Below are 115,343 nucleotides of genomic sequence, written 5' to 3'. Positions count from 1 at the left end.
CTTACAGTAAAACCAATTGGGACAAGCAATCCGGAACAGATGCCGCCGGAGGAAGTTACTGGTACCAACGTATTGTGCATTATACCCTTTATAACAAATACCCAGCCGGTATTGCTCTAAAACCAGGCGTGAAGTTTTATACGATGGACAAACGTAATAATTATTGGCCTATTCCGTACAGACTTGCAATAGAACCGAATATTAAAGGTCAGTTAAGTCAGAACTTTGGATACGATGGTTATAATGCCGGTGTTAAAGTCTGGGATAAATGGCAGGATGCAGTTGATGATGAAAGTAAAATTTAAATCTTTTCTATTTGCCTTAAATTGAAGATGAAAAAATAAAATGAAAAAACGAGTTAAATATATTTAACTCGTTTTTTTTACTTTATAATCGGTTGTTTTTTTCCGATGCAAACTTAGTAATCCCCTTTACTTTGTTATTTCAATTTTTTTAAGAATATTATTTCTAAAATTTAAAATATAATACAGAAAATACCTAACCGGTATTTTATTGTACCTAAAAACGTACATTATTTCCCTGTATTTGAATGGTTATTAATCAACTTTACACTACCGATTATAAATTACATAATGAATATGGATGTGATTTGTAATAAACTAACTATTAATGATTACTAACCCTTAACCTTTAAAAAAATGAAAAAGTTTTTAAAATTAACAAGTTTACTATTTATTACAGTATTAGTGTTTCACTCCTGTGAGAAGGAACAAGATTTAAACGAGCCACAAGCCGTAAGCAAAGAAGTGTCACAAAGCACGGATAAAGAAGCACCGCAAAATGCTAACAAAGCAGCAGCTGTTGCAGCTGCAGGAGGTGGCGCCGGAGCAAGAACAATTACATTGCAAACGAATACACTTTCATGTCCTGGTGGTTTGTGTACATCATATGGTGTTTGGTCAGAAGGCATTTATACGGTTTGGTTCCAGATGAAATTTAATTCCGGATTCTATTGGAGCAGAGGTGGTAAATGCGGATACGGTATCCTAATTGGAGATCAGAATACCGGTGGTGACCCGGGATGGGATGGAAATGGTGGTAGTGCCAGATTTATGTGGTATTGTCCGAATGGATCAAATAGTGCCAAGGGAAGTGGAGCATATCTTCAGCCTTACGTTTATTACAAAGATCAGCCGGGACAATTTGGTAATGATTTTGGGAAAAAGTATTATATACAAGAAGGAGTGACTTATAACTGTCAGATATCTGTGAAGTTAAATACCGGGTCCAGTACTAATGGGTATGTCAAATATTATGTAAATGGTACAGAGTTATTGAATCAAACAATTCGTTGGGTGACCAACGATGCCAAACGAAATGTTAATGCAGTAAGTCTTCACACTTTCCGTGGTGGTAGTCAGGAGTATTGGAAAGCTCCCGTAACCAGTTCTATTTATTATGCGAGTGCAGCCTGGGATGCTCAATAATAGCTGTAAATTTTAAAAATAATTCGGCTGGGATAAATAAAGACATTTACAGCAGAATCATAAAAAAGCCACTTCGTTTTTACGGAGTGGTTTTTTACTTTTATAGCTGTAGTACAACTATTTTAGAACGTTTTTTTGTTTTTTATTTCTTTATTGCAATTCAATTCAGTTCAATTATCCACAATAATTGAAATATTTCTTGTTAAATAGTTATTAATTTTTATTTTTGCACTGTTTTTATTAATTCTAAATAAAAATAAAACTAACCAAAATAAAAATCAATGGAATATCTTAGTTTAAGATTGTTAAAGTATTTATTTATAATTGGACTTTTCTTTTCCACCTTTTCTTTTTATGCTCAACAAAATCACGGAAAAATAAAAGGTCATATTACAACTTCTGAGGGTAAGCCAGCATCAGATGTAAATATTGTGCTGAAAAATTCAAAATATGGTACTACTACTGATGAAGATGGAAATTTTGAAATTAGCAGAGTAAGAGAGAATAATTATATATTGGAAATCTCTTTGGCTGGTTATGAAACTTCAGAAAAAGAAGTACTGGTAGAAAGCAATAAAACTGCTGTAATAAATGTACAGCTAAAAGTTTCTAATAAAGAGTTGCAGGAAGTTGTAATTAATAACAAAAAGAGTCTTCTTTCTAAAAAAACACAATATGTGGCAAGAATGCCTCTTAAAAACATAGAAAACCCTCAGGTTTATAATGTCATACACAAAGAGCTCATTCAGGAACAAATTGTGATTGATGTAGCGGGAGCAATAAGAAATGCACCCGGAGTGGTGCCGCTTAATTATCCTTCAGGAGGATTTGCGGTAATTTTTAGAGGTTTTACGGTAGGGATTAATTCCCGAAACGGAATGGAAACGCTATCAGGAAGATCATCAGTTGGTATTGCCAATGTAGAGCGAATAGAAATATTAAAAGGACCTTCGGGAACATTATTCGGATCGTCAGCTTCTTCTTTTGGAGGTGTTGTCAATCTGGTTACTAAAAAACCTTTTGAAGCATCGGCTACTGAAATTTCATATACAGCGGGAAGTTATGGCGTCAACCGACTTACAGTAGATATCAATACACCTTTGACTAAAGATAAAAAAGTACTTTTTAGACTTAATGCAGCAGTCAATAATGAAAAAAGCTTCTTAGATTACGGTTTTAATAAAACTTTGTCTTTTACTCCAAGTATTACTTTTAAAGCAAGTGAAAAACTTACATTCAATATAGATGCAGAGTTGTTTAAGGTCAATAGTACCAAACCATTATTTCCAGCCGCTACGGCAACATCCGGAATTATTAATCCACGAGATATAAAATTAGATTATAAAAAATCATTGGTACATGATGATGCCGATGCAAAATCTTCTTCATCAAAAGCATTCGTTCAGGCAGAGTATCAGATATCAGATCGCTGGAAATCAACGACCCTCTATTCTTATGTAAATGAAGATGTAGCGTATAGCTATCAGGTTTTACCAACCTGGACATCGCCTACTACAGCTACTATACGTGCCACTCTTTTTGGGCCTATTTCAAGTAATTATACCAATATTCAGGAAAATATTAATGGAGAATTTTCGAGCGGAATTTTAAAACATAAAATATTGATTGGTGCTAATTACAGATATTATACCGATACATTTTCATCAACACCAACTCCTGCAACTCCCTTTAGAACAATTGATGTTACAACTAATTTTGCTCCAATACGAAAAAACGAAATTGATAAAGTATTGTTGGCACCGGTTATTAGAGCAGGAAGAGATGAGTATACTTTTAGTGGTTATGCTTCTTACGTATTAGGTGTTGCAGACAGATTGTATGCCATGGCAAGTTTACGCCTGGATAATTTTGATCGTAAAGAAAGCGGGACAGTACCAGGTTACAGTCAAAATTCGTTATCGCCAAAATTAGGAATTGTATATCAGGTTATTAAGGATCAGGTTTCTGTATTTGGTAATTATATGAACGGATTTCAGAATTTAGCACCAGTACAACAGCCAAGTGGGGATCAATTGATATTAGATCCACTTTATGCAAATCAATATGAGGCAGGTATAAAAACAGAATTATTTAATAAAAAAATCAGTACGACAATTAGTTATTATAAAATTACCAATGATAACGCCGTAATAAGACAAGCTGATTTAGTTTATCAGCAAGATGGAAAACAGGTTAGTAAAGGTGTTGAATTTGAATTTTTGGCGAATCCTATTCCTGGTTTAGATATTACGGCAGGATATGCTTATAATGATAACCGCATCGTAAAAACAAGTGAAGCAAACAAAGCGATTGAAGGTAATAAGGCTCAGGACGCCCCAGGAAATGTCGCGAACTTTTGGGCTTCTTATAAGTTTCAGAATGTTTTAAAAGGTTTTGGTATTGGAGTTGGAGCTAATTATGTAGATAAAAGTTATATGTCGACGGCAAATACTTTTTATATTCCATCGTACACGATTTTTAATCAAACTGTTTTTTATGAACAGGCAAGCTGGAGAGTAGGGCTTAAGTTAAACAACCTTACCAACGAAAAATACTGGAGTTCCTGGGGAGCGCCTCAGCCTCCTGCAAATTTCTTAATAAATTTAACATTCAAATTCTAAAGCTTACTCTAATTAAAACTAAAAAACCACCGCTATTCTTTAAATAGGGGTGTTTTTTTTTATAAATGGATCCGCCTTATTGGATAAAAATCTGTTACAATAGCTATTTTTTCGAATATTTAATAAGATTTTAAGAGGTTAAATTACGTGACATATTAAGAAAAATACCGGTAGAAAAACAGTCAAATGATTGTGATTAAGTCAATGATTACGGTGCTATTTTTTATTTAATCATGCTTTTTTGGGTAAAATTCTTACACTTGTAAAAAGAGGTATAAATGTTTTAACTGTCTTATTTGTAGTTAACTAAAATTTTACTAAAATTTTAGTTAACATTTTTTTTGCAAAAAAAAGACTTAAACTTTTTGAGTTATAATTTTTAATATATCTTTGTTCTATCAAATTGGTAGAGTTTAAAAACACATAGTATAATGCCGTAATAGTCGGGTTGACATCACGTCAAAGACCAATTCAAATAATAACAATTCAAAATAAATAAAAATGAAAAAACGAATGTGCAGATAAAAAAAAACCATTTCTGTTGCAGCAGAAATGGCGAAGCTTAAAGAAATTGTTCATCTCTATAAGGAATTGAGAGTGGAGTAAATCCATTCTTGGTTGACCTTATTTATTAAACCAAAACAAAGTAATGAAAAAAAAATTAAATAGATCTGTCTGGTTGTGTATTTTCTTGATTTCCATCGGGATAAAAGCGCAAGAAACCAAACCGTTAATTCAATCCAAACTCGAAGGAACAGTTGTAGATGCAATTACAAAAGAGCCAGTTATTGGGGCATCAATAAATATTAAGGGTACTACCCACGGGGTTTTAACGGATTTTGATGGGAAATTTTTTTTCCAAACCGGGCAAAAATTGCCTTATACATTAATAGTAAGTTTTTTAGGCTATAAAAAAACAGAAGTAGTAGCAGATAAAAATGCCGTTGTTATTGAACTTACGCAGGAGCAAAATGCGCTGTCAGAAGTTGTGGTTACCGCACTTGGTATCACAAAAGAAAAGAAATCTTTAGGCTATACCACTCAGGGACTTAAAGGTAAGGAGTTATCTGATACGAAAGAAACGAACTTTCTAAATAGTCTTACTGGTAAATTAGCAGGAGTACGTATTACCAATTCACAAGGTGATATGGGATCTTCCCGTATTATTATTCGTGGTGAAACCTCTATTGCCGGAAATAATCAGCCCTTATTTGTGGTGGATGGAGTGCCGGTAGATAACTCGCAATTAGTGAGTTCTGTTGGTGCTACCCGCGATTTCAAAAATGCAATCGCCGACTTAAATCCGCAGGATATCGAAACATTAACGGTACTGAAAGGACCTAATGCAGCAGCTCTTTACGGATCACGCGCTGCGCACGGTGTTGTGCTTATCACGACAAAATCAGGAAAAAGTCAAAAAGGTCTTGGTATAACGGTTAATTCTGGTATAACGATCTCTCAAGTTACCACTTTACCGGTTTTTCAGAATTCATTTGGACAAGGATCAAACGGGAAATTCAGCTATGTAGATGGTAAAGGAGGGGGTGTTAATGATGGAGTTGATGAAAGTTGGGGACCTAAATTAGACGGACGCCTTATTCCTCAATTTAATTCAAACGGTCAGGCCGTGCCTTTTGTGGCGCATCCTGATAATGTGAGAGACTTTTTTAATACTGGTCTTACTCATGATAATAGTGTTTCTGTAGCGAAGTCAGATGATAAATCAGATTTTCGTTTGGGAGTAAATAATCAGAAGCAATTAGGGACAGTGCCCAACAGTGAAGTCAATAAAACAAACTTTACCGTTAATACTAATTATCAAATATCCAAAAATGTAAAAGTGGGTGTAAATGCTAACTATATTGTAACCAATGCGCCAGCTTTACCTGGTGGTCCATTGGGTAGTCGTGCTGCCGGTGTAATGTTGCAGTTTCTTTGGTTCGGACGTCAGGTAGATGTCAATGAACTTAATAAGGATTGGACCAGAAACTGGAACAACAGTTATTATAGCAATCCATACTGGAATGCCTATTACAATACTACAAGCCAGCAACGCAACCGTTTAATTGGTGATATTCATTTGGATGCCAAGATTTTTGACGGTCTTAATTTTAAGTTTCGTACTGGAGTTGATTACTATAACGATCGCAGGAAGTATGAGATTAAGTATGGTACAAATGGAACTCCTTTTGGATCTTATGCTGAAGATGCCTACACGGTAAACGAACAAAACACGGAAGGTATTTTTACTTATACCAAAAAACTGAATGATGATTTTAGTCTGGATGCTCTTACAGGTTTCAACATTCGTAACCACAGCGATGCAAACAATTATCAAAAAGCACCACGTTTGGCAGTGCCAGATTTGTATACATTGACAAACTCACGAGATCCGTTAACTTCATCAAACTCGTTATCAAGATTGAGAGTCTACAGTGCTTATGCTTCAGCACAACTGGGTTATAAAAATTATGCCTTTTTGAATGCAACTGCGCGTAATGACTGGTCATCAACATTGCCAAGCAGCAATCGTTCTTATTTTTATCCTTCTGTTAGCGGTAGTTTAGTTTTGTCTGATGCCTTGAAATTGCAAAGTAGTACGCTTGATTTCTTAAAGTTACGTGGTGGTTGGTCTGAAGTAGGTAATGATGCAGATCCGTATCAATTGTCGACGGTTTATAATTTTCAAACTGCTTTCGACGGAAATCCGATTCAAACTTCTTCTCAGAAGAAACTCAATGAGAACTTAAAACCGGAAACCACACGCTCTACTGAAATTGGTTTAGAATCTTCTTTCTGGAAAAACAGGCTGCATTTTGATTTTGCCTATTATAATACCAATAGTTTTGATCAGATTTTGGAGATAAAAACTACTGCTTCAAGTGGTTATAATTCGCAGTTAATAAATGCCGGAAAAATAAACAACCATGGTATCGAAATTCAATTGGATGGAAATCCTGTTCAAAATGAAAATTTCAAATGGAATGTAGCGGTAAATTATTCAAAAAATATAAGCAAAGTAGAAATTTTGGATTATGATAAACAGATTCAAAATTACACCATTGGTACGTCTGGAGGTGTTGATGTACTGGCTTCTGTAGGACAAGCATACGGTGCGCTTTATGGAACAGCTTATCAGCGTGATGCAAGTGGAAACATTGTAGTAGGAGCAAATGGATTACCAAAAGCAGATCCGCAAAAGAAAGTATTAGGACATTATACGCCAGATTATTTAGCAGGAGTAACGAACACATTAACCTATAAAAATCTTGAATTATCAATTCTTGTTGATGCAAGTGTAGGAGGAGAACTTTTTTCAGGAACGAACAGAACAGGTAATTATACTGGAGTATTGGCACAAACCCTTCCGGGACGTGACGCAGCTAATGGTGGATTAAATTATTATGTAACAGGTACTACGAAAACTTTGTTGCCAGCTGGTACAGCAGCACCGGGTGGAGCAGCGGTATATGATGATGGTATGATCTTTAACGGAGTATACGCTGATGGAACTCCAAACGCTACGGTTCTTAGTGCACAAGAATATTACAAAGCCTCATACAATATTAGTGAAGCTTATATTTACAGCTCAACTTTTGTAAAATTAAGAGAAATAAAATTGGGTTACAACTTCAATAAGTCATTTGCGAAAAGACTTGGATTAGATGGAGCCAGTATTACTGCCGTAGGTCGTAACCTGTTCTTTATCTATAAAGATGCACCAAATATTGATCCTGAAACAGCTTTCAATACAGGAAATGCACAAGGATTGGAGAGTTTATCTTTACCAACTACCAGAAATTTCAGCCTTAATGTCAATCTAAGATTTTAAAAATACAGCATCATGTTAAAAAAAATATTATATACAACACTATTTGCATTTACACTGACTTCATGCAGTGATACATTGGATGATATTAACAAAAATCCAAATGCAACTGAAACACCATTGGCACCTTACCTGTTAACAGGAACTTTAAAACAAGGCGCTGATTTATATTGGGGTTCAACAAATAACTTTGATTCGTCTTTATTATTTGTGCAGCACTGGGCTAAAATCCAATATACGGAGCCGGACAGATACGATGTATCCAATACTTCTTTCACTACTTTGTGGAATACAGGATACGCAACCCTGATTACGGACTTGAATACAATTATTAATTTTCCACAAGAACAGGCAAATTCAAATTATAAAGGGATTGCATTAACCCTTCGTTCCTGGACATTTTTATTGTTGACAGATGCTTACGGAAGCATCCCTTATAAAGAAGCAGGTCTAAAAGTAACTCCGGCTTATAATACGCAAAAGGAAGTATATACAGGATTATTGGAAGATTTGAAGCAAGCGCAGTCTTTGCTAAATACAGCAAATGGTGCCGTAACGGGTGACCTATCCTATCAGGGGGATATTTTAAAATGGAAAAAATTGGTGAATTCGCTTCGCTTGCGTATTGCATTGCGAATTTCTGATAAAGAACCTGCTTTAGCTAAACAAGCTGCGATTGAAGCGACAAGCGATGCTGCTGGAGTATTTAGCAGTAATAATGATACTTTTAAGTTTACTTATACCAGTTCACCTCAGCAAAATCCAGCTTCGGCTTGGTTTGAAACCCGTGATGATTATCGTATTTCGAAGACCATGGTTGATAAGTTAAATGAGTTATCAGATCCACGTTTGCCGGTTTATGCACAGTTGCCATCAGATGCAAGTGTAGGTAAATACGTTGGTGGTGCAAACGGACTATCAAACAGCGATGCTAATAGTCAGGGTTTTGCTAAAACTTCTAAACCGGGAACCTACTTCCTGACTTCGTCGTCACCAGCTGTGATTGTTTCTTATTCTGAAGTGCTGTTTAACCTTTCTGAAGCCGTTGCTCGTGGTTATATTTCCGGAGATGCAGAACAGCTTTATAAAAATGCAATTGCGGCATCGTTTAATCAATTTGGAATTACTAATGCAACAGTGATCACTAATTACCTTAATCAGGCCAGTGTGAAATACGATGCAACTAACTATGCTAAATCGATAGGTACACAAAAATGGATTGCATTCTACGGACAGGGTCTTGATGCTTTTGCGGAGTGGAGAAGACTTGACTATCCAGTGTTGACAGCGGGTCCGGCTACAGTTTTAGACGGAAAACTACCTTCGCGTTTCTTTTATCCGGGAACAGAGCAGTCATTGAATGGAAATAGTTACCAGGCAGCGATAGCTATTCAGGGAAAAGATTTACTTACTACAAAACTATGGTTTGATGTAAAATAAGATGTATTCTGAAAGGAATACGCTCAGAAATACTAAAAACGACTCCAAAATCAATTGATTTTGGGGTCGTTTTTTTGATTTGAATAAGATTAATGGTATATCAAAATGATAAAAAGCATATCATTTTGAGAGGGAATAGTAATTAAGAATATTGTTTTTTTTAATTAAAAACAAGCAGCAACAGTCTATAGAGCCTGTAAACTTGCACTGTTGGCAATGTTGGTACATAATTTGAAAATCGTATTTTATATTTCCAATCCACCAGGCACTTAAACTTAGTATTAAATTCGGAATATGCTATATCAAATATGAAAATCGAAGAACAAACCATACCTTTTACAAACCAGGTTTTGACTGACACGTTTCCGAACAAGCCAAAATTATTGAAGCTTCAGGAACCTGAAGAATTACCAGATTTTATAATTCAAATCACAAATGAAAACCATATTTTTTGGGTTAACGAAATTTGTGATGTGACCTTATCCTCTGCTTTAGCACGAGGAACAGGCATCTCCGGTCGTTCTCCTGAATTGCTTGAAGAAAAAATAAAAAAAGGCGAGGCTGTTATTGCCTTTGCATTAGACGGTAGTTGGGCAGGTTTCTCTTTTATTTCTTCCTGGGATAACGACCAATATGTTTCTAATTCCGGATTGATTGTGGCACCCCGGTTTAGAAGTACGGGTCTTGCAAAAAAGATTAAAAGAAAAATTTTTGAGCTGAGTCGTCAAAAATTTCCTGATGCCCGTATCTTTAGTCTTACCACAGGTTTGGCTGTAATGAAAATGAATCATGAACTCGGTTTTGAACCCGTTACTTATTCCGAGTTAACAACGGATGAAGTTTTTTGGGAAAATTGTAAATCTTGTATCAATTGTCCTGTTTTGATGAGTAAAGAAAAGAAAAACTGTTTGTGTACTGCAATGTTATATGATCCTAAAGCTAGGATTATCCCTGTTTAAAAGTTTTTCCAGTTTTTAGCAGTCTCTAAAATAAATTTAGCTAAAATTTCAAAAGCCATTTTAGTTTTAAAAGAGCAGCCCTGTTTGAAAACAACCGTTAAGTTAAAATTTCGATTATGACGATCACACAGAAATCGATGTAAACTGCTTTGGATCATAAAAGAACGTAGTTAGAAATGGGATTTTTATAGTCTCGTACCTGCGGTAAATGAATGTTTTTTAAACAGTATTATAGCAACCAGTCTACAGAAAAAGCAGCAATGATAAAAATATTGTGTATAAATACAAGCTGAAGATAATATCCCTTGAAATTGGCAGTGTGAACAGCAGGTATAATTTCAAGCAGAAAAGTCCAGCTGATTATTCGTATCAATGCACTAATGAAACCTATGATAATACTAGTCGTCCATGAAATCTCATCGAATTCACAATACCATATTAAATAATAAATTGCTGCAAAACAGAGTCCAAAAGTATGATGTAGCACTTTTCCTATTCTTAATTTGGTTTTTAGTGATAAATCTATAGCATTAGCAGAAAGAATACTTGTAAGCAGAGCAGGTTCCTGATAGAATTTTATAGCTGGTGTTGATAGGGCCTTATTGAATATCCTTATGATACAGCAGGCTACCAGCCAGGAAACTAGAATTTGAAAGAGCAGGTAAAAGATCATTGAGGGGCGTTATAACGCCTCAAATATAGTAATGAAAGTGTTAAGAATAAAATTAAAAAAAGAACGGCAACTCTTGCTTAGTATTTTTTTGGCAAAAATCAATTTTCAATTAACTGCTGCACCTACATTTTATTTTTGTAATTTAGACAAAACAGTAGTGTTTAGTACCATAAAATTGAAAACCTATGCCTTGGAATCCAGAAATATACAATAAGTTTAAAGAGCTGCGCAATAAACCATTTTATGATCTGATTGATTTTATCGAATTGCCAGAATCTTCAAATGCGATCGATTTAGGATGTGGAACGGGCGAACAGACGGCTATATTAGCCGCAAAGTTTAACAAAACCGATTTTCTTGGAATTGATTCATCAGCTGAAATGTTGCTAAAATCAAAATCTTTGGAGACTGATAATCTTCATTTTAAGCAAATAGCTGTTGAAGATATATTGGACTCCGATAAAAAGTGGGATTTTGTTTTTAGTAATGCAGCGCTTCAGTGGTCCGATAATCATGAAATATTGTTTCCAAAATTGATTCATTTGCTTAATTCGAAAGGACAATTTGCGGTACAAATGCCCATTCAGAAAGAAAATTTGCTCAATAAAATTCTATATCAATTAGCTGAAGAAGATGCTTTTAAAACGTATTTTAAGGGATGGAGAAGAGATTCTCCAGTATTAAGTATGGATCAATATGCACAAATTATGTTTGATGGTGGATTGGAAGAAATTCAGATTATGGAGAAAGTTTATCCCATAATTGCAAACGATCATGACACGCTATATAATTTTATTTCAGGTTCAGCTCTGATTCCTTATTTAGAACTTCTTCAAGACGATCAAAAAGAGTCTTTTATCAGCGCTTTTAAAAATAGAATAGCAGAGAATTTTCCGAAACTTCCTGCAATTTATGCCTTTAAAAGAATTTTGCTTTTTGGAAGAAGAAGTTAAAGAAAAGACTACACCGTAAAAAAGACTAAGGCGATTCACTTGAATATGCCTATATAAATAAAAGAAAGATCTTTCCATTTGATTCTTTCAATATTGTTACTACTGCGAGAGATGATCTCACTATTTTTTAAATATCACTATTTTGTATCGTTCGATTAACGAAATAAAGATAAATGCAACACGGATACCTTTTTAATCTGTTGATTTTTAGCGTCTTTAATGAATGGCGCGCTCATTGCATATTTCACTAATTGATTTTTTTATGTATGTCACAGATTCTGACAGAACAGTAAAAAAGAAAAAATCAGTGTTTTTTATTTCATTTAAAACTTAGTAGTATGAAAAAAGCAACTATTGTAATAATCTTAGTTTTATTGCAAGCAGCTGGATGTGCCACATTCAAAGAGCAATCAAGTGAAAAAACAGCTGGTGCATCAGAAAAAAAGATTATTCATTCTATTTATCTGAGTGGCGGATATGGAGAAAAGGAAACGGGTAATAAAACTTTGAGTCAGTTTAATGAAATCTTAAAAAAAGAACCGAATAAAAAATCTACCTTTTTATTGTTGGGAGATAATGTGTCTGAAAATGAAAAAGATATGCTTTCGGACAAGTCTTTTTTAACTGAACAGACAGAGATGATTAAGGGGTATGGTGGCAATACTTATTTTCTTCCCGGTGATTACGAGTGGAAATATAAAAATAGCAGAAAGACAGAAGCCAGCCAGAATTTGCTAAAACTTATACCTGGCAATACGGCTGAATATTTACCTAAAAATGGAGCTCCTTTAAGCAAAGTTTCTATTAATGAAAACCTCGACATTATATTTATAGATTCGCAGTGGTACATTTCCAATTGGGATGATGTTGAATATATAAATGAGAATTCACCGGATATTAAAACCAGAAGACGTTTTCTGGAACAGTTGGAAGGTATGATTCGAGATGCTGCATTTAAAAATGTAATCATAGCGATGCATCATCCTATTTTTAGCAATGGTAAACATGGTGGCAAGTATAGTGTCAATGATTATCAGCACCCTTTGCCCATTATTGGATTGGCAGATAAGACAGTTCGAAAATTAGGAGGCACGAGTCCGGAGGATATTGCCTACAGCAGGTATAGGGAACTAACGAGTTTTGTGGCTACACTGGCAAAATTATCAGATCATATTGTGATTGTTTCCGGTCATGAAAATAGTCTGCAATATTTGGAAGGAAATGGAATACATCAAATCATTAGTGGCTCCCTTGCCAAAAGTGAAGCAACGAAACTATCAAAAGAACTAATAACAGCTCCAGGCGGAAAATTAAACTATGAAGGTATTTATAGCTCCAGTGAAAAGGGATATGCCAAGCTTAATTACTTCGAAGATGGTTCCTCAGAAGTGGAATTTTATTCTTTTGAAAACAACAAATTATTATATCGTCATGCTGTAAATAAAGCACTTCCAGGTATTCAGGAAAAGCCTAAAAATGCTGTATTTGCTGATATTTCAACTACCACTAAAGCCCAAATCTTAACCAAAGAAGAAACATCAAAATCCTGGTTTTACAAATTATTCTGGGGAGAACACTATCGCGACTATTATTCCAGGGAAGTAACTGTAAAAGCCGCATCGCTGGATACATTATATGGCGGACTCACTATATTAAAAGAAGGAGGGGGCCATCAGTCTCAATCTTTGAGATTACAGGGTAAAAATGGAAAGCAATATGTAATGCGATCGCTGCGTAAAGATGCACTCAAATTTTTGAGATTTAAATTAAAAGGCATTGTTTTTAACCCTGATTCTTATGATGATACAGCCACAGAAGAATTAGTTTCCGATTTTTTTACTACAGCGCATCCGTATGCGCAGTTGGCAGTAAATGATTTGGCAGAGGCTGCCTCAATCAATCATTCCAACACAAAACTATATTATTTTCCTAAACAATCCGGATTTGGAGATTTAAATGATAAATACGGTAACGGATTGTATTATATCGAAGAAAGGCCATCGAAAGAGCAGAAAGATTTTAAAGGTTATCAGCATACTTCAATGGATCAGGCAGGTGCAATAGTTGATTTTGCAAACACAGAGGATGTTCTTAAAAAACTGCGCGAAAATGATAAGTACAGTATCGATAAACGTCAATACATCCGATCAAGAATTTTTGATATGCTTATCGGAGACTGGGATCGTCATGAAGATCAATGGCGCTGGGCACTTAGGGAAACAGGAAATAAATCAGGAGTATATTCGCCAATACCAAGGGATCGTGACGCCGCTTTCTCAAAATTTGATGGTGCCGCTTTAGCCGTTGTCAAAAACAGAGTTCCGGAAACCCGGTTTTGGCAAAGTTATGATGATGATCTTGATAATGTAAAATGGTTTAATTCTGAAGCCTATAACCTTGATAAGATTTTTGTTTCCCAGTATGATGCATCAATCTGGAATGAAGAAGCATTATCCATCCAAAAAGGCTTAACTGATGCGGTAATTGACAAGGCGTTTTTAAATCTTCCACAAGAAATGCAGGATCAGGCTCTGGAAGATATTAAAACAAAATTAAAAAAAAGGCTTAAGAATTTGAACATTCTGGCTTCAGAATATGCTGATTATATCAATGAAAAAGTGGTTATTCACGGCACAGATAAAAAAGATATTTTCCAGATTACCAGACAACCAAAGGGAAATACAACCATAGAAATATTTTCTGAAAAGAACACTACAGAGCCTTATTATTCAGCCGTAATAAATTCGGATAATACCTGTGAGATCTGGATCTACGGACTTAATGGAGATGATGATTTTATAGTGAAGGGTGAAGGAGATAAGGAAATACTGCTGCGTATTATCGGCGGCTATGGAACGGATCATTACACTATAGAAAATAATAATAAAACCCGCATTTATGACTATGGTTATGAGAAGAATATAATTGATGCCAAACAGCCTTCAAAGAAACAGTTTTCATCACTTTATGAAACTAATAATTTGCATTTCAGGTATTTTATTCCAAGCAATAATATTTTAGTGCCTGTACTCGGTTATGCCACAGACGATGGTTTTGTGTTGGGTGCTAAAGATACCTACACCTACAATGCCTTTAATGGAAATCCGCATAAACAGATACATGAGATTTTTGCCAATTACTACTTTACTTATCAATCGGCTGAGGCGGGTTATAACGGAAGTTTTTTTAATGTTTTTCCGCATATCAATCTTTTAGTCGAAGCCTATTTCTCGGGAACCAAGTTTTCGAATAATTTCTTTGGCTACGGAAACGAAACGGTTAATGAAGATAAAACACTTGGCAAGGATTATAACCGAGCGCGAACCAGACAAACGAATTTGAATGCAGGACTCGAATACCATAAATTTAAAATTAAGGCTTTATTTGAGAGTTATGAAATTGAAGAAATGAATGATCGGTTTTTTACTCCGGCTAATGTAGATCCTGCTGTATTTGAACATCAGAATTATGTTGGAACAGAAGCATCCATAGCTTATCTCAACAGAGACGCAGAAGATTTTTCTACAAAAGGATTATATGCTTCGGCTAAAGGTGGTTGGAAAATTAATACCGATAACAGTGCTAATAATTTTGGTTATTTTGTTGGAAAAGTTGGACTCGAGGACAAACTTACCAATTCAGGGAATCTGGTATTTCAGACCGTTGCAGAAGGAAGGGTTATTTTTGGGGATAATTATTATTTCTATCATTCTTCCTTTTTAGGAGGTAATAATGGTTTACGTGGTTATCGCAATGAACGTTTCAGTGGCAAAAACAGTTTATACGACAGCTCGAACCTTAAACTAAAAGTGGCCAGTTTTAAGACAGGCCTTATTCCAATTGATTTTGGTCTTTACGGCGGATTTGATGTTGGACGTGTCTGGATTGAAGATGATCCTTCCAAAAAATGGCATACTTCGCAGGGTGGTGGAGTATGGTTTGGCGGATTGAGTACGCTTAGTCTTCAGGCGGCTTATTTTAACTCTGATGAAGGGAATATAGTTTTTATTGGATTTAATTTTAAATATTAACGCAGCATTTTTGGTATCAATATAGTGAAGCGTTTGGTTTTCTTTTTCCAGTTACTACATTTTGCTCTTTATCATTTCTCTTCTAAAAGTCTTGCACTGAAACATTGACCAATTTTATGAAGGAAAGCTAAGATATTTTCTGTTAAAAGCTTTCCTTCTTGCCCGGGCTTTTTTTACAGCTTTTTGAGGCGTTTTTTTCTTTCAAATTCATTTTTGTACTCCCTTTGCTTGACATACAGACCCATTTCGGCAATTTTGAAATAATTTAATTGCCTGAGTTTTTGATTTCGATGGGGAAGTGGTATCTCCAACATTTAATCTTTTGTCTTTTTTTAATGAAAAAAAGGTAAAACTGTATTTTCGTTAGAATTAAGGCTGGTAAAAATTGATAATATATCTATTTTTTATCAATTTTATTAAACAGACTGTTTTTTATAATGCTTTTTTTTACATAATTATAAAAAATATATTTAAGCAACCGGTTGTTCATTGAAATGTTTTTTTTATATTTGTGATAAATACACTTATTAACTATTTGGACTTAATTATTTTTTATATAACCTAAACATTTCCAGGAGATGTTATAATACAAGGACAGTTAAAATGAAGCAACCACAAATATTTTTATTATTAGCATTATTATTTCTTTTTTCTTTTAAAGCAATAAACCTGGAAGATAATCTTATCAAAGATCCTGTGTTTTCTAATGTTGTCTATACAGGCGACGATATTATTTATAAAAACAATCCATTGAAATCAGATGAGTTTTATTCGCCTATTTTACAAGGATGTTATCCGGATCCTGCGATTACCAGAAAAGGAGATGATTATTATATGGTTTGCTCTTCATTTGCTATGTTTCCGGGAGTGCCAATTTTCCATTCAAAGGATTTAGTGAATTGGACAGATTTGGGAGGTGTATTAAATAATGTCTCCGAATTTAATCCGCATGATACAGCTATCAGTCAGGGCGTATATGCACCTGGTATCACGTATAATCCTCACAATGACACTTTTTATATGATTGTAACAGCCTTTACAGGTAATATGGGGAACATTATAGTAAAAACTAAAGATCCAATGAAAGGCTGGGGAAGTCCGATAAAACTGGATTTTAACGGAATCGATCCTTGTATATTCTTTGACGATAACGGAAAAGGCTATATCGTGCATAACGATGCTCCGGATAAAGGAAAGGAATTGTATGAAGGTCATCGTGTCATTAAAGTGTGGGAATACGATGTTGCAAATGATAAAGTAATTCCGGGCACAGATAAAATTATTGTAGACGGAGGTATAGATCTTTCTAAAAAACCAATCTGGATCGAAGCGCCGCATTTGTATAAAAAAGACGGACATTATTATTTAATGTGTGCTGAAGGCGGTACAGGTGATAATCATAGTGAAGTTGTTTTTATTAGTGATAGTCCAAAAGGGCCTTTTAAACCCGCATCAAACAATCCAATTCTGACACAAAGATACTTTCCGCAAGACAGACCTCAAAAAGTAGACTGGGCGGGTCATGCCGATTTAGTTCAGGGACCAGATAATAAATATTATGGAGTGTTTCTTGGTATCCGTCCCAATGATAAAAACCGTGTAAATACAGGACGTGAAACTTTTATGCTCCCAGTAGATTGGTCTGGCGTTTTTCCTGTTTTTGAAAATGGGTTAGTACCGTTGGAGCCAAAAATAAAAATGCCAAAAGGTGTTACTGAAAACAAAACAGGAAAAGATGGATTTTTCCCGAATGGCAATTTTACGTTTACTGAAAATTTTACTTCTCAAAAATTAGATTACAGATGGATAGGTTTGAGAGGACCTCGTGAAAAATTTATTTTAGTAACCAAAAAAGGACTCGAGATTAAACCTTTTGCAGTAAATATTAAAGAAGTAAAACCAACATCCACACTTTTTTACAGACAGCAGCACAACACTTTTTCTTTTGCAACAACAATAGATTACAAACCCGCATCTGAAAAAGATCTGGCAGGAATTGTTTGCCTTCAGAATGAGCGTTTTAATTATGTTTTCGGTATAACAAAAAAAGGAAAAGATACCTATATTTTGCTGGAAAGAACCGAAAAAGGAAATTCAAAAACTATAGCAAGTGCTAAAATCGAAATTAAGAAAAATATCCGTTTGCAGGTAAAAGCTAAAGGGGATAGTTACGAATTTAGTTATGCTTTAAATGGTATTGATTTTCAAAATTTAGGAGGAAATGTTTCGGGTGATATTCTTTCAACAAATGTGGCCGGTGGTTTTACAGGAGCATTAGTAGGATTGTATGCTACGGCTGCAAATGATGCTCAGGTAAATTAAATTAAGACTTTAAAAACATCTATATAATGAAATCAATAATTAGGTATTTCGCGTTTGCTGTTCTTTTTTTAATAGCACAAAAAGGATATTCTCAAGATCCGAATTTTCATGTTTATTTGAGTTTTGGCCAATCTAACATGGAAGGTTATGCTAAAATAGAAGCGCAGGATAAAGTTGGCGTTGAGGATCGTTTTCAGGTTTTACAAGTCGTAAATTGTCCTTCCTTCCGTAGGCGCAACATTCACTTTGTATTTTAATTTCAGATCCGGATAATCAATTGGATTAAAACCGACATGATTCTTAGTTTCATCCGGATAGGATAAGGAATGCGAAATGGTTTTTGTAGCAGGATCTATTTTTTTTTCGGCTTCTTTGGGTACGGGAGACCATTGACCAGGTGAAATTTCTAATCTCAAATCGCCATTAGCCATAACACGCTCGCCATGTTGAATCATGGTCACGCCCGTTTGATGACCGTCAGGATAAATATCATCAAAAACGGTAACCTCAATTCCTCGCGCCGAAAAGTACCCTTTTGGATCGAGTTTTAAATTTTGACCCTTCATCGTTATTTGAAACATAACTGCAACTATTACAAGAACAAAACCAATTCTATTTTTCATTTACTTGTTTTTTAAAGTACAAGTAAATATAAATCAAATGATTAACAATATGGTTTTGTATTATAACGACTAGTGTCAAAAAAGTTAAACTCTGAACAGATAATCGTTTTAAAAATGATTTTGCAGTTTATATTTAGGAGACGCGCCGGAAGCAATTGAACTTGTGATTCAAAGAGCAAATGCAAAGACATTTTTTATCGCTATAAGAATTGATTCGGAATTTAAGATGCGTTATGAAACAGCATAAGTTCATCAACGATTTATTTGGAAGGTTCATTCTATAATTCGTGCTTTTTCTAAGCATTCTATTTTCTTCTTAGCAAATAAATTAGTATTTCTTCTTCTAACTCTTTTGACAAGTTTTCTGATTCTATTTTTTTATTAAAATATTTTTCAATTTTGCCTTTATATTTTTTTGTCGCTGTTGTGCTTAAACAATATTCATTGCAAATTACCTTGAAATTAGGATCAACCAGATATAAAATCTTAAGCGATTCCATATGCTCGGCAAATTTAATATTGTATAATTCATCGGGGAGCGACATAATAATGAAGATGATTAGTTATTAAATATAAACTTTATAGAAGCATTATTTAAAGTTACAAATTAGCTGATACACAAATTAAGAAAAGTGGTTTCATATTATAATTTGAAACTAAACCAAAAACTTCAGTAATGGTTTAAAATAGTTGCGGAATCTAAAAAATACAGATGGAATAGGAAATTCTTCCTTTTTTGGTTGCAGATTATAATTTGCAACGAGGTTCAAGGCTAAAAATAAGATCGCACTATTTTAAATTATAATTTTAGGTAGGTAAGAAAAAAGCCGATTTTAATCTATAAAACCATCGCTATGAAAAAAGTATTCTCCGTTATTATTATTATTATTATTATTGCGTTTTTAATAACGACCTCTTGTAAAAAAGAGCAAACAACCGATCAAACACAAATTAATACTGCGTCTGTTTCTCCCGACAGCATTACTGCAATAGCAAAAGAGGCATGGATTTATGGCTATCCTATGTTTTATAATTACAAAACTATTTATGCCAATGCTGTTAATAAAGATGCTAAAGAATTTATTGGCGGTTTTAATAAATTCAAAAGCATTGCGGTAAGTGCAACTCCTGCAGATACTTTGGTAGTAACAATAAACAACGATACACCATATTCCATGGCTGCAATTAATGTTTCAGATGAGCCTGTAATTCTTGAAGTTCCAAAAATTGAAGAGGACAGATATTATGTCATGCAGTTTGTTGATCTGTATACTTTTAATTTTGAATATGTGGGTTCCCGTGCAACAGGAAATCAGGCTGGCAAGTATCTTATAGCTGGTCCGGACTGGAAAGGTGAAACACCAAAAGGTATCGATAAAGTCTTAAAATCAGAAACTAATTTAATTTTTCTGGTAGGACGTACACAACTTCACAGCCCGCAAGATGTGGCTAATCTTAAAAAAATTCAGCAGCAATATAAATTGACTCCTTTGCACGTCTATACAAACCAGGCAGCGCCACCAGAAAAAAAATACAATATGCCACTTCCTGCATGGAATGAAGCTGACTATTCTTCTCCAAAATTTATTAATGTCCTGAATTCTCTATTGCAATATACAACCGAAGACAGCAGTGAAAAAGCACTTAGAGCCCGATTTGCTAAAATTGGTATACAACCGGGAGTTCCTTATGACAGTTCTAAATACCCGCCGGAAACAATTGCAGCAATTGAAAAAGGAATTGCCGAAGGGAAAAAAGAACTGGAATCCAAGATCGATAATCTAACCGATTCCGGAAGCCTTTTTGGTACTCGTGCATCACTTAAAAATAATTATTTAAATCGCGCGATAGCAGCAGCGGCAGGACTTTACGGCAATACAAAAGAAGAAGCGGTTTATACAGGAAGCTCAACAGATAAAGATAATCAGCCATTAACAGGCAGCAATAAATACGTACTTCGATTTTCTAAAGACCAGCTTCCTCAGGCCAAATACTTTTGGAGTATTACGATGTATAATTTGCCAAAACGTTTTCTGGTACCCAATCCTATTTCGAGATATTCCATAGGAAATAAATCAAAAGGACTTAAATATGAATCAAATGGAGATTTGATCTTTTATCTGCAGGCAGCATCACCAGGAAAAGAGAAAGAAAGTAATTGGTTGCCAACGCCAAAAACGGAAAGATTTATGTTTGTTATGAGAATCTATGGTCCTCAGGCTGATGTAATTAATAATGTATGGAAAATGCCTTTACCGGAAAAAGTAAAATAATTTACGGATGGAATCTGTGCGTTTGATTTTCTTATTTTAAATGTTATGTATGTAAATTAATAAATTTTAAAATTATGAGTATAGTTGACCTTTTTAATAAGAATATTTTTTTAGAAGTGATGTATTCAAAATATTCGTTAAGTAAAATTAAATTATTGATTTTATGTAACATCGGGTTTCTAAGTGTTTCATATGGACAGGATGTTTTGCCTTTTCCTCCGGTTCCAAGCGCAAGTATTGCCAATGAAACCCTTGCAGAAAGTACCCATAAGCGAAGAGCACAACCCGAACATTTACCTAAGGATGCTCCAAATATTATCATTATCCTAATGGATGATGTTGGTTTTGGTACACCATCTACTTTTGGAGGAGGTGTAAATACACCTACATTATCAAAAGTCTACAGCGAAGGAATTGCTTATAATGAATTTCATACCACTTCTATCTGTTCTCCAACCAGAGCAGCTTTGCTTACGGGACGAAATCATACGAGAGTGAGCAGCGGTACAATTGCCGAAAGAGCGGTAGACTGGGACGGGTATACCGGAATTATACCAAAAGAAGCAGCAACTGTTGCCGAGGTTTTAAAGGATTACGGATACAGTACTTCTGCATTTGGTAAATGGCATAATACGCCTGCCAACCAGACTACAGTTGCCGGACCTTTTGATTATTGGCCCGTAAATTATGGTTTTCAGCATTTTTACGGATTCCTTGCGGGAGAAACATCACAATATGAACCGCGTTTGGTGGATGACTTTACACCGGTCGAACCTCCAAAAACAGAAAATTATCACTTAACGACAGATTTGGCCGATCATGCCATTACCTGGATGAGCCAGCATAAAGCTTATGCCGCAGATAAACCATTCTTACTTTATTTTGCTCCGGGAGCAGGTCACGCACCGCACCATATTTTTAAGGAATGGGCTGATAAGTATAAAGGAAAATTTGATGATGGCTGGGATGCTTACCGCGAAAAAGTATTCAAACGCCAAAAAGAATTAGGATGGATTCCAAAAAGTGCCCAGCTAACAGCTCGTGACAAAACGATGGCTTCGTGGGAAAGTATTCCGCAATCGCAAAGAGCTTTCCAAATTAGGATGATGGAAGTTTTTGCAGGATATGTAGAGCACGCCGATCATGAAGTAGGCCGTGTTTTAGATGCGCTTGAAGCGAATGGACAAAAAGACAATACCATCGTATTTTTTATTTGGGGAGATAATGGTTCAAGCGCCGAGGGCCAGAATGGTTCAATTAGCGAATTATTAGCACAAAATAACGTTTCAAATACCATAGAGCAGCAATTGGCAGCACTAGATAAAATAGGAGGATTAGACGCTATCGGCGGGCCGCTTTTAGAAAATAATTATCACGCCGCATGGGCATGGGCAGGAAATACGCCTTTTAAACATACAAAATTGGTAGCATCACATTTTGGCGGAAACCAAAACGCAATGGTAGTACGATGGCCAAAAATGATCAAACCTGACAAAACACCACGCAGTCAGTTTCATCATATTAATGACATTGTACCCACAATTTATGATATTTTAAATATTACGGCTCCAAAAGTGGTGAATGGTTTTGATCAGATGCCGATGGATGGTGTGAGTATGAAATATACCTTTAATGACCCAAAAGCAAAAGAAGTATCCAAAATTCAGTTTTTTGATAATAACGGAAGCCGCGGCGTTTATAAAGATGGCTGGTATGCTTGTACCTTCGGACCTTTATATCCTTGGATTTCAGCTCAAAAAGGACTGGCAGATTGGGATTCAAACAAAGATGTCTGGGAACTTTATAACATCAAAGAAGACTATACCCAGTTTAATGATTTGGCTACTAAAAATCCTGAAAAATTGAAAGAACTTCAAAAAGTCTTTAATGATCAGGCAAAAGCCAATAAAGATTATCCAATTGGCGCGGGAATCTGGCTGCGTATTCACCCTGAAGATGTTATCAGATCGCCTTATAATTCGTGGGTTTTTGATGAAAATACATCAAGGATGCCAGAATTTAGTGCTCCTGGTCTTGGGAAAAAAAGCAATAAAGTGGTCATTGACATGGATGTAAAAGAAAATACATCAGGCGTACTGTATGCTTTGGGAGGTTCCGGCGGCGGTGTTACTTTATTTATGGAAAACGGAAAATTAGTGTACGAATATAATATGCTGATCATAGAGCGCTATACGGTTGAAACTGATCAAAAAATTGCGGCAGGAAAACATAAGGTCGAAATTTTGACTACCATTGCCAAACCCGGAGCAGCGGCTGAAGTTGCAATTACCGTTGATGGAAAACCGTATTCCAATGGGGAGGTAAAAAGAACTGTACCAGCTGCATTTACAGCCAGTGAAACTTTTGATGTGGGCGAAGATTTAGGCGGTTCGGTTTCGATGCGATATTATAAAAAAGCACCATATAAGTTTGAAGGCAAAATAAACAGTGTCAAAGTAGACTTATTGTAGTTTAATAGAATTAAATATGAAAAAGATCAAAATCAATTATTCGGCAGGTTTAATTTTGTTTTTCCTAAGTATTGATTTTTTGGTACTGTTAATTTAGTGAACCAAAGTAAGCAACTTTAGCTTTATAAATGATTTACAGTGATGGTTTACTGTATAATAGGAAAATAGTCTTAAACTCAAAAGGGACAAAGAAGAATATTTCTTCTTTGTCCTTTTTTTGAAACCATAATGAAACTCAACCTTATGAAAAGCTTCGCATGGCTAACTTAAAAGCTAAGACACTTGCTTATCAAAATGGTAGGTATTAAAAGCACTTTGGTATCTGGCAGCACTAGTTTATGTTCTAATTTTGTCAGATATAAATAGTAAAATTAAAGTAAAATGAATAAGGCACTGCTACTAATTGATATACAAAAAGAATATTTTGAAAATGGGAAATTGGAACTTGTAAATCCTATTGCCGCAAGTGAAAACGCTAAGAAACTGTTGGAGTATTTTAGAAAAGAAAAAGGGACTATTGTGCATGTTCAGCATATATCCGGAGAAGGTTCTCCCATCTTTGTTCCCGGTACAAAAGGTGTAGAAATTCATGAAAATGTAAAACCACTGGAAGGCGAGAAAGTAATCACGAAACAATTTCCTAATAGTTTTAGAGAAACTGATTTATTGGAATATCTTCAGTCTAAGGAGATAACACATTTGGTAATTGCGGGAATGATGACTCACATGTGCATTGACGCAGGGACAAGGGCTGCCGTTGACTTTGGATTTGAATGTACCGTAATTGGAGATGCCTGTGCTACACTGAATCTTCATGTAATGGGTCAGGACGTCAAAGCTGCAGATGTTCATAATGCATTTTTGGCAGCATTGGAATTCTTTTATGCAAAAATCAGTACAACAGAAGAGTATTTGCTGTCGTAAAATAAAGGGTAAATAAGGAATCACTTTTATAAAATGAGCGGTAATTTTTTACTGCTCATTTTTTTTGGTTTGAATTAATTTGTAAATGAAGTTGTAAATTTGTTTTAAATCTACTATTTAAAAGCATAGCAAAGAACGTGTAAGAAACAGATTTCAGGGGTTAATTAATTATAGAAAATGAAAACAATTAAATTTCATAAAACAGAATGTGGTGTTGAAGTGCTTCTCAATGTATTACATGGTGATATGCTGAGTGAGAGATATTTGGAACGCGATACTTACAATACTGATTTTTTTGAAATATTGCTTTTTAAAACAGCGAAGGGATCCCTGGTTTTAAATCAGCAGAAGATCGATATAACGGACAATACCATTGTTTTTATTTCTCCCTTTCAAAAAAGAAAATGGACTTTGGAGAAAGAGGGATTGGATTATACTGTTCTGGTTTTTCAGGAAAATTTTCTTAATGATTTTTTCTCAGACAAATTCTTTACCTATCGTCTTTTGTATTTCTATCAGTTGAATTATCCTTTAAAGATTAGCATTGAAAAGGACGAACTTCAAAAAGCATTTGGTCAGCTTATGGAAATCAAATACGAACTGGTTAACAGCAGAACAGATAGTATTCATATTATACGGTCGCTTACTTATTATCTGCTTTTGAAGTTTAACAGAATGTATGCTGATGCAAATAATCTTTCCATTGATAGGGCCGAAAATAACGTTGCTTACCAGTTTAAACAGTTACTGGAAACACATATCAGGCAAAAGCAGCGCATAGATTATTATGCAGAATTATTAAATGTGAGCAGGATTACCATTAACACTTGTGTGAAAAAGCAATTTAATGTTACCGCGACAGAACTCTTGAAACAGCGATTGCTTTTTGAAATAAAGAATGACCTGATACATTCCGGAAAGACTATTGCAGAGATTGCCTATGATCTTGATTTTTCAGAACCGGGACATTTGATGCGATTTTTTAAAACCCAGACCGGAATAACCAGCAGCCAATTCCTCTCAGATTATCAAAATGGGATATTTTCATAGTATTTCATATCGCTTTTACAGCATAAGATAAATCTAAAACAAAAAGATTGCTACGCTTTAAATGAAGGTTTAAGTAATAGCAATTTCAATACATTAAATCTGCCTCGAGGCTATCAATTTTTTAATATGATCAAAAAATATAAATCCAATAAGATATACTACCAAAGTACAATAACACTTGCAGGACCCGTTGTAATTTCTCAATTGGGACATACTTTGGTGCAGACTCTGGATACAGTAATCATAGGGCATTATGCAGGAACTATATCATTGGCAGCAGTTTCGCTGGTTCATTCGGTTTTCATGGTAGTTTTAGTGATTGGATTAGGTGTTGCCTACGGATTAACACCTTTGATTGCACAAGAAAACGGAAAATCAAATTTTAAGGAATGCGCTGAACTTTTGTCAAACAGTTTATGGCTTAATATTGCAGCTGCAATTTTTCTTTTTTTAATAGTGTATTATGGTTCTATGTTTGCCATGCAGCATGCAGAGCAGGATCCTCAGGTGGTAGAAACAGCAAAACCGTATTTGCTAATTTTAAGTTTATCTATTCTGCCTTTAATGATTTTTCAAACTTTCAAGCAGTTTGCCGAAGGGCTGGGTTTTACAAAACAAGCAATGTCCATAACGATATGGGGAAATGTGCTTAACGTACTTATTGCAGTAATTCTGGTAAAGGGAATGTTTGGCATTGAGCCCATGGGAGTTAAGGGAGTTGGAATCGCAACATTGATAGATCGTGTTTTAATGATGTTGGTTATGATAGGGTACGTACTGCGATCAGAGAATTTCAGGTTATACATTCATCATTTCTCCGTTAAGTTTGTTGATTTTTCAAAAATTGTAAAAGTGATAAGAATAGGATTGCCTGTGGCGATGCAGTATGTGTTCGAAATTGGGGCATTTGCCGCTGCCGCTTTAATGGCAGGTCATATTGGTGCAATTGAACAAGCTGCTCATCAAACTGCCATAACCCTGGCGGCAATGACCTATATGATGGCTGGTGGAATTGCATCGGCTGCAACTATTAAAGTCGGAAATAGTTTTGGAAATCAAAATTACAAAAGACTTCAGCGGTTTGCTTATGCGTCCTATCATTTGGTTATTATTTTCATGATGTTTTTTGCTGTAATTTTTATGCTCTTTAATCAATATTTACCTTACTTAATAACAAATGATGCAACTGTTGTAGCGCTGGCTGCACAATTATTGATAATTGCTGCTCTGTTCCAACTCTTTGATGGTACACAGGTGGTTGGATTAGGAACACTAAGAGGAATGGGAGATGTAAACATTCCTACTTTTATAACCTTTGTTGCGTATTGGCTTATTGGTTTGCCCGCGGCCTATGTTTTAGGAATTCATTTCGATGCCGGAGTAAAAGGAATTTGGTATGGTTTGACTTTGGGATTGCTAACATCATCTGCCTTACTGTATTTAAGATTCCGATATGTAATGAAGAAAAACCTGGTAAAATAAAATATTTCTTGATACTAAAAAAAATGCTAAATCATTTGATTTAGCATTTTAGTTTAAAATCTTTTAATTATTTATTAAAAGGGCCGTGATCAATTTATTTTAGAGCATAATTGATATAACCTCCATCTGCTATCAGCTCTGTTCCGGTAATAAAACTAGCATGGTCTGAAGCAAGAAATAATACTGTTTTCGCAATTTCCGATGGGTCTCCTAATCGCTGCATTGCAGTAGCACCTGCCAGAAATTCTTTCGCGTCTTCCGGTACCGCTTTATGAAGTCCCGGCGTAGAAACTGGACCAGGACTCAGAATGTTGACACGAATTTTTCTTCCTGCTAATTCATTTGCAGCTACCTGAGCAATTTTATTTAAAGCTCCTTTGGTAGCGGAATAGATACTGCTTCCTAAATTTGCTGCCGTTGCAACGGTTGACGAAGTAAATATTACTGATGAACCTTCTGCTAAGTGGGGAAGTAGCTTTTGAAGTGTAAAGAAATGGCCTTTAACATTGGTGTTAAACTGTGCGTCAAAGTCAGCTTCAGTTACTTCTTCGATTGAGGTAAATCTTGCTATTCCTGCATTTAGAAAAAGAGTGTCTAATTTATTTCCGGTTTCTGTAAAAGTTTTTTCCAACTCTGAAAGATCTGATAAATTGGCAGTATCAGCCACTATTGTTTTTAATTTTGGACTGCTAATTTCTGCAGCTGCATTTTCAAGGTTTTCGCTATTTCTTCCTGTGATCCAGACGTTGGCACCTGCTTTTATAAATTCTTTAGCTGTTGCTAATCCGATTCCTGTAGTCCCTCCTGTGATCAGAACATTTTTATTTGTGAAATTCATTTTATTATATTTTAAATTTATAATGGCAAAGCTAGTTCAGTTAAGTTTATTATTGTTACTTTGTAACTAAAAGTAACAGTAACATTTGAGTAACAAGGTAACGTATGAGTAACGAATGTCAGATTGAACACAAGAAAGAGATAATGGCAGTCCATGATACAATGGATATATTGAATGGGAAATGGAAAATTTCTATAATTTCATCCATCTGTTATCATAATAAAAGAAGATTTACAGATATTTTAAATGATGTAAACGGGATTTCCAATAAAATGTTAAGCAAAGAACTAAAGGACCTGGAAATTAATAAACTTATTAAACGCACAGTTCTCGACACGCAGCCTGTCACAATACATTATCAGCTGACGGAGTATGGATTGACATTAAAGACGATAATAAATGATCTTGCCGAATGGGGAATAAAACACCGAAAAGTAATTATTGACGGTTAGTAGAGCTGAAGAATGCTTAGATGTGGAATGCAATAATTCGCAGAAGATAGGGAAGGAGAGAGAAACCATTCTATACCCTGCACACCCAACAGTTTACAATTAATCTTTATATTTGGAAGATTAAACAAATAAAATGAGCGAAGAAACGAAACCGTATGCGGTAATAACTGGTGCCAGCAAAGGCATTGGAAAATCTATTGCTTATGAATTGGCCAAACAGGGTTATCCATTATTACTTGTAGCAAGAAGCGAAGCCGAATTAAAAGCATTATCTGATGAGCTGAAGGTTAAATACGGCATCAATGCGCCTTTTTTATCAATTGATCTTTCGGTAAATGATGCAGCACAAAAAGTAACCGATTGGATAAAAACGAATAACTATCCCGTTGGCTTTTTAGTGAACAATGCCGGTTATGGGGTGTGGGGCGATTTTAGTCAGTCTTCACTAACTGATCAGCTTGGCATGATGCAACTTAACATGAATGTGGTTGTAGAACTTTCATATTTATTGATACCCATACTTTCACAAGAAAAACAAGCCTACATTTTAAATATTTCAAGTACTGCAGCCTATCAGGCTGTACCAACGCTGGCTGTTTATTCGGCTACAAAGGCTTTTGTTTTATCGTTTACGCGCGCCTTGCGTTTTGAACTCGCCCAGAGTTCAATTTCAGTAACCTGCTTTAGTCCGGGTCCGGTTGATACCGGTTTTGCTTCAAGAGCCGGTCTAGATGCTTTTAGCAAAATGGCTGAAAAGTTTAATATGCAACCTGATGAAGTGGCAAAAATGGCAGTAAAAGCCATGTTCAACAAAAAATCAGAAGTTATTCCGGGGTTTACCAATATCATTTCGGTTTATGCCAATCGCGTACTACCAAAGGCTTTCATCGAAAAAACAGCCGCTGGGATTTATAAAATTTAATTTTTTTCAAAAAAAATAAAAAAAAATTCTTTGCAAATAAGAAATTATATTACATTTGTGTAAATGTCTACTAATTCTATAGAGTATATCTAATATGAGAAATGAGTTTAATTTTCCTAAAGATCGAATGCACGCCAACAACATGCGAATGTGTTGCTGTTGTTGCTGTTGCAAATCACTTTAGATAAAATTACAAACACTATTATTTCATTTATTAAATATATTATTATGGTATCTTCTTATAAAACTTTTGCCCTTACTGAGCAATTAACTGCTGAGCAAATCAACTTTTTTAACGAACATGGCTTCATCCATTTCAAAAAATTTATAAATCCGGAAACGGTTTCATCTATCATTGATGCCTCCAAACAAGTGGAGCAAAAATGGATTGACAATGACCTTCAAAAAGTAAATGGCGTTCCCATTAAATACGGAAAAGATTTAGATGGCTCTCCAATTGTACAACGTTTTGCTTTTATCAATCAGCATCATCAAACCTTAAGCGGACTTTTGCTTGATCCGAGATTCAATAGTTTATTGCCATTGGCAGGCGAGGGCTCGAGATTAGGTACTGAGGAAAAGGACGGAATGGTTTTCAATCATTATATCAATGGGCCGGAAAGTAAGTTTACCAAAATGGGTTGGCATACAGATGGTTTGAGAGATATTTTTTATGGTGGAAAATTAAACCCAATGCTTAATGTGGGGATTCATTTAAGTACTTTACAACCTGAAAACGGTGGTCTTAAAATCATTCCGGGAACTCACAAACAAAGTGTTTATCAAATGCTTTTTCGTAAAAAATACTTTTTAGATAATAAACCCGATCCACAGGAAGTTGCTATCACTCCGGAAGCTGGTGATTTAACCATTCACGATGGCCGTTTGTGGCACCGAGTGGCAGAATCGACTATCCGTGGTGAAGAAAGCAGAAGAAGGGTCATTTATGTTCCGATTATAGCCGGAAAATACGCTCCTAAAGATGAGAACAGTCCAACGGTTTTCTATCAACGTTTTGCAGGTATTGTTAAATAATTATGCTAATTGCTCTCGCATTTAGCTATCTGGTTAGATCAGGTAAGCTAAAAAGAACCAGCGATTTCTTTAAAAATACGCAAAGAAAAATAAAATTAAAAATTATAAAACTAGAACTGGTTTAAGGCTATCTGGCTTAATATTAGCTATAAATGGGGAAAGAAACACAGATTGAAGGGCATAGTGCAATTGTACAAAGAACATTTTCAGACCGTCAGCGAACTAATATTTTAAAAAGAGCAGAACAGTTAACGATTGTATTTTTGCTTCCAAAGGTACCTAAATTCATTTCGCCAAACGCACTCACTTTACTAGGGACATTGGGTTCTGGACTCGTTTTTTTAGCTTTTGTTTTAGGTACTTATTTCGCCAATTGGTATTTGCTTTTGGGTATTATCGGTTTGGCTATAAACTGGTTAGGCGATTCTTTAGATGGAAGATTGGCGTATTACAGAAATGTTCCGCGCCGTTGGTATGGTTTTGCACTCGATATTATTGCCGATTGGATTGGTATTGTACTTATAGGCTTTGGCTACTACATTTATGCTAAAAATGGCACACAAATAGTAGCCTTTGCCTTTGTTGCCTTGTATGGCTGGTCGATCATCATCAGTCAGTTGCGCTACAAAATTACTAATGAATACAGTATAGATTCTGGCGCTGTTGGTCCAACAGAACTTCGGTTTATTATTGCATTCATTTTAATTATCGAAGTTTTATTTCCCGGATCAATTAAATATTTGGCTGGTTTAATCACCATTATATTGCTTGTAATTAATATTATAGACAGCTTAAAGCTTTTAAGATTGGGTGATTTAAAAGATAAAAACCACAATTGATAAATAACAATTTTTATAATGTCGTATTTTGAAATTAAAATAGCTTAAATAACAAATTGATTTCAATTCCTTATCTGCAATATTGGGACTTTTGACTTTAGAACTTTTAAACTTTCGACTTACTTATGTTCAGTAAAAAATCCACTATCACTTTTCTACAGGCACAAGTTGCGGCTTTTTTAGGCGGCATTACCGATTATGGCTTGATGATTTTATTGACAGAAGTATTCAAATTGCATTTTACCTTTTCTATTTTAATCTCCGGAACCGTTGGCGCCATTATCAATTTCAGCATCAATCGATTTTGGGTATTTAAAAATCAATCGGGTTATAGCAGTCCCATCAACAGTCAGCTTTTTAAATTTGCGTTGGTGGTTTTGGGAAGCATTTCCTTAAAATCATTTGGCACGCTTCTTTTACAAAAATCATTTCAAATCGATTACAGAATCGGAAGATTAATCACGGATAGTTTTGTTTCTTATGGCTTTAATTATCCACTGATTAGATATTGGGTTTTTAAGGTCAACGAAAAACAGAATGTAATAGAATCAAATTAATTCGTGCAGCTTAAAAAAAGTAATTTAACACATAGAACATAGGTTGTAGATTCATAAAAAGAATATAAAAAAGAAACTAGTTTCTTAACACATAGTTCCGAAGCCAAATGTCATGAGTTAAGGGAATAACTTAAAACTATTTAACGATTTAAGCAAGAAAGTAATTAGAGAAATCCGTTTTTATCAGCGTTTTCGCTTTAGCGAATCAGTAAAATCAGCGTCTAATTTTGACGCGGATAAAACAGATTTACTTCGTAAAAATGCGGATAAAAACGGATTTAATTTACAATAATTTTATTTTCGAAAAGCTTAAACTCAGTTTCTAACACATAGCCAACTATGTTTTTTGTAAACAAGTGAAACGCCTTTTTTAAGCGCCTCAAATCTATGTTTCTATGTGTTTAAATCATTACACCCAATGTTATATAAAAAAATTCGTTTATGAATAAATTACCCTTTAAATATTTAAAAAAAGCACTAATCGTTGTAACGTTCTTAGTCAATATAATTTCCGGAAATCTATTAGCACAATCCAAAAATCCATCGCCATTACATTTTCCAACGCCGAAAAATATAGATAATATGCTATTTTATATTCAGCGTGACCCCAATACAAACACTGCTATTTATGCTATAAACTACCAGGAAAATGGAAAAATAGACAAAAGCAATCCTATAAAAGCCTATTGGATTCGATATGCTGAGCAAGGAGAAAAAAAAGATCTTAATTATTTACAACGCAAATTTGCCTACGGAATAGAAAGTAAATCCTTAAATAACGACGAGTTTGAGTTTCAATTTGTATCGTATAAAAAGTTACCCTTAACTTTGAAAAAGATAGAGTCAGATCAAAAATATCATGTTTTTGTAAATGTAAATCAGAAAAAAATTCAGGTAGAAAAAATATTTGTGCGCATTGAAGGCGGTTCTTATTGGTTACCCAATGTAAAGTATGCCGAAGTTACCGGAATTGATGCTTCTTCGAATAAAGTAATTACGGAAAGGATGTTGTTAAAATAAAATATTTATACTAGGATGTGCCAAATTTTAACCTTTCAAATTTGATACTAATACAAACCGGCCGAATAAAATCAACAGGTTTGTATTTGTAAAGATTTTATTTTATGTTTTGTATACAAGCGGATTTACCATTCACCATTACATCAACCAGTCCTAAATTTTCATTAAAAGTTGTTCTGACATAACTACCCTTAACGAGAACAACGGCACCATAAATTTTTCCACTTTTTTCTGATACAAAATTAAATACTACCCTTTTGTTATCGGGACTAATACTCAGTTCGTAACTTGTAAATTCTGTGTTTTTTATAGCAAATTCCTGTTTGGTATCAATTATTTTATCACCGACGTAAAAATTGACTACCTTATCACTTAAGCTTATATCAGGATAATATTCATTAACTTTTTTTAGCAAATCATATTGTGCCGCGCTTGCATTCTCATTTTTTGATGTAATGTTTTGTGAAAATGAAGCTATTGAAAACATAAAACCTAGAATTAAAATGTACTTTTTCATAATGCTGATTTTTAATTAGTAAAAACTGGTTTAAATTATGAAGCAATTTACGAATATTATTTTTATAATCAACTATATGACAGATTGTTATGGTTTGTTTCGGTGATGTAAAAAATGTTCTCCGTTAGCGCTATTATTCATAAAAAGACTAATACCCAGCTCTCCGAAGTCTTTCTCATGAAAAGCTGCGCAAATGTCTCTGACTTTGCGCAATTTTTTTATTCCTTGAAAATTATAAACCTGATAAAAGTCTCCTGACTTTTTACGGTTAGTTCTTATTGTTTTTTCACATTCAGAAGAAATATTCTAAAAAAATTAGTTTAAAGTCAGAGACTTTATGAAATCTCTATTCTTTAATTATATTTTGTTAAAATTGCAAAGTCACAGACATTTGCACAGCGTAAAAAGAACACTTCGGAGAACGAGGAGATTGATGCTTCTTCAAATAAAATAATTACGGCAAGGATGTTATTGGAATAGGACTATAAACTTGGATAATGTTTTCTTATCTGCCAGAAATTCTAGTGCTGGTAAAAGACTTGTACTTTAAAAGGTTGTTCCTTAAAAATTAATGTTTATAGCAGGGTTGTCTGTAAAGAACGTAATCCTTATAAAATCTCCAATTTCAATTTTATCATATTCCTTTTTCTCAATTGAAATGTTCTTGTATTTCCCTTCAATCTGCGAATAAATTGCTATTTCATAAGTGAGCGTGTCAGATTCATAGCCTTCATTGGTTACAATCTCTTTTTTCACAACTTTCACATTTCCTTCTACCTTTTTTTGCAATAGTAATCCCTGTTTTTCTTCTCTGGTTTTAACCATTGCTTTGATGGTAGTAAAAGTCCAAAAGCCAAAAATTATTAACACCATCAGAAATGCAAATCCTTTATGTCTGAAATTAAATTAATATTTGCTTTAATCTTGAAAATTAAGCTTAATTTTTATAGAATTTCAATTGAACGTTACATAATTTTCATACGGCTCATATTATAATACTATTGTATCATTTACATACTGTAATTATAGTATATTTAACCTTTAATACTAATAAAATATAAAATGCAAGAAGGTACAGTAAAATTTTATAATGAAGAAAAAGGCTTTGGTTTTATAACGCCAAAAAATGGAGGAAGTGAAATATTTGTCCATGCTACAGGTTTGACAGAAAGTATTCGTGAAAACGATCAGGTACGCTATGAAGTTGCTGATGGAAAAAAAGGCCCTAATGCAGTAAATGTAGTAGTGATTTAATATATTACACTGATGAAAAATTATAAATAACACCTGTCAACGGCAGCTGTTTTTCAATATCTCTTTTCAGTTTTAATTTCTGCAATAACAGATGTGAAATTATGGACTGAAATGAAAATTTAGAGTTGTCTTTAACTACGTCAGCTCACCATTTATTATTTTATTTTTAATACAGCATTTCTCATTTTTTCGATTTTTAAAATGTTATATTTGTTAAGAGAAAATCACAAAACTTATACCACATGCAAAACAATTTCCTATCGGGTTTAAAAGAACACGAAAATAGCTTACTAACAATATGGTCACAACTTCTAATAGAGAGTGGATCAGATGATGGCGCAGTAGAAGAAGAAGAATCTAAAGAATTTGCTTCTCTATTTTTAAGTGCATTAGCATCATTGAATGGCAAATTTCAGGATTCACCAGAATTTGAAAAAGTAGAGGATTTAATTGTTGGTATTTCATCTTCAAGAGGAAAACGAGGATTTTCTCCAAGGGAAAATGCTCAATATTTGACGACTTTCAAACAAGCATCTTCACAAATCCTTTCAAAACTGATAAAAGATTCAGAAGAATTATATCAGGCAAATTTACAATTGAATGAGATTCTTGACAATATGACTATTATGACTTTCGAAGCCTACATGAGAGGAAGAGAAGATGTAATATCAAGACAGGTAGATGAAATCAGCGAAATTTCGACTCCCGTTATTACCGTATGGGATGGTATAGTTGCTTTACCGATTATTGGAACTTTGGATAGTTCAAGAACGCAGATTGTAATGGAAAATTTGCTACAGCAGATTGTAGATACTGGAAGCTCTATTGCTATTCTTGATATTTCTGGTGTTCCTGCAGTTGATTCGTTGGTAGCACAGCATCTTATTAAAACTGTAAGTGCTACACGATTAATGGGAGCAGAATGTATTATTAGCGGTATTCGTCCTGAAATTGCACAGACAGTTGTGCATTTAGGTATTGATCTTACCGGTATTATAACTAAGGCCACCCTTGCAAGTGCTCTTAAAACAGCATTTGATATGCTGCAGCTTACTGTTGTTAAAAGAAAATTAGTTTAAGATTTTATAATCGATATGGAGAGAATTCCTATACTAAAAATGGGTGATTTTCTGCTTGTTACTATACAAGTAGATTTGTACGACCAACTTGCAGAAAATCTTGAATCGGATTTAATTAACACGATAAGCAAGCACAGTTCAAAAGGAGTGTTAATTGATATATCAGCGGTTTCTATAATCGACTCTTTTATGGGGCGGATTCTAGGAAACATCGCTGTGATGTCTAAAATAATGGATGCACAAACAGTAGTTGTAGGAATGCAGCCTGCTGTTGCTATTACACTTGTTGAACTTGGATTGTCCTTAAACGGAGTTATAAGTGCCCTTAATGTTGAAAGAGGTATGGATCTACTGCGCTCAAAAATGCACACTAGCGATAATGAAGAGCAGGATTATGACGACGATAACGAATAGTAAAGAAGAAGCCCTAATTATAAGAGAACAAGATGTGGTGCCGTTACGCAACCGCGTAAAAGAGTATGGGGTAAAAATTGGCATGAGCATTTTGAATCAAACCAAATTAATAACGGCAACAAGTGAACTTGTTCGTAATCTTCTGAAATATGGAGGAGGCGGTAAAGTCATCATTGAATCGGTCAGTAATGGTCGTGATAATGGAGTACGTGTAACTTTTATTGATAACGGACCGGGAATAGCAGATATAACATTGGCTATGAAAGATGGATACAGTACCGGTAAAAGCTTAGGATTAGGACTTCCAGGTACTAAAAGACTCGTCAATGAATTTGATATTAAAACAGAACTAGGGAACGGAACCACCGTTACTATAACAAAATGGAAAAATGGATAATACGTTTTCCAGCTATAAAATTGACGATCGCAGTCTGATTGCTTTTATAAAAAGAGAAATACACAACCTCGCACTTCACATAGGATTTACACCGCACAGAGCCGCTGAGACCGATATTATTGTGGCAGAATTAACTTCTAACCTGATCAAATATGCAAATGGAGGAGAACTGTTGTATCGTGCTAATTTAGAAGGCGACCTTAAAATAATCGAAATTTATTGTCTTGATAAAGGGGTGGGTTTTGAAAATTTAGCCAAAATAATGCATGATGGCTATTCTTCATCCAACACACTTGGACATGGATTGGGTTCAATTAAGAGATTAAGCAATGATTTTCAGATTTATTCCATGAAAAATTGGGGATGTGTGCAACATATCAAAATAGCTGAAAAGTCCGATATTTTATTGCCTTGTTTGCAGAGTGGTTTAAATTACGCTGCAATTGCAGTTAACTATCCGGGTGAAAAATTTTGTGGAGACGGTTATCATATTAAATCATCAAAAAAAGGTTTTCAAATATTTTTAGGCGATGGATTAGGACATGGTGAAAATGCAAATGAAGCCGTACAATTGGCCATTAAAGCCTTTAAACAGTCGATAGAAACAGAACCTTCAGAAATACTGAGAGACATTCATGCAAAAGTAAAAAAGAGCAGGGGACTTGTAGGTACAATAGCAGCTGTAGATTATAAGTCGGAATTATGGAATATCTGTGGTATTGGCAACATAAGTACACGTGTTTATGACGGACTCGACAATAAAACCTATACTCCTTACAACGGAATTATTGGTCATAATATTCCGCGTACCTTAAATAATACAATTGTTCCTTACAAAAAGCATCAAATTATTGTCATGCACAGTGATGGATTGCGCACCAGATGGAATCTAAATGAGATGACTTCAATAGTAAAACAACATTCAGGTATAATAGCCTCTGCAATCCTTAAAGAAAATATAAGAGGTACAGATGATGCATCAATTCTTGTAGGTAAAATAATGTAAGTGCCATGAAAGAGATTATAAAAATAAATCTTGATAACGAAATGGACCTCATATTGGCTCACAAACGATGCATGAAAATTGCCGAAATGTGTGGCATGCCTTCATCGTTCCAAACCAGATTTTCGACAGCCGTGTCTGAAATTGCAAGATGTTCCATCGCGAAAGGTAAAAATTCGCTACTGGTACTTTGTATCAATACGATCAAGCCAACACAAAAACAAATTGAAGCCATAATTACAGATAGTGTCGATTTAAAAAGTTGTAGCCCTGAGGCCTTTAATTATGCATCTAAAATTTCCGGGGATATTGAATACAGTTTTAAAGGCAATCAGTCAACTACCAGAATAATTCAGCCTGTCGCTTCACCGGGGCTTCTTTCAGAAACGAAAATAAAATCGCTTATTGATTATTTTAAGTTTGAGCCGCCATTGTCACCGTATGATGAGATCAGGAAAAAAAACATTGAATTGATTGCAATTTCAGAAAAGTTAACTGAAAGCGAAAATAGATATAGAAAATTAGCCAATACAATTCCGATTTTGATTTGTGAGGTCAATGAACGTAATAAAGTACTTCTCTATAATGAATCGTTATTGCATTATTTAAAAGTTCCACCTCCAACATTTGAAAGGAAAAATTTAATCAATTTTATTCATCCTGATGATATTAATGTAATTTTAGATGGCTGGGAAAAAGCAAAATTAACCCGATCTTCTTTTTCAGGAGAAGTCCGAATTAAAGACAGTGCACTATTCGTTTGGCATCTTGTTACCATGATTCCGAATAAATCTGAAGACGGTTCCTTTAACAGCTGGCTTGTTTATTTTATAAATATCAATGCACAAAAAATGATCGTTGAAGCACTGAAAGATAATTCGGAACTGAAAATGATTCAGCGTGAATTAGAAAGCGCCAATTCTAAATTACTTTTTAAAAATAAAGAGCTGGAGCAGTTTGCTTATGTTGCAAGTCACGACTTACAAGAACCACTTCGCAAAATTATGATTATGCTTTCCCGCGCTGGCGAACAATTATCAGATGAGCAAAAGAAGCAATTTTATTTTGACCGAATGACGTTATCAGCGACACGATTGTCAGAGTTAATTACTGATGTTTTGAATTATTCAAGAATAGACAACAGCAAACAAATTTTTGAAGAAGTAGACCTTAATGAAATTACTTCTGAAATTTTAGGTGATTTGAGCATGATTATCGATGAAAAAAATGCTGTAATTACTATTGAACCGTTACCGAGAGTTTTAGGACTACATACTCAGTTGCGCCAATTATTTTACAACCTTGTAAATAATGCGCTTAAATTTAATACTACAGTCCCTCTAGTTACTATTTCTGCAGAAATTGTGCCTGACGGCAACAATGAATTAGCTTTGTCCGGTAATTACCATATTATATCTATTTCAGATAATGGTATTGGTATTGAAAATCAATATTCAAACCGAATCTTTAATATGTTTCAGCGCTTGCATGAAAGAGACCAATATGGTGGTAACGGAATAGGTCTTGCCCTTTGCCGACGTATCATTGAAAACCATAATGGATTTATTAATTTTACAAGTACGCCTGGGAAAGGAACTATTTTTTGGATTTACTTACCAAAAAAACAATGATTAATTTTATTTAAAAAATAAAAGCCATCAGATTTTTCCAAAATGAGAGATATGATAAAAAATATTGTGGAATATTGGCAGAATTGTGTTTCACCAAATTACATAAAATAATTATATTTTAAAAGATAGCCCAATTTCAGCGAACTTTTTAGGATGCGCATTCATAAGACTTGTGCCGGCCATAAAGTCGAGCTGAAGATTTTTACTCAGCAAATAAAGTACACCGGCATCTGCATTGTTTTCGGCGTGCTCATGTGAAACAGCGAATCCATAAGTTTCGATAAATACTTTACACTTTTTGCTTACTGCGTGGTCAACGGAAAGGGTGTAAATATATTCAGGACTTGCATTTTCAGCGAGCCATTCAATACCCATATTATAACTTACATGCGTTTTTTTCGATAATTCATGCTGAAATAGGACTCTTATTTCGGGACTATAATTTTGTTCCTGCAAACTGTTATCGGCCATCCATGGAATACTTAATCTTCCTAATACTGCAATGTCAGGAGCTAAACCTTTATGATCAATTACATGATATTTAAAGCCGAAAGTCACTGGCTTTATTCCATATAAGTTTTCTGATTCATCATTGCTAATTTTAAAGGCCGTTTCCATACGAATTTCAGCATTTTTAAATAGCCCGTATCGCAGCACTACTTCGGGCATTTCGTAGATTTTTTCGTCACCATTCTTTTCGTATGAAATACCATTTTCCATCTGTAAATGTTTGGCAGAAATTGTGCTGGTACTTTCTGTTTCGGTAGGACGATCCGTCTGAATCTGTTGGGCTTGCACAAAATAGGGCGCACTAAGCAGAACGGATAATATAATAAGGTGAATTAATTTCATTTTTATCTGTATATGAGCTGACCAAAAATAGATAAGTTTTAATAGTTGTAAATTATACAATTATTGCAAATTTTTACACAATTTAGTTTTGCTAGTAGGTTGATTTATAAATGTTTAAATGTTGCAACAATGCTCTATAATTGTATAAGAAAAGTGAAATACAGCAGTAGTACATTTGAAAAACAAATTTTAAAAAAACTTATCATGAAAGATTCAAATACAAAGACATCAGTAAAAAAAACAACTGCTGCTAAAAGCACTGCAACATCAAAAAATGCTGCAACATCTTCTAAATCATCAGACAGCAAAACTACTTCCCCTAAAGGAACTGTAAAACCTAAAGCATCTGCTGCAGAAGGATTGAGAGATTTATTTGTAGATTCATTAAAAGATATCTACTGGGCAGAAAAAGCATTGGTAAAAGCGCTTCCAAAAATGGCTAAAAATGCTACTTCTCAAAATCTGATTGATGCAATTAATGATCACTTAGAAGTTACGAAGGGACAGGTTACCCGACTAGAGGAAGTATTTGCTTCAGTTGGAGAAAAGGCAGCAGCGAAAAAATGTGACGCCATGGATGGACTTATTAAAGAAGGTGAAGGTATTTTGGAAGAAACGGAACCAGGTGCAGTTCGTGACGCAGGAATTATAGCTGCTTCGCAAAAAATCGAACACTATGAAATTGCAACTTACGGAACCTTGGCTTCGTTTGCAAAAACTCTTGGGGAAGACGAGGCTGTTTCATTATTGGTTCAGACTTTGAACGAAGAAAAAGAAGCAGATGTTACTTTAACAGAAGCTGCTTACAATACTATTAATTTTGATGCCACAGAAGGCGATAAATAGTAATTTTAATACATATATAAGAGCCTGTACTTTTTAGGAGTGCAGGCTTTTTTACTTGATAAAATTTTGCTTTAAATAATTTATTATTTTTCCTAATTGTGATTTATATATAAGAATTGACAATCATCCTGTAAAATTAATAGCTTAAATAAGAGTTACTTAGCTTTCTATTAATTGTAAAAAATCAAATTATGAAAGCAGCAGTTATTCACGGACCTGGTTCCGTTAAATACGATACAGTAGAAGATCCAAAAATCAGCGCTCAGGATGATATCATCCTTAAAGTAACTTCGACGGCCATATGCGGATCGGATCTGCACATTTATTCGGGAGCGATGCCGACATCTCCAATGGTATTGGGACACGAATTCATGGGGATAGTAGAGGAAACGGGATCAGCCGTTACACATCTTAAAAGGGGAGACCGTGTGGTGGTTCCTTTTCCCATAGCTTGTGGTAATTGTTTTTTCTGTAACCATGACGTACCTGGAAACTGCGAGCACAGCAACCCGGAGCATTATGGACCAGAAGGCGGAATCCTGACGGAAAAAGGAGGGGCGCTTTTTGGTTATACCGATTTGTATGGAGGATACGACGGAGGACAGGCGCAGTATGTAAGAGTTCCTTATGCCAATTACGGACCACGGGTAGTCCCTGAAAACCTGACCGATGAACAGGTACTTTTCCTGACCGATATTTTTCCAACAGGATATACCGGTGTGGACTGGGGAGAAGTCAAAGGAGGGGAGACAGTTGCTATCTTCGGTTCGGGACCTGTTGGAATAATGGCTGCTAAAAGTGCCTGGCTTAGAGGTGCAGCGCAGGTAATTGTGGTCGATACACTTCAATACCGCCTGGATAAAGCAAGAGTTTCCACTGGATCAACTACCATATTGTGGGAAGATCCCAAAGATGTGGTCGAGCATATCAGGTCACTTACCAACGGACGTGGCGCCGACGTGTGCATTGATGCTGTGGGATTTGAACCAGAAAGAAGCATCACGGACAAAATAAAAGCGACAATTAATTTTGAAAAAGGTTCGATTAAAGTTTTAGAAGCCTGTATGAGCGCAGTTCGACGAAGCGGTATCGTCTCTGTACTTGGTGTATATCCGGTGAATTATGATAATTTTCCCCTTGGTCAGTTTTTTGATAAAGGGATTATACTAAAAGGAGGACAGGCCCCGGCGCACAAACATATCGATAAACTTTTGGAATATGTGGTTCAGGGAAAAGTGCAGCTGGATGATATTATTACGCACAGACTGCCTTTATCTGAGATTTCACATGCCTACGAAATCTTTAATAAAAAAGAAGATGGCTGTGTGAAAGTAGTTCTGGATCCCTGGAAATAATTTACCTCATCTTTATAAAATATCAACTATAAAATCTGCATGCGAGTGCAGATTTTTTTATGCTAAAATGAATTCAGATACAACTATTATTTAAGGCATCATCAGGAACACAGAGACTGAAATAATATAATAAAGCTATTTAATGTTATAAATCTGATCATCACTTCCTTACTAATTTTATGTAATAAAAGAATCCAATTGATCTACATAGATAGATTCAGTGCGGTCTTAAATTATTACTAACGCTAATTTTAAAATTATGTTTAAGGAAGGACAAAATGTACAGCAGGAATTTGGTAATCAGGTGATGAAAATTATTGGATTTGAGCCTGAACTCATAGAAAATGTCATAACACAATGGGAAGATGAAGAGGGAACCATTGTGACAGGAAAATTCATGGAGTCGTAGCTTCATCGTGCAGAGGAGTAATCAATGGCAGGTTTACCTGTAACTTTTCTACCATAAGGAAAAAAAGTTGTTATACGGACTCATCTATAAGATTTATGCAAACAAACTTTGACTGTCTTAAAAAGTCATGATTACAGAACTGTATTATAAATAGTACAAGTGGTAATTTTAAACAAGACTGTCATTGTGGCGATGGCAGAAACGCGCAACCACATTAAATCAAAGAAAATAAAACCTCATGATGTGGGTCTTGTCGTTATCGATCAACCCTATAATAATTCATTCAGAAAAACAGCTCTCCAAAGTCTTTCTTATGAAAAGCTGTGCAATCCCGAAAGCTTTCAGGATTGCGTAGCATAAAGAAGACTACTTCTGGGAGCTGGGTATCGTCGGAAAACGTAGTCTAAAAAACTATTAGTTAACTTCTTTATAGTAAAACCGCCTTCGCTTTTTGTGGCAAAAAAGGTATTAACTTCCATGCCACTGCTATTATCAAAACATTACAGAAGCAACATTTCACTCGATCAGGTTAAAAAAAGATAATATTTGAATCTTCTATTCAATATTCGTTGTTGAAAATGTAGTAACTCCAGTTTAAAGATCTTAAACAAATTAATAATTTATTAAAGTAAATGGATTGTTAATAGTAATAATAGGTAATGTTAAAAATGCCATAACTTGATTTGTAATATTAAATTGTTTTTTTGATATAAAAATTACTTATGGAAAATAAAAATGATTTAGGTAGAAGAAGGTTTCTTAGAAATTCTTTATTGGTTGCAGGTGGAGTTTTCATCGCCCCACTTATTGAAAGCTGCAGTGATGATGATAAAACAGATAACAGCGGTGCGCCAGATGGAATGAAGAATGAAGGCTTCGAGACAGGAGTAGCCAGTTTTGACCCTACTGAAACAGGAGTTATTATCTGGACAAGATATTCAGCAGGTTCAGATGCTGAAATTACCTGGGAGCTAAGTAAAGATGCCGCATTTTCTGAAGTAACAAGAAAAGGGCAGGCTGCAGCATCTTCTACAAATGATTTTACAATAGCAGTAGATGTTCAGAATATTCCTTCTAATACAAAATATTATTATAGATTTTATAATGCCAAAACCAAACAAGTAACTGTTACGGGAGAAACACGCACACTGCCGTCTAAAAAAGATATTGTAAATGATGTAAAAATGGCTGTTGTTTCCTGTTCTAATTTTCCTGCAGGACTTTTTAATGTGTATGGAGCGATTGCTTCTTCGGATGTCGATGTAGTGGTGCATCTAGGAGATTATATTTACGAATACGCGCCGGGACAATATGGAACAAATCCTTTTACTAACCCGCTGGGCAGAGAACATAAACCAGCGAGGGAGATTATTAACCTCAGTGATTACAGAGAACGATACAGACAATATAGAGGAGATAAAAATCTTCAGCTTCTGCATCAAAAAAAACCTTTTATATGTGTTTGGGATGACCATGAGTTTGCTAATGATACTTATAAATCCGGTGCAGAAAACCATCAGCCGGCCGAAGGAGATTTTCAGATGAGAAAAATGGCCGCTTTTCAAGCATACAGCGAATATATCCCGCTTAAAACGGGAAAAGATCTTAGAATTTACAGAAGTTTCAATTTTGGTAATATTCTTTCGCTTTACATGATGGATACCAGAGTTATTGCGAGAGATAAGCAGATGAGTTATTCTGATTATATTGATAATGTCGGAAATTTTGACCAGACAAAATTTAAAACGGATTTGTTAAGCACAAGCAGAAAATTAATTGGAAGTGAACAAATGGCATGGCTAGGTTCACAGATCAATGCAGATAGCGCTAAATGGAAAGTATTAGGCCAGCAGATCCTGATGACAAAAATGCTTATTCCAGCAGAGCTACTGCTGCTTTTGAACCAGGTTTTAGCAGAAGTGGATCATTTTGGAAGTGCCCAGCCAGCGACCATGCAGGCTCTTATTAGTGCAATCTCTGCACTTGTTGTTATTAAAATGAGACATAAACAAGGTGATCCTTCTTTAACTGCTCAGGAAATTGCGAGAGTTACGACAACTTTGCCATATAATCTGGATGCCTGGGATGGTTATTTTGCAGAAAGGGAACAATTGTATGCGATGCTTTCCGGAAAAAATGTTGTTGTTTTAGCTGGAGACACTCATAATGCATGGATGGGTAAACTTACCGATATGAAGGGAAATTTTATTGGAACTGAAATAGCTTGCAGTTCTGTTTCATCACCAGGATTGGAAGCTTATCTTGGAATTAGCTCAGACCCTTCAAAAGCGGTAGAATTAGCACAAGCATTTACAGTACTGATCGATGATTTAGAATATGCAAATTTATATAAGCGCGGATATACATATCTTAAATTTACGACATCTGGTTCTGAAGCCGAATGGCGTTTTGTAGACAGTGTAACAACCGAAACAACCAATACTATTACAGAAAAAAAATATACTATAGCATAGTTTATTTTTTTTATTCGGCACTGACTGAAATTTTTTCGGTAATGCAAATAAATAAATTGAAATTATAAATTAAATCGGGGCAGGAGAAATCTAGTTCCGATTTTTTATACCCCAGATCTCCGAAGTGTTCTGATGAAAGCTGCTGCAAATGTCTCTGACTTGCGCAATTCTTTTGTTTTTTAGAATTATAAACCTGATAAAAGTCTCCTGACTTTTAACTGTACACACTATTCACCGACATGTGCGATAATGCAACTGATAAGTAAAGAAATGAGAGATTATGTTTTGACGTTTCTGAATGATTGAAAAACAGGAATAAAAAACTGATAATTGAACTACTATTAAACTTTTATCTATCACGTTTGAAATCTGTCATCAAAAAAAAAAACAATAAAAAAACCTATTTTATTACAAAATAGGTTTTTTTTATTTTTTATAAGTAGTGAACACGAAGTTCTGAATTTCACGAAGCTTACATATTAATTCATAACCATTTCAGTATCCTCTGTGTTTGTATTGGGTAGTGAATTTTCACTTGGCTCATCCCAATGTCCCCAATCTCCTTTATACGGAGTGCGGTAGGCTACATCGCAATTATTTTCACCGTAAGCCATAACCTCATACGGACATTTTTTAATTTTCTGAGTTTGAATATTTAAGTTTTCCATGGCAGCTTTTATTTTTCGTAAAGATAGTAGCAACTTAAATCTGTTTGTTATACTTAAAGGGTTGATAGTTATGTAATTCCCATTAGTGTATTAAATATCAGTGGCGTATGATCCGAATAATAACGATCTTTTTCTTTATAAGCAGCCACATTTTAATATTGAGTTACTATGCTTTAGTAGAAGAAGCTTTTTTTCAAAATGTTTTCCCAATTAAACCCAAACTGATTTATTTCCAAAACTGACCTATAGAATAATTCGTTGTCATGATGTAATGGAAAACTATAAAAACTAATGCTTTCTTTTGAGATAAAGTGATGCTGATTGGCTCATTGTAATTAATGAAGCTCCAAGTATAACAATATCTTTTAGTACTAATCGTCCACGTCCGGATAAATAAGGAAATCCATATTGTTGATCTGTCAAATGCGGCACCCAACTTTCAGGAGTTGTCACTAAAAATGAAAGGGTACCAATCGTAAGGATAAACACCAGTATACTTCCAAACATACTTGCCAGAGGAGCCCAATTATGAATGGCAACCAGAAAAGCAATACCAATTAATAAAATTCCTAAGCCATTTGCAAAGCCATACGTATTGTTTTGAATGTTCCATTCGTGATTTTCGGCAATTAATTCACCTTCCTTATTGCTGTATTGTTTATACTCAGCTGGATTATCATAAAAAAAAGACATAAAAGGGCTGTTTGCTACAAAAGGAACTATTCCATCAGCTTCATAAGTAAAGAATTTAAGTCCGCCAATCCATAAAAAAACGATTACGATACCAGCACGTACGGCATTTTTTCCCAGCTTATCAAGATTTGCTATTGTGTTTAAAAGAGAATTTTTCATTGCTTTGTTTTTAAATTTTAGTTATAATTAACAAGGCAAATTTAGATCTGAAATAAGAATTAGGAAATGGATAAAAAACGCTATTCCTTAGACAAATCTGCCACAATAGAGATACCAGTTGTTTTCCGGAAGGTCTGAGGAGAAACTTTTGTCATTTTTTTAAATACTCTGCTAAAATAGTATTCATCCTGAAATTTTAATGCATAGGCGATTTCTTTAATACTAAAGCGGGTAAGATGAAGCTGTTTTTTTGCCTCTAAAATTAATCTTTCCTGAATCATTTGTGTCGGCGTCTTATTGAAGCGTCTGCCACATTGCTTAGTGAAATTATTAGCTGTCATTGACAATATTGAAGCGTAATCACCAGGTTTGTGAAGGGATAAGAAATTTTCCTCGAGCAGTATTTTGAACTGGTCCATCTTCTCATCTTTTTGTAGATTTTGTTTTTCACTGGTTGTTTTCAGACTACTTGATTTGGCAAGTACAAGCTGAAGATAGGAACGCAATACAATTTCTGAAGGCACTGGTTCTTTAATTTCATCAATAATCTGATCGAATAATTGACAGTATAATACATGCTGTTCAGTAGTTAATTTTATTGAAGGCTCAACGTAAATATTGTTAAACAATAAACCGTTGCAGGCAACTTCTTTTCTATGGTATTCAATGCAATAAAAGTCACCGTGAAATTGTAATGTAGTGTATTTCAGTGGACTAATTTCTTTGATGGATATGGACTGTTGTGGTGTTGAAAACAATATTGCTGGGGCCTTAAAAGAAAAAGAAGCAAAATCTGCCTGATAAATTCCTTCTCCTTTGCTGATTAGTAAAACAGTATATTCACTAAATTGTACGGTTATATCTAAAAATGAATTGTTTTCAGATTTTTCTACTCCTAAAAGTAAGGTTTTATTTTCTGAAAATACTTTGTTCATGTTGTAGGGAGTTGAATTATATGATAGTAAATTTAGAAAATGAATTCTGGTTATTCAAAATTATTACTACACTTAAGAATCAAATATCGGAATTATATATGATGGTAGAACAATAGAGACCTTTTGTAAAATGCTTGTAATCAAACACGTAACTGAATGTTTCATATTGCACTATTTATGTTGCATTTTATAATATGCTACAACGTTTAAATCGAATTAAATTAATTTTCTTACATTTTTATTTACTTTGTAGATGAATCAATATAATTTTCATTTTCAAAAATTTTTTATTTTACTATCTGCACAATTTCTATAAATCTTCGCTGTAAAATCATACTATGCCATATTACCTGATTATTATAAAAATTATTTTTTGTTGAAGGGATGTGACGCCTGAAACAAACAGTTTTCAATCAATGCCCCAAATAAATAGCAACTCTTACTGGAAAATTACATTAACGGAACAAATCCGTGCAGGTGATTTCTGGAATTAATTTGATAAGTATCCAAGAATATAAATACTAATATATAATGTCATGAGAAAACTCTACTTTATGTTTTTGGCTTTTTTTTTGTTTTTTGTCAGTACTGCAAAAGGAGCTACTTATTATTGGGTAGGAGGTACGGGAAACTGGAATGTAATAAGTAACTGGGCGACCACTAGTGGCGGTACAGTTCATTATACCAGTATTCCTTCCTCTACTGATGATGTAATATTTGATAGTAATGCTAATTATCAGGTTACAATTTCAGCTGGCGCTTGCCATAATATGAGATGGATTGGGACAGGAGCAGCCCGAATGGTTCTTTCAGGCAAGTTAGATATTTCAGGTTCCTTAGAATTGCAATCAGGGATGCAAATGTATGCTAGTGCAAGTAATACCTCAATCTCCCTTACCTTTTCTGCTACCACAACAGGCAATACTATTAAAACTAATGGAGTGGTTATAGGCAATGGTAGCGGTGCTGCTTTTGGGGTGGGTGTAATTTTTAAAGGCATTGGTGGAGGATGGATATTGAACGATGATTACATTACCACGAAGGGTGCTGCAATAACGCTTACTGCCGGAAGTTTAAACTTTGGAGGTAAAATGGTTTCTATAGATACATTTACCGATGGAGGTACTCCTAATACTTTAGTACATGCTTTGAATATTGCCGGCTCTAACATTACCTTGTTTGCAACAACCATTCCTGGAGGAGGAACTATTACAAACAGCGGTTGGAATTATAGTTCTGCAAGTGGGTTAACTTTGTCCGCAGCGATGTCGATGGGTTCTACCATTACAATTAATAACTTTACAAGTACCGGTGTTGTCACAAAAATAAATGATTTTTACAATGATATAATTTTGCTAAAAGGAGCAACAACTGTCAATAGTATTGGTACTGGTGAAACTTCATTCAACCATTTTACGACTTATGATGATACTTTTTTTAGTGGTAATAGTTTTAATTATCTTAATTTATTAGGTAAAGGTTCCTATACTTTTACAAGTGGTGCAGTCAACCCAATTATTATAAAGAATGCCTTAGTAGCCCAACCTAGCGCTTGTGGCGGAACCATTGGTTTAAATGCAGAAAATTCAACTAAACTTGCAAACCAAACTCAGTTCACGTTTGCTGCAGGAGCAACTGCCACAGTGCAAAATGCTTTGATTCGTAATATTGCCACAAGTGGATTAATACCAAATGCTGTTAATTCGGTAGATTTAGGTAATAATACAGGATGGAGTTTTACAGGTACTGGCACTACATATTATTGGATAGAGGGGCAGGGTAACTGGAATGATGTTGCGCATTGGTCATTGACCAGCGGCGGGGCGGCGGGAGGTTGTGTTCCAACAGCCTTTGACAATGTTATATTTGATAATAATTCTGGTTCTTCCGTAATAGTTACAATAGACGAAACAGCATCTTGTAACAATATTATCTGGAACAATGCACCAGGAGCAGTATTTAATGTAAACGATAAATTCTTTATTAGCGGTTCACTTACTTTACAGCCTGGTATGGCTATGAATGTGGCTTCTATTACTAATGTCATCAATTTTGTAGGTAATACAGCCAATACCATTACAACCAATGGCGTAACAATTAATGTTGATTCTCCGCCCTTTCGGAATAATGATATTATTACATTTAGTCGTTCAGGGGGATCTTGGACGTTGATGGATGATTTTAACGCTCCTTATGCGTCACTTGACTTGAATGTAGGTGATTTAAACTTTGGCGGAAAAAATGCAACGATATTCTCTTTCAAAGTTAGTACTCCCAATATAGCGGGCTCTGCTAAATTAGAAATTAACAATTCTACTATCACTTGTAAAATTAGTGCTGCTTTAGGTTATCTTAATTATGTAGGGTGGTCAGATCACACAAGCGGAACTTTCGCAGGGCCAGCTATATCGGCTCTCAATACAAGCGGCTCTACAATAATATTGGATGATTCGAAGTTTGATACCCATTCATCAATTTACAACAATATTTTCTTTAATGGATCTACCTCTTCTTCTCTTTTTGACTCTTATGCTACTGTTACAGGCAATACAACTATCAGCAATCTAACGTTTTTAGGCAATGGATCAATAGCAGACAAAATACAGGCAAAAATAGGAACGCTTGCTTTGTCTCCCGGCAGTAGTTACCTATTTCCTGTTCCAACGACGACTCCAGTCTCTAATGGTATTGTTACCGTAACCACTGCATTGAATGCAAACGGAGGTCTTTGTTCTGGCATTATTAGCATTGCATCAAGTGCAGAGGGTACACAATCCACCATTGCGGCCACGGGTAGTACAGTAAATGTTAATAATGCTATTTTGCGCGATATCAAAATAACAGGTAGCACCCCATACGTGGCAACAAATTCAACAGATGAAGGTAACAATAGCGGTTGGAATTTCACAGCACCTATTGTGCACAATTATTATTGGGTAGGTGGTGACGGTAATTGGAACGACCCTATGCATTGGGCAAATAGTAGTGGTGGTATACCCGGCAGTGGTTGTATCCCTACAGCAAGTGATAATGTGTTTTTTGATGGAGGGTCAAGCTTTGTAGCCGGTTCTACAGTAGTGGTAGATGGTAATGCTTATTGTAACAATATGACTTGGAGCGGCAGCACTATACCGGCAACTTTAGATGTAGAAAATCCTTTAAGTATCTTCGGATCATTAGAATTGCAATCAGGAATGACTTTAAAAGGAAACACAGATGGCGGTACAAGTAATATAAGTTATCTCAACTTTACAGGCAGCACGCCTGGTAACACTATTAAAAGTAATGGCGTGGTTATTAACATACCCGCTTCGACGCAACCAAATGGACTCGTGTTTAACGGTACAAATACTGCGTCATGGAAAGTACTAGACCCATTGACGGTGGCATCATGGGTGACACTTTCTGGTGGTAATTTAAATTTTAATGGACAAATAGTCTCTATGGGAGCTTTCACCACTGGAAGCGGACCGGTTGATAAATCCCGTAGTTTAAACATAGCAGGTTCTGCGATAACATTAAAAGGCGGTCTCGCAGCTATGGCGGCAGCATGGAATTATAATGTATCTGGCGCAGCAGCACTGACAAGTAATGAAACAACTGGTTCAATTATTACATTTGCAATAGCGAGTCAAACTATTACTGCAAAAGCTACTGATGTCTATAATAACTTAATTATTAAAGCATCAGGAGTTAGTATTAACGGTGGAATCTATAATAAAGTTGACTTTACAGGTGCCACCACAAATAGTTTTGCAACATTTAATAATTCTCCAGTAATTGACATTCTTACTATGAAATCTGGTGGAACATATTCCATACAAACAGGCTCGACGCTTACTCTCAATAAGGTATTATCTCCTAACGGTACGCCATGTAATATAACTAAGATAAATTCAACCACTAATGGCGTACAAGCAAATATAAGTATGCCATCGAGCGCGGCCAATTTTCCAAATAATATTTATGGGATAGATTTTGTACAAATGCAAGATATTAATGCTATAACCCCTTCATCAGATCCATCTCGTGCACAAATGAAGGTAGGAAATAATAGTACGGCTGAAAATCGTAACAATACAGGTTGGATTATAGTACCTCATACTTCAACTCCTGTGGTGGATGGTTTAGGTACTAACAGAACATTGGGTTGTAAAGATTTTCCTTATGTATTGACTACGACGACTTTTTTTCCAAACCCAGAGGCAACATTTAAATGGAATGATAACTCGACAGGAGATACATTAACAGTAACAGGCCCCGGTACCTATAGCGTAACCGTTACTTATGGGGCAGGTTGTGTGTTAAGTGCGAGTGTAACTTTGAGCTTAACCCCTAATCCTGTTTTAAGCATAGCATCTGCCTTACCTACTTGCAAGGAAGTCGAAGTTATATTGTCTGGAACAGGTTTAACAGGTTCTTCTGCAAATGAAACTTATACTCTTCAAAGCGTCAGTCCGGCAAATGCCATGTCTGGATTGCCTGTAATACAATACAATGATGCTATTTTTCATCTTCCGGTTGGAGTAACAGACGCAACTTTTACTATAACAGATAATAATAGTGGTTGTATAAGTGCGCCAGTGACTACAGGTTCGTTGCCCGCATTGCTTTCTCATGCAGTAATAACTGGCGGAGTATCGGTGCTTTGTGCGGGTAGCACTGCGGTTTCGGCCTTTACGGCAGATTTGCCAGACGGTACATGGAGCGTTAGCGATACTGCTGTAGCTTCTATTACGGCAGGGGGTATTTTGACTGCATTGACGGTACCTGTAGCAACAACTGAAAATGTTATTTACACAACAGAAAATGGTTGTATTACAATGAAAGAGGTCACTATTAATCCTGCTCCAATTATTAATGGAGCTGTTACACTTTGTGGCGGTAGTACAACAACCCTGACAGCAACAGGAGGTATAGGAACATGGAGTAGCCAAACGCCACTAATAGCAACGGTAGATGGAAGTGGTGTAGTAGAAGGTATAAGTGCGGGAACAGCACAAATCACTTATACGCTAACAGATACTGGTTGTGCGGCTACTTATAATGTTACAATTAATTCTCCTACATTAATTGTAACGGTTCCTGCAGCTGTATGTTCAGGCACACCGGTTGACTTGACCGCTCCAGCAGTAACGGCTGGAAGCACGGCAAACCTGACGTTTACTTATTTTACAGATGCTGCAGGCACAACGGTACTTGCAAATCCAGATACGGTAACAGCAAGCGGTATTTACTACATTAAAGGAACTACACCAGAAGGATGTTCAGCAATCCAAAGTGTCACTGTTGCAGTTAATCCGCTCCCGGTTGTTGCAATAAGTAACCCACCGGCAGTATGCTGGCCGGCAACAGTAGATATTACCTCAGCATCAGTAACGACAGGGAGTACAGCAAATTTAACCTATGCTTATTTTAGCGACGCAGCAGGTACACAGCCTTTGGCTAATGCCAATGCCATCACAGCAAGTGATACATATTATATTCAGGGAACTGATCCTGTTACAGGATGTAGTTCTATGAGTTCGTTGAACGTAATAGTTAATCTACAGCCAGATGCATTATTTACCTACGATGCGATCAATAATGACAATGATGAATATACTTTTACCCCAATTTCTGTTTTGGCAGGGCTGACGTATGCCTGGAATTTTGGCGATGGTACGACTTCTACTGCGGCTATACCAACGCATCAGTATAATGTAGTGGGTAACTATACTATAATACTTACTGTTACCAATCCCAATGGTTGTACAGCCACCACAACTGAGGCAATTAATATCACTAAAAACCCTAATGTGGCAGCTGATATTTCAGTATTTCCTGTTAACCAGTGTGTTGTTGGAAATATCTTTCAATTTTCCAGCGCCTCTACTGTAGCAGGAGGCTATTCAATAACAAGCCTCACTTGGGATTTTGGCGATGGTAGCCCAGTAAGTAATGATCTAAATCCTTCACATGGTTACGCTGCGGCAGGAACCTACATCCTAAGTCTCCAGGCTACCGCCAGTAATGGGATAGATACTTTTTCTGATAATGCTACAAGCTCGATTGTTGTGATTGCGACACCTGTAGTAAATGTTATCAACCCGGCATCAGTATGCTCAAACGCTACAGTAAATATTACTGCTGCTGCGGTAACCTCAGGAAGTACACCAGGTTTAGTTTTTACCTATTTCAGTGATTCATTAGCGACACAGCCTTTAATCAACGCTAACGCCATCGCAGCAAGCGGCACTTACTATATTAAAGGAACAACACCAGAAGGATGTTTTGCAATAAGTCCGGTACAGGTAACGATTAATCCGATTCCTACGGTAACAACAGTTGCTCCGGCAGCTGTATGTTCAGGCACGCCAGTTAACTTAACCTTGCCGGAAGTAACGGCTGGAAGCACGGCAAACCTGATTTTTTCCTATTTTACAGACGCCGCAGGCACAACTGTTCTTGCAACGCCAAGCGCAGTAGCAACAGGTGGGACCTATTACATAAAAGGCACAACAGCAGCGGGATGTTCGGCAATAAGTTCGGTTCAGGTAACGGTTAATCCAATACCGGTTGTAAATGTAACCAATCCGTCAGCAGTGTGTTCCGGCACGTCGGTTAACCTGACTTTGCCTGCAGTAACAACCGGAAGCACAGCCAATCTGACTTTTACCTATTTTACAGACGCCGCAGCTACAACAGTTCTTGCAACACCAAACGCAGTAACGATAAGCGGTATCTATTACATAAAAGGTACGACTGCAGCCGGATGTTCGGCAATCCAGAGTGTAATGGTAACGGTTAATCCGACTCCTACAGTGATAACAGTTGCTCCGGCTGCAGTATGTTTCGATACAGCATTGGACCTGACATTACCTCAAGTTACTGCAGGAAGTACGGCCAACCTGACTTTTACTTATTTTACAGATCCAGCAGGCACAAATGTTCTTTCAACACCAAGCGCAGTAACAACAGGTGGCACCTATTACATAAAAGGGACAACAGCAGCGGGATGTTCGGCAATAAGTCCGGTACAGGTAACTATTAATCCAATACCGGTTGTAAATGTTACAGAACCAGTAGCAGTATGTTCAGGCACAGCAGTTGACCTGACCGTGCCTGCAGTAACGGCAGGAAGTACAGCCAACCTGACTTTTACTTATTTTACAGATGCCGCAGGAACGGCAGTTCTTGTAACTCCAAACGCAGTATTGACTGGAGGCACCTATTACATAAAAGGCACAACAGCAGCGGGATGTTCGGCAATAATTCAGGTTCAGGTAACCATTAATCCAATACCGGTTGTAAATGTTTCCAATCCGGTAGCAGTATGTTCAGGCACGCCAGTCGACCTGACTTTGCCAGAGATAACGTCTGGAAGTACATCTAACCTTACATTTACTTATTTCACAGATGCTACAGGCACTGCAGTTCTAACTAATGCTGATGCAGTAACGACAGATGGAACTTATTATATTAAAGGAACCACGCCCGAAGGATGTTCGGCAATTAGCCCGGTACAGGTAACAGTTAATCCAATACCGATTGTAAATGTTACCGATCCCGCAGTAACATGTTCAGACACACCAGTTGATTTGACTACAGTGACAGTAACGGCTGGCAGTACGGCAAACCTGACGTTTACCTATTTTACCGATATTACAGCCACAACGGTTCTTGCCAATCCAGATGCTATTACAGCAAGCGGTACCTATTACATACAAGGCACAACAATAGCGGGATGTTCGGCAATAAGTCCGGTGCAGGTAACTGTTAATCCAATACCAATATTAAATATTACTAATCGGGTACCAGTATGTTCCGGCACATCAGTTGATTTGACTGCTGCTGCAGTCACGGCAGACAGCACATCAAACCTGACTTTCACCTATTTTACAGATGCCGCAGGAACAACAGTTCTTGCCAATCCAAATGTAGTAACAGCAAGCGGTACTTACTACATAAGAGGCACAACAGCATTCGGATGTTCGGTAATAAGTCCGGTACAAGTAACGGTTAATCCGACTCCTACATTAATTGCAACAGCTCCTTCAGCTGTATGCTCAGGCAAGTTTGTTGATTTGACCACAGCTGCAGTCACGGCAGGCAGCACATCAAACCTGACCTTTACCTATTTTACAGATGCGGCAGGCACAGCAGTTCTTTCTAATCCAGATGCAGTTACAGCAGGCGGTATTTATTATATTAAAGGAAGCACCCCGGAAGGCTGTTCTGTAATCCAAAGTGTTGCGGTAACGATTAATCCACTTCCAGTTGTAGCAATTATTAATCCAGCGGCTGTATGCTGGCCGGCAACAGTAGATTTAACTTCAGCATTAATAACTACAGGAAGTACGGCAAATTTAACCTATGCCTATTTTAGTGATGCAGCAGGCACACAGCCTTTAGCCAATGCCAATGCCATCACAGCAAGTGATACTTATTATATACAGGGAACCGATCCTGCGACAGGATGTAGTACGATGAGTTCTGTAAATGTGATAGTTAATCTACAGCCAGATGCATCATTCACCTACCATGCTGTCAATAATGCGAATGATCAATATACTTTTACTCCAATTTCTACTACAGCAGGAATGAGCTATAGCTGGGATTTCGGCGATGGTACGACTTCTAATACAGCTCTTCCAACGCACCAATATAATGTAGTGGGTAATTATAGTATAAAGCTTAGCGCTACCAATTCCAATGGTTGTACAGCCATCACAACTGAGGCGATTACTATTACTAAAAATCCGAATGTAGCAGCAGATATTTCAATTAATCCTGTTAATCAATGCTTTATTGGAAACACATTTCAGCTTACCAGTACTTCTACTGTAGCAGCAGGCTATTCAATTACAGATCTCATTTGGGACTTCGGTGATGGTACGCCGGTAAGTAATATGTTAAACCCTTCACATACTTACACTGCACCAGGTACCTATATAATAAACCTGCAGGCTACTGCCAGTAATGGGGTTACTACTTTTTCTGATAATGCTACGAGCTCAATTATTGTGATTGCGACACCTATAGTAAACGTTACTAACCCGGCGTCAGTATGCTCAGACAACACAGTAGATATTACTGCAGCGGCAGTAACCTCAGGAAGTACACCAGGTTTAATTTTTACCTATTTTACAGACGTCGCAGACACAACAGTTCTTGCCAATCCAGATGCAGTAGCAGTAAGCGGTATTTATTATATTAAAGGAAACACACCAGAAGGATGTTCGGCAATCAGCCCGGTGCAGGTAACGGTTAATCCAATACCGCTACTAAATATTACTAATCCGGCAGCAGTATGTTCCGGCACATCAGTTGATTTGACTGCTGCTGCAGTGACGGCAGGCAGCACATCAAACCTGACTTTTACCTATTTTACAGATGCCGCAGGAACAATAGTTCTTACCAATCCAAATGCAGTAACAGCAGGTGATACTTATTACATAAAAGGCACAACAGCATCGGGATGTTCGGCAATTAGTCCGGTACAAGTAACGGTTAATCCGACTCCTACATTAATTGCAACAGCTCCTTCATCTGTATGCTCAGGCAAGTTTGTTGATTTGACCACAGCTGCAGTCACGGCAGGCAGCACATCAAACCTGACCTTTACCTATTTTACAGATGCGGCAGGCACAGCAGTTCTTTCTAATCCAGATGCAGTTACAGCAGGTGGTATTTATTATATTAAAGGAAGCACCCCGGAAGGATGTTCTGTAATCCAAAGTGTTGCGGTAACGATTAATCCACTCCCAGTTGTAGCAATTATTAATCCAGCGGCTGTATGCTGGCCGGCAACAGTAGATTTAACTTCAGCATCCATAACTACAGGAAGCACAGCAAATTTAACCTATGCTTATTTTAGTGATGCAGCAGGCACACAGCCTTTAGCCAATGCCGATGCCATCAGAGCAAGTGATACTTATTATATTCAGGGAACTGATCCTCTTACGGGATGCACTTCTATTAGTTCAGTAAATGTGATAGTTAATCTACTACCGGATGCATCATTTACTTACGATGCGATCAATAATGTGAATGATCAATATACTTTTACTCCAATTTCTACTACAGCAGGAATGAGCTATAGCTGGGATTTTGGCGATGGTACAACTTCTAATACAGCTCTTCCAATGCACCAATATGATGTAGTGGGTAATTACACCATAACGCTCACTGTTAGTAACCCAAGTGGTTGTACAGCCACCACAACTGAGGCGATTATGATTAGTAAAAACCCTAATGTGGCAGCAGATATTTCAGTTAATCCTGTCAATCAGTGTTTTATTGGAAACTCATTTCAATTTAACAGTGCCTCTACTGTAGCAGCAGGTTATTCAATAACAGGTCTCATTTGGGATTTTGGTGATGGTACGCCGGTAAGTAATATATTAAACCCTTCCCATAGTTATACTGCGCCAGGTACCTATATAATAAACCTGCAGGTTACTGCCAGTAATGGGGTTACTACTTTTTCTGATAGTGCTACGAGCTCAATTATTGTGCTTGTAACACCTGTAGTAAACATTACTAACCCGGCGCCAGTATGCTCAGACAACACAGTAGATATTACTGCAGCGGCAGTAACCTCAGGAAGTACACCAGGTTTAATTTTTACCTATTTTACAGATTTCGCAGGTACCACAGTTCTTGTCAATCCAGATGCAGTAACAGCAGGCGGTACCTATTACATAAAAGGCACAACAGCTGCGGGTTGTTCGGCAATCAGTCCGGTAGAGGTAACAGTTAACCCAATACCAATATTAAATATTACCAATCCGGCAGCAGTATGTTCAGGTACTTCGGTTGATTTGACTGCACCAGCAGTAACGAATGGAAGTACACCAAACCTAATCTTTAATTATTTTGCAGATGCCGCAGGTACAGTAGTTCTTGATAATCCAAATGCTGTAACAGCAGGTGATACTTATTACATAAAGGGAACTACACCAGAAGGATGCTCGGCAATCAGTCCGGTAACGGTAGCGGTAAATGTATTGCCGAGAATAACGGTTGTTAACCCGTCGGCAATTTGTGCCGGATCGAGTGTAAACCTTAGAACTGCAGTAGGTGGCGCTTCAACTTATGTCTATTATGCTTCTGATCAGATTACAGTATTAACTTCGGCTATAGTACGACCTGTTTCAACGACAGATTACTATGTACAAGGTGTATCTGCCGAGGGTTGTGCATCGGTTAAACATAAAATTACAGTAACTGTAAATACTTTACCGGCAGTGCCAGTTATTAGCATATCAGGGACAACAACTATATGTACTGGTACTAGTAGAACCATAAGTGCAACAGGAACAGGAACTTTTCAATGGTACAAAGACGGCAATGCAATTGTTGGAGCTATAAAATCATCGTATGTAATAAGAGAGGCAGCGGTTTCAGATTCTGGAAGTTACACTGTTACGGTAAGTAATGGTCTATGTATCTCAATACTGAGTAATGTAATTACATTAACAGTCAACAATTGTTTGCCTCAGTTTACTATTCTTAAGTCAGTTAAAGATGCTAATAACAATGGCAAAGCTGAACCTAATGAAGAATTGACTTATGTTATAACGGTTAAGAATACCGGAAGTACAACAATCAAAAATGTAAGCGTAAGTGATGCTGTACCTACAAAAACGGCTTATGTAAGCGGCGGAACATTCAATGCAGGTATAGTAAATTTTGCTGCAAACAATTTGGCAGTAGGAGCGAGCATAAGTTTTAATTTCAAGGTTAAAGTAGTTTCGGACCTAACCGGAGTTTCAGCAATTTCAAATATGGCAACCGGATCAGGAGACGGAACTGTTGTACCTTCTACTCCTGAAGACCCTAACAATCCAGGTAATCCAGATCCTAAGTGTACAGGAAGCTGTTCTACAGATATTACAACTAATGCTATATCAAGTATTGCCGTAATCAAAAGAGCAGTATTTGTTGATGAAAACAACGATGGATTTGCTCAGGTTGGCGAAACTATTAAGTATAGTTTTGAAGTTAAAAATACTGGGGATACACCATTAACCGATATTTTTATAACTGATAATTTATCTGGTTTAGTATTAATTGGCAGTCCTTTCAGTTTAGCCCCGGGACAAATTAATTCAACAAATTTCACTGCAAGTTATGCAATTACGAAGGTCGATATTGATGCTGGGTTCATAATTAATCAGGCTTTGGCAGAAGGAACAACCCCTTCAGGAGCAAAAATCATTGCGCTTTCTGATAATGATAATTTCATAGATGAGAACCCTACTGTTATTGAAATTGTAGCACAGGATTGTGTCATAAAGGTCTTTAATGCAGTTTCTTTAAATGAGGATGGCATTAACGATGAATTTCGTATTCAGGGACTGGAGTGTTATCCTAATAATAGTGTTGAAATTTATAATCGATGGGGAGTAAGGGTATTTGAAACCTCAGGTTATGGCGCAAATGGGAATGTATTCAAAGGATATTCGGATGGAAGAAGTACTATTGGAAGAGGTAAACGCTTACCAGACGGGACTTATTTCTACATCTTGAAATATTTGGACGAAACTTTGCATGAGATGCATGATAAATCAGGTTATCTCTATATTACAAAATAAATTAAATAAAAGGTAATAGGTGAGTTACGTATTTAGAGTTAAACTTTCCATTTATCGGCCTTGTCGGTACAATTAGAAAATTAAATACGGAAGAAAGCTCGGGAAAAAAAATCTTCGGAGAATGATGTAATTTGCCGGTTAGTTTATAAACAAAGAAATTGTCGTGATATTGTCACGACAATTAAGTTGGTCTCAATTTGGCTACTTTTATATATTGGTCGTTTACCTCATTAATAATTTAGGCGAGAATAAGCGTCTACATTTAAAAATTGATATTTTAAATTCATGGGAAGTATTTAATTAGTGCTGGTATATTTTAAAATGTGATAACCAGTTTCCCAAAATGCGACCCACTTTCAAGCCTTTTAAAAGCGTCAATTGTGTCCTGAAATAAAAAGGCCGAATCTATAATGGGGTGAATTTTTTTTGCTTCTAATGCAGTATTCATTCTGAGGAACATTTCCTTAGAACCAACGTTTATGCCCTGCAATTTAATTTGTTTGCTCATTAATCGTGCGGTATTTATATTTCCGGTCAGTCCATTCATTATTCCTATTACAGATATTGTTCCGTCAAGTGCAACGGCCTCGATAGATTTGTTGATATGATCACTGCCCACAACTTCTACAATGTGTTTTGCTCCAATTCCGTTGGTGATTTTCATGACTTCATTTTCCCATTGCGGTACACTTTTATAATTGATCAAATGGTTTACGCCCAGTTTTTTAGCACGGTCTAATTTATCATCACTTCCGGATAATAAAATTACTTCTGCGCCTGCAGCTAATGCAAACTGCATTGAAAATAAGGATACTCCGCCAGTTCCCTGTATCAATACGCTGTCACCGGCTTTGATCTTTCCTTTTTCCACTAAGCCATGCCAGGCGGTTATTGCAGCACAGGGCAGGGTAGCGGCTTCTTCATTGGTAAGATAATCAGGAACTTTAATAACTTCATTTTCTTTTAAGATCACATATTCCTGTAGCATTCCATCATTGGCATTTCCTCCCAATGAATTGACTAATTTTTCAGAAGACAGTTTTCCGTCCATCCAATTGGGGAAAAATAAACCTGCGACACGATCCTGTATGGCTACTTCCGTTACCTGATTTCCAGTCTCTACTACAATTCCAACGCCATCAGAAACGGGAATTCGTCCATGGGGTGGTTTCCATTGATCAACGCCTTTGATGACCAGCAAATCCCTGTAATTTAGAGAAACAGCTTTTATCTGAATTAAAATTTCATTTGGGAGCAGTTTGGCATTCTTTTTTTCAACTAGTTTTAAAGTTTCGATGCTGTAGTCCTTCGTTATTTGATAAGCTTTCATATAATTATAAGTCAATGAGGATCTACAAAATCTGATTAGTAAATACAATATTTCAGACTTCGTTTCTCAATTGGCACTACAAATGTAGGGTGTAATCAAAGCTCTTAATGCGTGTTTGCCAATTGTGAGTTACTCATAAAAAAGTGAGTAAGCGCTATTAGAGCCTGTAAAACATGTATTGGTTTCAGAATATAATAATTGTTCTTTTTAAGAATAAAAAACAACTGAAATGATAACAGATAAACCTTAAGATTTTTTCTTTGAAGTTGGCTGAATACGAATTTCATAAGGAATATGCTGTTTGCCCCAATTGCAAAGTTCATGCAAGACTTTAACTAATTCCTGTCCGCTGTCTGTAATACTATATTCTACACGAAGCGGAATTTCTTTAAAAACTTCTTTTTCAATTAATTCAGCTGCAACCAATTCGTTTAAAACTTTGGAAAGTACATTATCCGAAATGCCATTTAAACATTCCTTTAAACCAGAAAAACGTGTAACATCTTGTTTTATAAGTACTAAAATCTCCGAAACCCATCTTTTTCCGATAATACGCACAACCTTGTTTAAAGTGCATCTTTCATCAAGGTAATATTCATTTAAAGTATTTGTAGAATTTAATTTCTTTGTGCTCATATCATTTAATATTACTGGCAGCCAATACAAGCTACTGTTCAAAAATAGTTACTATTTGCCAATAATTATATATTCCTGGTTTTCTATTTAAAATATAAATAAAAAACGGTTTAAAATTGATCTGTAATTTTTTAAATTATTCTTACAATAAGAATTCATTGCGAAAAAATAGAACAGTAAAATATTAGGGCTTTAATTGAGCAAGAAATGGATTTTTAATAAGAGGAACAGGATATAAATTTGTTTTGATTTAAAATATAGAAAATATGAAAAAATTTAAAATTGTTCCGTTGTCTAAAGAGTTTGTAAGCCAAATTCGGAAAACAAATATTGATAATTTTGGTAATGAAGTTTACGAGCAATTAGCAACGGGAAAAGGACCATGTCGAATTTCGTTGAAACCATTTAATGTTGGTCAGGATATTCGTTTGGTTTTTGCTTATAGTCCGTTTTCAGAAAACAATGCTTTTAATCAGTCCGGACCTATATTTATTCACAAAGACGAAGTGGAGCAATATTTAGATATTTATAATTTCCCCAAAGAATTAAAAGAAGATAAAGAAAATTTCCCTTTATCGCTAATTGGCTATAGCAAAGAACAAAAAATAATTTTTACTAAATTAGTTGGCGATAATGATATCGATTTACTAATTGCTGAAATTTTTGACACAAAAAGCGATGTTGAATATCTTCACGCAAGAAATTCAGAAGCTTGTTGTTTTATTTGTAAAATTGAAAGGGTCTAGTTTTATACTTTTAAAAATTGAAATTTTTGTGATTTCGACGGGACAAATTTCTATAAATTATTGACGATTTGAGGAATTGTCATGCTACATGCAATGTCTGTCTTTCATTGGTTTTATGAATTTGGTTTAAATGTCCTGTTGGGGATTGGAGGAACGGAAACATCTTAAAAACCGGCGATCTTATTACCTGGACTATTTTTGCATTTTTAACTTCAATATTCTGGAAATGCTAATGAAAATGGTGTTCTAAAAAGTTTTTGTCCAAAAAATAACCCATATTTTTTTGGACAAAATCAAAACATTTTTAATAAAATTTAAAAGCGTGTTTTTACTTTCAGGTATATCTTCGTTTAAGTTAAACCAGAAAAACAATTAATTAAACATTGATATGATTGTAAAATTACAATTAGTAAAAAAAGTATTATTTCTTTCTGTTTTACTTTTTTTTAACTCCATGATGAGTCAAACTTTAAGCAAGACAGAACCAATAGAAGTAATTAAAAAATTACAAAGCACTTTAAAAACATCTTGCATACTTGTAATGGAAGTTACCCATGGGGAATTGATTAATTATACTTTAAAAGAAATAGACAATGGTTTTCCGGAAGAATTAAAGAAAAAATATCCTGAGATATGAACTTTTCAAGGGACATTGGTTGTTAATTCTAATGATGTTTGCGTTGTAACCATTGCAAAATGAGAGAATTTATGGAACAAGTTTTGCGGGAAAATCATCATTAACTTTTTATAACAATAAAAAAGGAGCTAAATCTAAATTTTTTTACACAAAAGAAGAAGAGAAAGATTTATCAATCTGGGAAGATTGTACTATTGCAAGCGGCAGTTGTGGTTTTTTTATCAATCCAAACAGCACAAATAAATATAAATAGAAAGGCCATGGGAAAAGTTGATTTCAATGTCAAAGTTCCCCGACTTATTAATATAAAATCCACATAAAATGCATTCAAAACTTTTTAAAACCTGTTTCCTGGTGATGATACTTTTTATCGGCAAGGCTACTAGTCAGGAAGTAATTACGGTATCAACTGAAAATACAGCTCTTGTACTGCAAACAGACAAAGACAGTTCTTTATTGGCTACCTACCTCGGGAAAAAACTTAAAAATACAGATGAATATGCTGTCATCAACTCGCTGGATAAGTTTAAGGTGGGTAATGATGATTTGTTTAACAAGCGGGAAGCTTATGTGGCATCGGGTTCGCTTAACCTGATGGAGCCTGCACTATCTGTAACCCACAGCGATGGGAATAAATCTGTCGTGTTGCAGTATGTGAATCATGAAGTAAAAAAAATAGATGATAACCAGACGTTGACCACTATTGTGTTGAAAGATGAGAGGTACAAATTCCAGGTTACCTTATTTTACAAGGCCTATTATAAAGAAGATGTAATTGAGCAATGGTCTGAAATAGAGCATAAGGAAAAGGGTAATGTTGTGTTGAACAAATATGCTTCTGCCAACCTTACACTTCAGGGAAAAAAGTTTTTTCTTAAAAATCATTACAGTGGTTGGGGCCGGGAGATGCTTTCGGAAGAACAGCAGTTACTGCATGGTATCCGCACACTCGATTCAAAGCTGGGTACACGCAGCAACCTTTTGCATTCATCCTCTTTTATGATATCCATCAACAAGCCAGCAGGGGAAAAAGAAGGTGAAGTAATTGCCGGTTCATTGGAATGGTCGGGTAACTTTAAAATTGATTTTGAAACCTTTGATGAATACTATTTGCGGGTAACAGCAGGCATCAATAACTTTTCATCAAACTACACATTAAAATCATCTGAGAAGTTCACTACACCACGTTTTGTTTACACGTATTCTGATGAAGGTAAAGGCAGGGCCAGCCGTAATCTACAACGCTGGGCCAGAACCTATCAATTGGCGCAAGGCAGTGGTCAACGCCAAACCATATTAAACAATTGGGAAACTACTTATTTCGACTTCAATGACGAAAAGCTAAACGAGCTCACTAAAGATACAAAGAAACTAGGAGTGGATGTTTTTCTGTTAGACGACGGGTGGTTCGGCAATAAATATCCTCGTAACGGCGCCTCAGCAGGACTGGGTGACTGGCAGTATAATAAACAAAAACTCAAGAATGGTATCAGTTCCATAGGTAAGGAAGCTACTGCCCATGGCGTAAAGTTTGGTATCTGGATAGAACCCGAAATGGTAAATCCTAAAAGCGAACTGTATGAAAAACACCCTGACTGGATCATCAGGCAGCCGGGTATAAAAGAATTTTATATGCGCAACCAGCTTGTGCTTGACCTTACTAATCCGTCGGTTCAGGATTTTGTGTACAACACTGTGGAGCAATTGTTCAAAGAAGTGCCAGAATTGGCGTTCATCAAATGGGATTGTAATTCGCTTATCTACAATGCCCACTCACCATTCTTAAAAAACCAGGATCACTTTTATATTGAATATGTTCGTGGTTTAAACAAAGTATTGGAAAGAGTAAGAGCCAAATATCCAAAAACACCCATGATGCTTTGTGCAGGCGGTGGCTCAAGAGTTGATTATGCTGCCCTGCAGTACTTCACAGAGTTTTGGCCAAGTGATAATACCAATCCGTTCGACAGAATATTTATGCAATGGGAATATTCGTATTATTTCCCTTCTATTGCTGTGGACAATCATGTAACTGATATGGGTAAACAACCCATCAAGTTTAAAACAGATGTTGCCATGATGGGCAAGCTGGGTTTCGATATTCGTGTAAATGAATTAGATGCTAAGGATTTATTGTATGCGCAAAATGCAGTGAAGCTGTATAATGGAATTAAAGATATCATTTGGCATGGCGATCAATACAGGTTGCAAGACCCACATGATGAAAAAGTAGCATCAATGGCTTATGTAAAGGAGACTCAGGAGGAGGCAATTGTGTTCAACTATTATGTAGCCACTACATTCAATACCACAATTGGATTGCCTATTAAAATGCAGGGACTCGACCCAAAAAAACAATATAGAATTGAAGAAATAAATCTTTATCCCGAAACACAGTCGCCCATTGATAGCTCCAAGATTTATTCGGGGGATTTCCTGATGAAGGTTGGTTTTAATCCTGAAGCCAACGCTAAAAGAACCAGTGTGATCTTACGGGTGAAGGTTGTGAATTAAGTTGTTTTTTACTTATAAAATAAGCTGAATGGTACAACTGATAATTTATGCAACCAAGTGATTTGCATATAATACTATTGTTAGGGTTTAATATTTTTTTTAGGAGCTTTTCCCGCTATATCCTCCAATCCTTTGTGCCCAACCCCCGGCACAAAAGGATTTTTACTGCTATCGGGACTAGGCTGCCGGAGTAGCCCCGTCTTTAGATACTTGTTTACCTCGCTTTGAGAGATTCGATTAGGAATTGATGGCTTATAAAAATTGCTATAATTTATTGAGTTTATTTACCAGATAACTTATCATTTGTGCAATATTTTCAGCAGGAATGGAGAAATCATTTTCGATCCAATTTTTGATCACAGCGATACTTCCTTTTTCGCCAAATTGGTATGCCATTTCAGCAAAAGGCTTTACTTCGGGAGTAAGTTCTATTTGATTTTCAATGGGAAAATTATTCCGAACACTTCTCAGGGTTCGCGACAGAATTCCGCTTCCATCCGCTTTGGTAAATACAATTTTACTCATCTGCTTGTCGCTTTCCAGTAACTGGCAGCTGAGTAGTATCACATCATCCATATTGGTGCTTTTACGCAAAACCGATGAGAGTTTTTCAAAAACATCATCTTCTATTTCAAGCAGTATATCCATCGGAATATTATAATGCCGATAAAATGTATTGCGGTTGACATCGGCTGTTTTACACAGTTCGGTTATGGTAATTTGGCTTAATTCTCTCTCGTTCAGCAAACTAAATAATGCTTCACGCAATATTTTTTTAGTGTACTGAACCCTTCTGTCTTTTCTTAAATCCATCACAAATTATTTTACATACGCTACAAAAGGATTAGTGTTTGTTCGCTAATGAACAGTAGCATCCTTTTTTGAAACAGCAAATACATTCTTCTTTAATAGTTTTACGTAGTAATAAAAAAGAACACAAAGTTAAATATTGAACATATTGTATAACAAATATAGCTTTTTAATCAAAATTTAAGCGGATTGAAAAGGGCAAATGTTAAATTAAAAAAAATGGAAAATAAGATATCACGAAAAAAAATACTGCTGACCGGTGCATCTGGAACTGTAGGATTTGAAACTTTGCAGCATCTGGTTCAGCATACGGATTATGAAATTACGGTTTTTGATTTAAAAACCCAAAATTCGGTACAAAAACTGGCTCCCTTTCGATCTCGTGTAGAGATTATATATGGCGACATCAGCAATAGAGAAGAGGTGCTAAAAGTTGCCGAAAATAAAGATGTAGCGATCCATTTGGCAGCGATCATTCCACCTCTTGCAGATATAGATCCAGAGATGGCTTACAGTGTCAATGTGAGAGGGACCGAAAATCTTATTTACGCTCTAGAGAAGAATTCACCGGATTGTTATTTGATTTTTAGTTCCAGTATTTCGGTTTATGGTGATCGGATCAAGAATCCCCAGATAAGTATCACTGATATTTTGCAGCCCAGTCCCGGTGATCAGTATGGAGAAACAAAGGTGTTGTGTGAGTCGTTGATTGCGAAATCTAAATTATCATGGAGTATTTTTCGTCTGGCTGCAATTATGGGTAACCATAAGATATCCAAATTGATGTTTCACATGCCGCTGGATACACCAATGGAAATCTGCACGCCAAAAGATACGGGCAGGGCTTTTACTAAAGCAATTGAAAATCAAAAAAAATTAGAGAAGCAAATATTCAACTTGGGAGGGGGAAAGGATTGTGTTATTACTTATGGATCTTTTCTGGACAAAATGTTTGCTGAATTTGGCTTGGGTAAAGCTGATTTTCCACAAAAGGCGTTTGCAGAGAAAAATTTTCACTGCGGGATTTTAAAAGATGGTGAAGATTTAAATAATATTCTAGGTTTTCGGCAGCAAAATTTGAACGATTATTTCGAGATGGTCCGCCAGAAAATTCATCCTCTCCAAAAAAAAATCACCTTCATTTTTAAAAGTATTATAAAAAAATGGCTGCTCTCACAATCAGAACCCTACCAGGCGTTTAAAAAAGGGAATGTAAAAAAAATGAATCACTTTTTTAACCCATTAGAGAAAGAGAAGCTAGAAACGATTCTATTATAAATCCTAAAAAATATTACTTATGAAAATTAAAATGATAAGCTTGATAATACTTGTAACAGTTAATTCAGCACTGTTTGCACAACATAATTTCAGCGTTGAAGTATCGGGCGTAGAACCCGGCAAAGGATCTGTTTTTTTCGGATTGTACGATAAAGACAAAGGCTTTCTTGATAATGAGTCACAGATTGCCATCGGAAAAGTAAAAGCTACAGAAAATAAAGTGGTCTACACGTTCAAAAATCTACCGGATGGCGATTATGCTATTGCTGTTTACCAAGACCTGAATAATAACGGAAAATGTGATAGAAATATGATTGGTTATCCGACAGAAGGATTTGGATTTTCTAAAAATTATAAACCAAAACTCTCAGCACCTAATTTTGATGAGGTGAAAATTGCAATTAACCAGTATGCTAAAACCAGTATTGCACTGATTGTTAAATAGAAGACCCTTTCTCAGTTATTGGAGTTACTTATTGTTATACTCTGCTGCTTATGACTACATTAATATCTGTACAGGCGAGTTTTAAATTTTCTGTTAGGAATTGGAAAGGTAAGTCCTGCCGCATAAGTTTTTTAGTTATGTATTAGGTATAAAAAATGGCGTCAATTGTCTTCAATTGGCGCCTTTTGCTGTTTGTGACCCCTACTTGACAAATTTCTATAAGATTTATGGATGATTTGAAAATATTGGCTTACTACGTCTTTGAATGGCGTAATGATTTGGTTTGGATGTCCTGTTGGGGATTGGTGTGAATTTGCATGTAATATTTTTTATATATGAGATGCAGATTCGAGCCTTAATTCGGCCTAGATTCTATAATTTTTTTGTCCCATTCTTCCTTATCAAATCTTCCTTCTTCAAAACTCTCATCGGAATGAATGCCTTCTTCTGCCATTTGTGTATGCTCTTGTGCCTCAATGGCGTAAGCTATCATTTTTCTTTCATAATCTTTAACAGCAGAAAGTAAATCTGGAAAATCACCTTCGGTAAGATTTGCAGCTAAATGTAAGGCATCCAATAAACCAATATTAACTCCAATGCCTGCAAAGGCGGGCATTACGTGTGCTGCATCACCAGCTAAAGTAATGTCACTTTGACTTTGCCAAGGCTTGTCTAAATGCATTCTTCGCATTGGCAGACCAACAAAATTATCGGTTGCATTAAATAATTCTTTAAATGTAGGATGCCAGTTTACAAATAATTTGTTTAAATATTGAAGAACCATTTGTTTGTTGGAAAAATCTATATTTTCCTGCTCAGTCCAATTTTCATCAATTTGAAACGACAAATAATAATTTAAGGCGCCATTAGATTTTACTTGAGAAAAGAGCATTTTTCTTTCAGCCAATGCCATCGTATTTTCTTCTTTGCATAAATTTTTAAATGAAGGACAAGTGATTTTCGGATCTAGAACTTCACCTTGTATTATGTAAGTTCCAGTATATTTTGGCTCGATATCAGTAACAAACTTTCTTGCTTTGCTTTTTCCGCCATTTGCGATAATTACAAAATCGGATAAAGCAGTTTTTCCATTTTTAAATTTTAAATGATATTGATTCCCTACTTTTTCAATGTCTGTTAACTTACTATTCCACTCGACGGTATTTTTATCTAAAGAATCCAATAAAATTTTCCTCAAATCATTTCTATCAATTTCAGGACGATCAAATTTATTTTCTTCAGTTGGCATACTTTCTTCCAGAATATTAGTCTGCATGTCTACACTGCGTTCACCTGTTGGTCGTGCATAATAATAGTATAGTTCCAGTAAACCTGCTTTTTCTAGGGCAAGCTGTCCGCTGCCTTTATGGATGTCGAGTGTTCCTCCGGATATTCTTGATTGTGCATTTGTATCCCATTCATAAACAGTTACATTTACACCTTTTTGCTGCAAAAGTCTTGCAGTTGTCAAGCCCACAGGTCCACCGCCTATGATAGCTACTTTTTTATCTTTTAATAACATATTTGCTGTATTTAATATTACAGTGCAAAGTTATTTGTTGTTTATGGCAGAAACTTGTATAAATCGGTCGTTTTCATTTCGAGATAGCTCTCTAGGGCTTACACCGGACAATTTTTTAACTTCCCTGCTAAAATGTGCCTGATCAGAATAATTGAGTTCAGGGAAAAGTTCTCCTTTTTTTATTTGTTCAAATGAAACTCGAAATTTTAGAAAATTACAGTACACTTTCAAAGAAATTCCAAAATATTTGGTAAAATAGCGATTTATCTGCCTGCTGTTCCAAAAGGTTTTTTCAGAGAATTCTGCAATTGTCATTTCACCATTTGAGGAATAAATTAACTCAAACAGCTTTTGTTTTCTGCTGTCAATATCGTCTGGTAGTAATTGTTTTATAATTTGGGCAGCTTTAATACAAAAAGCATCAAAGTCGTCCAGATCTGTTTGTTTAAATCCCCAATAATCATCTGGTAATTTTTGAAACTCGTTTAAAAGATGTGCTATGGACTGATGAAACAAATATTCGGCTGCTAAAAGCTTGAAACTTATAAAAAACATTTTTGTATTGGCTTCCATTTTTCTTTTATCATATAAAGTACCAAGTCCCAGCAGGTAAATTTGAAACGGCTCATCTTTATCTTTTGAAATAACTAAATCAAAATTGGCATCCGGCATGACAATGACTTCTTTTTCAATTCCCGTTGTATTCTCAATCATCCAAAAACACTCCACAAAATCTGATATAGATTTGTCGGGTAGATTTTTTTTGTATTGAATTTCTTCATTTGTCATTTTACTATTCTATATCTGCAGGATTATGGATAAGGTATATCATGCTAATTTAAGTCTAATTTTGATTTATAAAGAATACAATATTTTTTTTATCTATTAAATTACTATTTTTCTATTAAATAAATATTTATTAGAGTACAAGTACAGTTTCTGAATTTTCAAAAGAATCTTTACAATAGAGTAACTGTCGGATCGAAACCAAATACGAAAAAATAACAAGTGGAACTAAAAGCGCTGGCAGCAGTGTAAAAGGAAATTGTAAAAGAGCGACATTTAACCAATCTGGCTCAGAATTGCTTTTGCATCAAAATGCCAATGTTACTTTTAATGAGAAAACCAAAGGTTTAGAAACCAGAATGAATTGGAAAAACGCACGTTACGCCCTTGAATTTACATATGACGAAGGATTTGAATTTGAGCAGATGATACCCTTGGCGAATTTAACGCCAAAGCAGCAAAAGTTTGTCCTGGATAAAAGATGTAAAAAAATATATATTTTTACTTTATTTTAGAGTGATCTAAAAAAATGACAAATGATTTAAAGTTAGTTTATTTAATAGTATAAATAAAAAAATGGCACCAATTGGCTGTGTAATTTTATAGAATATTTAAAGAGATTGGCTTACTGGAAGCAGAGGCTGTCTTAGTATGGCGTCAGCAATTTGATTTGGAAGTCCCGTTGGGGATTGAACCAAAATATAACATAAAAAGGTAATCATTAACCTCTTTTATTAAAACTGTCTTAGCTTTTTGTGGGAAAATTGGAGGACTGTTCCAAATTATCTAGAAGGCTGATTTTCGATTATAAGTAATGAAGTTTAACTTTTCTCTAAATTTATTTTCTTTAATTTTGAATCCATTATTTATAGTTTTTAATATGGTGGCTCGATTATTATCATTCTTTCTTCTTTTTTCCAGTTTACTTTCTTATTCTCAGCGTTCAACAAAAGAGTTAATCGATAGCTTAAATACTATAGATGATCATGAGAAAAAAGCTGAACTGTGCCTTAAAATTGCCGGAAAACTTAAGGATTCCGATTGGAACCGTGCAGTGAAATATGTGGAATTAGCTGAAGCTGAGGCAAAAAAAGCTACTAATTCAGACGAAATTCTGGCACTGGTTTACACTATTTCTGGTAATATATATGATTCAAAAGATGTTTTAGATATTACTTTGCAATTTTACTTAAAGGCCTACGAAATTTACAAAGCCAATAATAATATTCAGGAAATTTCTAAAATAGAGAATAACCTTGCGGTTATTTATGCTAAAAGCAATAATGAAGCAAAAGCTTTACGGTATTTTTTGAATGTATATCATTATCAAAAATCTAAAAAGGAACCTGATAAGCTATTAAAGATTTTAAACAACATAGGTACCATATATTTGGGTAAAAACGTAGACTCCTCTTTATATTATTTTCATAAGGCAGATTATATAGTAAAAAAATTAAAAAATAATAATTTAACCGGATACGTTTATACAAATCTGGCAAGGGCTTATGCTTTAAAAAAAGACAAGAAAAATGCCGATATCTACTTTGCAAAAGCTTTTTCTTTAATCAATACCCCAGTGGATAATTCATTAAAAGTCTTTATTCATGGGTCTTTTTCACAGTATAAATTAGAGGATAAAAATTTTGATGCTGCTATTGTAAATGCAAAACAGGCATTAGAATTCTCAAAAGAAAATGTATTTAGTTTTTCGGGCTTAAGATTGAATAAATTACTTTATCGGGCTTACCTGGAAAAGCAGGATTATAAAAATGCGGTTTTTTATTTTCAGAAATACAATATCATCAGCGACAGCATAAACATTGAGCAAAAGGCTGTAAATCTGGAAAGGATCAGACTGGAGCAGGATTATAAAGTACGCAACCAGATAAGATCTTTTGAGGAGGAAAAAAAGCGATTTAGATATTATGTAGCAGGCCTGATAATGCTTGTAGGGATTTTGGCACTTATTATTTTACTGATACGCTACCGAAACAAAAATATAAAAAATCAGCTAGAAAAAGAGAAGCTAAAAACCAAACAGCAGGAGCTTAAGCAAAGTCTTGAGGCTAAAAATATGGTTTTGATCGGAAAGGCAATGTCAGAAATACACCGTACGGATAATATCAATGAAATCCTTACCGATCTAAAAAAGATTAGGCTTCAAACCGTAAATAAAGAAATGCAGAACGCGATCGACATCGTTTTAAAGCGTCTTCAAAAAGATTTAAATATAGATATCTGGAAAGAATTTGAAATAAGTTTTGAACAAGTCCATAAATCTTTCTTCGATAAACTTGCCGTTGATTATCCTTCACTTACTCCAAAGGAAAGAAGATTGTGCGCTCTTTTATATTTGGATTTAACTACAAAAGAAATCTGCCAGATTACCGGACAATCATTAATCGCTATTGAAAATGCTCGAACGCGACTTCGAAAAAAGTTTGATTTAACGAACGAAAAAATAAATTTATCTACATATTTAAACACATTTAAGCTCGATTAACTGTAAAATAATTTTAAGGATAACTAATTGATTTATTTGTGTTTGTATTAAAATGATTGTTTTTGTAGTGGTGCATTTTCAGCTGTGATTGTTTTTGCATGACTCCTTTTTTTTAGTACCCGGTATTGTGATTCTACATTTACCAAATCTATTATAAATATGGTTTGATGAATATGAATAAAAAAAAGAAACCTTCTAAAAGTCTTGAAGAACTCTTAGAAGACGCAAAAACAAGAAAGAGCGCACTCTTAAAAATTTTAGAAAAAATAACGAAAGCAAATTCTAAGAATCAACCTCCAAATTGATTTTTAGGGTTTGCTTTTGTTGCTTCTTATTTACTCTATAAACACAATTAATTATTAATCAAAAATCTTAATGTTAACCTTTAAATTAAAAAAATGAACCAAATTTACTCTAAACCCAGGTATTTGTTTCTTTTGTTAGGTTTCTTGGTCTGTTCCGTTGGAATGGCTCAGTCACCCTTGCAAAAAAACAAAAACAGTAATGCGCAAACAGCAATACAATCGCCTGCAGCACTTCAAAAAAAGGATCAGGCTTCTCAGAAAACAACTGATCAAAATGGTAGTCAGGAGGATGATGCCAGTGCTCTTTTAACTCAAAAAAGCATAAAAGGCCAGACACTTTCGCAGGAAGAAAGTGATGCTGTTAACAAACAATTAAAAGCGAGTCAAAGTCTTTTTACTACAAGCCAAAGCGGTACAACGGCTAAAAGTACTAGTACTCAAAGCGCAGATAGTACAAAAGTCAGATCTTTTGCTAAATCGTCAAACTTGACCATACGAAATGTATTTGAGGTTAAAAAAGCCGATTTTGAATTGTCAGGTACAGACAAAATGCAGTTAAAATCAGTTTCTGATAAACACGGAAGAAGTTTAGCTACCTATCAGCAATTGCATAATTCTGTTCCTGTAGAAGGCGCTATTTACAAGGTTAGGGAAAACAAAACCAGGATTGATGCATTTGGCGAGATCAGCAGAAAATTGCCAACAAGCAGCAAATACAAAGTAAATGCTTCACAAGCCCTTGAAAATGCTCTTAAGACAATAAATGCAAAAGAGTATGTATGGCAGAGTAAAAAACTATCCTCTTTAGTTCATAAGGAAATTAAGACAAAACCAGAAGGTGAGTTAGTGTATGTTGGACCAAACTATTCTTCTCAGTTAACAGAATATCACCTGGCATGGAAATTCGATGTTTTTGCAACAAACCCGCAGTCCAGCCAGACTATGTATGTTGATGCAGAATCGGGAAAAATCATTTTAAAAATTGATTTAAGCCGCGATGTTCATATAGCAGGTGAGAATAATAATATTGGAAAAGGAAAATCACGTTACTCCGGAAATGTTACCTTTAATACCAAACAATATGCCGATGGCTATCATTTAGAGGCTTTGCAGGGAAAATTTGCCGTGCCAATCTATACCTTAAATATGAATCATTATGATAGCCCTTCAGATGAAATACTTACAGAGTATATCGACCAGGATAATAACTGGAATGAGCTATATGATAAAGACGGTAATGAGGCTGCAATTGATATTCATTGGGGACTTCAGAAAACGATAGATTATTACGAAGAAAAATTCAGCAGAAATAGTGTTGATGACAAAGGAATGACCATTTTTGGTCTGGCACACTTAGGCAATAAGGTCGAAAATGCTTCCTGGACCGGCGCATGGGCGCAATTCGGAGATGGTGACAACCAGCCTTTTGTAAGCTTGGCCATTACAGGACATGAGCTAACCCATGCGGTAACACAATTTTCTGCAGGTTTAGTTTATCAGGGAGAATCAGGGGCAATGAACGAATCTTTTAGTGATATTTTTGGTGTTTCAATTGAATTTTATGCTGCAAAAGATACTAAAAATGACATCTGGATGCTGGGAGATGAATTGTACTCCCATGGTAGTTTAAGAAGCATGTCTAATCCAAAAGCTCAGGGGCAGCCTGATACTTATGGAGGAGCAAACTGGGCAAACCCGGCAGATACATCTTATGATAATGGGGGAGTGCACATCAATAGTGGAATTACCAATTACTGGTATTACCTTTTAGTAGAGGGTGGAGAAGGAGTAAATGACCTTAATAACAGTTACAGTGTAAAACCTATTGGTCTTGCTAAAGCTGAAAAACTTGCCTACATAACCCTTACAGAATATTTATCGCCATCTTCCAATTTCAGCGATATGCGTCAGGCGACTTTAATGGCTGCCGAAGATTTGTATGGACTAGGTTCTGAAGAGTATAAGCAAATTACCAATGCGTGGTATGCTATTGGCGTGGGTACAGCTTATTCTGAGAGACAAATAGTAGTTACGGCAGTTGAAAACCCTTCCACGCCTTGTGGACCATTAAAAGGGGATGAACCTTTTTATGTGACTATTAGAAATACCGGAGCTACTGTGATCAAAGCAGATGAAGTCCTGAATTTCAAATTAAGAGCAATGGCAAGCGCCTTAGGCAGATTGATAACTTTTTATACTTTTGATGGTCAGGTTCCTTTTGCGAAAAATTTAGCGCCGGGTCAAGAGACGACTTTAAAAATTCAAGCCACAATTCCGTACCAAAAGGGCGGAGCTGTCAATTATGTAGAAGTTAAACTTGACTTGCAACCTGTAGTGGAATTTGGTGCGAAAGACGGATATTCTTTTGTTTCAAATATAACTGTTCCTAATGCAGAGAAAGATTTTGACATCAAGGTAACGGCACTTGATCTTCCAATGTACACAGGTGATGCGCTTATGGCAAATTATACGCCAGCGATTACCTTTACTAATTTAGGCTGTCAGGATATTCCAGCCGGAACTGTCTTAAAAATTGGATATACAGATACAAAAGCAGGAAGTGTTACAGTTTGGAAAGATGTTACGCTTGCGACTGCTTTTAAGGGCAAATCTCAGATGACGGTTACTTTTGATACTTCTATTGATTTATCAGCTCAAGGTTTACATACCTATGAGGGCTATGTTACATTAGCTCAGGATCCAGTAACTACTAATAATAGTATCTTAAATGCTGCATACAGCGGTATAGTAACGCAGCTTCCTTATTCTGAAGGCTTTGAAAGAACACCTGGAGGCTGGAATACAAAAGCGCTGAGCGGAACTCAGAAGTATTTGTTTCAGAATTATCCTGTTTCATTTAGAAATACTAAATCACAGTATATCTGGGCAACTACAGATATAAAAGGAAATGAAAGAATGACTCTCAATGGTGATTTTGTCCTGGAATCTCCAATCTTTGACTTTACAAATGTTGTTTCTCCCTATATTGAATTTGATTTATATTATCTGTTTCATAAAGGATATGATGGCTTAATTGTGGAATATTCTGAAGATAAAGGTAAAACATGGAAAAAAGTTGAGAATGTTAATTATCCTGAAACACTGCATTATGATGATACACAAGGCGGCTGGTTTACAGGTGTAAATACGCAGCTAAAGAAAGATCCGTATCAAATGCGCTTAGATGATCTTGCCGGAAAAAAAGTTGCGGTTCGTTTTCATGTAAAAACAGATGATTATAACGATGGCTTTTTAGGAGGATTTGTAGATAATATTCTAGTGGGTGATGCGCCTTACGACTTGGAAGTTTTATCTGCCAAATTAGACGCAGGAAAATGTGACATCAACAATACTAATGTTAGCATAAGTGCTAAAATTAGAAATAATTTTGCGACAACAAGCCAGGTGGTAAATGTGACCACTAAAGTCCTTGATGCTGCCAAAAATGAAGTTTTTTCAAAAACCGAAAAAATAACTCTAAATTTTGCAAAGTTTCAAGATACTTTAACGTATTCCATTTCAGGCATCAACCTTCAAAATGTTGGGGAGCACACTATTACTGTTTCTGTTTTTCCTGAAGACATGACAAAGGATGTTAAACAAGGTAATAATGTTATAACTTTTGCATACGATAACTGGAACAATGAAGATATGAAAGTCTCCGTACTTCCATATAAAATGGACTTTGAAGATGCAGGCAAATACAAAGGCTGGAGAACTTCGGAGAATAAAGGAGCAGCGGGATGGCAACATGGAGTACGTGCAGAATTAGGATCTCCAGGATGGTTTCTTGCAGATCACACCAAATTTATGGCTAGTAATGATGACAAATGTAATTGTGATGCTTCAAACGATATGCTGGTTTCGCCGGTATTTGATTTAACAAATTACAAAGAAGCACATTTATCATTTGATGGTTATGGAGATTCGCAGCACCTATCTGACGGTTATGTAAAAGTGAGCACCGATGGAGGACAAACCTGGACAGAAGTCTTTCATATGCCTTATTATGGCGCATGGTGGGAATATGATGTAGATTTGACAGCTTACGCAGGAAAATCTTGTGTTCAGGTGGCATTTCAGCATAATGATAATGGATTTTTTGCTAGTGGTTTTGCTGTGGATAACATCGAAATTAAAGAGAAAAAGGATTATTTGCGATTATCTAATTTTAGTGTAGCGGAAACTGTTTATGAGGATGCTCCTTCAAGTGAATTTTTTGTAAGTGTTAAGAATTTAGCCTACCAGACAATTAACAAAGTTAAAGTTGAATATCAAATCACTCAAAACGGAACAGCAGTAGGCGCTCCGGTAGTCATAGAAAAAAATGATGAGATACTTGTAGGTCAGACTATTGTTTATAAAATAGATGGTCTTCCAAAATTAGCAGCAGGAAATTACGAAATTAATGTGAAAGCTACTGCAGATGGTGCTTCAAGCGCACAAAATATTGCAAGTACTTTTCAGGTTATCGACAAAGCTTCGGAGTTAAGCAAGGAAAATTTCTCCAATATAACTCAGGGCTCCATATTTGGTTCGACGGGATTTGTATCGAATCAGAGTGATGACAACTATCCTTGGAGAGCTCTTACAACTCCTGATAATACTTATTTGACAATTCCTCTAAAAGATCACACAGGTGATACAAATGGAAAACTATTATACAGCCAGTTAGAAGGTGCTTACTATTATAGTGAGTTAGTCTCACCACTTTATAAACTCTCTGCAAACACTACAGCCTTAGAATTTTATTATGCAATGCAGAGTAATGTTAATGATGCTCTAATTATTGATATTAAACCGGTAGATGGGCAGTGGACCGAAATATGGAGAGCTGCTAATCAGGGAACATATGCAGATACTCAATGGAAAAGAGGTGTAGTGAATATTAAAAATTATGCTGGCAAGTCAGCCATGCTGCGTTTTAGACATGCTAAATCTGATGGATACTCTTATATGGTTTTTGATGACATAAAGGTAATAAGTGAAACAGTTTTGGATGTCTCATTACAGATCTTGTCTCCAAAAGACATTTGCGGCAACAGCGAAGTAAAAGTTAGGCTGACCAATGAAGGACAAAAGGTGATCACAGAAAATTCTGTTCAATTAGATTTAAACTATCAAAATACAGGGGAGAATATCTCAGAAGTTGTAACATCGGGAATTCCTGTTGGGCAAAGTATTGAGTATACTTTCAAAAAACAGCCTAAATTAGATGACAGAGAAGATTCACATGTATTTACGATTAATGCAAAATTGGAAAATGATATTATCGAACAAAATAATATTGTCAAAAATTATACCTACCAGGGTGTATCGTTAGATTTCAAAATATTTGACAGTCCGGTTATTCATGGATATGCAGATAAAACCTTGTATATCGACGCAGAAAGTAATTTTTTAGAGCGTGAATTGGAAGTTTCTTCCTATGCGTGGAATACTGGTGCTGTGACAAATGGCATAGAAGTAAGTACAGCTGGAGATTACACAGTTACAGCAGTATTAAAGAACGGATGTACGGTTTCTGAAACAATAAAAGTTGTATTGGATACTTTCGAATCTGAATTACCAAGTGGAAGTCTTTGTGGTCCGGATGTAGTTTTAAATCCAGGTAATTACAAAGCTTATGAATGGTTCGATGGGTCTACAGAACCCACTTATACTACTACAGAAAGCGGGGATTACTATGTAACTGTTTACAATGAAAGCGGATTAGGCAAAACCTTGAAAACCAGTATTTCGATTCTTGAAAATACAGTTCCGGAGATTCAGCTTTTAGGTGAAAATAAATTAATAGCTTCAGCAGATGCAACATCGTATCAATGGTATTTAAACGGGAGACCTATACCAAATGCAACTCAAAAAATGGTTGCCACAATTTGGGAAGGAAGCTACACTCTTCAGGCAACAAACAGCAACGGATGTAATAGTATGTCGACGCCTATTGAATCCAAAGGTTTGATTATCGGAAAACTAACGAATGCTTTTAGAGTTTTCCCAAACCCGGCTGCTGATAATGTAAATATCTTTTTAGCAGATGCTATTGAGGGTAAAACAGAGATGAAAATTTACGCAATGGATGGAACTTCATTATGGAGCAAAACCTACACCTCAATGCCGTCTAGCATAAATGTAAGCCAATTGATTACAGGAGTTTATGTTTTAGATTGTACGGTGAATGGAAAAAGATATACAGCTAAGATCATTAAGAAATAACAAAAATTACAGATAGAATTGGCAACTCTAATTTTAGAGTTGCCAATCTTAAAAACAAACAAGTATTATGAAAAAATCCATGCTAGTTTTATGTACACTGCTTTTGTGTGCAGCTGTTGCGGCCCAAACCGATAAGGTAAAAATTGGCGTAAAAGCAGGTTTAAATATTTCGCGTCTTATCTCTGATGAAAACCAATTGGATTCATCTGGAAAAACAGGTTTTACCGCTGGTCTTATGGCTGAAATTCCTCTGGCGAAAAACTTTGCAATTCAGCCCGAAGTTTTATATAGCCAACAGGGAATGAAATTTTCTTATTCTGATGTAGATGTAGAAAATTCTCATTATAAAAGCACAATCGAACTAAACTATTTAAACATTCCGGTAATGTTAAAGTATTATGTTGTAAAGGGATTAAGCGTGCAGGCGGGACCTCAAATCGGAATTCTTTTAAAGGCCAATAATAAATATCAGGATAACTTTTTGGGCTATGAAAATCAAGAAACTTTTAATTTGTCCGATTATGCAAATGGTATCGACACCTCTGTAAATTTTGGATTAGGTTATCAGTTTAAAGATAAGTTTTATGCAGACTTAAGATATAATATTTCCTATTCGGATATATTTAAAGATGCTAGTGCCAATACATATATTATTAACAGTGATATGAAGAATAGAGTTTTTCAAATAACGGTAGGTTATTTTTTTAAATAGAGTTAGTAGTATTCTTTATACCCTGTAAAAGCCACTCATTTTAGAGTGGCTTTTTTCGTTTAATTTAACACAATTCAGGAAGATATATACTTTTTTGAAGGACAAAGTTTTGTTAGTATGCTTTTCTTTTTTTCCAATTGTATTGATCTTTACCGAGGTTGCAGGAATTTTTCTTTTCCAAAGTCAAAAGCATTTTATCTAGTACTTTTTTATCAATCCATTGTCCATTTACAAAAACACCCGATATCATCCTTGTGTTGCTTATATCATCTAAAGGATTTGCATCAAGCAAGATAAGGTCTGCATATTTTCCAACTTCGATTGTACCAGTTTTGTCCTCAATTCCCAGCCAAAGGGCAGGTAGGCGGGTAGCAGAAGCCAATGCTTCTTGGTTTGTAAGTCCGGCTTTAACCAGAAGTTCAAGTTCATCGTGAAGCGCCCACCCCCAAACCACTCCCGACACTCCGGAATCTGTTCCAGCTACAATTGGAACTTCAGCATCCTTAAATGCCTTTACTAAACGGAAATGAAAGTCAACCATGCTATCAATACGGGCAATGCGCTTTGGATCAGTTTCATTATTATAATGATTGGAATAAAGCCATTTACTCTGCATAAGCGGATGTACATATTTAAGACTTGGTAAATTCCGAATACCGTCAAGGGAATGGGTTTGCTCAGCGATCCTCTGCATAGTTGTTAAGGTTGGAGTAAGCCAGGTTCCGTTTTCTTTGGCAAGTTTTGCAAAACGCTGCGCATCCTCATTGCGCAGGTCCTTACTTTGCTTGGATAGCTCCTCGGCATGTGCTATCATATCAAAATTGGGAACAAATGCTTGCTCTAATCTCCCTTTAAAAGCGTTAGGAATATGACCTACAACTTTCATATGGTTTTTTAAAGCCTCATCAACAATGGCTTTATAGGTTTCAATATTTAAGCCTGAATATACTTTAATAAATTCATAGCCTTGCGCTTTGGCGATACGAACACTTTGCCTTCCGTCTTCTGGTGTATTGGCAATATTTCCCGAACCGTCCCCGCCATCGATCAAAAATGCCAGCGCAATGCGGGGTCCAATCACCTTTTGCTTAATAATTTCATTTCTTTGTCCAAAATGCTCTACCCTGGCACTTAATTCCAGTACAGTTGTAACGCCGTTTGCGATATACAATAGCATAAAATCTTGCGTGTCCGAAAAAAGAGTGGCACCTTTTGTAGGATAATCTGAAGCGAAATTTATGTCCGCCAAATTGTGCACATGCATATCAACCAAGCCGGGAATCAGCCATTTATTTTTTGCATCTATGATTTTTGCATCCTCAGGAATTGTTCCATTGATGGAGAAAATTTTGTTCTCTTTAATAACCAAAGTAGCATTTTTGATGACTTTATTATCTGTAGTCATTGTAATGATATTCACATTCCTGATTGCATAGGTTTCATTTTTTAAAACATCTTCATTTGGAAGGTTTTTGCATGACAGATGTTTAGAATTTGAACATCCCATTAATATTGTCAGGATAAAAAGCAACAGTGAGAGATAGTAATAATTTCTGTATGTCATAGCCTTGATAAATTTGGTATAACTTATTTATAATGATGACCTGGTAACTATTATACACGCAATTTTGGTTAAATTGTATTGGCAAACATCATGTTATATTTTATTTCAAAAATATAAATTATTAGCTACAAATTACCATACGGACTTTTTATTTGAATATAAATAACTCCATGAAGCGATTTTTTTTATCCTAAATAATAAATTCCAGTTCAAAACTAAATAGCTCCAAACCAAATATCTCCAAACTGATTTATTTTTGAAGATTTTCACGGTAGAAATAGATCAACATTAAAAAAGGAGGTGTCTTTTTCTGTTTTTTGGTTGCAAATTATAATTTGAAACCACTTTTGCCCCTATGTATTATTTCTCTTATTATTTTAGAATTAATTTTAGATTAACTGCTATGTAATTTAGTATTATTATTTAATTTAAATCTATAAAATATGAAAAGAGTACCAAAAACAACAGTCAGATTTTTATCATTAATCAGCTTATTTGCTGTGATGAAAACCTATTCCCAAAAAATCCAAACAGACAAAAATCAAAAAGATGCAACCAGTTTTACCCAGAAAGCCAATAATGATTTGTTGTCCTATTTGCCTTTTTCAGACAAAACGGATTATGAGAATGCAAAAAGAGGTTTTATTGCTACAATTCCGGCAGGAAATATAAAGGATGAAAAGGGAAATGTGATCTACGATATGAAACAGTACGATTTTATAAAAGGTACTGCGCCGGCAACCACAAACCCAAGTTTATGGCGTCAGAGTGAACTGAACAGTATTAACGGCTTATTTGAAGTAAAAAAAGGTTCAATCTATCAAATCAGGGGACTAGATTTGGCTAACATGACTTTAATTGTCGGTAAAACAGGATGGATTATAATTGATCCTCTTTTATCTCCCGAGACCTCTAAAGCCGGATTAGCACTTGCAAATGAAAAGGTGGGAAAGAGACCCGTTGCGGCAGTTATCATTACACACAGCCATATCGATCACTTTGGAGGAATAAGAGGTGTTGTTGATGAAAAAGATATAAAAAGCGGTAAAATACCAATTTATGTTCCTGAAGGATTTTTCGATCATTCAATCAGTGAGAATGTAATGGGAGGAAATACAATGGGAAGAAGGGCTTCTTACATGTATGGAAATTTACTTCCAAAGGATGCAAAAGGAACATTAGGAAGTGGCCTGGGACAAACGACCTCTACTGGATTGGCCGGTATTCTGGACGGTACCGTGAAGATTAATAAACTTGCGGGTGAGCAAAAAACTGTGGATGGTTTAAAAGTAGAGTTTATTTATACTCCTGAATCTGAAGCTCCTGCCGAGATGATGTTTTATTTCCCGGAACTTAAGGCATTTTGCCAGTCAGAAGATTTGACCCATACCCTTCATAATTTATACACCTTAAGAGGGGCACAAGTGCGTAACGGCCAGAAATGGAGTGCTTATATTGATTTGGCACTTGCCAAATGGGGAGATGATGTGGAGTTTTCTTTTGCTTCTCATCACTGGCCAACCTGGGACAATAAAAACATTAAACCGTATTGGGAAAAACAACGTGATTTATACCGTTTTATCCATGACCAAACTTTAAGGCTGGCCAATGAGGGGTATACTCCAATAGAGATTGCCGAAATGCTGAAACTTCCCGAATCATTAGATAAAGAGTTTTACAGCCGTGGCTATTATGGGACTTTAAGCCATAATGTGCGCTCTCAGTATCAATTGTATTTTGGATGGTTTGATGGAAATCCTTCCAATTTAAATAAATTAACTCCTGTAGATGCCGGGATAAAATATGTTGAATTTATGGGCGGCGCGGATAATTTATTATCTAATGCCAAAAAATCGTATGATAAAGGGGAATATCGCTGGGTGGCTGAAGTGGTGAGCCATTTGGTTTTTGCAGATCCAAAAAACCAGGATGCAAGAAATCTTCTGGCAGATGCTTACGAACAATTGGGTTACGTAGCTGAATCTGGTCCGTGGAGAAACTTTTACCTGTCAGGTGCAACAGAATTAAGAAATGGAGTTAAGGTATTACCATCTCCTGATACAGCAGGTCCGGATATGGTTCGTGGTATGAGTACTGATTTATTTTTTAATTTTCTGGCTATGAAATTTAAAGGAACAGAGCCTGATGCTACGGCTATGAAATATAATTTTAATATTGTCCTTCCGGATGTAAAAGAAAAAGTAGCCTTAATTGTAGAAAATGGAGTTGTAAATCCTAGAATTGGTGGAAGTGTAAAAGACAATGTTACAGCCACAATTACAATCAATAGAAGTGACTTGAATAAAGTAAGTTTGAAAGAAGCCTCTTTTGCTGATTTATTAAAATCAAAAGCAATAAAAATTGATGGAGATCAAAATGCTTTTACAACATTTTTAGGAAAAATAGACAGCTTCAATTTCTGGTTTAATATTGTTGAACCTTAATTATAAATAAACAGATCCGGTCTGGCGCTGTCTAATGATGGATACCCGCTGAAATTATTGAAAGTTTGTTGAGATGCAAGAGCATTTCAGCGCGGTATCCTTATTTATCAGCTAGCATCAGACTGACACAACTAAAAAAATATTTTAACAACATATTTAAAGGGAGTTTTATTCATATGATGGGCAATGAACTTTACATTGATAATGCACTATTGGAATTTATGGCTGAAGATTATAATCTGCATCCATAAAAACAAAAAAGGATGCAGCTCTGTATAAGTTTGAGATTACTTCCCAGGAATTAAAATTTCAGGTATCAGATAAGTAAAAAACTTCCATTTCTCATTCCTGCTTTTAAAGTTTCTGTCAAATGCTTCATAAGAAAAAATGACACTTTATAAATGTAATTAATACTTAAAGTTATGAATCAGATATTCAGCACAAAATTTTTAGTCTGTATTTTATTTTTCTCTATTGTCAGTCTTCATGCGCAGGATGATGCTGCTGAGCTGGCCAAGAAGCTTGCCAATCCGATTGCCAGCCTAATCAGTGTACCTTTTCAGAACAATAGTGATTATGGTATTGGAGATTTAAAAGGAAGCCGTAATACGCTCAACTTCCAGCCGGTCATACCAATAAGCATAAACGAAAACTTAAATATGATCGCAAGGGTTGTATTGCCCATAGTTACACAGAATAATATTACAGGAATCGCCGAAAAACAGAGCGGATTAAGCGATGCGGTAGTTAGCGCTTTTTTCAGTCCAAAAAACACAAAAAATGGTTTCACCTGGGGAGTAGGACCTGCTTTTCTAATCCCTACAGGAACAGATGATTTCCTTACCAGTAAAAAGTTCGGTATAGGTCCCACTGCTGTGGCCCTAAAGCAGAGCAACGGATGGACCATAGGTGCACTAGTAAATCAATTGTGGAGCGTAGCGGGAAGCGATGAGCGTCCTGATGTAAGCCAAATGTTTGTACAGCCTTTTATAACGCACAACTGGAAAAGCGGAGCCGGTATAGGCCTTGTAGGGGAATGGACACAGAACTGGGAAGCCAGAACTACTTCAGTATGGCTGATCCCGAATGTCAGCGGAGTGACAAGTATCGGTAAGCAAAAAATTTCATTGGCTATCGGACCCCGTGTGCATCTTATTGCCCCTGAAAGCATGAGAGCCGATTGGGGATGGAGAGCTATGGTTATTTTTCTTTTCCCTAAGTGATTTATAGAATATACCTTTAAAATCAGGATCTGCTTTGTTCTCTGTGCTGAAATTTATTGGGACTTCTGTAAAAATGATATCTATAATGAAACATGGATAAATTTCTTGATTTTTTGCAATTTCAGCTGAGTTCTTTTATGCGTTGCGTCCCTATTGTTTTAACTTCAATAAAGCAGTTGAAATACCCATAGCATATGTGAGCAGCAGGGACTAATTATTTTTTATATAATTACGATCGATTTTTATCCTATCACTATGCTGAAATATATTTGCCTTTCTTTTTTTTATTTTGTCTGCGCAGTTTCTTCGGCCCAGACAGATAATTTAAATCAATTTTGGAATCAGTATGATTTTACAAGAGATTTAAGTCAGAATTGGGTATTGCAGGGGGATGCCGGATTTGTGTCAAGCAGTACCCCGGATGACCCTAATATGTTTCACGGCATAACCCAGTATTACCTAAGGGGATGGATCCATTATTATGCGTTTGAAAAATGGAAATTTTCTGCTTTTATTTCTAATTATTCAAATAAAAACGTTCCTGAATTAAATCAAAAACAAGCACGGGAATTCAGAACTGCCCTGCAGGCAACTTATAGTTTATATCAGTCTGCGGCTGTTAAAATTAACCTGCGGGCTAGATTCGAAGACAGGCATATGCAAACTGATGAAAATTATATGGAAGCTGTAGAACGCCTCAGATTTCAGGTTAAGGCAGTGTGCCCACTATCAACGCTAGGGGTAAAAGTAAAAAAAATGTATGTTTTCGCTTCCGATGAACTGTTTTTTAAAACTAAAAGCCAGGTAAGTGGCCCGGAGGTATTTGACCGAAACAGGGCCATGGTGGGCTGTGGATTTGCTTTTTCAGAGGATATTAAAATTGAGGCGGCATACGCCAATGAAATCATGCCCCGAAGCGGAACAGACAAATTAGTAAATGCTTTTCAAGTCAAAGGGGTTTTTAATAATATATTTTCCCATTTATTAAAACCATTTAAAAGAAAAAAGAATGAGGTTGACCAGGGCGAAGGTGATTTATAGCTTAATTGGCAGCACTAGCTTAATATCGTAAAAATTAGTTAGAAGTGACTGCTTGTGTTTTTCACTGCAAGGCATATCTTTAATAACATTAGATCAGAATTATGGGATATGAAAAATTAACATCAAAACAAAAGAAATATTATTTAGCAAAAATAGAAAGGGTCCTGGCCTCCAATAAGCTCTTTTTGCAAAATGATTTTTCTCTGCCGGATCTTGAAAAAGAAACAGGAATTAAGCTTCATACTATTTCGTATATAATTAATTCGCAAATCAATCATCATTTTACTGATTATATTAATTTAAAGAGAATTGATTATTTTAAAGGAAAAATTAACGATGCCGACTGGAAAGGTTTAACGCTCGAAAAAATGATCCAGGCTTGTGGCTTTAAGTCCAGGACCACGGGTTACAGGGCATTTAAAAAACATTTAGGCATTGCTCCTTCAGAATATTTAAAATTGTACAGAGTGCACAGCCCTAGGTCATATTGAAGCAATTATATAGGTTTAAGGTATTAGACATAAATCAGGTTTTTTAAATTTAAAATTTTTCATATGCTGCAGACCAGATTCATTGAGTCATTAATTTTAATTTTTAGTTTAAGCCTTCTCTTCGGGGCTAATTGCTTGGGACAGGAAACTAAGGAGTCATTTGATCCCCATCATCAGTTGTCTATTGTCCTTAGTCATGCCCATGTCTTTGATGGAAGAGATGATGAAGGACATAGGGAAGTGCTGTCATTGCCCTCATGGGGAATTGATTATACCTATCATTTTACCCAGAAATGGGCTGCGGGTCTTCATACTGATTTTATTGTTGAAAAATTTGCAGTTCAAAAAAATCTGGCTAGCGGCCAGGAGAAAGAAACAATTGAACGCAGCTATCCGATTGCTCCGGCTATTGTGGGTATTTATAAGCTTAATGAACATTGGAGTTTTTTACTTGGAATGGGTGGTGAATTTGCCAAAGAGGAGGATTTTCTGCTCACCAGGGCCGGTATTGAGTATGGATATGAACTGCCAAAAGGATGGGAGCTCTTGGGAAGTTTGGGTTATGATTTCAAATGGAATGCTTATGATACCTGGACCATTGGAATTGGAATAGGCAGGAGTTTTTGATGAAAAAAATGGGTTTCCTAAAACCGTAAGCAGTAGCCGGGGTGTATTTCATATTATTTTTTATGTTTAATATTATTTTTAGGAGCTTTTCCCGCTATTCGTTCCACCCGAGCATAGCGAACTGGCGAAGCAATCTTTTGTGCCGAACACCGGGACAAAAGGATTTTCACTTCTATCGGGGCTAGGGCTGCCCGAGAGTCCTGTTTTGTCCTGAAGATATAATATATGCTAACCTAAACTTCTTAGGCATTGATTTTGCTGGTTTTCTGGTTTTGTAAATTATCTTTTGCCACGATTTGACACAAAACTTAAAACGTCACTTCTAAAATACTTTTTATCAAATATTGTAAATTTAAGTGATAGCGACCATCCGATTTCAATTTAAAGTCCGCCGGTGTGCCGGGCTCTTACAGGAGGATTACCGATAAGGACACTCACAAAATCCGGGTGAATAAATACGCTAGTAAGTGTTGGCGCCCACTTTGGAACCTTCAATTTTAGAATTAACACTGTTAAACTAACAGAGACTTGCTGTTCAAAATAGTGCAAAATAACGCAGTAAACCATAAAGAACACTTATTACTATAAGGTACAGCATATTTAGCTTATAGTTTATAAGTAAAAACAGCGATAATAGAACCCATCCAAGTGACATCCAGTCAAAATTATGTAAAGCAATACCTTTGCCTGAAAACAAAATACCTTCTCCAAGATAAAAGGCAAGATTTATAATAACCCCGACAACAGCAGCGGTGATTAATGATAGAACGGCTTGTACGGTCTGATTTTTTTGGGATTTTTCAATCAGTGGCGCGCCTATAAAAATCATGATAAAATTGGGAAGAAACGTAAAATAACTTGCTGTCAGAAGGCCAACAGTTCCCATAAGCAAAGAGCCGTTAAAGTGATTTAACCCTGCCATAAAACCTACATACGAGAGTACGATCACCAGCGGCCCGGGAGTGGTTTCGGCCAAAGCAAAACCATCTATCATTTGGGATTTGGAAAGCCAGGCCAGTTTATTTGTTACCAAATTGGCTACATAGGGAATCACAGTGTAAGATCCGCCAATGGTTAAAAATGCAGTTTGGGTAAAAAGCAAGGAAAGCTTTTGCCAAAATAGCGTATCGGTCAGCAGAAATGTTAGGCTTAAAAAGGGAACAAGCCAAAGAAATATAAAGACAACAGACTGCTTTATTATTGTTTTTAAAGATGTCTTGTGTGGGGTTTGATCACTATTTATATAGTATAAATCCTCATGATCTCGGGTCGTATTCTTTTCTTTTTTCAAGAGCATAACCCCTGGCACAGCAATACGAATTAGAACTGAAAAAAAGATGACCCCAAATAGTATTAAAGGAGTTGAAATATGAAGAAAATAGGAACAGGTAAATGAGCAAAAAGCAGCCGTATAATGTAAAAAAGTTGTTAATGATTTTTGTCCTACTTTCCACGTAGCAGAGATGATAATAGCCAGTACTGCGGGTTTTAAACCATTAAAAACAGATCCCAGTAACGGGGTATTGCCATAAAGGGCATAGATAATACTCAGACACAAGAGAATAAACATAGAAGGTAATATAAAAAAAATACCTGATATAATGCCACCTTTAATTCCATGTAATTTCCACCCAAGATAAATTGCTAACTGATGAGCTTCCGGACCTGGCAAAATCATACAAGCATTAAGTGCACTAAAAAACTTCCTGTTACTAACCCATTTCTTTTTTTCGACCAGAAAATCATGCATAATGCTAACATGACCTGTTGTACCGCCAAAACTTATCCAACCTAGTATAAACCAAAAACGAATTGCCTCCGCAAAATTTGGCTGTTGAATTTTATTTTTTTTTAATGTTTGCATTTATGTAGGTTTTCCAATTTGGCTTATTTACGAACCAATTCTTATATGAAGTTTGGACCTTGTTTACTTTGCACTTCCGTAAGTGTAAGCAAGGTTTTTCGAGTTGCAAAGTTAAGTAAGTTATTAGGTTTGCAGTAATCTCTTAAAAAGTTCTTTATTACTATAGTTAGAAAATTGATTGTAAAGTTTCAAATCTAAACTTCTTAGTCCTTATTTGGCCAGGAATCTTTTTTTTTAAAGCATTTTTGTGCCACGATTTGACCAAAGTGCTTAAATTACCCTTTTTAGCTTCTATCTGCTCAAAAAAACTTAAACTATCTAAAATGAATGCTGTAGTTCTGGTATATTTGATATATTCGAAGCCAAAATTGGTTGAAGTTAACCACACAACCATGCTCATGGTGCCAAAGTAGGTTAAAGAGTGTCAATAAGTCACCTACGGTAGAATAATTTTAATAAGAGTATTGCTAATCAGCAAAGTGTTAGAACCGTGTTAAATTTTTGCTATTTATAAATTTGGAAAAGAAAAGTCAAGATTTGTGCTACTCAATTGTATTTCAACCCTACTAAATTTGCAAGTACAAAAGGAACAATCCTATAATAATAGAAGTCTTCACGATGAAGTTAGCGTATATTCTTTTTTTGCAAATTTGCCTCTTAACTATCCCAAATAGTTATAGTAATGGTATTGTAAATAGGGTGAATAGTCATGCGGTAACTGAATCCGTTTTTAGTACTTCAACTACAGCTAAGACTACATTTGAAAAAGCATTTTCAGATTCTGATGATTTAAAATTTGTTTTATTTGAGAATACTTCTGAAACAGAAAAATGCAGCAACCCTTTACTTGCACCTCTACTTTATTTAAATAAAAGCTTAAGGGACAGTTGTTTTGTTTGCACAGAAAGTGCGAAATTAAATAATAAAGGGTTATTGGAGCGAAACTTTACTCCTTTTCGAAACATGTCAAGAAATATCCTATTTCACAGCTTTAAAATCCACTTTTAATTCTTTTTAAACTGCTTAGCTGCAATTTAGTGTACTAGATTTATGGTAAAAATGAAGTTTTTTATCGTGAATGAAAAGACGTGCCAACATTTAAATGGAGAATAAAAATTACTTATTTCTCATTACACTTTGCAGTAAACAAGACAGTTGCAGGTCTTTTTATAAATGCATCACCAGTTTATCTAAATAAAATTCTATTTAGAAAGCGCAACTATTGCCTACACTTCAACCTATTTTTTATTGCATCTGAAAAAATCATAATTGATCTAAAAAGACTCAGTTATGGAGCTTTCAATGTTACACGTTATTTTTTAACTAAAATATTTTATTATGCATTTAACACCAAGAGAAATTGAGAAACTAATGCTGCATACAGCTGGCGAATTAGCTCAAAAAAGGAAAGCCCGTGGCTTAAAACTAAATTATCCTGAAACCATTGCTCTTATTAGCAGTGAATTGATGGAATGTGCACGCGATGGCAAAACAGTAGCCGAGTTAATGCAATATGGCGCGACACTGCTTCGAAGAGAAGATGTAATGGAAGGCGTTGCGGAAATGATTCATGATATTCAAATTGAAGCTACATTTCCTGATGGCACCAAACTAGTAACTGTGCACAATCCTGTGCGATAAACTTAAAAAAAACATAGCGATGATTCCAGGAGAAATTATATTAAAAGATAGTGCTATTATTTGTAATGATAGCCGTGAAACGTTAACTGTAAAAGTTACCAATACCGGAGACAGACCAATCCAGGTAGGTTCCCATTTTCACTTTTTTGAAGTGAACAGAATGATGTCATTTGACAGAGAAAAAGCATTCGGAATGCGATTAAACATTATTGCCAGTACAGCAGTGAGATTTGAGCCAGGAGAAGAGAAAGAAGTTGAACTGACTGAGTTTGGCGGAAACCAGCGACTTTTTGGACACAACAACTTAGTAGATGGAGACTTATCTCCGCATAACAAAGCTGTTGCATTAGAACGTTTAAAAGAAGGCGAATTTAAAAATGTGAAATCATGAGTTTAGAGGTAACTAGAAAAAATTATACGAGTATTTTTGGTCCAACTGTTGGAGATCAAATACGTTTAGGAGATACAGAGCTTATTATAGAAATTGAAAAAGATTTCTGCTCTTATGGAGACGAAGCAAAATTTGGAGGCGGAAAAACAGTTAGAGACGGTATGTGCCAATCTTCTACTGCTTTGCGTGATGAAGGTGTTCTAGATTTTGTAATTACTGGTGCGACAATTATTGACCACTGGGGAATTGTAAAAGGAGATATTGGTATTAAAGATGGGAAAATTGTTGGAGTTGGTAGAGCGGGAAATCCTGATACCATGGACAATATCACACCAGGCATGATTATCGGAGCTTCAACAGAAGTTCATGGAGGACATGGATATATTGTTACAGCTGGAGGAATTGATACGCACATACACTTTATTAGTCCTACTCAAATTGAAACAGCTTTGTACAGTGGTGTTACTACCATGATCGGTGGTGGAACTGGCCCTGCTGATGGAACAAATGCTACAACAGTTACTCCAGGAAAACACAACATCAAAAGAATGTTACAGGCTGCAGAAGCATTTCCTGTAAACGTTGGTTTTTTCGGAAAAGGAAATGTGGCTACAGAAGCTCCAATTGAAGAACAAATCGAAGCAGGAGCCTTAGGAGTAAAAATCCATGAAGATTGGGGGGCAACTCCAGCTGTAATTGATGCTTCTTTAAAAGCGGCAGATAAATATGATGTGCAGGTAGCCATTCATACCGATACGCTTAATGAAGGAGGATTTCTTGAAGATACCATGAATGCTATTGCAGGACGTGTTATCCACACCTTCCATACCGAAGGAGCAGGTGGTGGCCATGCGCCTGATATTATCAAGGCGGCAATGTATCCAAATGTATTGCCAGCATCTACAAATCCAACCAGACCTTATACAACAAATACTATCGATGAACATTTGGATATGTTGATGGTTTGTCATCATTTGAGTCCGCAAATCCCGGAAGATGTGGCTTTTGCCGATTCGCGTATTCGCCCTGAAACTATTGCTGCAGAAGATGTGCTTCAAGATATGGGAGTGTTCAGTATCATGAGTTCTGATTCTCAGGCTATGGGACGTGTAGGTGAAGTAATTACCCGTACTTGGCAAACGGCAGATAAGATGAAGAAACAGAAAGGTCATTTAGCCGAAGATGCAGCAAACAAAAACGACAACTATCGCGCAAAAAGATATGTGTCTAAATACACAATTAATCCTGCAATCGCGCACGGAATTTCTAATTATGTTGGGTCAATAGAAGCAGGCAAAATTGCTGACTTGGTAATTTGGAAACCTTCATTATTTGGAGTGAAGCCAGAAATTATCGTAAAAGGAGGTTTTATTGCCGCAAGCAAAATGGGGGATGCTAATGCTTCTATTCCAACACCGCAGCCTATTATTATGCGTAATATGTTTGGAACGTATGGAAAAGCATTGACTAAAACGGTTTTTACCTTTGTTTCTCAGGCAAGTATTGATAATAATATTGCCGAAGAATATGGTTTGGAAAAGAAATTGTTAGCTGTTTCAAATTGCAGAAACATTGGCAAGGCTGATATGATTCATAACAACGCAACTCCGGAGATCATGGTAAATGCTGAAAACTATACCGTGACAATCGATGGAGAAAAAATCACCTGCGAACCAGTGGATAAACTTCCACTGGCACAATTATACTATTTATTTTAATTAATAACTCTTATTCTACTTCTTACTGCGGCAATTCATTTTGTTGCAGTAAGATTAGGGATAAAAACCTCAAAAAAGAATTTTATGAATAATTGGAAAATTAATTTGGGTTTTATTCTTTTTCTAGTATGTGCCAGTCTTACAACGGTTCGTGCACAAAAAGGATCTTTAATGCTTTATGGTTCTTTAACTTATAAAGATAATAATAATACGGGAAGTAGTTTTGGTGCAAATCCAATTGGGGTGGGATATTTTTTTAATGATCATGTTGTTGCAGGGATGAATTTTGCTTTTGATCAAGAGAAAAACGCAGCAGGAAATCTTACCGACTCTAAACACGAAATCGGTCCTTTTTACAGTGACTCTTGGAGTATCGGAGATCATTTTGCCATTATCGCTCAGGCTGACGCGCATTATGTATGGGGAAATACGCTTATGAATACTCCAGGATCTTATAGCTATAACGGTTATCTGGGAAGAATCTATCCAATTGTAGCCGTACTTCTTGGTCATGGATGGGCACTAAAAGCGAAGTTCTGTGAATTATCATATGAAAATACTACAGGAAATGATGCAAATAAAACGAGTAATCGAACATTTGTTGCCGGAATAAATGGATCAACATTCGGATTAGGAGTTTCAAAAAACATTTCCCTTAAAAAATCGAAATAATGATTATACAACAGATAATAGGTAATACAAAAACACATTCAATTGAAGGTCTTGAGATCGATCTTCTCGAAATTGAGTGGTTTGAAACTACTAAGAGAATTCAGCGCAAGCGAACAAATTCAGGATTAGAAATTGCGATTAAGTTTATTCAGGAAGGTCAGCGATTGAATCAAGATGATATTCTTTATCAAGATGATAAAAAAGCAGTCGTTGTAAACATTAAACCTTGCGAAGCGATTGTAATGACACCTTCATCTTTATTAGAAATGGGTACGATTTGTTATGAAATTGGAAACAAGCATCTTCCATTATTTATTCAAAATAATCAGATTATGATGCCTTTTGAAATGCCAATGTTTAGATGGCTTGAAGCGAGTGGTTATAAACCAGAAAAACAGGAGATTAAGCTCTTGCATTTGCTAAAATCAAATGTAGCACCTCATGGTCACGGAAATTCGTCTCTTTTTACAAAAATCCTAAACATGGCTTCTTCAAATGACTAATATAGAAAACACTTATTTAGGAAGTCTTCTCCATTTGGCAGATCCAACTTTGCCAATTGGTGGATATACACACTCTAACGGATTGGAGACTTATGTTCAGGACGAGGCAGTAAATTCTGTGGCTTCGGCAAAAGAGTTTGTAACAAACATGTTAATGTATAACATTAAGTATAATGACGCAGCCTTTTTAAAACTAGCTTATGTAGCTGCCGCAAATAATGACTTTGAGACTATAATTAAACTCGATCAGGAATGCAGTGCTTTAAAGAGTCCGCGTGAAATACGCGAAGCAAGCCAGAAACTGGGAATTCGATTAATCAAGATTTTTCGAAGACAGAAGGCATTTGATCTCGTCAATGATTATGAACGTGCAATCGCCGATAAAAAGGCATCTGCACACTATTGCATTGCTTTTGGAATGTACGCGCAGTTGCTGGAAATTCCTCTGGACGAAGCTTTATTCGCATTCTATTACAATGCCGCTATCGGAATGATTACCAATTCGGTTAAGCTAGTGCCTCTAGGACAACTAGATGGACAAGATGTTTTATTCGAATTGGAGCCACTGCTTAAAAAATTAGCAAAAGAAACTTTAACAATAGACAGAGAACTTGTAGGTCTTTGCAGCATCGCTTTTGATATTCGATGCATGCAACACGAGAGACTTTATTCAAGATTATATATGTCGTAGGAAAAGAAGAGAGAATAAATAAGAAAGAGAAAATAAAAAAACAAAGAAATGGAAACTAGAAAATATGTAAAAATAGGAGTTGCTGGGCCTGTAGGATCAGGAAAAACAGCATTGTTAGAACGTTTAAGCCGAAAAATGCTAAACGACTATAATTTAGGTGTAATTACTAATGACATCTACACTAAAGAAGATGCCGAATTTATGGTAAAAAACAGTTTGCTGCCAAAAGAAAAAATCATTGGAGTAGAAACTGGAGGATGTCCTCACACAGCGATTCGTGAAGATGCGAGTATGAATTTGGAAGCAGTAGATGAATTGGTTTCACGCTTTCCTGATATCGAATTAATTTTAATTGAAAGTGGTGGAGATAACCTTTCAGCAACTTTTTCACCAGATTTGGCCGACGTTACGATTTTCGTAATTGACGTGGCCGAAGGAGAGAAAATCCCTCGTAAAGGTGGGCCAGGTATTACAAGATCAGATTTGCTTTTGATAAATAAAATTGACTTAGCACCATATGTAGGAGCTAGTTTAGAAGTGATGGAGAACGATGCACGTAGAATGAGAAAAGGGGCACCGTTTGTATTCTCAAATCTTAGATCTACAGAAGGAATTGATGAAGTTATTGGCTGGATCAAGAAATATGCATTGTTAGAAGATATTGAAGAACCAAATTTAGTTCGTTAATCAAATGGTAAGTACCCTAAAAATAGAAGTAGAAGAAAGGGATGGGGAATCATTTTTAAGAGATGCATACGTGACACAGCCCTTCAGGATTATGCCTGTTGGGCAGTATAAATCTGATGGAGCTTCGTATTTGATGATCATGAGTTCATCACCTGGAATTTTAAGCGGTGACGTTTACGATATACAGGTGAATGTAAAAGAAAATGCTCGTTTGCAATTGCAGTCACAATCCTATCAGCGATTGTTTAACATGGATGGGAGTGCTTCGCAGATCATGAATGTCAAAATGGAAAAAGGAACTTCTTTCTCGTATGTTCCTCATCCTGTGGTGCCTCATGAAGATTCAACATTTAAAAGTCATAATAAGATTTACATCGAAGATGATTGTGATTTGACGATAAGCGAAATCATTACCTGCGGCCGTAAACATCACGGAGAAACTTTTAAGTATGCTCATTTTCAAAATCTTCTAGAGGTTTATCATCACGATAGACTGGTCTTAAAAGACAATGTTCTCTTAAGACCAGATATTATGCCCTTAGCAGCGATGGGTTTGCTCGAAGGCTTTACCCATCAAGGAACTTTTGTATATCTCAATACAAAAGATGACGACTTAGAAGATCGTATAGAATACTTTTTTAAAGAACTTGAAGGACTAGAAAATGTATCATTCGGAATAAGTAAGCTAGAAGCAAACGGTTTTGTGATTAGAATTCTAGGAAATGGAGGAGAGCAAATGTTTGATTTTTTCAGAAAAGTGCAGGATGTGCTTTGGGAAGAAAAAGCAGTAATACAAATTTAAACAGGTTATGGATTCAAATTTAATAGCATTATCAATTACAGCGATCAGCATCAGCTTTTTTCATACCGCTTCGGGACCTGATCATTATTTGCCATTTATTGTTTTATCAAGATCTCGCAAATGGAGTATGTCCAAGACAATTATGCTTACAATAGTTTGCGGTTTAGGGCATATTTTGAGTTCGGTAGTTTTAGGATTTATTGGAGTTTTTTTAGGATGGCAAATCAATAAAATAACATTTTTCCAAGATTTTAGAGGCAATGTTGCAAGTTGGGCACTGCTGTTATTTGGTGCAATTTATCTTATTTACGGGCTTTGGGCAGCATACAAGAACAAAGCGCACAAACACTTTGACGTAATGGGAGAAGATGTATTTGTGTTTTCGCATAAACATGGAGAAGTGGTTATGCCTACGAATCGAGTTAAAGTAACGCCTTTAGTTTTGTTTGCCATTTTCGTAATGGGACCAAGTGAACCTCTAATTCCTTTATTATTCTATTCTGGATTGAAACGTTCTGTTGGTGAAATTTCTACAATTATTGGTGTTTTTACTCTCAGTACTGTTTTGACTATGCTTGGTATGGTGCTTTTAGGTGTATATGGATATTCTTTTTTCAAAACAGAGAAACTCGAACGTTATACCCCAGCAATTAGCGGAGCAGTAGTTTTAGCATGTGGTGTCGGGATGTTTTTTTTAGGCTGGTAATTCAAATAATTTTTATTTCTAGAAGTATACACAAATGAAAAAAATAAAATCAATAGTAGAAACAGTGCTTAAGGGCATTGGACAAATCATGCTTCAAGAAAGTGCTTGGACAGGATTATTATTTTTAATTGCGATATCTTATGATTCTGTCCTTATGGGATTCGCGGCCTTACTGAGTGCTATAATCGGTACTGCGACGGCAAAAATTTGCAATTTTAGTGACGAAAATATAAAAGCAGGTTTGTACGGATTTAATGCAACGTTGGTCGGAGTAGGATTAGCTTTCTTCTTTGAAACAAGTCCGTTAATATGGTTTTTACTTGTTTTAGGATCTGTACTAAGCACATTGCTTATGGAATTTTCTATTCGTAAAAAGATTCCCTTTTTCACCTTTCCTTTTATTGTAATTACGGTAATTGCTGTTTTGAGTATCCAACATTTTGGATTAGCAACAGCAAGAGTGTCTGTAGCAAAAGGAGAGATGCCTGAACTTGAAGATTTTGCAGTAGCAGCGCATGCCTATAGTGAAGTGATTTTTCAGGGAACTATTGCTGCAGGTTTGCTGTTTTTTATTGGAGTTTTTCTCAATAATCCCACAGCAGCTTTATACGGATTCCTAGCGGCAGTAATTGCAGCAGCAATTGCACATTTTGATCAAGATTCTGTAAAATTAATAGAAGATGGAATGTTTAGTTTCAACGCTGTTTTATGCGGAATTGCATGCAGCGGAACAAAACCAAGAGATGGATTATATGTATTGCTATCAGTCGTCATAGCAACTTACTTTGACATTTTTATGATGCATAATGGATGGATTACACTTACGTTTCCATTTGTTTTATCGATGTGGGTAATTGTATTCCTAAAAAAAATAGTAGGCCGTTTTGAAAATTAAACGGCAATTGTAGAAGAAAATTAATAATAATGAGAAACAAACTTTTTACAGCAATTGTAATAGTATTGTTAACGGTGCAGAATGGATTTGCTCAAGAAGTAAATAAGCCAGAAGCAAAAAAATTAGAAGTAAACAAAGCAGAAGCAGATACAGTGCATCTGAGTAAAATAGTTATCAGTAATATCGACTTCAGAAAAAAGATAATGAAAGTTGATTTAAAAATGTCACCTGTAAATTCTGCGCAGGATTTATTGAGAAAGGTTCCCGGACTGTTTATTGCCCAGCATGCTGGAGGAGGTAAAGCAGAACAAATATTTTTGCGAGGTTTTGATAATGATCATGGAACTGACATCAGCGTTATGGCTGATGGAATGCCAGTAAACATAGTCTCACATGCGCATGGACAGGGATATGCTGATCTGCATTTTCTAATTCCAGAAACAATCAAAGATATCGATTTTGGAAAAGGAGCTTATTATGCCGATAAAGGAGATTTTAACACCTCGGGATATGTCAATTTTAGCACATTTGACAAATTAGAGAATAACCTTTTTAAAATTGAAGGCGGTTCATTTAATACAATGCGAGTGGTGACAATGCTTAATCTTTTAGATAAAAACAACAAGGATAAGAGTTTTTATGTCGCTGGCGAATTCAATTATACCGATGGACCGTTTGATGTCAAACAGGATTTTACACGCGTTAATTTTTTAGCGAAGTACAGCCAATGGATTGATGAAAAACAATATATCTCTATTTTAGGATCTACTTTTACTTCAAATTGGAATGCCTCAGGACAAATTCCTGAAAGAGCAGTAGAAGAAGGAATTATAAGTAGATGGGGATCTATAGATCCAACTGAAGGCGGAAGAACATCGAGAACTAATTTGGCATTAAATTATAGGTATTTAGCAAACGAGAACGAAGAGTTTTCCAGCAATTTATTCTATTCTAAATATAATTTTAATCTGTTTTCGAATTTTACTTTTTTTCTAAATGATCCTGTTTATGGAGATGAGATTCAGCAAACCGATAATCGTTCTATTTATGGACTTGAAAATAAGTATGTCCGAAGATTTGCATTTGAAAATAGCAACATGACCTGGACATCGGGAGCAGGATTTCGTTTTGATGATATCAAGGATTTACAATTAAATCATGTCTATCAGCGTGATTTATTGTTAGATAGAATGTCTGATGGATCTGCTACAGAAGTCAATGTTCACGGTTATACCTCAATCGATTATAGAGTTGGGAAATGGCTTATCAATCCATCAGCGAGGCTGGACTATTTTACCTTTAGTCTTCATGATCGTCTTGCTAGTTTACCTGCGGCGAAAGAAGCTTCGGCTGCCAGAGTAAGTCCAAAATTGAATATTTCGTATACACAGAACCAAAATGTGCAATGGTATATTAAGTCTGGTTTTGGATTTCATTCCAATGACGTAAGAGTTGTAGTAGCACAAGATGGAAAAGACATTCTACCTTATTCTTTTGGAAGTGATTTTGGTGTTATTCTGCGCCCAACGGCCAATATGATTATTCAGCCAGCGATCTGGCATATGTATTTGCAGCAAGAATTTGTATATGTTGGGGATGAAGCTGTGGTAGAACCGTCAGGAAAAACACGTCGTTTAGGTTTTGATTTGAGTTTGAGATACCAACCGATTTCTTGGCTTTATTTAGACGGAGATCTTAATTATGCCCATGCCCGTTTTATTGATGAGCCAAAAGGAGAAGATTATATTCCGTTAGTACCAACTCTTACCAGTACTGGAGGCGTTGCGGTAAAACTTTCTTCGGGTTTTTCGGCAAATCTAAGATACCGCTATATGGATTCACGTCCTGCCATCGAAGATAATTCGGTAAGAACAAGAGGTTATTTCGTCAATGATCTTGTCTTGGCTTATGGAAAAAGAAACTGGGAAGTAAATATGCAGTTTCAAAACATCTTTAATACCAAATGGAATGAAGCGCAATTTGAAACAGAGACCAGACTTAGAGACGAGGCTAGTTCAGTATCAGAATTATGTTTTACTCCCGGAACTCCTTTCGCTGTGAAAGCAGGAATAAGCTACAAATTTTAAATTTTAGAAAATATGAAAAACGTGTCTGCAAAAAGCAAATTGCTATTGGCAGTGGTCATTTTTGTGGTCACATTTAGTAATAAATCATATGCACAGTTAAGCCCACCAGGCTTGGGAGAGGCAAAAAATGCTTCTTGGTTTGCCTTTGGCGTTAGGCAGTCTTTAGACTCGCTTAAACAAAAAGAATCGACAACTTATGTAGGTGTTGGTTTAAAGAGTAGTCCAGATGAGAATAATCCATTTTCTAAAATGGCAATTCTGGTAATCAACGAGGAAATTTCCAGCCGTTATAGCAAGAATTGGGAATACTCGTACGCACTTAGCTACAGGAGGTCTAGTAATTACGATCCTAAAGCCCCATATGAAACATTATATCCTGCCATTGAACAGGAATTTAGATTATACGGCCGTTATTCCTATATCAGGGAAGGCAATGGACTGAAATGGAAAAACACAGTAAGAGGAGAGTTTAGGAAATTTTTTAACCCTGATTTTACTAGTGCCGAAGAGAATTTTCAGTTGCGTACTCGCCTCAAAACACAGCTAAGCCTGGATTTAGGAAGCACTAAAACACATCATATTATAGGAGGTGCCGAAGTTCTTTTTGCAATCAGCAAAGAAAATGAACCCGAGAAGCAGTGGTCAAAATTTGATTATAAAGAAAGCCGACTCACTCTTTACTACTCACTTACCCCACATGAAATTCCATTTATTTTCGATGTAGGCTATATGTATAACCTCATTGGTAAAGGATCTGATATTTCAGATGTAAATTATTTGGCCTTTGATGTAATTTGGAAAAATCCTTTCGGAACATGATAAGTCAGTAGAAAAATTTAGAGCATAAAAAAGTAATTATAAAAACAGAAAACAAATAAATTTATGAGTGAAATTAAGAAGAATTCGAGAAACACAGAAAATGCGCCAAAAAGTCCGTTTTCAACACAAACAGTAGCATTTTCCCATTACAACAATATTTCAGCGCAATTGCCTATTGATCCTAAAACGGGAAAAATTGTAGGAAATGATGTTAAAGAGCAGGCAAAACAATGTTTGCTAAATATTCAGTCGATTGTAGAAAGCATTGGACACGTTATGGATGACGCGGTAAAATTAACTGTTTTTCTTAAGAATATTTCAGATATTGAGGCTGTAGAAGAAGTGTATAAAGTATTTTTCAAGAAAGATCTTCCTACACTTACAACTGTTGCAATAAATGCTTTGCCTTTAGATGGTGCTTTGCTGCAGATTGATGCTCTTATATCAAACGGTGAAGGCACGACTCCGCAAAAAGCTTTAGATTTAGTTAAAGTGACCAAAAACACAGAAAAAGCACCAAAAAGCATACATTCGCAGACAGTGGCATTTTCTCATTACAACAATATTTCAGCCCAATTGCCTATTGATCCTCAATCGGGTAAGATTGTAGCAGGCGGTGTAGTAGAGCAGGCAGAACAATGTTTAACAAACATTCAGGCAATTTTAGAAAGTATCGGACATGTTATGAATGATGTGGTTAAAACCACTATTTTTCTTAAAAACTGCTCAGATGCTCAAGCAGTGAGTGGAGTTTTAACAAAATTCTTCCCAGACTATGTTCCTGCCAGAACAATTGTTAACGCTATAGCTTTACCAATAGATGCTTTAGTGCAGATTGATGTTGCAGTATCGCATGGTGACGGGACACCTCCACAACTTCCTGAAGACACACGTTTTTTGATAATTGAGGCAAACAATACCCAAAATGCACCAAAAGTTTCGTATTCACACTCTGTTGCTTATTCGCATTACAATCATATTTCAGGTCAATTGCCTCTAATTCCAGAAACAAATCAAATAGTGAGTGGTGGCAGTGTAGAGCAAACAGAGCAATGTTTAAATAATATTAAAGCAATTTTAGAGAGTATCGATCACAAAATGGATGACATTGTTAAAATAAACATCCAGCTTAAAAATATTGGAGATCTTGAAGCCATAAATGAAGTCTATACTTCTTTTTTTAATGGCGATTTGCCTGCAAGAACAGTAATTGGCGTTTCGGCAATCCCTCTGGATGCTTTGGTTCAAGTTGATGCTGTTGTGTCTAACAGTGAAGGTACGCCTGCTTAAGTAACTGTTGAGAAATTTCACTTATTTGGAATAGAGTTTTTCCAGACAAAAAAACGCTTATACAGGATTCTTAAACCTCCTGTATAAGCGTTTTTGCTTTTTAGAAATAAGAGGTACTTTTTATTGCTTTAAAAACTTTGATCGGTACTCAGAGGGAGATTGTCCTGCCACTTTTTTAAACATGCGTGAAAAATAAGAAGGCGATTGAAATTGCAATTCAAATGCTATTTCTGCTATTTCTTTTGAATTATCCTGCAAAAGAATTTGGCTGTGTTGGATGGTAATTTCGTTTATCCATTGTTTTGGCGCTTTTCCTGTGGTTTCTTTAACACATTTGTTCAAATAATTATCTGATATTTTTAATAGATTAGCATAAAAATCTATGTTTTTATGCTCAATGTGGTTTTTCTGTACCAGTTCTCTAAACTGAAAAGAGATAAAACTTGCACGGCTAAGAGATTTGTGATCTGTATTTTCTGTTCGTATAATTTTTAATAATGCCGATTGAAGAAGTGCTATAGTGATGTCATTAATGTGTTCGGCTTGGTTTAATTCTTCTTCCAGCAATTCAAATAAACGAATAAGCCAATTAATTTTATTGGGATCTAAAATAGAGAAAGGTGAAGTGTAAAAGAAGTTTAAATCGTTTGTACTTAATGCAATTTCAGTAATAACTTCGTTTTCATAAATAACAAAAAAGCCTTCAACATCCTCTGAAAGCTCTAAGGTGGCCGTAAAATTTCCTTGTTTGATATTCAGTGCCTGATTCGCATTAATTTCAAAAACAGATGTGTCCAGCTGTTGCCTTACATATCCCTTTGTTACAAAAATAAGAAAGTTAAAAGTTGTCTGGTACGCATTAACGGGGATTACAATTTTCTTTAAATAATTTTCAATTCGGTACAGTTGCACCTTAGAATTATTAAAGAGATTGTGACTTGTTATATCTGGAAGAAAGAACTTCTTGTACTCATAATTACTAATTAATTTAGGATTGTTTTTCATGCAAAATTGATTTTCTAATAAAACTGCGAATGTAAAATGCAGAGGATGCAATACAGGATTTAAAGTTAATTCTTAAAACTGGATTTACAGCTAAAAACGAAACACTAAGTTAAGCTATATTTAGGTATTTATGTTATGAGTTTTTCTCTCTAAAATATTTGGAACTAAGGATTTACATTGCTCAATGTGAGGCATTTTATTGTCAAGGTATTTAATGGGAAGGACCACAGCTCAAACGCCAGTTTTTCCGCCATTGCAGTATCACCCTTTTGAGTTTGCGCATATCAATGGTGTTCTGCCAAAAAGTACGCTTGGTAGATATGGATTTTCTCTCCGTATAAGGTTCCACTGGATTGTTGTCAATCCCGTTGCTTTTTCCAGAATCTTTCCCTTTTATAGTTGGCAATAATATTACAGATTGTAATATTATTTAATTTTGATATATTTCAATTTACGATAAAGTTCTTTAATTATTTTTTTCTACAGCACAAATGCCTGTAAATATTGAAAACTTGGAAGAAACAGAAAGATTAAGAAAATGTAAAAATATTTTTTTTAATGTGTTTTTTCCTAATTATGAATTAACTTTACAAGCCCCTGATCAGATTTGAATATCATGTTGCAGTTTTAAAAATTGCGCGGGCCTGCCCGTTTGGAATACCGTTTATCCGAAGTAGTTTTCTTTAATGTAAATTTTAGTAAAATGGCGTTTGAAAAGCACAATTCGAAGAGATTTATTTTTTTGGCCGATGACGACAGCGATGACAGGGAGTTCTTTGCCGATGCGGTGAGCGAGGTTGATCCGAATGTTATTCTGGGGCAGGCCCCTGACGGTATGCATCTAATGGATAACCTTCTTTCCCTTTCAGGTGCTGAGCTTCCCGAGTTTATTTTCCTGGATATCAATATGCCGGGCAAATCAGGCCTGGAATGCCTTGCTGAGATTAGAAGCTGTAAGGGGGAGCTGAGGGAAGTGAACATTGTTATGCTCTCCACCAGCAGTGATCCTGAGAATATCCAGAGAGCTTCAGAGCTGGGCGCTACGTTTTACGCAGTAAAGCCCAGCTGTTTTGAGAGGCTCAAATCCCTGCTCGGGGAAGTGCTTTCGATGAGCCTTGTTGGGGCTGTTGAAGGAAATAAAAAGTTTCTTTTGGTTTAGTTTAGTTAGTTTAGTTTTAGGCTGAATTAATTAAATATGAAGAATTGCTGCCTGAATCTAATTCACAGTGATCAGCATCGTTAATTGTATTTAATTTTATTTAGGTTTAATATTATTTTTTAGGAGTTTTTCCCCGCTATCCGTTACAATCTTTTGTGCCGAACCCCGGCACAAAAGGATTTCCACTGCTATCGGGGCTAGGCTCCTGAGGAGCCCGGCTCTTTAGACTAATAAATAAGTGAGATTATAAAAAAATGGCTCCAATTGTCTTCAATTGGCGCCATTTTGCTTGTTTGTGACCCCATAAAGGACAAATTACGCACCGCTTTATGGAGGATTTAAAGAGATTGGCTTACTGGAGGTAGGGGCTGTCTTTGAATGGCTTCAACAATTTGGTTTGGATGTCCTATTGGGTATCGATTAAAATTTGTTGACTTTTGATTCTTTTATATAGTTTCGAACTAATGATGGGATGGATTCCTGCAGCCATATGGGCGATGCTGTCGCTTCAGAATGCCAGAGCTGACATAAGAAATACCACACTTTTTAAGGTAGTGAAAATAAAATAAAATAAGGTGGCAAAAAATATAATAGATTTTATTAGTAGGTATTGTTTGTATCGATGCTTAGACTCTGAATTCTTTAGAGAATGATAAGTAAAACAAACAGCTTAAAATTTTGTAATACTTTACAATTTGTTCATAATTGTCTCTTGTAATAAAATGGAATCAGTGGATATTCTTCTTCCCGATTCCATTTTTGAGGTTTTCTGTAAATTTTTCATTTGTCGAATGGGAAAATTAAACAGACCTCTTAGGAAGGATCGTAGTCGTAATTTTTAACCAGTGTTAATACAATGGTCCATTTATTGTCCTTTTTCTCCATTAAATAAATCTGTTCTGGTTCACCTCCTGTATAAAATATGGATGAGTATTTTAAAATGGCATATTGTTTATTCAAACTTAGAATAGGCTTGGATATAATATGCCCAGTTGCACTTATTGATATGGTCCCATCATGAATTTTTGAAAATAGTTGTTCTTTTTCAATTATCGGAATATCAAATGATCCAAGGTTTTTTGTACTCCAGAAGAAGGGTTCATTAGCTTTTTTATAAACAGACTTCAATGCATCGATTTCATCAGCATCTAATGGCCAGTTTTTAATAGTCGCAGGTAAAAAATCAATTCTTTTTTTATTTAAGGGAAGATTTTTATCTAAGTAAGCCTGCGTGTAAATATCTAAAACATTTTCGTTTGAAGATGCATCCTTAATAAGATAAGATGCATTTACATATGGAATGTTTTTAAGATTCTTTTCCTTAACAAAATCCTGAACTATCTGCTGTTCTATTTTTACTGTGGAGCAGGAAACTGCTAGCATTCCTGCTATTGCTATAATTAATTGTTTCATGATTTTAAGCTCTCTGTAATATTTTTTTAAATCTTTAGGCGAATGTTCATCGATTTTTAATGAGGCATAAGTTTCAAAGGAATCTGAAAGACTCATAAAGTGAATTATGCCATGGGATTTTCTCCTTTCCAATGCTTTATGGAGAGTGTTAGTATTGTTCAGACGCAAAGGATGAATATAATAAAGAAAGCTCTCACTTAAAATAAGAGAGCCTTTGTGTCTTATGGCAAAAAATAACAGGCATATATTTCAGCTGTCCATTGATCAGCATTTTTTGCTCTTTCTTGCGTATATCTAAAACAATAATGCATCATTTAGAACTGACCATTCCTATTTCTTTAATTTTAAATTGGCCGTAATTATTTTTTTCTTCTGCAGTCCAGCGTCCCTGATTTTTTTTGAGCAGTGCAGTAACCTGCTCGACATAAATCGGTGTTTCCCATTCCACAAATAGTACAAGAGGATTCTCTTTATTTTTTATCTTTTTATTTTTTGTCTTTGCATCATAAAAATTTAAGCTTAAATCCGGGCTCAGATTTATATTTTTAGAACTCAGATCATTTGAGTAGTCTTTTATGTCCAATGCTAAATCTTCAAATAAAACATTTAATTCTTTTCCTATATAGAATTCTTTATCTGATAAAAAATTAGTTTGCAGATACTTTAAAGTGTCCCCTTTAAACTCAGCAAGAGGTTTATGGTGTGGGTTTTTAAATTTGCCATTGCCTGCATTAATAGCAGTATCATTTTGAGATTTTGCGTTATTTAAAACCTGTTCCGGTTTGCATGCAGCAGACATCAGAATTATTAAGAATAATGCATATTTTAAGTTTTTCATTTTAATTGCAGTTAATTTTTTCATAACTATTTTTTCCATTTTCATTAGTCTGCTTCTCTAAACCAATTTTTTTAAAGTCATCAGGAATGGAACTTGACTTGTATAAAGTTACTCGGGAATTGTTCAACACTAATGTGGTAACTCTTTCGTATGCTTCATTAGTAGAATAGCCCAGCCGCTAGAAATCCCGAATAGTCGATTTAAACAGTTCCTACTGCAAAAGTATTATCACTTCCGATTGATGAGTAATTCTATTGCTTCCCACAAAGAGCTTATTGTAAAGAAAAACAGGACAAAAAGCATACAGCATAAAGATATTTTCGTACTTATAATCTTTGCTTTATAAAAAATGGAATCTTTATTGCCTTTTCTAAATTTTTCTAAATTCCAATTGTATAATGTATATAGCAGGTAGCCCATTGTTATATAAGAAGAAGATTTAAGTAATAAAAAATATATATATATCATTTTTCGGTATAATTATTTTAAATCAATAAGCTGTTTTTTCTCAGTTATTTCCTTGTAACTTTAATAGAAGATTTAGAATGACTAAAGTATTCTGAAATTTTAAAATTGGATTTTAAATTTGATTAAAAACCTTTCAATTTTGCGTAAGCACTTATTTTATTAATACTATTGGCCTAAAAAAAATATCACACTAGCACCTCAATAACAAATAGTGCTACGCTTCGGTATTGTAAAGAGTGATAGTATTAATGGCTGGAAAAATTGATCATATTTACAGGTTCATTAGTGGGAATATAAATCGTGGTCTCGGCCCTGAAAGTATGGGGAGTGTTTTAGGGTTAGTAATATGAGATATTATATTTTTATTATAAAAAAGATACCTTAATTAATATAACTTTTTTTTCTATAAGTATGTTTTTTTAAACTCTTTACCTTCATTACAATAGCAACAAAATATAATTCTTCTGAATAAAAATAGTGAGGACTTAATGAAAGTAATTAATTTGATTAATCAGGCTTTAAAAAGCGTTAATTATTGAGTATATTATAGAATGACGGATATGAACTTGTAGTGACTAACCTGCAGGAAATCCTAATGGCAGGGATGATAAAAGAATATTATCGGCAGAAAAATTGAGTAAAGCATGAAACTGGGCCTTGTATTGCGCGAACGCTATATAGATCAAGTACAATAGTTCAACGGAATACAACTGGCTACCAAGCTAGGGATACATTACTATAATATTTCATATATTATGAAGAACTGACAGAAAAAATTTCCAGGATATTAAGATGCTTATTGAGGATCATACCATAGTCGAGATGGTTGAACTGTATCACAGAAGTTATTCCTATACACACAAAGAAAAGGAAACTGATAAACGGAAAGTCCATCGACTTTTCCTCAGCAGTTGATGATTTGAAGCCCTTGTGCCTTCGTGAAAGGCATCGGGCAATAATAAAATTCAACATGATCGAGCTTATTACCTTGCTTTAAAACTAAATTGGTTTTATGGTGGCCCATGATTGAAGTGCTCACACTAGGAATTAACCACTGGATTGCTATTTTTAATATATGGAATACTATCCGGCGCAGCCTGTATTGAGACAAACTCAATTGAAGATTATTATGGCATGACCACACTTGTTGTAAAGATGGTATTGAAAATGTAGTTTTATTGAAAAAAATTAGCATCGGAGGATGAGGCACGCAAACTTTATATGTAAATCCCAATTCAATGGGTTATTGGCTGCACATTAGGACCTAAATCTGGCAGACCTTTATTTGTTGGTTTTTCAGATGGTTTGACCGCCTTAAAATTTAGCAAAAGGTATTATCTATTCCAAATAAGAAAGCTATGCTTTTACATTATCAAAAAGCATTTTGAATTTAACGCCAATTTTCTTTTTGATTCGTTGTTTGGATTTTTTAACAGCATCACTAGTAATCCCTAGAATACCAGCAATCTCAGTATTGTTAAAATTAAGTTTTTGCAGCAATAAAATACGTTTATTAGAATCTGTAATTTCAGGAAAATCTTTTTGTAGTTTAAAATAAAAATCGGGATATTCTTTTTGAAATTCTCTCTTAAAATTCTCCCAGTTTTCTTCAGTCATTAAGTGAGATTGCAATAAAGTATTTAACTTTCCGCTTTTTTTCTCCAAATTATAAGATGATGACCTTTTAATGTTATCTATTTCAATATTTAGTTTTTTAATTTGACTATTTTTCTCTCTTAAGTATACAAGATGATCATTCAAATTTGCGTGTGTTTCGTATAATTTTTTTTCTGTATTTTTTTTCTCTGTTTCTAACAAATTTACTGTTTGATCATACTCAAATTGACTGGCTTTTTGTTTCTTTTTACTAAAATGGAGCAGAACTAAACCGAGTGCAATAACAAAAACAATTATTGAAACATACATAGTACGCAATACATATTCTTCTTTTAGTTTAGTTTCTTTTTTATTAATGTTATTTTGAAATTGTGATTTTTGAATCATCCAATTGGCTTGATTTATAGCTTCGTCGCTGTCTCTGGTTTTTAACGAATCTTCAAGAGTGAGCATCCTTCTTCTTAGTTGCAATTCGTTATTGGTTTTATTTTGTTTTTTTAGAATTTCTAATTTAAGTCTGATAATTTCAAACTCTAGTTTTTCAAAATAAGATTTTGAATGAACGATATTTTGGATGTTGTTTAATGTTTGTTCTGCTTTATCAAAATTCTTAGTAAGAATGTACAATTTAGCCAATAAAACAGAGGCATACATGGTGTTTTGGTCATTTTTGTTATTTTCAGAAATACGAATGTCTTTTTTTAATAAATCTATTGCTGATTTATAATCACCCTTTTTCTGTTTTACTTGGGCTAAATTGCCTATTGCTTTGGCATAGCGAACCTCATCATGAATTTGTGTTGCCAAAAGTGCGGTTTGCTGAAAATAGGATTCTGCTTGCTTGAGTTTTTCGATACGAAAATAGTTCATTCCAATACCATCTAAAATGGCGACATATTCAGAAGTTTTTTTAGTAGTGTGTCTCTTTGCCAGATCAAAATAATGAAAGGAATTTTCATAATCGCCAAAGGTTTGCATCATCCAGCCTATTTTTTTGAAAGATTCTCCAGCTAAAATCAGTTGCTTAGGATCAATTTGCTCTATGCGGTCAGTTATTTTTAATAGCATGGGAGTCAAGTTAACATAATCTCTATTATGATACAGATAATACACATAGTTAAGCTGTGTCCAACTTTCAAGGAAAGGATTTTTGAATGCACTTGCCTTTTTTATGGATTGTTGGTAATGCCAATCACTTTTTTTATTCAAATTATTATAATAGTTACTAAAGCCGTTGGCTAGTAAAGCTTCGTAAATAATCTGATTTTGTTTGGTTTGGTTTAAAGGTTTCAGGAAGTTTTTTAACGCCAAAGTATCCTTGTCAAAAGATTTCTCCTGAAGCAAGAGAGCCTCAATATTTTTAATTTGATTTGCCGAAGATGAAAGTTTGATTGGGTTATTTTGTGGATATAATTGCATAACAAAAAGAAATAGGAGGATGCAATATATTTTTTTGGAATGCATATAAGTTGTTGTCAGAGGTTGATGATTTTGGATCGTAAAAATAGCAAAAAAAAAGTTTTTGATTTTATATTATTATGTATAACCTATTGACTTTACTCGTTTTTAAGTTGAAAATGTCCCCCAATTTGTCCCCCCTTACAATTTTTTAAGCATACAAATGCAAACTATTTTTACAGAAATATTAAAGATTGTATTGCAAGTGTTGATAAATGCAATTAGTTCTTAAATTAAATTCTATTTAAATCATTTTAATGGTTTATGAATTTTCAAATCTTTTTAGATACAAAATCACTACTGTCTTGTTTCCAAATGATAGTAATGGTTTAAGAAAAAACAATACTTATCACAAAACCTACCTACTGGAATATGAAAAAACTTTACTCACTACTCTTTTTTTTATTTACAATTTTACAATTCCAGGCTCAGTGTAATACATCGCTTAGTACTCCTTATGGTTATAATGCAAATAACAATGGAATAATGTTTAATATTACTGCAGGAGCAGCTCCAATTACAATTACCAGTTTTGATATGAATTTAATGTCAGGTACTTATGAAATATATTATATGCCAGGAAGCTATGTTGGTTCAGAATCTACTGCGGGCTCCTGGACAAAAGCGGGAACCGCTGCAGTAACTAGTTTGGGCACGAATCTTCCTACTCCAATTCCAATTCCTTTAAGTATCACGGTACCAGCTAATACAACCTTTGGATTTTACATAACTTCTAATAATGGAAGTTATGTAATGTATAATGTTAATTCGGGATATACAAATATTGCGTCTAATACGGATATCATAATAGCAGGAGGAGCAAGTATAGCATATCCGTTTACAGTAACTATTCCAAACAGAAGTGTAAATTGCACCCCTCATTATACGAAAGGACCAAGCATAACTACAACAGGAACCCTAATAGAACTTGACACTAAAACTACTTCACAAAATGCTAGTTTACCATATACAGCTACAACTGATATTCCTACCAGTTATAGTATAGATTGGAATGCTGCAGCCAATACAGCAGGTTTAACTGATCAAGCCAGTACTAACTTTGCATTTACTTCCGGAGCTGGAAATTTAAATACGATTAGCGTACCTGCCAATCTTCCAGCGGGTACTTATACTGGGAATTTAACTATTAGAAATGCAGGTAATTGTACAAATGCAACTACACAACCTATTACTTTAAAGATTAACACACCATTTACCTGTCCAGCAGATATTACTGTACCAAATGATGCAGGAATATGTGGTGCTGTTTTGAATTATACTTTGCCAGTTGTTACAGCTAAGAAATTAGATGTTCTGGTACTTGGAGGATTATATGAGTCAGATGTGAGACAAAAATTGTTAAGTACTAATCAATTTAATAGTGTAGATGCAATTAATATCAATAATTCAACTCCAGATTTAAGTACTTTACAAAAATATGATGCTGTACTATTATATACTTTTGGTTCTGCTCTTAATAGTGTACAGTTAGGAAATACTCTTGCACAATATATTGATGGAGGTGGTGGTGTGGTTGATGCAGCTTATGAAGCTACATTTTCACATATACTAGGAGCTTATGATACAGACGTATATAGAGTACTTAATACATCTTATTTTGAAAAACATGGGCAAGTGAGTTTAGGGACTATAGATTTGCCAAGTCATCCTATAATGAAAGATGTAACATCATTTAATGGAGGAACTGATATCCCTAGAAATGATTCAAATGTTCTTACTCCAAATTCTTATGTAATAGCAAGATATAATAACAATGATCTGTTAGTTATGGCAAAAGAAAATGTAGGTCCTTTAGCTGTAAGGAGAGTGTGTTTGAATTTTTTCCCACCTTCGTCGACTGTAAGTTCTTCTTATTGGAATACAGCCACAGATGGAGCTAAACTTATGGCTAATGCCTTAAAATGGGTTGGAAATAGGGTTGAATTGAATCAAACTGCGGGTTTAGCATCAGGAGCTGTTTTTCCTGTAGGTACAATAACCAATACTTTTGAATATACAGATGCAAATGGAGATTTACAAACTTGTAGTTTTAATGTTGTAGTTAATGATACCGAAGCACCAGTTACAGATTTACCTAAATTACCAACAATTATTGTAAAATCTAGCTTGGCGAGTATAACAGCACCAACCGCTACCGATAATTGCAGTGGGGCTGTAACAGGAACAACGACAACAACTTTCCCAATAACCGCTTCCACAACAGTAGTGTGGACGTACACTGATGCTGATGGTAATAGTGTTACACAAAATCAGCAGGTAGTAATTACCCCAGCAGATACTACTGTACCAAATGATGCGGGAATATGTGCTGCTGTGGTGAATTATATCTTACCAGTTACTGCAAGCAAACCAAAAGTTTTGGTTGTTGGTTTTGATCTTTTGAATCAAAACTCAAATATAAAAGCGACACTAGATGCTACGCAGGCATTTTCACAGGTGGATACATTTACCAATGTTTTAGATTTTAATTTATTAACATTAGCTTACTTAAAACAATATGATGCCGTTTTCTTATCGTTAAGTCATAATTTAAATACAACACAAAAAACTACGGCAGGAAATATATTCTCAAGTTATATAGATGGAGGTGGAATAATTGTAGATGCATATGAGTCAGAAACAGCTGATGCTTTTTTAGGCACTTACAACACTGACAACTACAGAGTTTTAAATGTCGGTACATTTCAGTTTTCTAATACTACCTTCTTGGGGCCATTAGTGTCTGGCCACCCTATTTTTAATGGAGTAAATAGTTTAACTTTTGGTACAGGTAATGCGTTTATAAATACTACATCAATAACATCAGGTTCGGTTGTTATTGCAGAATATTCTAATGGTATTCCTCTGGTTATTGTTAAAGAAAATGTAGGCCCGTCAAATGTACGACGTGTTACATTAAATATGGTGGCTTGGACGGATCAAGCTAATTCTTTTGGTTGGGATTCTGCTTCTGATGGTGGGAAACTGATAGCAAACACCCTTACTTGGGCTATAAATAAATTAAATGTAAATCAAATAGCTGGTTTGGCATCGGGAGATAGTTTTCCTGTAGGTACAACAACCAATACATTTGAATTTACCGATGTAAATGGAGATTTACAAACTTTTAGTTTTGATGTTGTTGTTACCGATGATGAAGGTCCAGTTGCGGATGCAACTATTTTATCTGCAATCACAGAACAATGTAGTGTAGCAAGTATCATCGCACCAACCGCAACCGATAATTGCATTGGATTGGTAACTGGAACTACTACAACGACTTTCCCAATAACAGCGTCGACTACTGTAGTTTGGACATATACTGACGGAACCAATACTTCGACTCAAAATCAAATCGTAACCATTGCAGATACAATGGCGCCAGTTGCTGATATAACTACTTTACCAATAATCAATGAACAATGTGAAGTAACGGCTATCACACCGCCAACAGCTACTGACAATTGCATAGGAGCAGTAACCGGAACTACGACGACGACTTTTCCAATAACAGCTTCGACTACTGTAGTTTGGACATACACTGATGGAAGGAATTCAAGTACGCAAAATCAAATCGTAACTATTGCTGATACAATGGCTCCAGTTGCCGATGTAATTACTTTATCTACAATTACAGCACAATGTGAAGTAGCAACCATGACTCCACCAACTGCAACTGACAATTGCATAGGAGGGGTAACCGGAACTACGACGACGACTTTCCCAATAACAGCTTCGACTACTGTAGTCTGGACGTATACTGATGGAACTAATTCAAGTACCCAAAATCAAACCGTTACTATTGCCGATACAGTGGCACCAGTTTCCGATGTAGTTACTTTGGCAGTTGTTAATGGACAATGTGAAGTAACAGCGATCACACCGCCAACAGCTACTGACAATTGCATAGGAGGGGTAACCGGAACTACGACGACTAGTTTCCCTATTACAGCTTCGACTACTGTAGTCTGGACGTATTCGGATGGAATTAATATCTCGACTCAAAATCAAATCGTAACTATTGCCGATACAATGGCTCCAGTTGCCGATGCAGTTACTTTATCCACAATTACAGCACAATGTGAAGTAGCAAGTATTACTGCGCCAACTGCAACTGATAATTGTATTGGAGCAGTAACCGGAACAACGACGACTACTTTCCCTATTACAGCTTCAACAACTGTAGTCTGGACGTATTCGGATGGAATTAATACCTCGACTCAAAATCAAACCGTAACGATTGCCGATACAGTGGCTCCAATTGCCGATGCAGTTACTTTATCCACAATTACAGCACAATGTGAAGTAGCAAGTATCATAGCGCCAACTGCAACTGATAATTGCATTGGAGGGGTAACCGGAACAACGACAACCACTTTCCCTATTACAGCTTCAACAACTGTAGTCTGGACGTATTCGGATGGAATTAATATCTCGACTCAAAATCAAACCGTAACGATTGCCGATACAACTTCGCCAGTTGCGGATGTGACTACTTTACCAGCAATTACAGCACAATGTGAAATAGCAAGTATCACAGCGCCAACTGCAACTGATAATTGCATTGGAGGGGTAACTGGAACAACGGCCACGACTTTCCCAATTACAGCTTCGACAACTGTAGTATGGACGTATTCGGATGGAATCAATACATCGACTCAAAATCAAACCGTAACTATTGCCGATACAGTGGCTCCAATTGCCGATGCAGTTACTTTATCCACAATTACAGCACAATGTGAAATAGCAAGTATCACAGC

78 protein-coding genes and 1 pseudogene (1 of these 79 running past the window's edge) are annotated in these 115,343 nt (G+C 35.6%); 59 read left to right on the top strand and 20 right to left on the bottom strand.

The features are described from left to right. The 6 genes from B0A65_RS01600 to B0A65_RS01575 all read left to right on the top strand — a co-directional run. Window positions 1–305 carry the end of a RagB/SusD family nutrient uptake outer membrane protein gene (locus B0A65_RS01600; RefSeq protein ID WP_074658063.1) on the top strand. It extends 1,705 nt beyond the left edge of the window, so only the last 305 of its 2,010 coding nucleotides appear in the window; its start codon lies off the left edge, out of view; its stop codon occupies window positions 303–305. 354 nt (window positions 306–659) lie between these two features. After that, entirely contained in the window at window positions 660–1,448 is a 789-nt protein-coding gene (locus B0A65_RS01595; RefSeq protein ID WP_074658065.1) for a polysaccharide lyase, read from the top strand. 281 nt (window positions 1,449–1,729) lie between these two features. Beyond that, on the top strand, window positions 1,730–4,069 hold the full coding sequence (locus tag B0A65_RS01590) for a TonB-dependent receptor (protein ID WP_074658067.1): 2,340 nt from the start codon (window positions 1,730–1,732) through the stop codon (window positions 4,067–4,069). Between the two features lie 649 nt (window positions 4,070–4,718). Beyond that, window positions 4,719–7,901 (top strand): SusC/RagA family TonB-linked outer membrane protein, encoded by a 3,183-nt coding sequence (locus tag B0A65_RS01585; RefSeq protein ID WP_074658069.1) that lies wholly within the window; start codon window positions 4,719–4,721, stop codon window positions 7,899–7,901. A 12-nt stretch (window positions 7,902–7,913) separates the two neighbouring features. After that, a complete protein-coding gene (locus B0A65_RS01580; RefSeq protein WP_074658071.1) occupies window positions 7,914–9,338 on the top strand; it encodes a SusD/RagB family nutrient-binding outer membrane lipoprotein in 1,425 nt (474 codons plus the stop codon). Window positions 9,339–9,646: 308 nt separating this feature from the next. After that, entirely contained in the window at window positions 9,647–10,297 is a 651-nt protein-coding gene (locus tag B0A65_RS01575; RefSeq protein ID WP_242670210.1) for a GNAT family N-acetyltransferase, read from the top strand. A 229-nt stretch (window positions 10,298–10,526) separates the two neighbouring features. Here B0A65_RS01575 and B0A65_RS01570 read toward each other — a convergent pair whose 3' ends face one another. After that, complete coding sequence (locus tag B0A65_RS01570; RefSeq protein ID WP_074658073.1) at window positions 10,527–10,970, bottom strand: hypothetical protein; 444 nt, start codon at window positions 10,968–10,970, stop codon at window positions 10,527–10,529. A 185-nt stretch (window positions 10,971–11,155) separates the two neighbouring features. Here B0A65_RS01570 and B0A65_RS01565 point away from each other — a divergent pair, with 185 nt between their 5' ends. The 3 genes from B0A65_RS01565 (at window position 11,156) to B0A65_RS01555 (ending at window position 18,276) form a co-directional block, all read left to right on the top strand. Continuing rightward, window positions 11,156–11,923: a methyltransferase domain-containing protein gene (locus tag B0A65_RS01565; protein ID WP_074658075.1), complete on the top strand. Its 768-nt coding sequence runs from the start codon at window positions 11,156–11,158 to the stop codon at window positions 11,921–11,923. Between the two features lie 338 nt (window positions 11,924–12,261). Continuing rightward, window positions 12,262–15,954 carry a metallophosphoesterase family protein gene (locus B0A65_RS01560; protein ID WP_074658077.1) on the top strand — a complete coding sequence of 1,231 codons (3,693 nt, stop codon included), beginning with the start codon at window positions 12,262–12,264 and terminating at the stop codon, window positions 15,952–15,954. 603 nt (window positions 15,955–16,557) lie between these two features. Then, window positions 16,558–18,276 (top strand): glycoside hydrolase family 43 protein, encoded by a 1,719-nt coding sequence (locus B0A65_RS01555; protein WP_074658079.1) that lies wholly within the window; start codon window positions 16,558–16,560, stop codon window positions 18,274–18,276. 200 nt (window positions 18,277–18,476) lie between these two features. Here B0A65_RS01555 and B0A65_RS01545 read toward each other — a convergent pair whose 3' ends face one another. Next, window positions 18,477–18,899, bottom strand: a complete 423-nt coding sequence (locus B0A65_RS01545; RefSeq protein WP_074658081.1) for a hypothetical protein — start codon at window positions 18,897–18,899, stop codon at window positions 18,477–18,479. Between the two features lie 854 nt (window positions 18,900–19,753). Between B0A65_RS01545 and B0A65_RS01535 the strand changes: the two genes are divergently transcribed. From B0A65_RS01535 to B0A65_RS01515, 5 genes are all read left to right on the top strand, one after another. Continuing rightward, window positions 19,754–21,172 (top strand): DUF1254 domain-containing protein, encoded by a 1,419-nt coding sequence (locus B0A65_RS01535; RefSeq protein WP_074658085.1) that lies wholly within the window; start codon window positions 19,754–19,756, stop codon window positions 21,170–21,172. 74 nt (window positions 21,173–21,246) lie between these two features. Beyond that, window positions 21,247–23,643 carry an arylsulfatase gene (locus tag B0A65_RS01530; protein WP_242670209.1) on the top strand — a complete coding sequence of 799 codons (2,397 nt, stop codon included), beginning with the start codon at window positions 21,247–21,249 and terminating at the stop codon, window positions 23,641–23,643. Window positions 23,644–24,024: 381 nt separating this feature from the next. Continuing rightward, window positions 24,025–24,567 carry a cysteine hydrolase family protein gene (locus tag B0A65_RS01525; RefSeq protein ID WP_074658087.1) on the top strand — a complete coding sequence of 181 codons (543 nt, stop codon included), beginning with the start codon at window positions 24,025–24,027 and terminating at the stop codon, window positions 24,565–24,567. 177 nt (window positions 24,568–24,744) lie between these two features. Next, entirely contained in the window at window positions 24,745–25,617 is an 873-nt protein-coding gene (locus B0A65_RS01520; protein WP_074658089.1) for a helix-turn-helix domain-containing protein, read from the top strand. A gap of 126 nt (window positions 25,618–25,743) precedes the next feature. After that, entirely contained in the window at window positions 25,744–27,099 is a 1,356-nt protein-coding gene (locus B0A65_RS01515) for an MATE family efflux transporter (RefSeq protein WP_074658091.1), read from the top strand. Between the two features lie 94 nt (window positions 27,100–27,193). On the opposite strand, the gene B0A65_RS01510 is transcribed toward B0A65_RS01515, so the two are convergent. Next, a complete protein-coding gene (locus tag B0A65_RS01510) occupies window positions 27,194–27,937 on the bottom strand; it encodes an SDR family oxidoreductase (RefSeq protein ID WP_074658093.1) in 744 nt (247 codons plus the stop codon). Window positions 27,938–28,041: 104 nt separating this feature from the next. Here B0A65_RS01510 and B0A65_RS01505 point away from each other — a divergent pair, with 104 nt between their 5' ends. The 6 genes from B0A65_RS01505 (at window position 28,042) to B0A65_RS01480 (ending at window position 32,762) form a co-directional block, all read left to right on the top strand. Continuing rightward, window positions 28,042–28,389 (top strand): winged helix-turn-helix transcriptional regulator, encoded by a 348-nt coding sequence (locus tag B0A65_RS01505; protein ID WP_074658095.1) that lies wholly within the window; start codon window positions 28,042–28,044, stop codon window positions 28,387–28,389. Window positions 28,390–28,522: 133 nt separating this feature from the next. Continuing rightward, entirely contained in the window at window positions 28,523–29,311 is a 789-nt protein-coding gene (locus tag B0A65_RS01500) for an SDR family NAD(P)-dependent oxidoreductase (protein WP_074658097.1), read from the top strand. Between the two features lie 228 nt (window positions 29,312–29,539). Continuing rightward, window positions 29,540–30,346 (top strand): phytanoyl-CoA dioxygenase family protein, encoded by an 807-nt coding sequence (locus tag B0A65_RS01495; RefSeq protein ID WP_074658350.1) that lies wholly within the window; start codon window positions 29,540–29,542, stop codon window positions 30,344–30,346. Window positions 30,347–30,498: 152 nt separating this feature from the next. Then, window positions 30,499–31,185: a CDP-alcohol phosphatidyltransferase family protein gene (locus B0A65_RS01490; protein ID WP_074658099.1), complete on the top strand. Its 687-nt coding sequence runs from the start codon at window positions 30,499–30,501 to the stop codon at window positions 31,183–31,185. A gap of 125 nt (window positions 31,186–31,310) precedes the next feature. After that, entirely contained in the window at window positions 31,311–31,742 is a 432-nt protein-coding gene (locus tag B0A65_RS01485; RefSeq protein WP_074658101.1) for a GtrA family protein, read from the top strand. 441 nt (window positions 31,743–32,183) lie between these two features. After that, entirely contained in the window at window positions 32,184–32,762 is a 579-nt protein-coding gene (locus B0A65_RS01480) for a DUF4833 domain-containing protein (protein ID WP_074658103.1), read from the top strand. 97 nt (window positions 32,763–32,859) lie between these two features. Here the strand turns inward: B0A65_RS01480 and B0A65_RS01475 are convergent, their stop codons facing one another. Both B0A65_RS01475 and B0A65_RS01470 read right to left on the bottom strand, forming a co-directional pair. Next, window positions 32,860–33,279: a hypothetical protein gene (locus B0A65_RS01475; RefSeq protein WP_074658105.1), complete on the bottom strand. Its 420-nt coding sequence runs from the start codon at window positions 33,277–33,279 to the stop codon at window positions 32,860–32,862. 561 nt (window positions 33,280–33,840) lie between these two features. Continuing rightward, window positions 33,841–34,104, bottom strand: a complete 264-nt coding sequence (locus B0A65_RS01470; protein ID WP_123890255.1) for a hypothetical protein — start codon at window positions 34,102–34,104, stop codon at window positions 33,841–33,843. A 237-nt stretch (window positions 34,105–34,341) separates the two neighbouring features. Between B0A65_RS01470 and B0A65_RS01465 the strand changes: the two genes are divergently transcribed. From B0A65_RS01465 to B0A65_RS01440, 6 genes are all read left to right on the top strand, one after another. Further along, a complete protein-coding gene (locus tag B0A65_RS01465; protein WP_026985229.1) occupies window positions 34,342–34,533 on the top strand; it encodes a cold-shock protein in 192 nt (63 codons plus the stop codon). Between the two features lie 242 nt (window positions 34,534–34,775). Then, window positions 34,776–35,612, top strand: coding sequence for an STAS domain-containing protein (locus B0A65_RS01460; RefSeq protein ID WP_074658109.1), 837 nt, complete (start codon window positions 34,776–34,778; stop codon window positions 35,610–35,612). A gap of 15 nt (window positions 35,613–35,627) precedes the next feature. After that, on the top strand, window positions 35,628–36,026 hold the full coding sequence (locus B0A65_RS01455; RefSeq protein WP_026985227.1) for an STAS domain-containing protein: 399 nt from the start codon (window positions 35,628–35,630) through the stop codon (window positions 36,024–36,026). After that, the gene (locus B0A65_RS01450) at window positions 36,007–36,423 is read left to right on the top strand and encodes an anti-sigma regulatory factor (protein WP_074658111.1); all 417 of its coding nucleotides are present in this window, start codon (window positions 36,007–36,009) and stop codon (window positions 36,421–36,423) included. The genes B0A65_RS01455 and B0A65_RS01450 overlap by 20 nt, the downstream gene beginning before the upstream one ends. Further along, window positions 36,416–37,429 (top strand): SpoIIE family protein phosphatase, encoded by a 1,014-nt coding sequence (locus tag B0A65_RS01445; protein WP_026985225.1) that lies wholly within the window; start codon window positions 36,416–36,418, stop codon window positions 37,427–37,429. Before B0A65_RS01450 ends, B0A65_RS01445 begins: the two co-directional genes overlap by 8 nt. 5 nt (window positions 37,430–37,434) lie before the next feature. Then, window positions 37,435–39,057, top strand: a complete 1,623-nt coding sequence (locus B0A65_RS01440; RefSeq protein ID WP_074658113.1) for a sensor histidine kinase — start codon at window positions 37,435–37,437, stop codon at window positions 39,055–39,057. A 111-nt stretch (window positions 39,058–39,168) separates the two neighbouring features. Here the strand turns inward: B0A65_RS01440 and B0A65_RS01430 are convergent, their stop codons facing one another. After that, entirely contained in the window at window positions 39,169–39,909 is a 741-nt protein-coding gene (locus B0A65_RS01430) for a transporter (protein WP_074658115.1), read from the bottom strand. Window positions 39,910–40,113: 204 nt separating this feature from the next. Here B0A65_RS01430 and B0A65_RS01425 point away from each other — a divergent pair, with 204 nt between their 5' ends. From B0A65_RS01425 to B0A65_RS01415, 4 genes are all read left to right on the top strand, one after another. Next, the gene (locus tag B0A65_RS01425; RefSeq protein ID WP_074658117.1) at window positions 40,114–40,755 is read left to right on the top strand and encodes a YciE/YciF ferroxidase family protein; all 642 of its coding nucleotides are present in this window, start codon (window positions 40,114–40,116) and stop codon (window positions 40,753–40,755) included. A 191-nt stretch (window positions 40,756–40,946) separates the two neighbouring features. Continuing rightward, window positions 40,947–42,110 (top strand): zinc-dependent alcohol dehydrogenase, encoded by a 1,164-nt coding sequence (locus tag B0A65_RS01420; RefSeq protein ID WP_074658119.1) that lies wholly within the window; start codon window positions 40,947–40,949, stop codon window positions 42,108–42,110. Between the two features lie 259 nt (window positions 42,111–42,369). Beyond that, window positions 42,370–42,519: a hypothetical protein gene (locus tag B0A65_RS23200; protein ID WP_207556392.1), complete on the top strand. Its 150-nt coding sequence runs from the start codon at window positions 42,370–42,372 to the stop codon at window positions 42,517–42,519. A 722-nt stretch (window positions 42,520–43,241) separates the two neighbouring features. After that, entirely contained in the window at window positions 43,242–44,993 is a 1,752-nt protein-coding gene (locus tag B0A65_RS01415) for an alkaline phosphatase D family protein (RefSeq protein ID WP_074658121.1), read from the top strand. Window positions 44,994–45,472: 479 nt separating this feature from the next. Here the strand turns inward: B0A65_RS01415 and B0A65_RS01410 are convergent, their stop codons facing one another. The 3 genes from B0A65_RS01410 to B0A65_RS01395 form a co-directional block, all read right to left on the bottom strand. Next, window positions 45,473–45,661 (bottom strand): hypothetical protein, encoded by a 189-nt coding sequence (locus tag B0A65_RS01410; RefSeq protein WP_074658123.1) that lies wholly within the window; start codon window positions 45,659–45,661, stop codon window positions 45,473–45,475. A 288-nt stretch (window positions 45,662–45,949) separates the two neighbouring features. Continuing rightward, a complete protein-coding gene (locus B0A65_RS01400; protein WP_074658125.1) occupies window positions 45,950–46,513 on the bottom strand; it encodes a DUF417 family protein in 564 nt (187 codons plus the stop codon). A gap of 80 nt (window positions 46,514–46,593) precedes the next feature. Beyond that, the gene (locus B0A65_RS01395) at window positions 46,594–47,448 is read right to left on the bottom strand and encodes a helix-turn-helix domain-containing protein (protein WP_074658127.1); all 855 of its coding nucleotides are present in this window, start codon (window positions 47,446–47,448) and stop codon (window positions 46,594–46,596) included. A 536-nt stretch (window positions 47,449–47,984) separates the two neighbouring features. Here B0A65_RS01395 and B0A65_RS01390 point away from each other — a divergent pair. Next, window positions 47,985–60,029, top strand: a complete 12,045-nt coding sequence (locus B0A65_RS01390; RefSeq protein WP_083370384.1) for an Ig-like domain-containing protein — start codon at window positions 47,985–47,987, stop codon at window positions 60,027–60,029. A 316-nt stretch (window positions 60,030–60,345) separates the two neighbouring features. Here the strand turns inward: B0A65_RS01390 and B0A65_RS01385 are convergent, their stop codons facing one another. Beyond that, complete coding sequence (locus B0A65_RS01385; protein ID WP_074658132.1) at window positions 60,346–61,359, bottom strand: zinc-dependent alcohol dehydrogenase family protein; 1,014 nt, start codon at window positions 61,357–61,359, stop codon at window positions 60,346–60,348. Window positions 61,360–61,605: 246 nt separating this feature from the next. Then, window positions 61,606–61,995: a winged helix-turn-helix transcriptional regulator gene (locus B0A65_RS01380; protein ID WP_074658134.1), complete on the bottom strand. Its 390-nt coding sequence runs from the start codon at window positions 61,993–61,995 to the stop codon at window positions 61,606–61,608. Window positions 61,996–62,261: 266 nt separating this feature from the next. Between B0A65_RS01380 and B0A65_RS01375 the strand changes: the two genes are divergently transcribed. The 3 genes from B0A65_RS01375 to B0A65_RS01360 all read left to right on the top strand — a co-directional run bounded on the left by B0A65_RS01375 (window position 62,262) and on the right by B0A65_RS01360 (window position 65,892). Next, on the top strand, window positions 62,262–62,741 hold the full coding sequence (locus B0A65_RS01375) for a DUF1203 domain-containing protein (RefSeq protein ID WP_074658136.1): 480 nt from the start codon (window positions 62,262–62,264) through the stop codon (window positions 62,739–62,741). A gap of 388 nt (window positions 62,742–63,129) precedes the next feature. Beyond that, window positions 63,130–63,378 (top strand): hypothetical protein, encoded by a 249-nt coding sequence (locus B0A65_RS01370; RefSeq protein ID WP_074658138.1) that lies wholly within the window; start codon window positions 63,130–63,132, stop codon window positions 63,376–63,378. A 321-nt stretch (window positions 63,379–63,699) separates the two neighbouring features. Continuing rightward, the gene (locus B0A65_RS01360) at window positions 63,700–65,892 is read left to right on the top strand and encodes an alpha-galactosidase (protein WP_074658142.1); all 2,193 of its coding nucleotides are present in this window, start codon (window positions 63,700–63,702) and stop codon (window positions 65,890–65,892) included. 264 nt (window positions 65,893–66,156) lie between these two features. Here B0A65_RS01360 and B0A65_RS01355 read toward each other — a convergent pair whose 3' ends face one another. After that, window positions 66,157–66,705 (bottom strand): TetR/AcrR family transcriptional regulator, encoded by a 549-nt coding sequence (locus B0A65_RS01355; protein WP_074658144.1) that lies wholly within the window; start codon window positions 66,703–66,705, stop codon window positions 66,157–66,159. A 216-nt stretch (window positions 66,706–66,921) separates the two neighbouring features. On the opposite strand from B0A65_RS01355, the gene B0A65_RS01350 reads away from it, so the two are divergent. After that, window positions 66,922–67,980, top strand: a complete 1,059-nt coding sequence (locus B0A65_RS01350) for an NAD-dependent epimerase/dehydratase family protein (RefSeq protein ID WP_074658351.1) — start codon at window positions 66,922–66,924, stop codon at window positions 67,978–67,980. Between the two features lie 19 nt (window positions 67,981–67,999). Beyond that, window positions 68,000–68,425 carry a DUF2141 domain-containing protein gene (locus B0A65_RS01345; protein WP_083370385.1) on the top strand — a complete coding sequence of 142 codons (426 nt, stop codon included), beginning with the start codon at window positions 68,000–68,002 and terminating at the stop codon, window positions 68,423–68,425. A gap of 355 nt (window positions 68,426–68,780) precedes the next feature. On the opposite strand, the gene B0A65_RS01340 is transcribed toward B0A65_RS01345, so the two are convergent. Together B0A65_RS01340 and B0A65_RS01335 are read right to left on the bottom strand one after the other, a co-directional pair. Next, window positions 68,781–69,947 (bottom strand): FAD-dependent oxidoreductase, encoded by a 1,167-nt coding sequence (locus B0A65_RS01340; RefSeq protein WP_074658174.1) that lies wholly within the window; start codon window positions 69,945–69,947, stop codon window positions 68,781–68,783. Window positions 69,948–69,977: 30 nt separating this feature from the next. Beyond that, complete coding sequence (locus B0A65_RS01335; protein ID WP_074658176.1) at window positions 69,978–70,736, bottom strand: helix-turn-helix domain-containing protein; 759 nt, start codon at window positions 70,734–70,736, stop codon at window positions 69,978–69,980. Window positions 70,737–71,586: 850 nt separating this feature from the next. On the opposite strand from B0A65_RS01335, the gene B0A65_RS01325 reads away from it, so the two are divergent. The 3 genes from B0A65_RS01325 (at window position 71,587) to B0A65_RS01315 (ending at window position 80,469) form a co-directional block, all read left to right on the top strand. After that, complete coding sequence (locus tag B0A65_RS01325; protein WP_123890253.1) at window positions 71,587–73,236, top strand: tetratricopeptide repeat protein; 1,650 nt, start codon at window positions 71,587–71,589, stop codon at window positions 73,234–73,236. Window positions 73,237–73,634: 398 nt separating this feature from the next. Beyond that, the gene (locus B0A65_RS01320; RefSeq protein ID WP_083370389.1) at window positions 73,635–79,757 is read left to right on the top strand and encodes a M4 family metallopeptidase; all 6,123 of its coding nucleotides are present in this window, start codon (window positions 73,635–73,637) and stop codon (window positions 79,755–79,757) included. Between the two features lie 67 nt (window positions 79,758–79,824). After that, window positions 79,825–80,469: a porin family protein gene (locus tag B0A65_RS01315; protein ID WP_074658184.1), complete on the top strand. Its 645-nt coding sequence runs from the start codon at window positions 79,825–79,827 to the stop codon at window positions 80,467–80,469. Between the two features lie 112 nt (window positions 80,470–80,581). Here B0A65_RS01315 and B0A65_RS01310 read toward each other — a convergent pair whose 3' ends face one another. Further along, window positions 80,582–82,033 (bottom strand): amidohydrolase family protein, encoded by a 1,452-nt coding sequence (locus B0A65_RS01310; RefSeq protein WP_074658186.1) that lies wholly within the window; start codon window positions 82,031–82,033, stop codon window positions 80,582–80,584. Between the two features lie 443 nt (window positions 82,034–82,476). On the opposite strand from B0A65_RS01310, the gene B0A65_RS01305 reads away from it, so the two are divergent. From B0A65_RS01305 to B0A65_RS01285, 5 genes are all read left to right on the top strand, one after another. Further along, on the top strand, window positions 82,477–84,477 hold the full coding sequence (locus B0A65_RS01305; protein WP_074658188.1) for an alkyl/aryl-sulfatase: 2,001 nt from the start codon (window positions 82,477–82,479) through the stop codon (window positions 84,475–84,477). Window positions 84,478–84,899: 422 nt separating this feature from the next. Then, on the top strand, window positions 84,900–85,700 hold the full coding sequence (locus B0A65_RS01300; RefSeq protein WP_074658190.1) for a transporter: 801 nt from the start codon (window positions 84,900–84,902) through the stop codon (window positions 85,698–85,700). Window positions 85,701–85,955: 255 nt separating this feature from the next. Further along, on the top strand, window positions 85,956–86,741 hold the full coding sequence (locus B0A65_RS01295; RefSeq protein ID WP_074658192.1) for a DUF2490 domain-containing protein: 786 nt from the start codon (window positions 85,956–85,958) through the stop codon (window positions 86,739–86,741). Window positions 86,742–86,842: 101 nt separating this feature from the next. After that, entirely contained in the window at window positions 86,843–87,232 is a 390-nt protein-coding gene (locus B0A65_RS01290) for a helix-turn-helix domain-containing protein (RefSeq protein WP_074658194.1), read from the top strand. Window positions 87,233–87,409: 177 nt separating this feature from the next. Then, window positions 87,410–87,859 (top strand): hypothetical protein, encoded by a 450-nt coding sequence (locus tag B0A65_RS01285; protein WP_123890251.1) that lies wholly within the window; start codon window positions 87,410–87,412, stop codon window positions 87,857–87,859. 535 nt (window positions 87,860–88,394) lie between these two features. Here B0A65_RS01285 and chrA read toward each other — a convergent pair. Beyond that, a complete protein-coding gene (chrA, locus tag B0A65_RS01280) occupies window positions 88,395–89,723 on the bottom strand; it encodes a chromate efflux transporter (RefSeq protein WP_074658197.1) in 1,329 nt (442 codons plus the stop codon). A 1,338-nt stretch (window positions 89,724–91,061) separates the two neighbouring features. Between chrA and ureA the strand changes: the two genes are divergently transcribed. The 13 genes from ureA (at window position 91,062) to B0A65_RS01210 (ending at window position 102,625) form a co-directional block, all read left to right on the top strand. Beyond that, the gene (gene ureA, locus B0A65_RS01270) at window positions 91,062–91,364 is read left to right on the top strand and encodes an urease subunit gamma (protein ID WP_074658201.1); all 303 of its coding nucleotides are present in this window, start codon (window positions 91,062–91,064) and stop codon (window positions 91,362–91,364) included. A gap of 19 nt (window positions 91,365–91,383) precedes the next feature. Then, entirely contained in the window at window positions 91,384–91,755 is a 372-nt protein-coding gene (ureB, locus tag B0A65_RS01265; protein WP_074658203.1) for an urease subunit beta, read from the top strand. After that, complete coding sequence (gene ureC, locus B0A65_RS01260; protein WP_074658204.1) at window positions 91,752–93,473, top strand: urease subunit alpha; 1,722 nt, start codon at window positions 91,752–91,754, stop codon at window positions 93,471–93,473. The genes ureB and ureC overlap by 4 nt, the downstream gene beginning before the upstream one ends. Window positions 93,474–93,557: 84 nt before the next feature. Then, complete coding sequence (locus B0A65_RS01255; RefSeq protein WP_074658206.1) at window positions 93,558–94,145, top strand: hypothetical protein; 588 nt, start codon at window positions 93,558–93,560, stop codon at window positions 94,143–94,145. After that, complete coding sequence (gene ureE, locus B0A65_RS01250) at window positions 94,145–94,648, top strand: urease accessory protein UreE (RefSeq protein ID WP_074658208.1); 504 nt, start codon at window positions 94,145–94,147, stop codon at window positions 94,646–94,648. Before B0A65_RS01255 ends, ureE begins: the two co-directional genes overlap by 1 nt. Window position 94,649: 1 nt before the next feature. Next, window positions 94,650–95,339, top strand: a complete 690-nt coding sequence (locus tag B0A65_RS01245) for an urease accessory protein UreF (protein ID WP_074658361.1) — start codon at window positions 94,650–94,652, stop codon at window positions 95,337–95,339. 48 nt (window positions 95,340–95,387) lie between these two features. Continuing rightward, on the top strand, window positions 95,388–96,026 hold the full coding sequence (gene ureG / locus B0A65_RS01240) for an urease accessory protein UreG (RefSeq protein ID WP_074658210.1): 639 nt from the start codon (window positions 95,388–95,390) through the stop codon (window positions 96,024–96,026). A gap of 4 nt (window positions 96,027–96,030) precedes the next feature. Beyond that, window positions 96,031–96,828, top strand: a complete 798-nt coding sequence (locus tag B0A65_RS01235) for an urease accessory protein UreD (protein ID WP_074658212.1) — start codon at window positions 96,031–96,033, stop codon at window positions 96,826–96,828. A gap of 7 nt (window positions 96,829–96,835) precedes the next feature. Beyond that, complete coding sequence (locus tag B0A65_RS01230) at window positions 96,836–97,534, top strand: hypothetical protein (protein ID WP_074658214.1); 699 nt, start codon at window positions 96,836–96,838, stop codon at window positions 97,532–97,534. Window positions 97,535–97,568: 34 nt separating this feature from the next. Beyond that, on the top strand, window positions 97,569–98,429 hold the full coding sequence (locus tag B0A65_RS01225) for an urea transporter (RefSeq protein WP_074658216.1): 861 nt from the start codon (window positions 97,569–97,571) through the stop codon (window positions 98,427–98,429). A gap of 29 nt (window positions 98,430–98,458) precedes the next feature. Beyond that, window positions 98,459–100,516, top strand: coding sequence for a TonB-dependent receptor (locus B0A65_RS01220; RefSeq protein WP_083370390.1), 2,058 nt, complete (start codon window positions 98,459–98,461; stop codon window positions 100,514–100,516). Between the two features lie 12 nt (window positions 100,517–100,528). Further along, window positions 100,529–101,335, top strand: a complete 807-nt coding sequence (locus B0A65_RS01215) for a DUF2490 domain-containing protein (RefSeq protein ID WP_074658218.1) — start codon at window positions 100,529–100,531, stop codon at window positions 101,333–101,335. A gap of 63 nt (window positions 101,336–101,398) precedes the next feature. Further along, window positions 101,399–102,625, top strand: coding sequence for a Rid family hydrolase (locus tag B0A65_RS01210; protein WP_074658220.1), 1,227 nt, complete (start codon window positions 101,399–101,401; stop codon window positions 102,623–102,625). Between the two features lie 120 nt (window positions 102,626–102,745). Here the strand turns inward: B0A65_RS01210 and B0A65_RS01205 are convergent, their stop codons facing one another. Beyond that, the gene (locus B0A65_RS01205) at window positions 102,746–103,630 is read right to left on the bottom strand and encodes a helix-turn-helix domain-containing protein (protein ID WP_074658221.1); all 885 of its coding nucleotides are present in this window, start codon (window positions 103,628–103,630) and stop codon (window positions 102,746–102,748) included. Between the two features lie 703 nt (window positions 103,631–104,333). Between B0A65_RS01205 and B0A65_RS01200 the strand changes: the two genes are divergently transcribed. After that, a complete protein-coding gene (locus B0A65_RS01200) occupies window positions 104,334–104,789 on the top strand; it encodes a response regulator (protein WP_074658223.1) in 456 nt (151 codons plus the stop codon). Window positions 104,790–105,602: 813 nt separating this feature from the next. Here B0A65_RS01200 and B0A65_RS01190 read toward each other — a convergent pair. From B0A65_RS01190 to B0A65_RS01180, 3 genes are all read right to left on the bottom strand, one after another. Beyond that, the gene (locus B0A65_RS01190; RefSeq protein ID WP_074658225.1) at window positions 105,603–106,298 is read right to left on the bottom strand and encodes a hypothetical protein; all 696 of its coding nucleotides are present in this window, start codon (window positions 106,296–106,298) and stop codon (window positions 105,603–105,605) included. A 214-nt stretch (window positions 106,299–106,512) separates the two neighbouring features. Continuing rightward, on the bottom strand, window positions 106,513–107,079 hold the full coding sequence (locus tag B0A65_RS01185) for a hypothetical protein (RefSeq protein WP_207556390.1): 567 nt from the start codon (window positions 107,077–107,079) through the stop codon (window positions 106,513–106,515). Between the two features lie 1,785 nt (window positions 107,080–108,864). Beyond that, entirely contained in the window at window positions 108,865–110,544 is a 1,680-nt protein-coding gene (locus B0A65_RS01180; protein WP_074658229.1) for a tetratricopeptide repeat protein, read from the bottom strand. Window positions 110,545–110,955: 411 nt separating this feature from the next. On the opposite strand from B0A65_RS01180, the pseudogene B0A65_RS01175 reads away from it, so the two are divergent. Continuing rightward, a pseudogene (locus tag B0A65_RS01175) lies at window positions 110,956–115,343 on the top strand (ThuA domain-containing protein); the annotation flags it as partial.

It is taken from the genome of Flavobacterium frigidimaris, assembly GCF_002217275.1.
Classification (GTDB): Bacteria; Bacteroidota; Bacteroidia; order Flavobacteriales; family Flavobacteriaceae; genus Flavobacterium; species Flavobacterium aquidurense.
Note: the sequence above shows the minus strand (reverse complement) of the source record. Positions and strands in the feature narration are given on the sequence as shown.

Excerpts from the sequence above, each read along its gene's own strand:
- ureC (WP_074658204.1), top strand. The coding sequence starts at position 91,752 with ATGAGTTTAGAGGTAACTAGAAAAAATTATACGAGTATTTTTGGTCCA.
- ureB (WP_074658203.1), top strand. The coding sequence starts at position 91,384 with ATGATTCCAGGAGAAATTATATTAAAAGATAGTGCTATTATTTGTAAT.
- B0A65_RS23200 (WP_207556392.1), top strand. The coding sequence starts at position 42,370 with ATGTTTAAGGAAGGACAAAATGTACAGCAGGAATTTGGTAATCAGGTG.
- B0A65_RS01235 (WP_074658212.1), top strand. The coding sequence starts at position 96,031 with ATGGTAAGTACCCTAAAAATAGAAGTAGAAGAAAGGGATGGGGAATCA.
- B0A65_RS01200 (WP_074658223.1), top strand. The coding sequence starts at position 104,334 with ATGGCGTTTGAAAAGCACAATTCGAAGAGATTTATTTTTTTGGCCGAT.
- B0A65_RS01350 (WP_074658351.1), top strand. The coding sequence starts at position 66,922 with ATGGAAAATAAGATATCACGAAAAAAAATACTGCTGACCGGTGCATCT.
- B0A65_RS01500 (WP_074658097.1), top strand. The coding sequence starts at position 28,523 with ATGAGCGAAGAAACGAAACCGTATGCGGTAATAACTGGTGCCAGCAAA.
- B0A65_RS01390 (WP_083370384.1), top strand. The coding sequence starts at position 47,985 with ATGAGAAAACTCTACTTTATGTTTTTGGCTTTTTTTTTGTTTTTTGTC.
- B0A65_RS01480 (WP_074658103.1), top strand. The coding sequence starts at position 32,184 with ATGAATAAATTACCCTTTAAATATTTAAAAAAAGCACTAATCGTTGTA.
- B0A65_RS01220 (WP_083370390.1), top strand. The coding sequence starts at position 98,459 with ATGAGAAACAAACTTTTTACAGCAATTGTAATAGTATTGTTAACGGTG.
- B0A65_RS01180 (WP_074658229.1), bottom strand. The coding sequence starts at position 110,544 with ATGCAATTATATCCACAAAATAACCCAATCAAACTTTCATCTTCGGCA.
- B0A65_RS01360 (WP_074658142.1), top strand. The coding sequence starts at position 63,700 with ATGCATTCAAAACTTTTTAAAACCTGTTTCCTGGTGATGATACTTTTT.
- B0A65_RS01460 (WP_074658109.1), top strand. The coding sequence starts at position 34,776 with ATGCAAAACAATTTCCTATCGGGTTTAAAAGAACACGAAAATAGCTTA.
- B0A65_RS01395 (WP_074658127.1), bottom strand. The coding sequence starts at position 47,448 with ATGAACAAAGTATTTTCAGAAAATAAAACCTTACTTTTAGGAGTAGAA.
- B0A65_RS01210 (WP_074658220.1), top strand. The coding sequence starts at position 101,399 with ATGAGTGAAATTAAGAAGAATTCGAGAAACACAGAAAATGCGCCAAAA.
- B0A65_RS01190 (WP_074658225.1), bottom strand. The coding sequence starts at position 106,298 with ATGAGTCTTTCAGATTCCTTTGAAACTTATGCCTCATTAAAAATCGAT.
- B0A65_RS01555 (WP_074658079.1), top strand. The coding sequence starts at position 16,558 with ATGAAGCAACCACAAATATTTTTATTATTAGCATTATTATTTCTTTTT.
- B0A65_RS01545 (WP_074658081.1), bottom strand. The coding sequence starts at position 18,899 with ATGAAAAATAGAATTGGTTTTGTTCTTGTAATAGTTGCAGTTATGTTT.
- B0A65_RS01225 (WP_074658216.1), top strand. The coding sequence starts at position 97,569 with ATGAAAAAAATAAAATCAATAGTAGAAACAGTGCTTAAGGGCATTGGA.
- B0A65_RS01310 (WP_074658186.1), bottom strand. The coding sequence starts at position 82,033 with ATGACATACAGAAATTATTACTATCTCTCACTGTTGCTTTTTATCCTG.
- B0A65_RS01530 (WP_242670209.1), top strand. The coding sequence starts at position 21,247 with ATGAGTATAGTTGACCTTTTTAATAAGAATATTTTTTTAGAAGTGATG.
- B0A65_RS01230 (WP_074658214.1), top strand. The coding sequence starts at position 96,836 with ATGGATTCAAATTTAATAGCATTATCAATTACAGCGATCAGCATCAGC.
- B0A65_RS01440 (WP_074658113.1), top strand. The coding sequence starts at position 37,435 with ATGAAAGAGATTATAAAAATAAATCTTGATAACGAAATGGACCTCATA.
- B0A65_RS01255 (WP_074658206.1), top strand. The coding sequence starts at position 93,558 with ATGAATAATTGGAAAATTAATTTGGGTTTTATTCTTTTTCTAGTATGT.
- B0A65_RS01300 (WP_074658190.1), top strand. The coding sequence starts at position 84,900 with ATGAATCAGATATTCAGCACAAAATTTTTAGTCTGTATTTTATTTTTC.
- B0A65_RS01380 (WP_074658134.1), bottom strand. The coding sequence starts at position 61,995 with ATGAGCACAAAGAAATTAAATTCTACAAATACTTTAAATGAATATTAC.
- B0A65_RS01445 (WP_026985225.1), top strand. The coding sequence starts at position 36,416 with ATGGATAATACGTTTTCCAGCTATAAAATTGACGATCGCAGTCTGATT.
- ureE (WP_074658208.1), top strand. The coding sequence starts at position 94,145 with ATGATTATACAACAGATAATAGGTAATACAAAAACACATTCAATTGAA.
- B0A65_RS01510 (WP_074658093.1), bottom strand. The coding sequence starts at position 27,937 with ATGAATTTCACAAATAAAAATGTTCTGATCACAGGAGGGACTACAGGA.
- B0A65_RS01315 (WP_074658184.1), top strand. The coding sequence starts at position 79,825 with ATGAAAAAATCCATGCTAGTTTTATGTACACTGCTTTTGTGTGCAGCT.
- B0A65_RS01535 (WP_074658085.1), top strand. The coding sequence starts at position 19,754 with ATGAAAAAAGTATTCTCCGTTATTATTATTATTATTATTATTGCGTTT.
- B0A65_RS01340 (WP_074658174.1), bottom strand. The coding sequence starts at position 69,947 with ATGTTATTAAAAGATAAAAAAGTAGCTATCATAGGCGGTGGACCTGTG.
- B0A65_RS01560 (WP_074658077.1), top strand. The coding sequence starts at position 12,262 with ATGAAAAAAGCAACTATTGTAATAATCTTAGTTTTATTGCAAGCAGCT.
- B0A65_RS01515 (WP_074658091.1), top strand. The coding sequence starts at position 25,744 with ATGATCAAAAAATATAAATCCAATAAGATATACTACCAAAGTACAATA.
- B0A65_RS01320 (WP_083370389.1), top strand. The coding sequence starts at position 73,635 with ATGAACCAAATTTACTCTAAACCCAGGTATTTGTTTCTTTTGTTAGGT.
- B0A65_RS01585 (WP_074658069.1), top strand. The coding sequence starts at position 4,719 with ATGAAAAAAAAATTAAATAGATCTGTCTGGTTGTGTATTTTCTTGATT.
- B0A65_RS01345 (WP_083370385.1), top strand. The coding sequence starts at position 68,000 with ATGAAAATTAAAATGATAAGCTTGATAATACTTGTAACAGTTAATTCA.
- B0A65_RS01595 (WP_074658065.1), top strand. The coding sequence starts at position 660 with ATGAAAAAGTTTTTAAAATTAACAAGTTTACTATTTATTACAGTATTA.
- B0A65_RS01565 (WP_074658075.1), top strand. The coding sequence starts at position 11,156 with ATGCCTTGGAATCCAGAAATATACAATAAGTTTAAAGAGCTGCGCAAT.
- B0A65_RS01370 (WP_074658138.1), top strand. The coding sequence starts at position 63,130 with ATGATTGTAAAATTACAATTAGTAAAAAAAGTATTATTTCTTTCTGTT.
- B0A65_RS01295 (WP_074658192.1), top strand. The coding sequence starts at position 85,956 with ATGCTGAAATATATTTGCCTTTCTTTTTTTTATTTTGTCTGCGCAGTT.
- ureA (WP_074658201.1), top strand. The coding sequence starts at position 91,062 with ATGCATTTAACACCAAGAGAAATTGAGAAACTAATGCTGCATACAGCT.
- B0A65_RS01400 (WP_074658125.1), bottom strand. The coding sequence starts at position 46,513 with ATGAAAAATTCTCTTTTAAACACAATAGCAAATCTTGATAAGCTGGGA.
- B0A65_RS01410 (WP_074658123.1), bottom strand. The coding sequence starts at position 45,661 with ATGGAAAACTTAAATATTCAAACTCAGAAAATTAAAAAATGTCCGTAT.
- B0A65_RS01570 (WP_074658073.1), bottom strand. The coding sequence starts at position 10,970 with ATGATCTTTTACCTGCTCTTTCAAATTCTAGTTTCCTGGCTGGTAGCC.
- B0A65_RS01215 (WP_074658218.1), top strand. The coding sequence starts at position 100,529 with ATGAAAAACGTGTCTGCAAAAAGCAAATTGCTATTGGCAGTGGTCATT.
- B0A65_RS01490 (WP_074658099.1), top strand. The coding sequence starts at position 30,499 with ATGGGGAAAGAAACACAGATTGAAGGGCATAGTGCAATTGTACAAAGA.
- B0A65_RS01185 (WP_207556390.1), bottom strand. The coding sequence starts at position 107,079 with ATGGAAAAAATAGTTATGAAAAAATTAACTGCAATTAAAATGAAAAAC.
- B0A65_RS01495 (WP_074658350.1), top strand. The coding sequence starts at position 29,540 with ATGGTATCTTCTTATAAAACTTTTGCCCTTACTGAGCAATTAACTGCT.
- B0A65_RS01470 (WP_123890255.1), bottom strand. The coding sequence starts at position 34,104 with ATGGTTAAAACCAGAGAAGAAAAACAGGGATTACTATTGCAAAAAAAG.
- B0A65_RS01505 (WP_074658095.1), top strand. The coding sequence starts at position 28,042 with ATGAGTAACGAATGTCAGATTGAACACAAGAAAGAGATAATGGCAGTC.
- B0A65_RS01430 (WP_074658115.1), bottom strand. The coding sequence starts at position 39,909 with ATGAAATTAATTCACCTTATTATATTATCCGTTCTGCTTAGTGCGCCC.
- B0A65_RS01455 (WP_026985227.1), top strand. The coding sequence starts at position 35,628 with ATGGAGAGAATTCCTATACTAAAAATGGGTGATTTTCTGCTTGTTACT.
- B0A65_RS01355 (WP_074658144.1), bottom strand. The coding sequence starts at position 66,705 with ATGGATTTAAGAAAAGACAGAAGGGTTCAGTACACTAAAAAAATATTG.
- B0A65_RS01590 (WP_074658067.1), top strand. The coding sequence starts at position 1,730 with ATGGAATATCTTAGTTTAAGATTGTTAAAGTATTTATTTATAATTGGA.
- B0A65_RS01290 (WP_074658194.1), top strand. The coding sequence starts at position 86,843 with ATGGGATATGAAAAATTAACATCAAAACAAAAGAAATATTATTTAGCA.
- B0A65_RS01575 (WP_242670210.1), top strand. The coding sequence starts at position 9,647 with ATGAAAATCGAAGAACAAACCATACCTTTTACAAACCAGGTTTTGACT.
- B0A65_RS01465 (WP_026985229.1), top strand. The coding sequence starts at position 34,342 with ATGCAAGAAGGTACAGTAAAATTTTATAATGAAGAAAAAGGCTTTGGT.
- B0A65_RS01385 (WP_074658132.1), bottom strand. The coding sequence starts at position 61,359 with ATGAAAGCTTATCAAATAACGAAGGACTACAGCATCGAAACTTTAAAA.
- B0A65_RS01485 (WP_074658101.1), top strand. The coding sequence starts at position 31,311 with ATGTTCAGTAAAAAATCCACTATCACTTTTCTACAGGCACAAGTTGCG.
- B0A65_RS01415 (WP_074658121.1), top strand. The coding sequence starts at position 43,242 with ATGGAAAATAAAAATGATTTAGGTAGAAGAAGGTTTCTTAGAAATTCT.
- B0A65_RS01420 (WP_074658119.1), top strand. The coding sequence starts at position 40,947 with ATGAAAGCAGCAGTTATTCACGGACCTGGTTCCGTTAAATACGATACA.
- B0A65_RS01580 (WP_074658071.1), top strand. The coding sequence starts at position 7,914 with ATGTTAAAAAAAATATTATATACAACACTATTTGCATTTACACTGACT.
- B0A65_RS01525 (WP_074658087.1), top strand. The coding sequence starts at position 24,025 with ATGAATAAGGCACTGCTACTAATTGATATACAAAAAGAATATTTTGAA.
- B0A65_RS01450 (WP_074658111.1), top strand. The coding sequence starts at position 36,007 with ATGACGACGATAACGAATAGTAAAGAAGAAGCCCTAATTATAAGAGAA.
- chrA (WP_074658197.1), bottom strand. The coding sequence starts at position 89,723 with ATGCAAACATTAAAAAAAAATAAAATTCAACAGCCAAATTTTGCGGAG.
- B0A65_RS01335 (WP_074658176.1), bottom strand. The coding sequence starts at position 70,736 with ATGACAAATGAAGAAATTCAATACAAAAAAAATCTACCCGACAAATCT.
- B0A65_RS01375 (WP_074658136.1), top strand. The coding sequence starts at position 62,262 with ATGAAAAAATTTAAAATTGTTCCGTTGTCTAAAGAGTTTGTAAGCCAA.
- B0A65_RS01305 (WP_074658188.1), top strand. The coding sequence starts at position 82,477 with ATGAAAAGAGTACCAAAAACAACAGTCAGATTTTTATCATTAATCAGC.
- ureG (WP_074658210.1), top strand. The coding sequence starts at position 95,388 with ATGGAAACTAGAAAATATGTAAAAATAGGAGTTGCTGGGCCTGTAGGA.
- B0A65_RS01475 (WP_074658105.1), bottom strand. The coding sequence starts at position 33,279 with ATGAAAAAGTACATTTTAATTCTAGGTTTTATGTTTTCAATAGCTTCA.
- B0A65_RS01425 (WP_074658117.1), top strand. The coding sequence starts at position 40,114 with ATGAAAGATTCAAATACAAAGACATCAGTAAAAAAAACAACTGCTGCT.
- B0A65_RS01205 (WP_074658221.1), bottom strand. The coding sequence starts at position 103,630 with ATGAAAAACAATCCTAAATTAATTAGTAATTATGAGTACAAGAAGTTC.
- B0A65_RS01520 (WP_074658089.1), top strand. The coding sequence starts at position 24,745 with ATGAAAACAATTAAATTTCATAAAACAGAATGTGGTGTTGAAGTGCTT.